This is a genomic window from Paenibacillus sp. sgz302148, assembly GCF_056120465.1.
Genome location: NZ_JBVYOJ010000001.1, coordinates 288,358 through 403,700 on the forward strand (window position 1 = coordinate 288,358; position 115,343 = coordinate 403,700).

Below are 115,343 nucleotides of genomic sequence, written 5' to 3' on the forward strand. Positions count from 1 at the left end.
GCCCGCTGGCGGCAGTGAACAACAACGTGACGGAACGGGAGAGCGTCGGGGCATGCCCCGCGTCTGCCGTAACGCGCTCCTCGCTCTTGACTTTCGCCTCCTCCCCGGCTGAACTAGAGATAACGGTCGGTTGAAATTCTTCAAGCTTTTCCAACGATACCCCTCCTCAAAAGTAAAGAACATTTATTTATTTTTCATAACGTACCGATCGGTATGTTATATTGTCAAAAAATATATATTATCGTCAGCAATAAAGTCAATACATTTGACAAAAACACTAATAGAAACTTATGATAATAACATACTGAACGTTATGAAAAGAAGGTGAACCGATGGTGCGAATCCGAGAATTTGACGAGGGGAAAGCGCTCGAGGCGGCCATGCAGCTTTTCTGGGAGAAAGGGTACGAGGCAACTTCCATTAGTGATTTGACGGCCAGAATGGGGATCCAGCGCCCGAGCATCTATTCCGCTTTCGGAGACAAGAAGGAGCTGTTCGAGGCGGCGCTTCGCAACTACACGCAGCACCATGCAGCAAGCGCACGGACGCGGCTGCAAAAAGCGGCTTCCGCCAAGGAAGCGTTTCGTTCCTTTTTTGAAGGTATTGTCGCGGAGGAATATGCGGATGGACCGAGCCGGGGCTGCTTCTGCATCAATACGATGGTGGAGCTTGCGCCTCACGACGCAAAGTTCGAAGTGCTTACAAGAGAGCATCAAATGTATTTGGCCGCCATTTTCCAGGAAACAATCGAACGGGGCATCCGATCGGGCGAGCTTCGTCATGATCTCGACGCGACGGCAGTGGCCCAAACGCTCGTCGTATCGTTGATCGGCCTTACGGTGCTGATGAAATCCCGTCCCGACCGGTCTTTTATCGACAATGCGGTCAACATGACGCTTACTCTGCTTCTATAAACGTGCCGTCCAGACAAACAAACAAGGGCTGCCCGACAACGATAACACAACGATATCGTTCGAATCGTAGCACCCCTTGCTTTATTGAGTCTAAATTACGCTAACATTACGATAAACGAAACCGCCTTTAGCTTGCGACGGCCGCCGGCTCCGCTTCCTGCTGTGGCGTCAGCACTTCCTTCTTCATGAACCAGCAGATGACAAACGCCGCCGCGGCGAAAATCGCGCCGATCAGGAACATGAACTGGAACGCTTCTGCGAACACTGTTTTGATCTGTTCGATGAGCCCTGCCGATAATCCGGCCGGAATGCCGCCGTTCATGATCGACTCCGACGTCCCGGCCGGGAACTGGCCGGATAATCCGGCAATGCCGCCGTGAATGTTGCGGGAGAGCAAGCTGCCGAAAATGCTGAATCCAAGCGTGGCGCCAAGCGACTGGAACAGCTGCACCGTTGCGACGCCTACTCCCGTGTGCTCTTTGTCAACCGTTTCCTGCACGATCAGATTATCGCTGCCGAACAGTACTCCGATGCCAAGGCCTAGAATGAAGAAGGCGACGATAATATAGAGGACGGTCGTGCTCACATTGATTTGAGACAATACGATGTAACCGACAATCGGCAAAACGAACGAGGTGACGAACAAATATTTGTAGGCGATCTTCGTAATTAGAAACCCGCACAAGATGCTGGCGGGGATCGCCCCGGCCATAAAGGCAAGCGTGAGGTATCCGGAAGCGGTAGGCGATAAGCCCATCACGTTCTGGGCGAAAAATGGAAATCCGGACATGCCTCCCATGACGCCAAGCATCGTAACGAAAACGATAAGCGACAACACGACTACCGACCGATTGCGGAACAAAGCGAGCGGAATGATCGGCTCCTTCGCTTTGGATTCGATGCGAACGAACAAGACGATCAGAATTGCAGACAAAATAAGCAAACCGATGACGATCGGAGACGACCACGTATAACCGGCGACGTCGATCAGAACCGGCGCGAACAGCAGCGACAGCATGGCAAGAACGAGCGTGCTCGCTCCGGCCCAGTCGATCGATTTTTTCTCCGTGCTGACCGTTTCGCGCAAGCCTTTGGCGACGAAGAAAGCCGCGACCAAACCAACCGGAATGTTGATCAGAAAAATCCAGTGCCAATTGATATGGCTGACAAAATATCCGCCGATCGTCGGACCGATCAACTGCGGCAAAATCAGCATCGGACCGACCATGCTTTGCACCTTCGCCCGCTGCTCCAGCGGAAACGAATCGCCGATAATAATCATTGCGAGCGGCATGAGTCCTCCTGCTCCAACGCCTTGAACGGCTCTTCCGACCAGCAGTGCGGTCATCGAGTCTGCAAATCCGCATACAATCGAGCCGGTCATGAACATCGCGACACAAATCAAGTAAATCCGTTTGCGGCCATACAAATCGGCCAGTTTGCCGAAAATCGGCATGAAGATCGTAATCGACAGCATATAGATTCCCGCGACCCAGCCGAACAGCGCCAAGCCGTGCAAATCGCGAATGATGGTCGGCAGCGCCGTCGATACCGCCGTTTGATCCAGCTCGGAGAAGACGAGCCCCAGCAGCAATCCGATCATGATTAATGTTTTGTTCGTCGTTTCTTTTTTCACTTGTGTCCCTACTCTCTAAGTTTGGTTTGGTTTGACAAGCAATCGCATCATAAAATCGGCACTCGGCCGCTTGTAGTCTTCAATATCGACCGTTTGCAGGTTCATCAGCCCCGTGATCGCGGTCAAATACCACATGGCCAGCTCCCACGGATTGCCGTCTATGAATTGCCCCGCCTCTTGTCCCGCGGCAACGATGGATGCCAGATGGTGGATCATAACCGACGAATCGTAGCTTTTCGTCAATTGCTCGACTTCCTTCGGCAAATCGTTCGCCGACATGACCTGCTGCATCAAAATAAAATGATGGTTATCCTCCTGCAAAATTTCGTTCGACAAAACACGTACCTTTTCTAAGGGCGTTCCCGGCATACTCCGGATCAGATCGAACGCTTCGTTGGATCCGTCGATTGCGTCTTTCACCAGTTCCTCCAAAATTTCGTCCTTCGACTTGAAATACCGGTACGACAACCCGTCACTAATATGCGCTTCCTTGGCGATCATGCTCATTTTCGTGCCGATTAGGCCGTTCTGCGCGAATACTTTAAGCGCCGCCCGTTTGATCTGGTCCCTGCGTTCGTCTTTGGAATCCATCTTCATGGTTAAAAATCCTCCGTTTATTCGTGAGTGAATAATTCATTCATTTTTCATGTATACGATGATATCCACTCTGGAACGTTTTGTCAACCTTCGTTAAGGATTAAATCATATCCCCTTCATCTTTGCCGAATCTGTGCCTCGCTCACCTCCCATAACCGCTTTGCCGCATTCCGGTCCTTGGCGGCTTCCGACGTGACACCGCGTTGCAAATCCCTATAATAGTGACCGCTCGATGCGTTCATTTCGTCCGATTCCGCCAGCCATACCAATGTTTCCGCCCCTTGCTCAGGCGTTCGGGAAAACCGTCGCATGACCGCCATCGTCAATCGCGCCAGCCAGCCGTTATTTTGATTGAAGTTTGTTGCAACAAGCCCCGGATCGTAACAGGCTGCGGTAACCCCGGTTCCGTCAAGACGTCTTCCCAATTCCGCGGTAAACATGACATTGGCCAGCTTCGTTTCGCCATATCGCAAACTGGCGCCGCCAAAGAGAATACGCGGGAAACTGTATAGCTTCGCGGCGTTTAGATCATCGAAGCGGATGCCGTCGCGGGCCATCTTGTGCCCATGGGATGCGGTTGTAATCACACGGGCGCGTCCGTTCTCCTTCATCCGGTCCAGCAGCAGCGTCGTCAGCAGGAACGAAGCCAGATGATTCACCGCCCAGGTCATCTCGATTCCTTCTTCGGTGAACTTGTGCGAATCATACATAGCTCCGGCGTTGTTGATCAGGATATCGATTCCGGGCCATCTGTCCAGAATATCCGCCGCTACCCGGCGAACGGACTGTTGGGAAGCCATGTCTCCCAAGAACACATCCACGCGGACTTGTTCGCCGGCGAATGCTCTAATTTGCTCCACGGCTTCTTTCGCCTTTGCCTCATTACGAGCGACGATCCCAAGATTAGCGCCTAGCCGCGCGAGCTGTTTGGCGGCAGCCAGCCCAATGCCGCTGGTCGCTCCCGTAATGACGATAAATTTGCCTTCGACAGTTGATTTGCTTGTATTCATGATGGCATTTTCTCCTTTTCGACATTTGAGTGAATGATTCATTCATTTATTAATTGAATCATATTCGAGTTCGCTTTTGTTGTCAATCATTTTTTTAAAAAGGTGCCATAGCACTTAAGAAATAAAGACTCCAGCCCCACTGTAACAGTGGTATTGGAGTCTTTGTTCAAGTTTTGGGATGAGGCGCCCGAATCAAACTGTCTGTTGAAAGCCTGCCAACACGACTTCTTCCGCAGGACGTCTAGGACTCGCCAATGCTTCGCTTAAGGGGTAGCCTATACGGAACGTGAACACTCCCTCATCGCCGGGGGCTTGAATTAAGTTCTCCAGCGCTTGCCCAATTTCCGGCTTGAGTCCCAGCTGCAGCTCACGATCTTGCCTCTCATGCGGCTGATTCAACGGCTGCATCGCCAGCCCGTTCTTGGCCGCCCATAGATGCATTCGCTGCCATGCCATACCGGCTTGCAGCAATTGTACGCGATCCGATTGATTATGTACGAGTAGAGTGCCGAATGCGGATGCGGTAGGCACATGCTGCTCCTTGGTCATTTTCAGCCAATATTCATTCGAGGTTTTCTCTGAGATCGGCAGCATTTTCCCGAAAAATCGAGTCAACCCGGAATTGCCTGTCGCATCCATAGAAGTCCCGTCTTTTCGCAGTTGAAGCTCTTCCCAATCGTGTCGATACCATTTGTGGCTGTCGCCTGCTTGCCGTTTATCGGCAATGATGGCTTCCGTTGCTCGAACGATGATGTTCCCCATTTCTTCCTTCCTGTGGGAATCGGCGAACCAAACAAGCTTGGTGTCAGGCAAATCCATGCTTAGCTGCTCCAACTGCCGCAGCACCATGGCGTCCACGTTCTTAGCGGTATCATACGCCGATCGATTCGTATGCCGCGACCCGATCGCATGAAACAACTCCGAAGGTGCAGACTTTCCTTGCGCGAGCGAAATCGTAGCCACCTGAATCTGGCCCAGTCCGCCCGGGTATAATTTCAATTCTAGTTCATATCCATTAGCATGTGCCGCGATGATTAGATTTTCGATCGCACACCCCAAACTGATATGCATTTCTCGATAATATGGATCCATGGCGCCGATATTACGCGACACATCCGCAAACACATCGATTTCTCGCCCGCGAATTCTGTATAACCACGGTTGCGTATTATGAGCGCTTGCCGCGAGAATAGAAGCTTTGATCAACTTGAAAAGCGGGTCCGCTCCTTCCTCTTCCTCCATCCAGTCATGCCAGGGCTCGTAGGCAGCCCCTTCTCCTGTCGAGAACCCGCCTTGGTCGATGGCTCGGATAAAACCGCCGGCGGTTACGACGGCAAGAGCTGCCGCAGCTCCTTTCAGAAAACCTCTTCGAGACAATAACGCCATCGTTATTCAGCTCCTTCAGGATGATTGGCCAAATAAGGCAAAAGAATGGCCCAAATGAGCTCCACACCTTCCGAGAATTTCGCCGGGGTGACCGTTTCGCCGTTCATTTCCAAAAAGGCAAGCCAGTTGCCTGCGACGATCCAGCAAGACGTTAACAGTTTGCGAAGCTGCTCGCTACCGTGAGGAAAATGCAGTACTCCGTCTTGAACAAAGCGGCCGACAAAAGCTTCTTGGTCCGCTAATCTACTGTTCATCATCTGCAAATGCTTTTGTTTTAGCGCTTCATCCGATAGCAGCAGCACGATCGCTTCCCGGTAAAAAAAACGAAAGTCCCACAAAATCTCGAAATTCGCCATCAAGCGGCCGCGCAAATGTTCTTGTGTCAGCCGCACATCATGATCAATGGACCACACCGGACTCCATTTCGCATACATTTGATCGAGAATGGCCCCAACGATCTCCTCTTTGTTGTGAAAATGATAATACAAGTTGCCCGGACTGATCCCGGCTGCGGCTGCGATATGATTCGTCGACACTTTGCCTGTCCCTTGCTCATTAAATAATCGAATAGCCGTTTCAATGATTCGTTCTTTGGCACCCACTCCGTTTACACGCCCTCTCATTTAGAGTAATTACTCTAATTTTAAAATAGGGTTCGTTTCACGTCAAGCACACGCTAAATTCTTGTTGCAGGTATATTGCGTATTGTATATACTGTTTATTAAATACACTGTTAATATTTTGAAAAGGAGAACTACGATGAATCAGTTTGCTGTTGAAGTCAAAGGACTGCGCAAAAAGTTCGGCGGCCATACGGTGCTGGACGGGATCAATCTCGCCGTGCCGGCAGGCACCGTCTTCGCCCTGCTTGGCCCAAACGGCGCCGGGAAGACGACACTGATCCACATTTTATCGACGCTGGTGAATCCCGACGAAGGATCCGTTCGAGTTGCGGGGCATGATGTCGTTGCCGAGAAGAACAAGGTCAAGCAATCGATTAGTCTGACCGGACAATTCGCCGCAGTCGACGAAGTGCTGACCGGCGAAGAAAATCTGCGAATGATGTGCAGGCTTTCCGGTTTGACGGCTGCCGATTCGGCTGATCGGACGAACGCGCTGCTGGAGCATTTCGACCTTGCGGCGGCGGCCAAGAAACGGGTCAGAACGTATTCGGGCGGCATGCGCCGTCGGCTCGATCTTGCGATCAGTCTTGTCGTCGGAAGGCCGGTGCTGTTCCTCGACGAGCCTACCACGGGGCTTGATACGATAAGCCGCCGCACATTGTGGGACAGCATCCTTCGGTTGCGGGAGCAGGGAATTACGGTCTTTCTCACGACACAGTACTTGGAAGAGGCGGATCAGTTAGCCGACCTGATCGCGGTCATTGACGGCGGGCGTGTCGTAGCGACAGGAACGGCCGCGGAGTTGAAATCCCGCCTGGGCGGCGAAGTCATTGAACTGCACAACGCGCATGAAGAGCTGATCCGAACCGTACCCACTACTGGCAGCATCGCCGACATCCGCCATACGCTGAATGAGCTCGCCCTTCAAGTTCCGCCGGATACACGGGTGAGCATCCGTAAACCTAGCATGGACGATGTCTTTCTCGCGCTTACGTCCAAAGAATTGGAGGAATCCATCTCATGACAACCCCGCTTCCAGGCAAATCGGCTTCCGTTGTCGTCACGAACGCCGTCTTTATCGGACGAAGTCTACGTCATAGCATACGAAATATCGAATCGTTGATGATGGCGATCATGCTGCCCGTCATGCTGATGCTGTTGTTTACCTATGTATTCGGCGGCGCAATCGATCCGAGCGGCAATTACGTGGACTATGTCGTGCCGGGAATCATTCTGCTATGTGCCGGCTTCGGTTCGTCCAGCACCGCGGTTGACGTAGCTCAAGACATGACAAACGGCATCATTGACCGGTTTCGAACGATGCCGATCCGAAGCCTTAGCGTTGTTACCGGGCATGTTGTCGCCAGCCTCGCACGCAATCTGCTTGCAACAGCCGTTGTTTTTGGCGTCGCCTTGCTCGTAGGCTTCCGGTCTTCCGCCGGAATCTTGGAATGGCTTGGGGCATTAGGAGTCATCATCCTGTTCATTCTTACGTTCACTTGGCTGTTCGCAGCCATCGGATTGGTTACGGCCAGCCCGTCGGCGGCGTCAGGATACGGATTTATTCTGCTGTTCCTTCCCTACCTGTCCAGCGCATTCGTCCCGACCGCCACAATGCCAACCTGGCTGCAGGGCGTTGCAAATCACCAGCCGATCACGCCGGTCATCGAAACGATTCGCGGACTCCTTACCGGAACCCCGCTGCATGACAGCGCAGGCTGGGCCATCGGCTGGTGTACCGCGATCCTGCTCCTATCCCTCGCATGGAGCGTATGGGCTTTTCGCCGCAAAGCGGGGCGCCGTTAAAACTTCCCTTTCATCAAAAAAGAACAGCGACTCGATTTCCATCGAATCGCTGTTCTTTTATTATTTGCGCAACTCAGTATTCATTCGGCATCCGGCTTGCCAGACAATTTCGTGGATAAGTAATGCTCGATCCCGTCAAGAATCCGCTCCAAGCCAAAATCGAAATCGTCCCCGACCGGATTTTCGTCCTCTTTTTCGCCCGTATAGACACCGGAAATGACAAACGGATATAGGTCCGGATAACGATCCGGCTTGACCAACTTCTTCAATGCCGCGCTATAGTTGAGACCGTTGATGGAGTTCGGGCTTGTTCCTGCTAGAATGGCCCGGTGGAAATCCCGTCGAATGATGCCAACCGACCGGGAATAACTGCTTAACAGCAGCAATACCGACATTTTCTCAAAATCGTTCAGTTGAAAATCGCGCATGGACCGAAGTACCCAATCGACAATTTGCAGATTATTCGGCGCAATGGGAATGCCGGAGACCGGTATGTCGCCAAACCAAGGATGATCGCAAAAAACTTGAGCGCAAACCCGAACATATTCCCGCATGCTCTCTCTCCAATCCGCACCGGGTCTTTCCGGAGGAATCGGAACCGCGCTTATGGCGTCCTGCATCAGGAACAGCAGGTCGTCCTTGCTGGAAATATACCGGTAAAGGGACATCGTCGTAAAACCTAACGAGGAAGCAACCCGATTCATCGAAACAGCGGCAAGCCCTTCCTTGTCGGCAATCGCGATGGCGGCATCAACGATCTTGGAGATGCTGAGCTCGCCCTTCGGCCCTCGTGTCGGTTGTTTGGCCAATCCCCAACTGAGCTTCGCCCCATTCGGCAAATGAATGAATGCTTCATCATCAAGATGTTCATTGTTCTGCATTACATGGTCTCCCCCGTCACGATCATCTCTATGAGAAATTGTTTACTTCATAAACAGTATATCACAAGTGATCATTCTCCAATATTTTAACACATTATGGATTGTTTATTTCATTGTCCTGTTATAATAGTCTCAGTATATTTGAATCTAAGATCATGTTCGAGAGGAAGTGCTGGGAAGATGACAGGCCGAGTGTCCGAAATTGATGAAGTAATCGCATATATTCATAGGCATATCGATGAACCGCTCCCGCTTTCCCGGCTAGCCGGTCATGTCGCTTATAGTACGTATCATTTTTCGCGCATCTTTAAAGAAAGGATCGGCCTTTCTCCTCTTTATTATGTTTCTTCGTTGCGCTTGCAGAAGGCCAAAGAGCTGCTGCTCCACACCAATTGGAGCATTCGTGACATTGGGCTGGAAATCGGACAGCAAAGTCTCGGCACCTTCACTACTCGATTCACCGAAAAAGTAGGCGTAACGCCGCTCGCCTTTCGTAATTCCGCATTCAAAGCAGAAAGTCATATATCCTCATTGCAAAAGCTTACCGAACTGCAACCATCGCGGCTCGCCTCCAATCCGCATGCCAGAATTGAAGGAACCGTCCGCTCGGAGATTCCTTTCCAAGGCTTTGTTCTGATCGGCCTGTTTGCCAAACCGATTCCCGAAGGACTTCCTTTATACGGAACGATCTTGACTTCTTTGGGTGATTTTTGCTTCACGAACGTCAAGCCAGGTATTTATTATCTCATGGCGACTTCCGTTTCGTGGGGAACACAGCCCATGGATATTCTGCTTCCTCACTCCACCTTGCGCACCCGATCGAAAGAACCGATCGTAGTCGGATCCGCATCTCCCGTCCCTTATCAGCAGGTCAAGCTGTATGCTCCGCGACTGGATGATCCTCCGATTCTGATTTCTCTCCCTTTATTGGTTCATAATTTCATGAAAAGGCTGCCTCGAAGATAGAGGTTCTTTCCAATATTAGTTGTGCGACGGATTCATTATCGTTATAATTATCGATTGACATCCAAATCAAATAAAAAAGGGGAATCATGCATTGTCTCCTCGAACGAAAGAACAAAACGAAGAAATTCGCAAACAGCGGAAACAGGAAATTTTGCAGGCGGCTATTCAAGTTTATGTGGAAAAAGGCTACGCCGCATCCGAGATGAGCGATATCGCAGACCGGGCAGGGCTGGCTCATGGACTCGTTTATTACTATTTCAAAAATAAGAAAACGTTATTTCGCGAGCTTTACGAATACATGATGGAACAATCCAGAAGCTTTACAAAGGCTTATTTCGAAAATGAGGGGCCAATCTATGATCTGTTCAAAGGTTACGCCTTGATCGTTTGCGAACGTGTCATGGATAACCCTGCACTTTCGCGTTTTTATGCGCGGATCAGCCTGGATCTGCATCATTTGTACACGCCGGATGAAATATCGCCGTTCGCCTGGGTCAAAAATTTCATGCTTCCAATGACTGAAGCAATCGAAAACGGGATGCGCCAAGGCGCGATCCAGCAAGGCGACGCCGGTCTGATGGCCATGCAATTCTGGGGCTCCGTATCCCAGGGCATGAATTATTTGGATCAGGTGCAGCAAGAGCTTATGGAGCGCGGCATTCCGGAGGCGGAGACGAAGGAACAATTACAGAAAGTATTGGATCAAGTCGTCGAGTCGTCCGTTTCGTTGTTCAAATGACAAAAGCTCCGCTTGATGGCGGAGCTTTACTGTTCATATTACGGATGATCGGCTGCGAACGACTCGGCCGCCGCGGACAAATAATAAGCAAGACCTGTCTGTTGGTCTTCCAGCATGCGCAAATGAAATTCATCTTGCAGGAAAAAACGTGCTTGCGAGGCAAAATCGGCTGCTGACGTTTGATGTCCGTGTTCATTCAAGAAATCCAGATGACTGCGAATCAATTGGCGGACATGCGCGTCATTTTGCTTCAAACCTTTCCTCAAGGCTTCCGCTATCTCTTTCATGAATAGCATGGCTTCTTTCGCCTGTTCGTTCATCGCCATCACATCGATGGGGTTATCGCCGATGATATCGACATCGTAGGTTTTTTTCAAATAATCATTTTGCTCCTCAAGAGCCTCTATCCACTCTTCCGCGCCTTCAAACCCCGCAAACATGTCCTGCGGATCCATCGATTCATTGTTCTCCATAGACGCGATCGATTTTTGCAATGTTCGGATGATGTTCTCAAGCCTCTCTTTGCGAGCCAGCAACTGCTTCTCTTGCTCGAATAGAAGAGCTCTCCGATCCGGCACGCCATCCATCAGTTTCTTGATTTCCGGAAGCGGGAAATCCATTTCCTTGTAGAACAATATCTGCTGCAAACGTTCAAGTTCTTTTGTTCCATACAATCGATAGCCCGCTTCGCTAATTTCGTAGGGCACAAGAAGACCAATCTTGTGGTAATGATGAAGCGTCTTGATTGTAACCTTGGATAATGACGATACCTCTTTGACCGTATATAGCATGCTGTCCCCTCCTTCTCTCTATAGTCTAAAGTCTTCCCTAAGAGGAGTGTCAAGACAATTCGGGCTAAAAATAACGTTTGACCGTTACCTAAGAGGAGGTCTTATGCTAAGTCCGAAATGACATTAGAGAGGAGTCCGTTCGTATGGTCAGTTCCCTTCAAGTTTTTCAAAACCGCTTTATCCGCGCCATTATAATTTCCAATTTGTTTTCTCAATTCGGAATTTGGATCCGCAATCTCGCCGTTCTTATGTATGTTATGGACATGACGCAAGGTGACGCATTTGCCGTATCTCTCATTTCCGTTGCCGAGTATGCGCCGATCTTTATCTTTTCATTTGTCGGCGGCGTGTTCGCAGACCGATGGCGCCCGAAACGCACGATCGTTTGGTGTGAATGGTTAAGCGCGATATCGGTCTTTATCGTTTTTGCTGCGCTTGAATCCGGATCATGGCAGGCCGCCTTTTTCGCCACCTTCTGTTCTTCCATCTTGTCGCAGTTCGCCCAGCCTTCTGGCATGAAGCTGTTTAAAATCCACGTTCACGATGATCATGTGCAAATTTGCATGTCCATCCTGCAAACTCTCTCCGCCCTATTTATGATTGTCGGACCCATCTTCGGAACGATTGCGTATCAGCAGTTGGGCATTGAATTTGCGATGCTGTTGACCGGCATATCGTTCATGCTATCCGCTGTCGCGATGCTGTTCCTGCCTGCCGATCCAAGCCGAGCGGAGCTTCATGCAGAGGATCGGGTTAAGTTGCTGCGAGAGATGGCAGATGGCATTCGTTATGTCATGCTCAATCGAGAGCTTCTGTGGTTGAATCTATGCTTCATGCTGGTGGGATTGGGCGTGGGTCTGATATCTCCGTTAAGCATTTTCGTGATTACGGAGCGCTTGGGGTTGTCTGCACAAGATTTGCCATGGATCACTGTACCTTACGGCGCAGGCGAGATCATCGGAGGAATCGCAGCGTTTATGCTCGCCGCGAAGATTCCCCCGCTACGATTGCTCATGATTGGCTTGCTCGCGGACGGCATCGGCATCCTCATCATCGGATGGTCGTCTGCACTGTGGCTTACGATGGCCGCGCAATTCTTCATTGCGTTGTTTCAGCCCGCCATCTTCGTCGGAAACACCACTTTAGTCATGCAGCGCACGGAACAAGCTTATGTCGGCCGAGTTACCGGAATACGTACCCCGCTCATGACCGGCTCCATGCTGCTTATGACGAGTCTTGCCGGCGTATTTAAAAACTCAATATCGCTCACGTCTGTATATACGCTGGCCGGATTCAGCTTTGTCGCCGGATTATTGATCATTGTTCCGCTCGTACGCGGATCCGTTCATTTGCCGAGCACAGATTAAGAACATGAACGAATCCCGGTCCGATGCGGAACATCTTACAAATACCGGGCGATAATCCGCACCAGCTTGGCAGGGAGCTCGTTCAGATCCGTAATATCGAGAAACCTCTCGCTCCCATAAATTTGACCGATGACATCCTTGTCTTGGCCGATGGCGGCCGCTAAAAATACGATTCCTTTCCGTTCATATTCGGCGATCGTCGTCTGCATGTCCCGGGCTGCATAACTTCCGGTATAGTTGTCCATTGCTTTCGGTTGCCCGTCGCTTATGCTGATCAACAGCTTGGTCATCTGCGGCGCAGCCGTTAATCGATCGGCAATTATGCGCAGTGCCATCCCGTCGCGGTTGTTGCTTCTGCCGCGAATCCCCATCAGCCGATATCGGTCATTGGAATCTACTTTCTGGTAATCTGCATAGGCATAAATTGACATTTGCTCCAATTTGGAAACATCTGCGGTATCCCCGTAAATCAGGACCGGAATGCCGCACATTTGACAAAATTCATAAACGGCGATGACCGCGCGTTTCGCGGCTTCCAATCTCCCGAAAGCCGACATTGACGCCGATTCGTCAACTCTTACGCCAACTACGAGGGAAGGCGATTCGGACGGAGGGCGTTTTTTGGCAAAATATTTGAAATCCCGGTAGGCAACGCTATCCGCTTGAAACTTGCTGCCGTAAACATGATTCCTCGCAAATTCGGATGAAACCTCATGCTCCAACAGCGGAAGCGTCTTTCTGGCAATTTCCCGTACGACCGGCATAAGCTCCTTGCTAAGGCCGACATATTCCTGCCCGTTTGCCGTCGTGTAATCCGGACGGTGAACAATGAGTTTAACTCCCTTATGAACGGAGTCCGATACAACCTTCCTGGCATCATGATTCAGCTTTTTGCGGAATTCCCGCTCCCGCTGCTTCGCATCCTCAGGCACAGGTTCGGGACGAGACTGATGATATTGGGGAGTTCCATCCTCGAAGCGATTCGAACTTTTCATTTCCGTGGCATCGGAAACATGGGAAGAACTATCGTCGCTGTCCGCAGATTTTTGTAAGGCAATCCCTTCTTCCGCGGCCTTGTTGTCGTGCTCGAATCCGCGATCGTCGATCTGTCCGCTTGTCGTTAGCTCTATGGCGTCAGACGGTCTTTTTTTTTTGCCTCAAGCTGCTCAATTCCATCCAGAGCCGTCAATAAACCGCGGCTGCGCAACGCTTCTTCCAATATTCCGATTTCATCGGAATCCGTCGTTATTTTGTAGATCACTTTATGATAAAGGGATTCCCGCGCGGAAGCACCTCCGGCAACCGCATCGGTCCAATAGAAAAAAGATCGCATGCCCGCTACGCCTTTGATGGCGTTAGCCCGGGCCGTTTGGTCCAGAACGATAATGACATCGGCCAAAATATCCAGCACCTGTTGATCCGAATAACCGGTTTTGGCAACCGCTCGTTCGATCATGACCTCTTTGGTCGGCAGGTCCATCTTCTCCGTGTGCTGAACCCTGTCCCGCAGCGCTTCGTTCAGCGGTCTGGACCCCGCATAGCTGCGGTTTGTCGTAATAACCGCGACGAAGTCCGGGTGTCTTCGTATGATTTCCGTGGGCAGATTGATGCTGCCGTCCAGCTCCAACGCCGAGTTCAGTGCCATTAATACCGCGGCATCCCGGATCACGGTTGGCTCTTGAATTTCGAGCAGATAACCTTGTCGATAGGCTCTAACGATTTCGGACGGATAAAATCGGTATTCGACCGCTTCGTTCTCGTTATTATCCGCAACTTGCTTCAGCAGCTGCTTCATCTTGGAGGCGGCCTGCTCCTGCGTAAGGCCGAATGCGTCCATCAATATTTCCGATGCGCTTCGAAATCCGTCACTGTCGTATAATGCTTTCAGCATGTTCTGGTCCTCGGACTCCATCTTCTCCAGTCTTTCCGAAGAAATGACCGGCAGTATTGCGCCGATAACGTCCGATTTATCCATATCGGCAAAGCAGGTCACTTTCGTATAAGGCAACCCCAAATTAGCCGACAATGCTTTGGCAAGCTGTGTTTTGCCCGAACCGGCGTCGCCCTCCAGCAGGATGTTGGCGATTTTCATTTCCCCGCGGTTCCAGTTACGCTTGATTTCATGACATATGCGCCGTTCTTCTTCGCTAACCTTATGGGATAACGGTTTTTCCCAGACGAGGCCTTGTTCTGCATCCGTCAGTTGTCTTGCGGGGGACACATAAAATTCATCCCGAATATACACTTTCTTCTCCTCCTAACGATCAATATCCCATTTCTTCTAACAGCCGGGACAACACCCGCAGCCGCTCTCCGATCATTTCGCCGTCATCGCTCAGCGCTTGGGAGAACAGCTTAATATCGTCATCAATCATCGGATTATCCGTACATACGGAGACGCTCATCGCATCCCCCTGCAGCCCGATACGGTCGATCATGGCGTTCTCGGGGTCATACAGCTTCGGAAAACGATAGGCATCCTGAAAATACAAGCTGCTTCTGCAAATCAAGATAGCAAGGTCAAGCACGCGGTGCATCGGCAGCTCTTCCGATTGGCGGGACCATTTCTCCCCGGTATAACGCCATACTTTGGCGGAAATATCCAGTTTCCCTCGATCGTTCCACTGCGCAAGTCCAAGCGAAAGCCCCTTGGCATCCGTATTGCCCGCTTTCCGGCCGTCAATCTGCTCATAATTTTCAGATACGACAACAGGCTTATGTTTTAATGACGTTGGAATTTTCATTTTGGCAAACCCTCCGAACTTTCGGTTTATTAAATTACTAATTTACTAATTTACTAAATCACTTAATCAGTACTATATTGTAAAATGCAGTAAAAGTCAACGGCCTGCTTTCTGCGAAAAAATAAAAACCGCGCAGGACTACGCGGTTTCGACAAATTTAATTATTATGAGTTCGGCTTACAGCCCTAAATGGTGGCCTTTTTCCAATCGAACGATCTGCTTCTCGCCCTCATCGGCCAAATCCCGGAACTGATTGATCGTTTCGCGCATTTTGGGCAGCGCTTCCTGTTTGTAAGTACTAATGGAATCCAGCGCGGACAGCACGTCGGCAAAAGCTTGTTTGAGCGTATCGACCGAAATATTCGCTTGAAGCGACTGCTTCTGGATCTCGGCTCCTTGATTTTTCAGCATTTTGGACGTGCTTGCAATCAATTCGTTGGTCGTTTGGTTCAAGAGCTCGATCTTCTTGAGCACGATCTTCTGATTGTAGAGGGCGCTGGCTACCGTTATGGAAATTTTGAGCGCCGAAATCGTTACGTTTTTCGCCCGGTCCACCCCGCGGATCAATTCTTTGTTGTTCCGGATGACTACCTCGATGGCCATAATCCCTTGCTGGTTGACGACCAACATCTGCTGCAAATCCATCACCCGCTGACGCAGCGGGAACAGTACTTCTTCGGTGATGAAGCGAATTTTGTCCGGATCTTCATTTTGCAGTTTGGCGTTTTCAATTTGCGCCGCGATCGATTCATCCATCATCGTCCCGAGCTGAATTTCCTTTTGCAGCTTCTTGGTCAAATCGCGAAGCGCCTGCTGCTCGATCTCCAGCGTCGTGTTATCGTTCTTCAGCGTCGTCTTGCCTTTGTCCAACGAGACCACGATATCCGCGATGACGGAGTCGGCTTTCTGGTACTTGAGGAAGTAGGCTCGCAGCGGGTTAAACAGCTTGCCCAAAAATCCGGTCTTCGCGAAATCCACCATGCTCGGATCCAAATCCTTCAGCTGCATGTGCAGTTCAGTGAGCCCTTTGGCCACTTGGCCGCCCTCATCACCCGTCTTGGATAGATTCCCTACCGACACTTGAAGCAAGGAATTTTTCTCCGACGACGATCTCATCGTACTCATGCCGAAACCTTCGATCGATTGCAAAATCTCTTTGCGCTTCTCCAGCGACTCGACGTCCAGCTCCATAATCGCGGCGACATTGGAATCCGCCATCGCCTTAAGCTTGGCGACCTCCTCGGGTACGGGCTTAACCTCTTGCTCGATCACGGCTTTGATTTCTTCCGGACTTGCTACTTCCATCGTAAATGACATGGTATTCCTCCTTCGGTTATCGGTTACATTTGAACGTTAAACAAGTTTCCGAGCTTATAGACGACATCGTCCGTATCCGCATTGATGCTGGCAGCCTCATTGATGCCGGAAATTTCCTTGAGCGCATCGATGTTGGCATTATAGCCCACCGTATAGATAGGAACTTGGAATTTTTCGATTAATCCTCTGATTTTATTAAGCGAATAGCCTTCGTTCGTCTCGCCGTCGCTCAAGACGAAAATAATCGGTTTCTGATTCGGATTGACGGCCAATTCATCCTGAAGCATCTTCAGCGCCACGACAACGGCATCGAACGTAGCCGTGCCGCCACCCTCTTGAAGACTGTTCACTGCGCCGACGAACAACGATTGCTGATTCGTATTGAATTTACCGATCGGCAAGTTGATGGCCACGGAGCTCGAATAAGATACGAGGCCGATGCTATTGTCTTTCCCCAAATATTTCTGGCCTTTCAGCAAAGACTCCTTTAATCGGTTCAGAGGTTCTCCCGCCATACTGCCGGAAACATCGGCGACGAATACCGCGGCAATCGGCTTGCCGCCGTTTTTCTTCTCTTTCCATACTTTCTGCGCGGACGTCAGGACGCTGCCATCCACGACGGCAAGCTCCGACTTGTAATCTTCGAGCTGATTGAAGCCTTTTTCCTTCGCCGATTGCTGGTACTTATCCTGCGCGACGAATTCCGCAAACTTCTTAATGATGTCCAGCTTCGCCTTCGGCACATCGCCTACCGCGTATAACGGGCTGTCATGCCTTACGCCAAAAGGAGTGAACACATAACCGCCTTTCAAATCCGCCGCGTTGACATACGTTTGATATTCCAGAACGAACCCGTCAAGGCTCCCCGATTTGGCCGCTTCGCGCATTTGAATTGTAGTGGACGCAATAAACGGCACGTTCGCTTGGAATTTCTCAAATCCTTGCACGGCTTTATCGCCCAGAATATTGGTGCTGTCGAACGTATTAAGCGCCGTTACAAGGAAGTTTAAGCCTGTCGAGCTGGCGAACGGATCGGTATAACCCATCGTGAACTCGTTATTCGCGATCGCTTCGGTTACGGATTTGACGGTGATTTTCCCGTATTTGCTTGTTAAAGCATCGTATTTGGATTTGGAAATGACAATACCGGGAACATTGCCAACGAGACGTTTCGTGATCAGCTGGGTTTTCACGCCGCTCGCCTTCACCATCTCTCCCCACAGCTCGTTGGATGGCGTGAACGCATCCGGTCTGTACTTGCCCGATTTAATATAGTCCGTCGCCGTACCGGAAGCGATATTGCGAATCTTGACCGAAGCGGGTTTCCCGTTGACGGCGATATTCGCTTTGTTGAACTCGGTCGCGACCTCCGTCAACCACCCGTCAACGCCGGAGCCCGACTTTTCCGTGGACGAAAAAATTTCCGCGAAATTGTCCGTCGTATTCTCGACGGTAATCGGATATTTCGAAATATCCGGCAGCGACTCGCCTACGTCGATCGGGTTCAGGTCGATCTGGCCTTTGATCGGCGTCTCGACCGTGACCGACAGATCGGAGTATAGCTTGTTCAATTGCTTGGCCGCATCCTCCGACGTCACCTGGGCTTTGGATTTCCCCCAGTTCGATGTCATGTTGACGCCGAGATACACGAGCACAAAAACGAAGATCAAGATACCTAATACGAGGAACACCCTATTCTTCTTTGCCAAACTTAGCACCTTCTCACTGTTTATAATATTTGGTTTGTTTAATTAACGAGTCGATCTCTTGAATGCAAGGCATCGAATCAAAATCACCGGCATCAAAGCTATCCAGGCGGGAAATTTCGAGCAGCAGCTTATCCAGCTTGATCAAAATTTCCTCGTTCGTGCCTAAAGATTCTTTCATGAAGGACAGAAACTCGTTGTACAGGTTCATTTTTTCTTGGTAAATCTCCGGCGAAAACCGCGTCGGCTTCTGATTTCTAATCCTCTCGAATTCCGATTCGTCGTAGACGTCCAGTCTATTCAAAATGCTCCTGACGTTTAGGTAAAATAACTTCTCTACCTCCCGAATGACCGAAGCGAACTTCTTGAAGCTGAGCTCCGTCGGATCGAATTTCTGATTCAGGACTTGGAGCAAGGTATCGGACTTCTTCCTCAATCGTTCCATCTGTTCCAGGGCGAGACGGACATCGCCTTCCAGCGCTTTAACGCGGCTGAAACGAGTCAACGCCGCCACGAAATCTTCATGAGTCGTGATTTTCCTGACAGGCGCAACAACGGGCTGTTTAAACAACCACGCATAGATTCCGTATACAATTGCAAGTGCACTCGCGAATAGCAGCGTGACCCCGAATGCCGTTGAAAACGCGCTTCCCCCGATTTCAACCCCTATAAATCCGGGCGAAAGCACGAGAACATTCAATACAACCACGCCGATGATAAGTCCAAGCAGTTTTATGTATTTTAGACCGTTCAATTGTTACACCTCCTCTAGCCCCATAAGGAAATACGTCCGAATTGCGAATAAGTGGCATTTTTTTCTGTATACATAAAACTTATGTATTGGACATTCGACATATTTCCTCATTTTCCTTTTTGTAACTCCTTTTTGGTAGCGGCTGTCAAAAATATAGACAAACAAAAAAACGGCATTTCTGCCGTTTCGTTATAAGGATGAAATCAATCGCGTCTCTTCGCAATCCGGAACGAAGCGATAAAGCTCAATAATACGAGTAGCAATTGAATAAACAAGGCCAACATGATCCCTGTAAAGATTCCCTGGCTCAGATGTTCACTTATGGCAATCAAAGCTCCGCCGATGCCGATGCTTACGCCCGGACTGAAGGCGTCGACGAATTGAAGATAGGCGGAAACCTCTCCCTCCTCGCCGGGCCCGGCGTGCTGAAGCGCAATGGCTCCCGTCGTCGGATTCGCCAAGCCGATGCCGAAACCGGTCACGATTTGCGAGACAACGGCAAATGCGATTCCGCCGCTCTCGAACCCTACCGCGGCGATAACGAGCGACACCCCTACGATCATTAGACCGATACCGGCAATCACCCGTTTTTTTCTGCCGCGGCCAAGATCCCTTTCATCCAGTTTGGATTGAAGCCAAGCTGCGGCGGACCAGCTTAACGAACCCCCGGCGACGATCAATCCGGCCAGGTCTGCCGACATCCCTTTCACCTCCGTAAAAGCCAATACGACATAGCTCTCCGTAGCAACATAACAAGCAAAATATAATCCTCTGGATACAATCGTTGCGGGCAGCCCTCTTCTGACGGAAAATGTCCCTTCGGGGAGCAGCTTTCGCAGAGGCCATGCCATGATGATCAACCCGATCAGGGAGAGCAGAACACCTTTCCAATCGGATATGAACCCCAATCCGGCCAATAGCAGCCCCGTTCCGACGGTCAACAACAAGGCGTATCCTTCTTTGCGGCTGTTTTTATGAACCGTGTTATTGGCCGCTTGAAGCTTGCGAAACGAAGGAAGCGTCAGCAATACGGAGAGTGCGATCAATGGCAATACGAGCCAGAAAACGAATCTCCACGATACGTATTCTGCCAGCAACCCGGCAATATAAGGCCCGATCAATGAAGGCAAAATATACGCGCTCGAAAACGCGGCCAAAATTTTCGTGCGGAGCGCATCGGGATAACTTAATGTAATGCTGTAATAAACGCAGGTTACGATTGCCCCGGCACCAAAGCCTTGAAACGCTCTCCCCGCGATTAACATCGGCATATTCACCGAGGTTGCCGCAATCAGAATACCGGCCACAAACATAATTATCGCGATGGCAAACGAACGATACACGCCGATTTTGCCGATTTGCTGGCCGATGACCATCGTCCCCAATATTTGCAACAAAAGAAAAGCGCTGAATATCCAGCCATAAAGATGAATACCGTTTAATTGCTGTGCCAATTCGGGAGCGATGGTCGTAATCGCCAAGCCCTCGAACGCCACCGTAGTAACTGCCAAAATGATGCCGATCGTTAGCGCTCGATAACGAGCGTCAAAAATTCCAGTCTTACTCTCGCCTTTTTCCATTGCTGCACCCCTATCTAGTTACGATCTTTCACGATCAGATAATAGTCTTGAATATAGTTGCCATAGCATCTATATACCTAAAAAAAATTACAAAGCGATAATACTTGAAATTTTATAGGTCCTTTACGTTGTTATACATCACAGCAAGTATTCTTCTGAACGTTTCGACTTCTTCCTCGGATAAGCCCTCGACTGTCTTCTTATAGGCTTCGATCGACGGCTCAAGAATTTCCTCTTTGATCTCCCTGCCTTTGGCGGTTAAGTAGACACGTAACGCCCTACGGTCCGTCTCATGGGTTACCCGATGAACGAAGCCCTTCTTTTCAAGCTTGAACAGCATCCGGGCGATGTTCGTTTGATCTTTGTACAGCCTTTCCGCAAGGTCTTTTTGCGTGATCCCCTCCTTTTCCCAAAGAATGACTAAAATTTCCCATTGGTCTACCGTAATATCAAAAGGATTTACGACCTTCTGATAATAATTGTTCAGCTTCAAATCCGCCCGGTGCACGATAACCCCGATATACTTTTCTAATTCCAAGGGCAGCCTCCTCTATGCTTGACATGACTATAGTTGCTATGACCATTATAATTTTGGCTATTCACGGTGTCAACCGATTCCAAGCTAATATTCCGATTACAATTCTATTGTATTCTGAACTTGACTTGCACATTGCCCTATTGAATTTTCAGTTTAGTGCATTCCTTAGTATCAAATCATTATGATCCTGACATTACTAAGTGTGTATCTATGTTATGAAGAAAAAAGCGGGTGAAACGTTGTGAAGCACAATCCCAAAATTATGATTCTAACCGCCGGTTACGGAAATGGACACATTCAAGTATCCAGAACTCTTCAGCAATCATTTCGCAAGCATGGCATCGACGATGTCAAGATTATCGACCTTTATCAGGAAGCTCACCCCGGTCTGAATTTGATCTCGCAGTATTTGTATGCGCAAAGCTCGAATTTCTCGATTTACGGGTTTAACTATTATGGTTGGAGTTATTATATGACCAAAGATATGGAACGCAGCAGCCCACTTGCCAAATGGCTCAAACTTCCAGGGATGAAAAGTCTGGTCCGCATCTTGAAAGAAGAGAAGCCGGATGCCATCGTGAACACGTTCCCGTTCGGAGGCGTCTCCGAACAGCTGTCCAAACTTGAGCTAGACATCCCCCAATTTACGGTCGTGACGGATTTCAGCCTGCATAACCGCTGGCTTCTTACAGACTCGGACCGGTTCTACGTAGCGACCGACGATTTGAAGCGCGATATGGTCCGCCGCGGCGTGCAGCCGGGTAAAATCATTGTCAGCGGCATACCTGTGCGGGAGTTTTTCTATGAATCGCAAGCCGGTCGAGGCAAGCGCGAAGACTCGCGTTCCATCCTCATTATCGCCGGAGCTCAAGGCACTTTGCCGGGCATCAAACAATTGGCCGGAAGTATGCTGAAGATACCGGGCGTATACGTGGACATTATATGCGGGGCAAATGATAAGCTTAGACGGGAACTCGGGCGCCGTTTCAAATACGAGCCCCGTATCCGGTTGTTCGGCTATGTCGAATCGGTCCACGAAGCGATGCGTCAAGCTTCCTGCGTCGTTACGAAAGCCGGCGGCATAACGTTGTCCGAACTTATTCAAATCGGCACACCGATCTTGATCTTCAAGCCGTTCCCGGGACAGGAAATGGAAAACGCCCGTTACCTGGAAAGCAAGCAGGCCGCTTTGGTATCCGCGAACGTGAAGGAAATCGTGGCTCAGGCCAAAGAATTGTTCGATTCCGAAGAACTCAGGCAAAAGCTATCCCAGTCTTATGGGACGTTCGCCGCAGGACGTGCGGCCGATACGATCGTTCAAAATGTGCTGAAGACGGTAGCCGGCAGATCGACCATATCTTTCAATTCCGAGCTTGAGTATTCGGGAGTGCTGTAATACAGACATGGAAGTCCACGGACATCTTCGTGGGCTTTTTTGATGTAACTCTTGATTTTTGTTGTTAATATTTACTATAAATGATATCATATCAATATTAAAATAAAAGCACATGCTGCACGAGGGGGAGTTTGCTTGGATAACCTGATTACAGAAATCATGTCGCAAAAACGCGTTCATAAGTGGGCCGCTCGCCCAAACCATCAAGTAACGGTAGGCCTGATTCAGAATTCCGAACGAACGATATGGACCGACGAACCATCCAATCAAGTTGACTCCACGAATTTGATTTACGAGATCGGTTCGATTACGAAAACGATGGTCGGCCTGCTGCTTGCAGCCGGAGAACAAAACAAACTATGGAGCCGTTCCGATCGGCTGTCGGATTTCGTTCCGGATTGGTCCTCCAGCGCTTTTGCGGGCCAAACGACGCTGCTCGATCTTGTTACGCACACGTCCGGCTTGTCCGATGTTCCAGGGAATTTTAAAGCCGCCATCGCCGACCGTTTGAATCCTTACGCGAATTATGACGATGCCCGCCTCATCGAAGCGGTTCTATCGGAGGAGCCCAAGAAGATGAAGAGGCACCGCTATTCCAATTACGGCTTCGGCTTGCTGGGCTGGCTGCTTTCCAGGCGACTCGGCAAGAGCTTGAATGAAGCGCTGATCGAGCATGTTTTTAACCCTCTTGGAATGGCAGATTTGGGCACAGGCGCGAGCCGAAAGTCGTCCGGTCATCTTGTTCCCGTTTTCAACCATAAAGGGAAACCGACACCGCATTGGGACTTTCTCGACACGCTCGGTGGAGCCGGGGCTGTCCGTTCGACGATGAACGATATGCTCCAATACGTAGAGGGGCTTCTTGGCGGCCATGACGAACAACCTATTCATTCCGCGATCGAGACATGCTTGCAGGAGCATTATGCCATTATGCAAGGCCGAGGAATCGGCGTTGGTTTCGGCTGGATGAGGTTCAAGGAAAAGGATGGCAGCATTACGCATTGGCACAACGGAGGCACGTACGGATCAAGTTCCTTTATTACGTTTAATCGCGAGAAACAATCGGGGTTGGTTATTTTATCCAACAATGGCTCCTCGATTTGGTCCCAGCTGTTGCCGATGATTGGCATTCGATTGATGTCTGTCGATGAATTAGCCTCGATTTTCACTAAGAAGCTGTTTGCAGCGGAATCGAATTGAAAATGATTTATGCGCCTTGATGTCCTCTTTTGGCAGGATTATTGCCCTGTACAGTTTTTATAACAATTGCGACCACCGTGAGCAGCAGGATAATTGCGATGATGCATAACCATACATTCACATGTAGGGTCTGAATAATATACAGCCAGATATAAAGACCGATGAGGGTAAAGAGTAGTGTTGGTACAGTGAGGAGGATACCGATTTTAAAATAATACCCCCAGGTGATCTTAACGTTTTTCGTCGACAACACATGAAGCCATAGCAAAGTGGCCAAAGAGCCGATTGGCGTGATCTTTGGTCCCAAATCCGAACCGATGACGTTGGCGTAGATAAGCGCCTCGCGAAGGATTCCCTCGGTCTGAGTGCCTTTTATGGCTAAAGCGTCAATCATGACGGTCGGCATGTTATTCATGATGGACGATAAGATCGCCGCTATAAATCCGGTACCTACGGTTGCAGCGAACAGTCCGTTGTCTGCGACAGCTTGAATGACCTTACCTAGAGCATCCGTCAGCCCAACATTTCTTAGACCGTAAACCACGACATACATACCGATGGAAAACACGACAACTGCCCATGGAGCTTCTTTGATGATCTGCTTTGTTTGAATAACGGAACTTCGTCTCGCTGCTAAAATGAATATAATAGCGACAACCCCGGCAACGATAGAAACCGGAACGTGAATGAATTCGCTTAACAGATATGCAACGAGCAGAAGAGCCAAAACTGCCCAGGATAAGCGGAACAGCTTGATATCCTTGATTGCTTCGCGAGGCTGTTTTAATTGTTTCACGTCATAATGCTTCGGAATACTTTTGCGAAAAAACAAATAAAGGACAAGGGTACTGACTCCTAGTGCGAAGAAGTCGGGAATGATCATTCGACTTGCATATTCGACAAACCCGATATCGAAGTGGTCGGCAGAAACGATGTTGACTAAATTGCTGACGACTAGCGGCAGAGACGTAGTATCCGCGATAAAACCGCTGGCCATAATAAACGGCAGTACCATACGTTCATCGAATTTCAAAGCACGGACCACCGCCAGGACAATCGGAGTTAGAATCAGAGCTGCACCATCGTTCGCGAAAAATGCGGACACGGCAGCGCCAAGCAAGATGACGTAAACGAACATCAATGTGCCGTTGCCCCGAGCGATTCGCGCCATATGCAGCGCGGCCCATTCGAAAACTCCAATCTCGTCTAGAATGAGCGAGATAAAAATGATCGCAACGAAGGCCAAAATCGCATTCCATACGATCAGCGTAACGTCCCTCACATCACCGAAGCTTACTACACCAAAACTAAGAGCAAGTATGGCTCCCCCCATAGCCGGCCAGCCGATGTTCAATCCCTTCGGCTGCCAAATAACAAAAACCAACGTGATAAGAAAAATGAGAAACGCAATGTAAATCATGTGAAGCCCTCCTGAGTTAACCGCAGCATTCATTTTCTTCGCAAGCAACCCACCATTTTACAGACTCCAAAAGACCATCGCTGCGACCGCGATGGTCTTAACAAATCCATTGTAGAACATAAACGTCGGATATTTAACCTACAAATAACGGAAAGGCTCCTTCGCATCGACGAAAGTGACCGGAGTGTCTCCCGCAAGGGTTTGAAGCCATTCCGCCATGTGCTTCATTCCCCATTCCTCGGTGCGTTCATGGCCGACGACGAGCATTCCCTTATTGAATCCAAGCATCGTCGCATCATTGACATAAGCGCATAGCGTCCACTCCGTAATCTCGCCGCAAATCATGACATCCAGCTCCTTGTCCCTCATCAGCTCCATCGGCATCTGCTCCCGGCCAAGGCCCAAGCTTCCTCCGCCGACCAGAATCCCGATTCGGGAACACGGCGTGTCGGGATGACCTACGACCCGCAGAACGTCCATGGACAATTTCTGTTTGAAAAAAGACGCCAGTTCTCCTATCGTTGTCGTCTCGATCTCATAACACCAAGGCGAATCCTTGTCGATCTGTCGATTCTCCCAGCCGAGTTCCTTGATAAGACCGTCATAGATCCGATCCGTATGCGCGAGATGCATATGGTCATGGTATCTCCAAATGGCAATCCGGTGATCATCGATCAACTTCTTCTTGGCCAGATAGACGGGGTCCTGCTGAAGCCACTCCAACTCGTCATGCCCTGTAAAATAAGTCGGCTCGTGTGTAATGATCATGTTCGCCCCGATCGCGATCGCTTCCCGAATCACATCGACCGTTGCCATAAAAGTCGTAACAATCCCTTTCACTTCCATGTCAGGGTCGCCGCTTGCCAACACGTCTAATGTTTTCTCCAACTTCCTCCCGCCGCAAGAGTCCAGCAGGACCCGATCGATAACCTCTTGAACCTTCATGCTTGCAATCCCCTTTCCATTCGCATTATCCTTTAACGGCGCCGACGACGACTCCTTTAATCAAATACTTCTGAAGAAACGGCATCACGAGTACGACAGGCAAGATGCCGATGACCGCCATGGCCATTCGTATGGCCGTGCTCGGAAGCTCTACCGCGCTTGCGCCAAGAATGCTGCTCGCTTGGCTGGACTTCAGGAATTGTATGTTGTTCATCAACCGGATGAGCATGTTTTGGATACCGTAATACTGAGGTTTCGTGACGAAATATAGCGCATTGATCCAATCGTTCCAATAAGCCAATCCCATAAACAATCCTACGGTCGCCATGACCGGAACGGATAACGGCAGCATGATCCGGAAGAACGTCCGCAGCTCGGATGCCCCGTCGATTTGAGCGGATTCGATGAGATCGACCGGCACGTTATTCTTGTAATAATTTCGGATCAACAAAACATGAAAGCCGTTGGTCAACAAATTGGGCACGATCAGTGCCGCCAACGTATCCTTGATATGAAAATATTTGGTCCACATGATGTAGGAAGGAACAATTCCTCCGCTAAACAACAGGGTAAAGAAGACGGCAAAAGCCAATACGTTATGATATTTGAAATCTTTCCTGCTCATTGGATAAGCGAGCATACTCGTGATCAACAAGCCGATCCCTGTCCCCAAGATCGTGATCAAGAAGGAGACGCCGTATGCCCTAAGGAAGGTTGAGGCTGACGACACCATGTAAACATAGGCATCAAGACTCAGCTTTTCCGGAAAAAAGCTGTATCCTTCTCGAATCAAGGCGGATTCGTCGGTAAAGGAAGCGACCAAGATTAAGATAAAAGGCAAAAAAGCAAAAATGGTCAAGAATCCCATGACGACCGCAGAGAAAATCGTAAATGCTCGTTCCCCTCTAGTTTGTATCACCGGCTTTTCCTCCTAAAACAAAGCATTGTCCTTGTTCACTTTTTTGACGATCGCATTCGCAAGCATGACAAGCGCGAATCCGACCAGCGACTGGTACAACCCTGCCGCGGCGGACATGCCGATATCGTTAACCTGCATGAGCGCGCGATAAACATAGGTATCGATCGTTTGCGTCGTGCTGTATAAAGCTCCCGCATTCATCGGAACTTGATAGAACAGGCCAAAGTCCGAGTTGAATATTTTACCGATCGACATCAGTCCCAGAATGACGATTGTCGGTTTCAGAAGCGGCAAGGTGATCATCCGAATTTGCTTGAGCTTGCCGGCGCCGTCGATCTTCGCGGCTTCGTAGATGCTCTTGTCGATCCCTGCGATAAACGCAAAGTAAACGATGGACCCGTATCCCGCCGTCTTCCACATCTGAATGAGCACGAGCAAATAAGGCCAGTATTTCGGCTCCGAATACCAGTTGATTTCCGGTATGCCAAGGGGGCGCAGAATCGAGTGGTTGATGAACCCGCTGTCCGCATTGAGAAACGCAAAAACGAGGTACGAAAGCACAACCATCGAGATCAAGTTCGGCAGCACCAAACCCGACTGGAACAGTCTGGAGTACACTTTGTTTAGCAGCTCCGACATGAGGATGGCGATCGCAATCGAGAGGATCGTTCCGAACACAATGAAGGCTGCGTTATAGAGCAGCGTGTTCCGGGTCATAATCCATGCATCGCTTGTTTGGAATAGAAACTTAAAGTTGTCGAAGCCGATCCAGTCGCTATGGAAAATGCCTTTGGTGTAATCCACGTCCTTAAAGGCGATGAAAACGCCGATCATCGGAATATAGTTGTTGACAAGAAAATACAGCAATCCCGGAGCGGCCAGCAGGAAGAGCGGAAGCGTCTTCTTGAGCCCGTTTGATTTTTTCGTCATGGTTGTCATACCGGAATTCTCCTTCATGATGCAAAGCGGGCCTGCTCGGGCAGGCTCCACTTTGCAAAACGCTTTATTTCTGACTTATTTTTTCTGGGAAGCGAGCCACTGGTCAAGCTGCTCCTGCTTGCTCTGAATAATCGTCTGGGCCCCTGCATCGTTTAACGCTTGTACGAATTTTGGAATTGTCGTATCCGGATCCAGCGATCCGCTTACGAGCCCCGGCAAATATTGATTCACCACATTGTTGACCGCGCTCATTTGCGATTTCACTTTGCTTTGGTCGAAGATGAAACCGAAATATGGGGACCTCTGCGTTTCTTTATTTTCTTTCAGCTTCAACTCAACGTCCGACCAATTGACTCCTTCAAGTTGGTACTGCAAAGATTCGGATCCGACGATCCCCGTGCTCAGCATGGCCGTATAAGGAACGGTCGAAGCGTCCTTGCCTTCGGGAAACTTCACATGGTGCTCGTCAACCTTGACGTAGTCTTCTCCTTCGATCCCGTAAAGAATCGTATTGATCAGATCGGCATCGCTGTACAACAGATTCAGAAACTTGACGGTCGCTTCAGGCGCTTTCGTTGTGCTTGCGACCATCCAGCTGACCAAATTGACGGCCCCTGTCTCGAAGTAGTATGGAGCGATCCGTTTCATCTCCAGATGCTTGCCCGTTTGGGCGCTTAGAGCCTTCGCCGCTTCCATGCCGCTGTATCCTCCCAAAAACGAGAAGCCGCGTCCGGAGGCAATCATTTCAGGGAATGCGATCGAGGTCGATGCGGCATCCTTCTGCAAATAACCTTTATTAAACCAATCCCTCATCATCTTGACGCCGTTTTTGAAGATGTCCGTTTCGTAGAAGTTCACGACTTTCCCGTCATTGCCGATGACGGCCCCGACGCCGGTCGTGTCCGATAAGAAGTCGACTTGATTCGCCCCTCTTAACAGGAGCATCAGCATCGTATCGCTCGGATTCACATTGAGAGGCCCAAACGGGGTGACGTCCGGATATTTCTTCTTGACGGCATCGAAAATCGCGGGCAAATCCTCTACCGAGTTGATGTTTTCAGCGCTATAGCCCACTTCTTTCAACATGTCCGCGTTGTACACGAAATTAACCGGGATCGACATCCCCTTATTCACCGGAATGCCATAGATATGACCGTTCATCGTGGTCGATTTCAGCAGACCCGGTCCGAAATCCTTATCCATAATTGCGGTCATTTCTTTCCCGTATTTGGGGAGCAGCTCGTCGAGCGGATAAAGCTGGTTTTTCGAGACATAGCTTGTAAATTGCCCGAGTGTCGTAAACAGATCCATTTGCTCGCCGCTTTGCAGCGCCAAGTTGACCTTCTGGGCGTAATCTGCCGGACCGTAAACTTTGAAATCGACTTTCACGCCAATTTTTTCGGTCGTTATCTTATTGATGGCATCCGTTATTTGGCTTAAGTCATCGGGAATTCGATTAAACGACGGCATCGCGAATACGATGGTTTCGACTTTATCATTTGTTCCGGCAGCACCGTCTTGCGATTTTGCGGGCGATTCTGCCGAATCATTGCCGCATGCCGCCAAAATCGAGCCGCACATTACCATCGACAAAACTAATGACGTTATCCCCTTTTTTCTGCTCACGATATAATCATGCCTCCTGTTCTGATTTGATTCGCTTTCATTTTATCCCTCAAGACCCCCGCATGACTTTAAAAAAAACGAAATGTTTTTTCAAAAACAAGAGAAGGTCCGTTCATCAACGACCGAAAATGCGGGAAAACTCTACCTCCTGCAGGAAGTAGAGTTTTCATCTGTTATCGGACCGAGTTATGTTTCGCACGATAAGCATTCGGCGTTTCTCCCGTTAATTTCTTAAACACGGTAGAGAAGTAGGAAATATTATCGAAGCCGGTTTCCGAAGCGACAAGACTGATACTCGCCGTGCTTTCGATCAGCATTTGTTTAGCCATCTTGATCCGATATTCGTTCAAATACTCTTTGATGGTAATTCCCGTTTCAGTCTTGAACGCTTTGGCCAAATAATCCGGCGTCAAATATACGCTTGCAGCAACGTCTTCGCGACTCAGATCCCGATTGTAGTTCTCTTGAATGAATCGTTTGACGCTCGCGACTACCCCTTCGGACTGCCGCGTCTCATTGATGGTTTCAATCGTTTTCTCCGTAATCAAATGCGCCCACTTCATAAAATCGAAGACGCTGTTTTCGGATTTCTGAAATAGATGTTCCGCTACGTCATCGGCGAATAGCCGGTGCGCTTGGATATTGTTTCTGGCAAGGTGCGCATAGACCACTTGAAGAAAATCTTCACGAATCGAATGAAGGGTTTTCGGATCAAGCTTGGTTTGGCCTGCAAGCGTCTCCAGATCCTTCTTCAAACGGTTTACGATTTGAACTTTCTCCTTCTGGACAAACAATATCGTAAAAAGATCGATATCTAGCGCATACCGGTCTTTTGTATCATACTTGAATTCATCGTTTTGGAAATGTAGGATTCCCCTGAAAATGATATTCGATTCGTCCAAATTCTCCATTTCCGTTTTGGCGTGTGCCAACTTGGAGATGGCCATTTCCTCGCTGATATAGCATGTGGCAACGCATTTCAGGTATTGCTTACACAACCGGATAAGACGTTCACCGTTCGTTTTCAGTCTGTCCGTATTGGCTCCGCCGTCCAAAATGATCGCGCTATATAACAGGTTGTCCGTTTGATAAGATATGACCCGGTCATGATTCGGATGATTGAACAAGACTTCCGAACTCAGATTGCTTAGCGCATAATGAAACGTGCTTTCGTTCCACTTGCTATCGATCTCAGGTTTTGCGACACTCACTAGAAATAAAATATACGTTCCGTCTATGGAAAGAGATAAATCCCTTTTGCGAATTTCGCCTTGAATCAAATCAAGCCTCGGCGAGATGATGGCGGTCAGCACGTCTCTCCAGAAGCTTTTTTCCACCAAATCTTTATTTTTCAGCCATGTAAGACCAAGCTTGCTATACTCGCCGAGCATTCTTTTCCGCTTGAGCGCTTCAACCGACTTGAGCAGAACCGCTTCCAGCTTTAGTTTGTCAAGCGGCTTGACGAGGTACGAATCGGCGCTGTAGGTAATGGCAGTCGACGCGAAATCGAAGCTCTCATGGCAGGTGAAGAATATGAAGGCGCAATCATAATCATGCTCACGGACCCATTTGATCATATCGATACCGGAACCTCGGGGCATTTCAATATCGCATATAATCAGATCGGGTACGCCCTCGTCGAAAATTAATTTTGCATCTTGGATGTTATGGGCCGTCATGACTTGCGTGATGCCATATTCTTGCCAGTTCATCATATCGCGAAGAACCTCGACGGTTGGAATGTCGTCGTCAATCAACAAGCAGCGCATGACGTTCCCCCTTTGGAGTGATATCGCCGCCATCCTGGATCGGCACCCATAATTCGATTTTGGCGCCTAACGGCTCAGCGTTCGAAAGTTTCATAAGATCTTCTCTTTTATAGAGCAGTTGCAGCGTTCTTCGTATATTCGCGATTCCCACTTGATCGCTTTTATCGACCGAATGGAATTCCGAGGCTTCGGCTGTCTGCAATACATGCAGCGGGAACCCCTCGCCGTTATCTTCAATGATAATTTTGACGTATGGCTTGTCATCCATCATTTCCTTGCTCGCTCTTATAAAAATAGAAAGCATTTTCCCGTAGATCATTGCGTGCTTAAAAATATTTTCAACAAACGTCTGAAGTAAAAATTGAGGGATCCGTATTTGCCCTGCTTCGGAATCGATGTCCGTCATGTAAAAGATTTGGTCGGGATAACGAATTTCCTGCATCCGAATATAATTCTCCACATGCTTTATTTCCTCCTGGATCGGGACTAAGATAAGCCCTCCCTTAAACATATATCTTAAATGTTCGGACAAGTGCTGAATCAGCTTTCGGATTTCCTCGTTTTTATTTTGGTACGTCAAACTGGAGATCGTTGAAATCGCATTCAGAAAAAAGTGAGGCCTGATTTGCATTTGCAAATACTTTATTTCCGTGCGGCTTCTCTCGATCTTTTCTTCATACGTATGGATCTTCAAATCGGTAATTTCACGCACCATCGATTGAAAGGAATGAAATAATTTCGTAAATTCCATGGAGTAGCGTCCCGGAGGCATGTGAAAATCCCGTTGTCCCTTCTCGACATCTTTGGCCGCTCGTACCAGCTCCAGAACCGGCTTCAGTATATCCCTCGCCAAAAATCTCAATACTATGGGTACGACGATAACGGAAATGACGCCTAAAGAAATAATGATCCATTGGATCAGCTTTAATCCTGAGAATACGCTTTGCTTCGCCACCATATTCGTCATCTGCCCGAATTCCGCAATCGGCTCGGATATAAAAAGGTAGCTTCTTTCATACCGATTCCTTAATTGTTCCAATGTTAAAGAAGAAGCTTTGTTTAATCCGTCTTTTGTAGAGGCAAGAACATATCCATGCCGCTCGGTTAAAACATAAGAGTTAAGATTAGCCCCATCCCTACTCACGATGGACAATAAGGAGCTCGCTTTTATGAACGATCCGAATGTCATGTTCGAATACGTAATGTATTTGAATAAATAATGCGTTCCGTGAATTTCGAAATCCGTCCATTCATCGATTTTTCCGTCAGGTTTGGGTTGGAATTCGTCCTTGTTCATAAAATCGAAAAGCATCAATTTTTCGCTGGAATCAATACGGTTTCCGAATTGCACGAGAGGTTTGTCTCCATTGTGGAACTTGATGAACATTCCATCACTTGAATAGTTGCTGGACATTTTGACTTTTAATGCACTCATCAGCTGCATCGACTTGAAATACCGGCCGCTCTCGCTTGGATTGGAATCGTTCATTGCAGCATCGATGTTATTTTCAAACACCTCAGTCAGGTCTTTAGAGAAAATGTTTAAATTGTTGTGGATGTTGTCGACATAGATTGCGAGTGTATTCCGGGAATTATTGAGTGAATGATTCTGGACCACTTCCAGCGAATAAATGTTGCTCAAGAGGAGAACGGAGAACAGAATCGCCAGTATAATGGTTAATGAAGCGGAAAACTTGAAAACGATGCTGTTCGTCATCACCGCATAGCCCCCTTCCGGTACGCACCTCTTCCATTATAATCTCGGATAAACAGGATGAATAATATCAAATAAAGGAATGCGCAAGCCCCTGAAAGGGATCGGGACGCCAATAAGGCTGCCGATTCCTACACAGGGGCAATGAATGATGCGGATATGGGCTTACTCAGTCGATGAGAGATCGCTTATGGCCCATTCCAATGCTTCACTAATGTATTCATTCCAGAAGTCCCAAGTATGGGATCCCGCGCTCTCTCTGTAAGTATGAACAATATTCTCCCGAATTAAAAAATTGCGGAAACGACGATTCACATCGAGCAAAAAGTCCTCGGTGCCGCAAGCCATAAAAATCTGCGGGATGGCGGAGTTCGTTTCCTTCAACCGCATGACAAGCGCTTCCGGATCTTTATCGCTTCCCAATAGACTGTTCAAATCGCCAAAAACGCGCGTGAAGTATTTGTAGCCGGCAACGCCGTCATGATAATCCGGAGTTGCGTTCGCGATTCTATAAGGAAGCAACGCCGATGACAGCGCCATGATTCGGCTAAAGTGATGCGCATATTTGAGTCCGTTCCGAATGGCGCCGAATCCGCCCATGGACAAACCGCCGATCCATGTATCCTCTCGATCGGAGCTTAGCGGAAACAGTTTACGCGTGAACTCCACCAGTTCGTTGCCTACATACTCCCCGTACAATTCCCCTTTGTCCTCATCGTCGACGTAAAAATGATTTTCTCCGGAAGGCATGAATACGGCAACGTTGTATTTGTCTGACAGCTCCCGAATACGCGAGAACATGATCCAATCCGCATAACTGCCTGAATAACCGTTCAGCAGGTATAACGCCTTCTTAGGCGCAGCCTCAACCGGAGGCAGTCCCGGAATTTCCGGGCGGTCCATCGGTAGCAGCGCGGTAAACGTTACTTCTCTTTTCATTGATTTCGAGAAAAAGTTAATTTGCATGGTTGCCATGCGATACGCCCCTTTGGAAGGATTTTTAAACGGTATAGTCGAGCTTGTGTCCATCTTTATCAACATAATGAATCATTGATTGATATGTCTTCAGGTTTACATGCAATTCGCAGCTCAGTTCCCCTTTCTGCCAGGAAAGCCGAACTTCATCATCCGCCGAAGGAAGTACGCTGAACTCGCCGTCGAACGCATCGTGCGTATTTCGGAATCGGATCAGCCGGAGCAGCCGCTGAACGACTTCCTTCTCAAGCGATTGCTCGATTTCCTCGACGGTGTAATTGTGGCGGTTAATTTCGCGCCCCTCGCCGGACGCTTCTACGCGCTCGAAGTCATTTTCTCCGGCAAGCAAGCCCACATAATAAACCTGGGGAATGCCCGGAACGAAAAATTGAATCGCCCTGGCCGCCAAATACGCATCATCGTCGCAAAGGAGCGCGCTGTAATACGTCGTGCGAATTTGATGGACGTCGAAGCCGTCCGCCGCTTTATGCTCATCCGATAAAATCAAGCTGAGATTGGCGCCTCTTTCCACGCAAAGATCGACCAATTTCCTTGCCTCCTTGGTGTCAATGAGGCCGTCCATGTCCGGCTTAACGGGAATGCCGTCGTGGCAATCGAGCATGGTGAACTGCTTGTGCGGGCGAATCTTCAGATAATGGAGCAATTCCCGGCTGGACCGGTTCACGAGCGCTTCGAGCACCCTGTACGGCAGGATGAAATCGTAAATCCAACAGCCGTGTTCCGCCAGCTTGAACTGCGTGCTGTAGTGGGCGTGAACTTCCGGCAGCAGCTCGATACCGAGGGAGTCCGCCATTTCCTTCACCCAATCGAGAAACGCATAGATTTCCGGCTCCACGAAGAAACAGCTTGTCCCAAGCTTTTTGATGACGTACCCAACCGCGTCCAGCCTGACGATTTTCACATTCTGCTCTTTAAAATTCGTAAAAAATTCGGTTAACAGCTGTTTCGTCTGCGGGGAGCTAATATCCAAATCGATTTGTTCGGAAGGATCGGTCTTGCCGAACGTCGTCCAGACCTTCATTTCTTCGCCGGTTTCTTCGATCTTGAAGGTGGAGTATGGCAGCGGCCTGCGCAAAAACATTTTGTCGATTTCCGCTTGAACCGGCTTCCCGTCATCCCAGATTTTATCCAGCGTCAAAAATAAATCGGCATATGCGGAAGCTTGTCCCTTGGCGAGGAAATCTTGAAAATAGGGCGATTGCCTCGAGATGTGATTGACCATCAAATCGACCAAAATATCGAATTTTTCCCCGATCGCCCGAATATCTTCCCATGAGCCGAAGCTCGGCTCGATCTCCAGGTACGTCAGCGGAGCAAATCCGCGATCCCCGGAAGAAGGAAACGGCGGCAGGATGTGAACGCCCCCGGTGCATATATCTGCGAAATGTTTCAGAAGAACATCGTGCAGCGTCTTGAGATTTCCTCCCATGGAATCGGGATAGGTGATCAGCTGCACTTGATTTTTCAGCGTCATTCGTAAGCCTCCTACACTTCTTAACTCCTACAGGCCGAATTGTTCCTTAATTGATTCAAGATTTGGTAAATCCACTACCGCGCCTGTAAATTTCAACTTATAAGCGCTAACGGCAAAGCCAAGCCCCAACGCTTCCCTGATCGTGTATCCTTTGACGACAGCCGCGTAAAAACCGGACCAGAACGCGTCGCCGGCGCCTGTCGTATCCACGACTTCGGCAGCTAACGTGCCCAAAGCGACCGTTTCCCTTCCGTTCGAGACGATCGCCCCCTCCTTGCCTAACGTCATAATCACCAGCTTGGCGCCCAGCTTCAAAAACTTCTCGACTTGATTGGCATGCGAATCCGGCCCGAATAGCCGTTCCGCGTCGTCTTCCGAAGGCTTGACGATATCGACTTTTGGGATGATCGATTTGACATACGCAACGCCATCCTCGTCCCGCTGCCAAATCATCCGGTGATAGTTAGGGTCGAAGCCGATCAGCAGCCCGAGCTTTCTTGCCTCATCGATGACCCGTTCAACCGTATGGCGTGCCGGAACCCTCGAAAGCGGCCAGCAAGAAAAGTGGATCGCCTTGGAATGGTTAAGAGCTTGTTCCAGCGATGCATTATAAGCCAATTGATAGTCCGCCCCCCGATAAAATATAGGGATGGGCGTTGCCCGGCTTTTCGTAACGACGACCAAACTGGTGGATTCGCCGGTCCTCTGAATCCCATCCGTATCCATGCCCGCATGCCGCAATCGGTTCAGCAGGAAGGTGCCGAGGCCATCCTCCCCTACGGCCGAAACGATATGGGACCGAATGCCAAGCCGATTGGCGTTGATCGCAATGTTGGAAGGTGACCCTCCGAAAAATTTCGTGTACCCGTCTCGCTCGAAGGCATCGTCATAATCATTCGAGATCATATCGACGAGCAATTCCCCAACGGTCAACAGGTCATTCGTTTTATGTTCAAAGGTTAATCTGTCATCCAGATCAAACACTCGTTCACCCCCTCCGAAATTATTGTAGTGCGGCCCATAACGGATTTCTTCAAAAAATCCGCTCTGTTTTTTCAAAAAAAAGGCCGATCGCGACTTCCGGTCCGATCGGCCTCATTCCATCAGATTGCAAAAACTTCAGCGGTTTAAAGCTCTTGCCAGAGCATAGATGTATCCGACTTTGGCGCGTTCGCTGACCTCCGCATTCGGAACAACGTGTTCGAAGCCGTGATAGCATCCGGGATAAAGCTGAAATTCAACGTCGACGCCGGCCTGTGCAAGCCGCGCAACATATTCGATCGTCTCGTCGCGGAACGGATCAAGCTGGCCTACGCAAGTATAGACCGGAGGCAGGCCGGCCAGATTTCTCGTGCGGCTCGGCGCCGCATATGGAGAAATGTCGCCATGGGCATGCTCACCGAGATACATCGTCCAGGCCGCCAAATTGTTGGCCCTGTTCCAAACCGCAGGGTCCGTAATTTCGTGGCTCGATGGCGTTACGTTGCGATCGTCGATCATCGGGTAGAGCGGCATTTGGAAGCAGATCGCAGGGCCGCCCCGGTCGCGGGCCAACAAAGCAAGCGCCGCGGTCAATCCCCCGCCCGCGCTCGCTCCGCCGATCGCCAGCCGCGACAGATCGATATTCCATTCCTCCGCGGCGCTGGCGAGCCATACCAAGGCAGCGTAGCAGTCCTCGATGGCAGCCGGAAACGGATGCTCGGGTGCCAGGCGATAATCGGGCGAAATGACGACACAGTTCGCCGCTTGAACGAAGCTTTCGCACAGACCGTCATCGCCGTTTGGGTGTCCCAGTACATACCCGCCGCCATGGATCCATAGTAAAGCAGGCAGCTTTTTCCCCTCTCTCTGAATCGGTTCGTAAATCTTGATCAGCATGTCCTGAGCGTCGGCGCCCGGTATATACCGTTCCGTCACTTGAACGGATTCAGACCTCTCCGCTGGAGGTATTGCGGTTTGCCTTACTTTAGCCAGATCATCGGGCAGATGAAGAGGCGGCAATTGCGCTACCCCCTGTCTTAATTCCGGAGCCACTCTGCTTATGAAATCCATTGTTAAATCCTCCAATATCGTAACAAGTTAATAACGGGAACATTGCGGTGTTGTCACGTGAAAAACCATTCGTGAAGCGGCGGCAGCTTTTCCGTTACCTGAATCGCTTCATCATATCGAATGGGTACGATTCCTTTCTTGCTGCATAGCTCAAGAATATTCGGATCCGTAAACAGCTTCGCCTCGAGCACCCTGCCGGCGGCAAGCTTCTCGCCCGAAATGTGTTGATTTCCCAAGCTTCTCATCTCTTCGGTATCGATCGCCGGATGGCCGAGATACAGATATTGTCCCTGATCGGCCGCTTCCAGGCGGGAGACGATGTCATCGAGCAGATTGTCCGTTGCTTTGACCCGTCTTAAGGTCGAGCAGTAGCGATTCCAGTAAAGTAATCCTTCTTTGCCGGCCCACTCGATCATCCGTTCTTCCATTCCCGGCACGTGATACTCGGGAAACATGTGGGTATCGACATACGTAATTCGGAACCCTATTGCTCGAAGCTTGTCCAGCTGCGCCTGGATCTCCAGCATGATTTCGTCCAAGTCGGGCTTGCGAATATCAAATGTTTGCGGCGAAGGCATAAACATCCCGTTTTCGTCGACCAAGGTGGATGCTTGCGATACCGGCAAAACAGGCCCCCACTTCACCGCATCCCATTCCGCGTTCAGAGTGGCATGCAAGCCGAAACAAATCTCTTCACGCCCGGCCAACATTTCCGCGGCTTCTTCAATAAACCGGCAGCAAGCCATTAAGGATATATTTTTTATAAATCCGGCTTCGAGCGACTGTAAGATGCCGACATTGGCTGCATGGGAGCTGCCGCAATCGTCCGCTCTTGTGATGAGACGGATTGCGGGTTCCGCTTCGTTCGTTTCCCAGATCAAGGTTCAGCCTCCAAATTCCTCTTGTGTTAACCGGTTGACATTTTGTACAAAAAAGACACGGAGAGCACGAAGATTCGGTCAACAACCTTCGCGCGGCCTCCGTCGTCAGTTCCATTCCAGCACTCATGTCGTACCTCGTTCAATAAGCGTGACCGAGAACGTGTTCAATAAAGGAACCTCTTCGCCATCAATTTGTTTGGCGATCAATTCGATCGTACATTCGCTCATTTCCCGAATCGGTTGCTTGACTGTACTTAGACGCGGCGATACAAGCGATGCGATCATCACGTCATCGTATCCGATGATTTTGATATCTTCGGGAATCCTTTTGTTTAATTGATGACAAGCCTGAATCACTTCGGCGGCAATTACATCGCTGCTGGCGAAGACGCCGTCTACGTCCGGATGTTCATGAAAAAAACGAATGATGTCATGCTCGTTTTTGGCGTCAGCGTCGGTTGCCGAGAGCTGCAAATGAACGGGCTCAATCCCTGCGGCTTGCAGCTCCTCGTCAAAGCCTTGCGCTCTTCCGCTAGCGAGCAAAGCATGGTGATGAGGCCCGCCGATTCCGCGGTATACATAAGCCGGCTTGCGGCAACCTTTGCCGATGAAACATCGCGACGCCAATTTGCCTCCCATGACGTTATCGGAAGTTACGATCGGGATATTCTCCGCTACGGTTCGGTCGAAAGAGACGATCGGCAAATTCAAGTTAAGATAGTGCTGCACGTCCAATACCGAGCTGCCCATAATAATGGCGTCCACTTGATTTTTCTTCAGCATGTCGATATAACCGCGTTCCTTGGCTACGTTGCGATTCGAATTGCACAATAGCAGCTTATACCCTCGCTGGTCGGCATAATACTCAAGGTAATAAGCTAATTCGCTGAAAAAAGGATGGGATACGGCCGGAATAATTAATCCGATCATATTCGACTTTCTTCTGAACAACGCGCGGGCCATTTCGTTCGGCTGGTAATGCAGTTCCTTCATCGCCCGATGTACTTTATCCCGCGTCGCTTGACTGATATATCCCCGGTTATTGAGCACGCGGGAAACGGTCGTCACCGAAACCCCCGCTTTTTCCGCTACATCTTCGATTTTAGGCATTAAGATTCACCTTGCTTTTTTAACCCATTATAAGCCAAGCGCATTACATTTTCATGTCTTCGCCCGATTTATTTTAAGGCCCCTTCCGTAATTCCTTGGATGATTTGTTTCTGGACGAAAAGATATAACGCCAGCACCGGCGCAATGGTCATCATCAATCCGGCCATTAAGGGCGCATAATCCACCGAATACGAAGAGAAAAAAGTAAACGTCGACAGCGGCAGCGTCCTCTGATCCGGCGACAGCAGCACCAGACTGGGCAGCAAATAATCGTTCCAGATCCAGAGCACATCCAGCACAATAAGCGTCACGAAAACCGGCTTCAACAGCGGCAGCACAACTTGGAAAAAAGTTCTGAGCCTCGAGCTTCCCTCGATAAAAGCCGATTCTTCCAGCTCATACGGAATGCCTTTGATGAAACCGTGAAACGTAAATACGCCGAAGGGAACGCCAAACCCCAAATACATAAACAGCAAAGTTCCTTTCATATTCAGCAGCCCCATATTTCCGTATAGCATGACAAGCGGAATCATCAGCACCTGGAATGGCAGCGCCATCGATGCCAGCATGGTAAAAAATACGGCGGCGTTCACCTTCCATTTGAACCGAACGAACAAATACCCTGTCATCGACGAAAAAATAAGGATGATGAGCACCGCCGCTACAGTAATCATCAAGGAATTGACGAATCCCTGCATGAAATCCATGTTGTCGAAAGCGCTGGCGTAGTTGCCGAATTCGAGGCCTTCGGGCAAAGATAACGGATTTTCGGTAAACTGCTGCGTTGTTTTGAAAGAGTTCATGACGATCAGCAGGAAAGGCGTTAAAAATACGAATAAAAACAAATACAGAGCTGCGGTTTTTGTCCGTGAAATGAACCGCTGTACCTTCATTACGCTTCAACCTCCAATCGCTTGAGCAAATAAGATTGCGTTAGCGCAATGAAAGCGACGACGGCAAACAAAACAACGGCCTCGGCCTGACCGATTCCATATTGGTTGGACAGGAACGCTTTTTGAACGATATGGTAGGTGGCCAGCTCCGTTGATTGAAACGGCCCGCCTTTCGTTAAAGCAAGGTTAATATCGTAAGTTAAAAACGAACGGGAAACGGAAATAAAGACGCATATGACGATGGCCGGAACGGTAAGCGGCAATATGATTTTTCGAACGGTTGCAGATCTGTCGGCTCCGTCAATGCTGGCAGCTTCCAGCACGTCTTTGGGTACGCCGGTGAATCCTGCGATGTAAATAATCATAAGATAGCCAACGAGCTGCCAAGCCGTCGCAATGACGAGCGCCCAAAATGCGGTATCCGTGTCCGTCAGCCAAGACGATTGAAACAGGGTCCATCCGTAATGATTGCCGAGGTAAGGCAAAACTTGCGAGAACAGCGTCTGCCACAAATAGCCGAGCACGATGCCGCCGATCAAATTCGGCGTAAAAAAACCGGTCCGCAGCCACTGCTCCCCCTTCCCTCCTCGAGTCAGCGCCAGCGCAATGAAGAATGCCAGCAAATTGGCGATCAATACCGTAAACAATACATATTTGAGGGTGAACACCAACTGGCCGAGGAACTGTGTGTCGCGGAATACTTCGGCGTAATTCGCAAAGCCGACCAACCCGCTGTCAGCCGTTCGAACATTCCAGTTCGTGAACGTCAAATACAATCCGACGATGAACGGTACGATAACAACGGCGGCAAATGCAAATGTGGATGGACCCCCGAATAGCAAAAATGTACCCGCATTCCTTATAAACGTTTTTTTGCCCATTTTATTTACCTGCGTACGATTTCCAATAATTTTGAACTTCATCCGCAAGTCCTTTGCGATCGATCTTCCCTACTAAATATTTTTGCATCGATGCGCCCGTCTTGGACCAATAGTCTTGCGGAAAATAGTTGATTACGCCGATATTGAGAACTTGTCCTTGATCAACATAACGGGTGACGGCATCGGAAATGACATTTGTGCCTTTGGCCTTTACATCTTTGTAAGGCAGCGACAGCCCCATTTTGGAAACGATCGCCGTTTGTCCTTGCTCGCTCGTAACCAGCCATTCGATAAAAGCTTTGGCTGCCGCCTGCTGCTCGGGAGATGACCCCGCTTGATCGATGGCCAACAGCTTCGGTTCGCTGTAAGCGACTTGTGCGTTGCCGTAATCCGCCGGATTATTGCTGATCGGCACCGGAATCATGCCGAACTCTTGATCTCGTCCTTCCAGCGTCCCAATGACAGCCCAAGTCCAATCTCCCATAAAGTAGAACGCTGCGTTGCCCTTGGCGAAATCTCCGCTATCTTTCATGTAGTCTGCAACAAGCGGATCGTTTTTTCTCGCATTGTATTTCTTTAACAAGTCGAACGTATCCATCAGACCGTTGAATTGCGGATTGTCGGCCAAAGTGATGCTGCCGTTCTTCAAGCCCTCGACGAATTTGCGATTCTCTTCCACGCTCTTCGATTGCAAGGAATAGGTCAATCCGAGATAATGAGCGCCCAGGGACCAATCGGCCCCATGAATCATCACCGGCGCCTTGCCGGCAGCTTCGATTTTTTGGAACAACGCTTCCAAATCATTGCGGGTTTTCACCGAAGCCGGATCAAACGTCCCTCCGATCGCTTCCTCTACCACTCGCTTGTTATACAGCAAGCCATATCCTTGAGCCGTCCACGGAATACCGAGCAGCTTGCCGTCCAGCAATGCGCCTTCGATCGCCCCCGGTTTTGCCAGCTGTTCATATTTGGCTTTCTCCGGCTCTAAATCCAGGAATTTGTCTTTATACTGCACAATGGTTCCCGGATCAAGATTGGCGATGGTAGCCGGATTCCCGGACGCCAGCAAAGATTGAAATTTCTCGAGCTGCGCCCCGCCGACCGGCGTCGGAATCAATTCAATGGTCACATTCGGATGAAGTTCATGATACGTTTTGAAAAGCTCTTCAAACACTGCGTTCACTTCGGCGGACGTATTGAAGAACGTAAGCTTGACCTCCTCGTTCCCGGTCGTCCGCTGCGTCGTTTCCGCTCCTTCAGATTGTCCCGAGGCGGGGCTTGGGGTATTGCTTTTTGCACAAGCCGACAACAAGATAAGCAACAAAACGAAGCAAATTCCAGATGTAATTCTCTTTGTCATTTTCACGACTTTTCCCCCTAACAAAGTTTTTGAATGCGCATTCATTTTCGGCTTCATCGTTATGATAACCGGTTGTCATATGATATGTCAACCGGTTATCATATATTTTCATTATCCATAAGCGGTTAGACTGGGGAGTGTCCGGGGAGAAACGGGGGCGGGGAGCGGGTCGAGCAAAAATAACTGGAAAATATGTATGTAATTCGACAGGGAGTAAGGTGTGTGTGAAAAATAACTGGAAAACCTGTATTTAATTTTGTACGATTCCCTCGAAATCGCGGAATTTAGCAAAAATAGATGCATGTTTTCCATTTATTGTTCTTGAAATGGTCGAATTCGATAAAAATAACAGCATGTTTTCCAGTTGTTATTGAGGAGACGCTATGCTCCGTGCTGCCTACTACCTGCCTGCTGCCTGCTCCCCTACCGCTGTTGCCTGCTACTTGCTACTTGCTACTTGCTACTTGCTGCCTGCTCCCTGCTACTTGCTGCCTGCTCCCTGCTCCCTGCTCCCTGCTCCCTGCTCCCTGCTCCCTGCTCCCTGCTACCTGTTCCCTGCTTCCCCTCCCTCCCCCAACTTCTTCCGCCCCTCCCCTGCAAATAGCATTTTCGTATAAAAGAAACGAAGGATACACGGCTAGCCCCGCTCGAATCAGGGCTTCGCTTGTAAAATACAGGGTGAAATTTATGCTTTCTTATAAGCCGTGAAAGTTCGTAGCCCTCGAATTATACGGCTTTTGTTGCCTTATGCAAAAATTTCGGCTGTCTTGAGCTTCCGACTTGAAACGATATAACAACCGAAATGAACAGCAGCAAACATATAAGAGCGGCTAGTCCGTTCCAGCCGAACCGGTCCAGCGCGATTCCGCCGAGCCATCCGACGAGGCTGGAACCGGCGTAATAGAACATCAAATAAAAAGAAGCTGCGTTCGTTTTCGATTGTTTGCCTGCCATCAGGCCGACCCATCCGCTGGCTACCGTACGACCCGCGAAAAATCCGAAGGCGATCGCCGCAATGCCGACGATTTTGACGAGGAGAATCCCGCTTAGCGTTAACAGAACCCCTAACATAAAAATGACCATCGCTGCGGCAATGACGCGCTTTCGGCGATAACGATCCGCCAGCTTGCCGAACCAAATGGAACTCCACGTTCCGACCAGATTCACGACGAACAAAAATCCGATCGCCGTCTGGCTTACATGATAAGGCGCATGCGTCAGCGGGTAGCCGATATAGTTCAAAACCGCAACGTACCCGCCCATCAGTAGAAAAGCGATCACGAACAAATAGAGCAAATTGGCGTTCAGCAAAGTTGTCTTCGTTCCCGCCGCCCATTGCCGCCATGTGTAGTTACGGGGCGTCCGCGATCCTTGACGAGGCGCCGGAAATGCCGCCAAAAAACAACAGCTGAACAGCAAACTCACGATGCCCAGCACCAGCATAGCGGACCGCCAGTCGAACCAATCCGTAAACGAGCCGATAATCGCGCGTCCCAGAAACCCGCCGATTGCCGTTCCCGCCACGTAATAGCCCATCACCTTCCCGATCGCTTGCGGAGCGAACTCCTCGTTCAAGTATGCCATCGCCACGGAAGGAAAACCGGCAACGCTGAGCCCGAGCAGCAAGCGAAAAACAAGAAACAGCGGATAGGAATGAGCGAACGAGGAAGCTACGGCAAATACGGAAGTTAAGACGAGCGACAAACTCATCGTCGTTTTCCGACCCCACTTGTCGGACAATACGGCCACCGCCAGCAAGCCGACCCCAAGCGCGATCGTCGATGCGGAAATCGAAGCACCCGCTGCGGCGGGCGATATATGATACTCCTCCGTCAATCGCGGGATCAGCGGCTGCGGACTGTATAAATTGGCGAATGTGACGATGCTGCCCAGCAGCATGCCCGCAGCTGCACGCCGATGTGCGGCGTTTCCGTTGTTCTTTTCGTTCATGCGACTCGCTCCTTCTGCGCTCTAGTTGACAACTCCAGTATAGGAGCAGATAATGAAAACGTATAATGCATTGTTTTCATTGTTTTTATAACGTTGATGTAATGATAAAATACTGAGGTGTCGGGATATGGAATGGCAGCAGCTTGAATATTTTCACACCGTTGCCCGTCTGCAGCATATGACCTTGGCTTCGGAAGCGTTATCGATTACGCAGCCGGCGCTCAGCCGGTCAATCGGCCGTCTGGAGCAGGAGCTCGGCGTCCCGCTATTCGATCGGAACGGACGCAACATATCGCTGAACCGGTACGGGCGCGTTTTTTTAAGCCGTGTGGATCGTATCATGGAGGAATATGCAGCAGGAAAACAGGAGATCGGGGATATGCTTCATCCGGATCGCGGGGAGTTGTCGCTTGGCTTTCTTCATACGCTTGGCGTTCAATATGTCCCGGAGCTGATCAAAGCGTTTCGAGAGGTCTATCCGGACATACGATTCCAGCTTCATCAGAACAGCACTCATATTTTGCTCGAGCAACTCGCTTCTGGAGAAGTCGATTTCGTCCTCGCTTCTCCTCGCGATGCGAAACTGCAAATCAAATGGGCGCGGCTATGGAGCGAAGAGATCTTCGTCGTCGTTCCGAAAAGCCACCGGCTGGCCGGCTCTGGCTCCGTCCTGCTGGAGGACATTCAAAGCGAACCGATCATTTCGTTCAAACAAGGATATGGGCTTCGCAAAATTACCGACGACTTATTTCGGGAGGCGGGGGTTCATCCCCATATCCGATTCGAGGGAGACGAGGTGCATACGATTGCCGGACTGGTCGCAGCCGGGCTTGGCGTAGCCGTGCTTCCGGAGACGAAGGGGATCGATTTCAGCAGTCTCGCCTTGCTTTCCATACGAAAACCCGAATGCCAAAGAACGATCGGGCTCGCTTGGGTCGAGGGTCGATACCTTTCACCTGCGGCGGAGCGGTTCCGCCGGTTTGTCATCGATTATTTTCATTAAATTTGAATTGCTCATGCAAAAACACGCCCCATTGGGCGTGTTCGGTTCATGCGTATCGTAACGAGAAGCATGTGCCTTATATCTTTAGCCGATAAATTCTTGAACCCACTCACTGTTGTAGTAAGCGATCCCGATTTGGGTGAAGCTGGTATTCAGGATGTTGGCACGATGCCCGGGACTGTTCATCCATTGGTTCATCACTTCCGTAGGGCTCGTCTGGCCTTTGGCGATGTTTTCTCCCGCCGCGTTATAGGTAATTCCGTTGGCCTTCATTAAATCAAAAGGAGATCCATACGTCGGAGACTGGTGGTCAAAATAATTATTATTGTACATATCCTTCGCTTTAATCATCGCCACATTCGAGAGGCTGGCGTTCATGCTCAATGGCTGCAAGCCCGCATTCGCTCTTTCTTTATTCACGATATCCAAAACTTGCTGCGCGAACTGGGAGGAATCCGCAGGCTGTTGCGGCGATGGTTGCTGCGGATTTGCAGACGGAGCCGCCGGGCTGCTTCCTTGTCCTTGATTGCCTCCGATTAAACCGCCCAACCAGTTCGAAATGTCATCGGGGGTTTCCTTCATCCGAATCGAAGATTTCCCCGCATTCGTTGTAGAAATCGACGATGCCTGTGTCAGGGTAGATCGGATAGGAGCAGAACTGCGGGATTGTGTCGTAACCTTAGGTTGATTCGGAGTTGCTTGTTTGTTTGAATATTGATTGCTCTTGCTCGTGCAGCCTGTGATCAGGAATAATGTGGCGGCAATAACTATAATTCGTTTGATAATAATACCTCCTTGACCGTCAAAGTCATGACGCTATCGATCAAAGGTTTTGCAAAGTGCCGTTGAATTATTCAAGCGCTCGCCCCATTTGAGCAACTAAAAACACGCCTTCATTTTCTTTGGGCGTGTTTGATTTTCGAATGTTATGTTTAGACTTTATGATCGTGTTTCACCGTGATGACAACATTCCCCTTTTTGTGCCCTTTTTCCACATATCGATGAGCTTCAGGAATTTGTTCCAGCGGGTAACGCCGATCGATGACCGATCTGATCTTTCCCGTTTCCATTAGCTCCTTGAGGAAAATTAAATCCTCCGTACGTTCCTTAGCGACCCCCTGCCCATCAACGGTCAGAAATGTCCCGTTCGGCGCCAGCGCTTTTTTGCAAATGGATTTTGAGCTTTTCCCAACCGCATCGAAGATGATATCGTAACGCTCTCCTCTAGTCGTAAAATCTTCTTTCGTATAGTCAATGACCTTATCGGCTCCCAGCGATCTTACCAATTCGATATTTGCGGCACTGCATACCCCCGTCACTTCCGCCCCATAATACTTGGCAAGCTGAACCGCGGCAGTCCCTACCGCTCCGGAAGCTCCATAGATAAGAATTTTTTGCCCTTTCTGGATATTCCCTTTTCTAAAAAAATGCAATGCCGTCGTTCCGCCAAAAGGAACGGCCGCAGCTTCCTCAAAGGTCGCATTCGCCGGTTTTAAAGCGACGACTCCGTCTTCGGGCAGACAGGTGTACTGCGCATAACCGCCAAATCGCATTCCGCTTAATGCATAAACGTGGTCGCCTTTTTTAAATCGCTTTACGTCACTGCCAATGGCCTCGATTTCCCCGGCTAGCTCTACGCCTAGAATAGGCTTTCTTGGTTTGGTTATCCCTAAAAATAATCGCATGGGGAGCCAGTACAAGATCGGACTGTTGAAGCTGCGAACTCGGCAATCCCCTGACGTTACGGTCGTCGCATGAATTTTGACAAGGATTTCGTTCGCCTTGGGAACCGGTTTTTCCACCTCTCCCAGCTTCAGAACTTCCGGTGATCCATAGTTTGTGCATACCATCGCTTTCATGGGTTCCCTCCAAACCTCATTTTGCAATTAGTATATCGGGAGCACGGTATTGTTATATAGATACTAAAGTATTGTTTTCGAAATTAAGAAAAGCTTCTATTCGAAGCACTCTCCACGATGATGACCCTGCGTAAGTTGAAGCTTTTCTTGCCAAATAGAATTTTGGTCCACTGCGTTACCTCCGGAAAACTTATAAATTCTATTGTGGTCACAATAACTCTAACTGGCGAGCCTTGGCTACAGCTTCGGTGCGTCTTTTCACCTGAAGCTTGTCAAAGATGATCCGGTTATGCCCTTTGACCGTAGGGAGCGCGATGAACAGCCGCTCGCTAATTTCCCGATTCGATAGTCCTTGGGCGACGAGGCGGAGAATTTCGAGCTCCCGCCCGCTCAGCGGTTCGATCAAGGACCGGGAAGCCGGGGCATGGCGCTGATCGGAATTGGGGTTCTGTTTCGGGATACTCGCTTCAAATTCGGCCAGCAATTTAGACAGATAGCTCGGCATCATTCCATAAGCAGCCGCTTCGTGTAGTATCCTGCTCATCGGAATGCCTTCGTCGAGAAAGGTACGGACGAAGCCACCGGGCTCGGCCATCGTCAAAGTGTCTCTCAGGTGCTGCATCGCCTTGACCTGTTCGCCATGCGCATGCAAAGCAATCGCTTGCAGGAGCATAATCTTGAGCCGTTCATCCTCCCAGCCCCTTGCCTCCGCTTGAATGCGCAACGGCTCAAGCACTGCAAGCGCAGCGGACGTATCTCCATGCGCAAGGTGCACTCGAGCCTGGCTGACCGGAAGCTCGTGCTTCTGTGCCAGCTGAGCGGCCGCCGTGAAGTTCCCTTGGCGAAGCAGCACAAGCACTTGTGCGGCGGCAATATGGGGCAACTGATTCGCGAAGCTTTGGCGGCGAGCAAGATGACCGGCCTTAGATAACATGGCGGCTGCATCGCTTACCTCTCCCCGCGCAAGCTTCAGCCTCGCGAGAATCACTTCGCCTGCAACGACTCTGTCCGTGTGATCGATCTGATTCGCCAGTTGAACGCTCACATGACCGTGTTGCATAGCGGCTTCCAAGTCATTCCATTCATAGCATATACGGGCTAAACCTTGGTACGCCTCACAAGCAATCGGCAACGGCGGATCGCCTGCCATCTTCAGAACGCCATGATAGGTCTCGGCCGCCATAACAAGCTGGTTGTCCGCTTCCTGTATGTTCCCTAAGCCAAGTGCAGACATGATGGAGATGATAACATGCCCGATCCTCTGGCTGATCGATAAGGCTTCCGTATAAGATTTACCCGCCGCAGTACGATTCCCCTGAAGCTGATAGGCATACCCAAGCGTCCAGGTCGTGGCCGTGCGGACAGGCAGATTGTCCGGGTGCAAATATTCCAATGCGCGACGCGACTCGGCCATAATCGTTTCTGCCTGATGCTTGCTGACGGCAAGCGTAGCGCGCATGGAGGCAATGTGTCCGATAAGATCGCGGGTCTTGACGTCTTCAACGGTAACTGGCAAGGCTCTTTCGGCAGCTTGCAGCTTCAGCTCAACGTCGATCGTTCGGCCCAGCATGAGCAAGGCTGAGGCGTACATCACCCACAGCGACGGCCTTGCATCCAATTCCACGTTCGGCATGGAATCCAGCCAATTCAATACGGGGGTTACCGCTCCGCGAAAAATCAAGGGCATCCCCTCCCCTTCAGCCAGCCGAGCGGCGCGATCGGTATCTTTGGCGGAAGCGGCATGGCGAAAAGCTTCAATTGCAAAGCCATTGTTCTCATACCAGATGCTGGCACGGAGATGTAATTCAGCCACATCGCTCTCATCATCCCCTATATTCGAGGCGACGCTCTGATGCAGCTTTTTTCGCAGCAAATCCGCAAAAAGATGGTGATATCGGTACCAGCGCCGTTCACTGTCCAGCGGAACGACGAATAAATTGGCGTGCTCGAGATATTCCAACGTTTCTTGCCCCGAAGATAGGGGCGCTATGTTTTCCCCGGCTCCCCCGCCAAGAACGGCATCGCAAAGCGTGCCGCATAACCGGTCGAGGATCGATGTGCGCAGCAAGAAATTCCGAGTGCTCGCGGACTGCCGCTCCAGCACTTCCTGGGCCACATAGTCCAGTACATGGGGATGACTGCCGGTGAAAGAATGGACGAAGCTATCTGGATCTTGATGCTGCTGCATGGACAATGCGGCTAATTGCAGTCCGGCAACCCAGCCTTCCGTCCGGGCTTCAAGCAAGGAGATGCTTTCCGTTGAAAGGCTTAGCCCCATCACCCGTTCCAGAAATTCGGCCGCTTCGGAGAAAGTAAAGCGCAAGTCCGAGGCGCGCATCTCGATCAGTTGGTCCCTGACACGCAGCCGAGCCAACGGTAAGCGCGGTTCTTCGCGAGTGGTGACGACCAGATGCATCTGTGGCGGCATGCGCTCGATCAGATAAGCGATGGCATGGTCAATCGGTCTGGCATCTATAACATGGTAATCGTCAAGAACAAGTACGAAATGGTCCGGCATGGCTGTTGTGATTTCACTCAGCAAGGCCGTTATAATCGATTCGGCTCGCGGCGGCTGAGGGGATTGAAGGGCTCCGGACAGACCCTCTCCGATGCTCGCACCCATTGTCTGTAAAGCGGCGCAAAGGTATGTCAGGAAGCATGCGGGATCGTTATCCCCCTCATCCAGCGACAGCCAGGCGACCGGTTGTGAGCAACCGGCGAGCCATTCGCTGACAAGGGTCGTTTTGCCGTAGCCGGCGGAAGCGGAGATGAGGGTCAGCTTGCGCTGCATCCCCTCGTTCAGCCGCTCGACCAGGCGGGGGCGGAGTACGGCTTTGGGCCGGCGCGGGGGAACATATAGTTTTGTAGATAAAATTGGAGTAGACATGATGACCCCCATTCTACGCCTTTAATTTCAGCGTTGTAATACGATTATAACTATGTTCGACAATTTGATTGTAATTCCCTTTCACGTCCTTTTTCAGCATGTCGGGTTGCCAACCCCAAAGCCAACAAGGGGCCTTTCCTTAGACATCGATCATGCTAAGGAAAAGCCCCTTGAATTGTTCGTATCAGTCCATTCCATGTTCTTCCCGGATTCGGTACAACCCTTGAAGAAGCAATTCCGCAGGATCCCGATTCAACAGCAAGTGCATAAATAACAGTTGAAGAGGAAAAGCGCACACATTATTGCCGTCCCGTATCGCCGGAAATCCAGCTTCGAAGACCGGGCCGTGTTCTTCATTCCAATCAAGGCCCGCATGGACTTCCTCCGATGCGAATTCTTCCCGAACTGCCGCTATGCACTGCGGAACCAGCACCTTATCGACGATCGCCTTGGCTTCGTCTTCGTTTGCGGGTGGTTTAGGAAGCGGTTTTCCCCCTTCTACCTCCATCAACTCGACAAAAAATGAAGCCATCCATTCCGCCGGATCTCGATCCGATTGAAACAGTGCGACCAGCTCGCGTAGAAAAAAACCGCATGCATAATCGTGATTCGAATCATCTTTCACTTGATAAACAAATATCGGGCCGTACATTTCATGATGCAATACCTGAGCATCGACTTCGTCAAATTGCTGTTTCAAAGCAACAAGGCCGTTATGGTGAACCGCCTTAACGAGTTCTGCCCATTTCTCGGAATCGGTTGCTTGATTGCTGTTGTCTTCTGCGTTTGTTGTTTCGTTATTCATAATCTGCTTCACCCATTACCCATCATATCATTCTCCGGTTTGAACAGTCTAGTCCACCCCAACCGAGCAGCTACGGATTCCTTCGCCTTATCACCCGCAGCATAACGGTCCGCGGTTCTTCGCCCTAGGTTCGGCGCATATACGCGCGAACCGTGATCGGCGCGAAGATGGCTACAATGACCGCCGCGCCGATGAGGGAGATGACAAGGTCCCAGCCCATCGTTCCGGAGTTGGCGAGATCCCGGACGGCCGTGACGAGGTGCGAGATCGGATTGATGTTGACAAACCATTGGAGCCAGTCGGGCATCGTCTTGACCGGCACGAACGCGTTGGACAGAAACGTCAGCGGAAACAGCACGATCATCGAAATCCCCTGTACGCTTGATGCGGTACGCGCAATGACGCCGAAGAAAGCGAAGATCCAACTGATTGCCCACGAGCAGAAAATGACGAGAACCGCGGCGATGGCGACGTGCTCCAGGCCGCCCTCAGGCCGATACCCCATAATGTATCCCATCGTAAAGGTGAGCACCGTCGCAATCGTATACCGGATCGTGTCCGCGAGCAGAGCTCCCGCGAGCGGCGCGATGCGCGCGATAGGCAGCGATTTGAACCGGTCGAACACGCCTTTATCCATATCTTCGCGCAGCTGGACGCCCGTGACGATTGAAGTCGTTATGACGGTTTGCACGAGGATGCCGGGAATGATGACCGGCAAATAGCTCTGTACGTCGCCGGATATGGCGCCGCCGAAGATGTAAGTAAACATCAACGTAAAGATGATCGGCTGGAACGTGACGTCGAACAATTGCTCGGGCGTCCGCTTTAATTTTAGCAGGCCGCGATAAGCCATCGTGAACGAGTTGCGTACCGATTGGCCGAAGCTCGTGTAGTTTTTCAGCGTGTTGTTCATACTCTAGCCACCTCCGCTTTATTCGATTCGCCGGTCTTCGTTGAAGCGTCCTCCTCGACGCCATGGCCCGTAATGGTTAGAAATACTTCATCGAGCGTCGGTTTCTGCACGCTTACCTCGGACAAATGAATCCCCGCAGCACGTAGTGCGATAAGCAGGTCGGTAACCCGGTCGGCATCGACCATCGGAGCAATAATCTTACCGGCCTCCGACGACACATTAGACTGAACTTTAAGCACTTGTTCAACGACCCGGCGAGCGTCTTCGATGTCCAGCGGATTTCGGACTCTCAACTGCAGCGAAGAGGTACCGACCGACGCTTTCAGTTCATCCACGGTGCCTTCGGCGACGACATGGCCGCGATCGATAACCGCGATCCGGTCGGCCAATTGATCCGCCTCATCGAGATACTGCGTCGTCAGAAGTACGGTTGACCCTGTTTTCACCAACCGGCGGATCGTATCCCACATCTGCGCACGCGTACGCGGATCCAGCCCGGTCGTCGGTTCGTCCAGGAAAATAAGCGGCGGCTGCGTAATGAGGCTTGCGGCCAAATCCAGCCGGCGACGCATGCCGCCGGAGAAATTTTTGAGCGGCCTTTTCGCCGCCTCCGACAACCCGAACTCCTCGAGCAGCTCCTCCGCTTTTTGCCGTGATTCTGCACGTCCAAGCCCGAGCAGCCTGGAGAAGATGATTAAATTCTCGGTCGCGCTAAGCGACTCGTCAACAGATGCGTATTGACCGGTTACTCCGATCAATTGACGGACGATATGCGATTCCTTCAGCACATCGTGTCCGAAAATCCGCGCCGTACCCGCATCCGGCCGAAGCAAGGTCGCGAGCATTCGAATCGTAGTTGTTTTGCCCGCTCCGTTCGGTCCAAGAACGCCGTAGATCGTACCTGCGCGTACGTTCAAATTTACGCCGTCTACGGCACGATTGGCGCCAAAAGCTTTGACAAGTCCGCGCGCTTCAACGGCCCACTCCCCGCGGACAGGGTCCGTTTCCTTTTTGTATGCATGACTCATTATGATTCCTCCCTATATAACGGATTACATAGGAAATCTTAACTTACGTTTATGAACTGAATATGAACTAAGAAATGGAAATCTTCCAGAAACAAAACAAAAACACGCCTCGTTCGGCGTGTTCATGATCTAGAATCGACCTACTCCTCAAGCTCCCATGCCGGATTCCAAACGACCTCCCACAGATGACCGTCCGGATCCAGGAAATGGCCGGAATATCCTCCCCAGAAGGCGTCGTGCGCCGGGTCGGTAATGACGGCCCCTGCCTGACGAGCTTGTTCCATGATCCGATCCACTTCTTCTTTGCTGGCAACGTTGTGGCCGATCGTCATCTCGGTAGAGCTTGGCGATGCTAACGGCACCTTGGCCTCATGCGCGAGATCGTTGCGATTCCAGATGGCAAGCTTCAAACCTGGCTGCAAATCGAAAAACGCGACCGCTCCGTGCTCGAACTCCCTGCCGATAATGCCTTCTGTCGGGAAACCCAATCCGTCCCGGTAGAAGGCGAGCGATCTTTCCAAATCGTCGACTCCCAGCGTAAGTACTGTAATGCGTGGCTGCATCCTTTGTCCTCCTTGAATGATTATTTTTCATGCTTGTTTATAGGATCGCATATTCCCTGTTTAACGCATTGTAAAAAACGGACATTTTGAATTGAAGACTTGATTCGGCGCCAATCCATAATAGCGCTTGAAATTGCGTATCAAGTGCGGTTGATCGTAGTATCCGCATTTGACGGCTATATCCGCGAAAGAGGCTGCGCTATTCGTATTCATCTCCTGCAGGAGACTCTGGAATTGAATGATGCTTATAAGCTCTTTAGGGCCAATGCCCAGCTCCTTCTGAAACGTTCTTCTTACATGTCTTTCGCTGTAACTGAGTTTTTCCGCCATAGCGCGAACGGAAAGATTGCCTTGATTGGCATACATGATCTGCATGCCCGATTGCAGCAGTTGATCGGACTCCGACTCGCCGCGGTGCAACCGCCTTAACAATATCGTTTCAACCCGTTCAATGATTTCCGACACTTCATTGGCGGATTGAACCTCCTCTGTGACGGACATCGCTTCTTTTCCCCATATATCTTCAAGAAACACACGGTACCCGACCATCTCCGAAACGGGATATTGGAAAAACCGGCGGGCTTTATCCACAAAAAAACGGATGCCGATCAGGGAATAACTTTGCGTCAGGTTCATCGTTTCGAATGTAGTCATCAATCCCGTCACAATGGCTCCTTTGGAAAAAGACGGGGCTCTTAAGTCAAAAATAATATCGACGCATCCATCCGGTATGATGCGATGCAATTTGCCGGAATCGGACCAATGAAAATTTACGGTCCAATAACAGGCTACATAAGGCTCCAGCCATTTGCTCGGGGCATACTCGCGGTATCGATATTCGGAATCCCGCGGCTCATTTTGCAATAATGGCGGCTGTACCGGTAGATAAGACCCCATATCATTCCCCTTTCCTTATCCTGTTATATCATGTGTATACCTCCAATTAAAAGTGATATAATAAAAGAATTCAAGATGTCATTCAGTCCACGAAAGGGAAGGGGAAGATTTCATGAATACGAAACAATTGGATCGCATTCGTACGGGAAAGGGCTTCATTGCGGCATTGGACCAAAGCGGCGGCAGTACGCCAAAAGCACTGCTTCAATACGGCATTCAAGAAAACAGCTATTCCACGGAAGAAGAGATGTACGCATTGGTTCACGAGATGAGAACGCGTATTATTAAAAGTCCCGCGTTTGATTCCCGTTACATTCTCGGCGCGATTTTGTTCGAGAACACGATGGATCGTTACATTGACGGGCAATTGACCGCCGATTACTTGTGGGAGCAGAAAGGCATCGTTCCTTTTCTCAAAGTCGATAAAGGACTTGCCGATCTTGATGGCGGAGTTCAGCTCATGAAGCCGATCTCGGGTCTAAACGACCTTCTGAAGCGGGCCGTAGAACGAAACATCTTCGGGACGAAAATGCGCTCGGTTATTAAAGAAGCGAATCCGGCCGGGATCAAAAAAGTCGTCGAGCAGCAGTTTGCCATCGGAAACCAAATCGCGGAGATGGGTCTCGTTCCGATTATCGAGCCGGAAGTGGACATTTACAGCGCGGATAAGGAAACATCGGAAAAGCTATTAAAGGATGAACTATTCACTCAATTGTCGGCCCTCGGCAAAGACGTAAAGGTCATGCTCAAACTATCCATACCGACAGCAGACAATTTCTACAGCGATTTAATGGACGATCCGCACGTTGTTCGGATTGTGGCTTTGTCGGGCGGTTATTCGCAAGCGGAAGCTAACGAAAAGCTCGCGCGTCAGCACGGATTGATCGCCAGCTTCTCGCGTGCCCTCTCGCAAGGACTCACCGCAGACCAATCGGACGATGAGTTCAATGCTATGCTGTCCAAATCCGTTCAAGACATTTATGAAGCCTCCATCACCTAATCGAAAAACTTGATTAACCGAAAAGCCGGCAAAAGCATGTTCGCTTTTGCCGGCTATCTAATTCGAGCCAACTTATAGGGACCTGGCAAGTCGAAAGCCGAGATCATCGATGCGAAACGTAGGGTGACTACGGCGTCGGCACGTCGCACCGCAACCTCTGGCTTCCTCCGCCCAGCTCCCGCCGCGGAACACTCTGTAGGAGCCGTACACTTTTGCATCGTATACATCCCAACACCACTCCCATACATTGCCTATCATATCGTAGATCCCCCACGCATTCGGCAGCTTTTGGCCTACCTCATGCACCATGTCCGCAGAGTTTTCATAATACCAAGCGATCTCATCAAGCTCGCCGTACCGGTAGCCCTCCGTTCCCGCTTTACAGGCATACTGCCATTCCGCTTCCGTGGGAAGACGATAGCCATCCGCCTCCCTGTCCCAGATGACATGCTCGCCGTCATCGCTTACTGTGTAACACTCCTTTAGGCCCGAATGCCGGGAAAGCAAATTACAAAATGAGATTGCATCGTTCCATGAGACATTGACAACCGGAGCATAAGGATGGTCATTAGGTTCAACTGTCTTTTGCAGTATCGAGAAATATAACTCATTCGTAACTGGGACCGGCGCAAGCATAAAAGAATCTACTCGGGTCGTCCATGCTGTCTTTATTCGATCGTCCCTCAATCCAACTTCACCGGCAGAAATTTTTGCCATGGGATAATCAGCGTGACTGCGCCATAGGTTTGACACCGATCTTCCTCCCGTTTCACCTTCTATTTCAGCATGCTTAGCTTTTCAATCGCTTGTTGCTCGGTCGGCAAGAAGAAGATATCGTTACCCTTGTTGCATTCATAGATGAAATCTTGAAGGCTTTTGCTTGAATACCCGGAAAAATCCCCAATAAACGCAATCTTTGTGCGATAGTTGATGAACTTCTGAAGGACTTCGCCTGCAAGGCGTGTTTTCAAATCGAAAAAGCTTTCGCTGACTAAAGATTTGTCTAGAATAAAGCGATCGCAGCCTGTTTCATATTGTACGGTTGCCATAAGATCCAATGCGGTCTGAACATCCTTGATTAGAATCTCGCTGCCGCTCACGACGGCGACATTTCTTCCATTCGCCTCTACCTTCGTTATATTCATAATTACCCTCCTAGTTTGGTAAGTCTTCTAACATAATCCTCGCAAATGTATCGGTTATCTTCACCTTGGGTTGGCGGTACGTTCGCTACGCGAAAGAAGCTTAATCCTACGACCATCGCCAGCAGCCCATATGCGGCGCTTTGGGGATCTTCTACAGACATATTTCCTGTCTTGTTGCCGTAATTAAAAATCTTGGCTATGCCTTGAAGATCGGCCAAGTAGCTCTTGGACACGACTTCCTGCAAATTGCGATCCAATACGGCTTTGGAGAAAAATTGCAAAAAAAGCTTTCCTTGATCTTCGAACGGGATAAACATCTCATCGATGCCAGCAAGCTGCGATACATTGATCTTCTTCCCAGTATCATCACGGTATGGCGACAGTATATGCTTCAACGTAACGTCGATCATTTCCCCGGCCGTCATTGTATTTTCAATTTCCGATTCGATCTTTAGACCGTAATAGGCCAAAAACGACTTGAAAGCTTCGATCGTCAAGTTATCCTTATTCTTAAAATAATAAGCGACAACCCCTTTGGAGCAATCCGCATGCTCAGCGACCTTATCCAGAGTCATGCCGTCAATCCCGTACAGGCTAATGCACGTTAACGTGGCGTTAATGACATCCGCGCGGCGCTTCGGTTCCATTCCTACTTTGGGCATTCATTCACCTTGTTCGAGTTTTATTTATACTGAATGGTCAGAATAAAATAAAGTGTATCTCATGATTTACCATTTTGTCAAACGTAAATAATCATTGAAATAAAAAAAAACAACCCTTAACAGGCTGCGTGAAATGGTTGTTTGAATTTCCCATGATTATTCGGGCTGCACAAATACAACCACATTCCCTTTCTTATGGCCGCTTTCAACATAGCTGTGGGCCTCGGATATCCGTTCCAACGGATAGCGTCGATCAATGACCGATTTTAATTTCCCCGCCTCGATCAGTTCTTTGAGGAACGTTAAATCTTCGGGCTTATCGATGCTCGCCGTGCCGCCTATCACTTTCTTCCCGCTTGTCATAGAGGTCCATAACCCGCGGATGATCGGTGACAGCTCCATATGGATAGCTCTAAGATAATATCCTTTTGGCTCTAGTGACTTTAAACAACCTGAAAACGGACTTTTGCCTACCGTGTCGAAAATCATATCATAGGTTTCACCGCTTCGGGTAAAGTCCTCTTGCGTATAATCGATGACCTTATCGGCTCCAAGTGATCTCACCAGTTCCAGATTCGCAGTACTACATACCCCGGTCACTTCCGCCCCGAAATATTTGGCAAGCTGTACCGCAAAAGTGCCTACGCTCCCGGAAGCGCCGTAGATAAGCACTTTTTGCCCGCTCCGGATTTTTCCTTTTCGCAGAAAATGCAAAGCTGTCATTCCTCCGATCGGAACGGCTGCGGCATCCTCATAGGTCGCATTGGCCGGTTTTATCGCCACTCCCCCGTCTTCAGGCAGACATTTGTACTCGGCATATCCGCCATAACCGATACCGCAAGAAGCAAAAACTTGGTCGCCTTTCCGAAATCGCGTCACATGTTTGCCTGCCGCTTCGACTTCCCCGGCTAGCTCAAATCCGAGAATCGTTACTTTTTTGGGCCGAAAGAGACCGTTGAACAATCTTGCGGCAAACGGGTCGGCTTTGCGAAGGCGCCAATCCCCTGCCGTTACTGTCGTCGCGTACACTTTTACCAGTATTTCATTGTCTTTCGGAGCAGGTTTATCTACTTCCTTGAGCTGAAGCACGTCCGGCGATCCGTATGTTACGTACACGATTGCTTTCATGAAGCTTCCTCCTCCATTGTTCGTGATTAACTGAATGTAACCATTGAATCAAAAGTACAAAATATATAATTGTATAAAATTGTTTGCTTTAAGTATAATATTTCATACTTATTGTAAATTGAACTGTTCATTATGTCAAATATATTTTACATTGTTACAAATAAAAAAAGCGTTTCCCCTCTTTTATGAAAATACGTAATCCAACCGATACCGCGATTCCAGCTATATTTTTACAATTGGAGTGACATTACAGAAGGAGGATCAATTCATGAATACACGCTTTCATTTGTTTACGCTGATTCACAAGGGACTTCGGCATGCGCTCCAAAACATGGTCTGGGACGCAGGAAAGTTGGATTTTACCGATCCAAGAAAAAGGCGACATTATTTTGAAGAATTCCAAAATGTCGCGGCCATGCTGCACCAGCATGCAAACGATGAGGATGCTTTTATTCAGCCGCTCATTGATCAATGTGCACCGGACACAGGGCTCGAATTGGAAATTCAACATCAACGGTCCGACGAGCTTTTAAATCGCCTTGAATTAGCAGTAGAGAAGATGAAGGATGCCGATTCGATTGCAGAGGCAACCTGGCAGTCTTCCTTGACCAATTAAATCATTTTGTCGGCGATTATTATTTGCATCTTTACCATGAAGAGTCCATTGCGATGCCTTTATTGTGGGAGGCTCATGAAGATCATGATCTTATCGCGGTGAGCATAAAACTGCGCAATCAAATTCCAACGCATATCCAGAGCAACTTCCAACGGTACATGATCCCGGCCCTAAATGTTCACGAGCAAACGATGATGCTGGCAAATGTAAAGCGTTCCGTCCCGGAACCTGTGTTCCACGATATGTGCCGTCTTTTTGAATCGCTCCTGCAGCCGAAAGAATGGGAAGATGTTCGCACAAGGCTTGCTATCGGCTAAAAGTAAATTGCCATATTAAACAAAAAACACGCCTTTTTTCGGCGTGTTTCACGACGAAAAAAATCCCGCCGAGTGGATATCCAACACTCTAGCGGGATTTGTTACAGATATGTTTAATCTATCATGCCAAGCTTCTGCAGTGTACGGATGAATACGGTCGCCGCCTCAGCGCGCGTTGTTGTCCCCTTCGGAGTAAACGTATCCTCGTCTACGCCTGTCATAATCTGAAGCTTCACCATCAGACGAACGTCCTCCAAATAGGCCGCGTCCACGCTTTCAATATCCTTGTAACCGCTTAGTGCTACAAACTCCTTCGTCATTGGCAGCTTCTCGAAGACAATCGCTGCCGCCAGCATACTCGCCATTTCCTCACGCGTCAGAGGCTGTTCAGGCAAAAAGCCTTTTCCTTTGACAAAGTCGAGCAGGCCAAGCTCTTTCGCTTCGGCTACCTCTTCGAAATACCATGCGCCAGGCTTTATGTCGTCGTATGGCGTCGTGCTGCCTGCAGTATTCCCGCGTCCGAGCGCCCGTACGAGCATGGCGGTAAATTCCGCTCTCGTCATGGTTTTATTCGGATCGAACTTGCCGTCTGCCCCCTCGACTAATCCCTTCGCCGCGGCAAGCTCAATGAACGGCTTGCCCCAATGCTTCTGCACATCGGCAAAGCTCACCTCATTGTCTGCGACGACATATACGCTGTTTGAATAGGAGCTGATCATTACATACCACACGCCGTCGATCTTTACTTTTTTGGCGGGGACAAACTCAAACTTCTTCGTCGATTCGTTATATCGGAACGCGCCCCATTGCGTCGGCATTTCGGTCATGCTCTTCAGCATCGGAATGATTCTTGTAATCGCCTTGCTGAACTTATCCGCATTGCCTAATACCTTGCCTGTCTTCGTGTTGATGATCTCGATCCCGAAATCCACGATCGCGCCCATTACCGAACCGTTCGGCAAGCCGTTTGCAAACGCCGCATAGATTGCTTTATCCCCGGACTTGTCGATCAGGTTAATTTTGAAACCGATGTCCTCAGCCTTGAGATTGTTTGCGTCAAGCAATTCCTTCAGCCCCGGGATGAGGGAAGCCAGATTGACCGGTACTTGATAGCTGCCGTAAGGCGCCTTGATCTCGATGAAGAATGTGCCGTTTTTGCCCTCGAGTCGAGTTAAAATGCTTGCCGGAATCGTGACATAGGCTGAGCCGTCCTTATGCGTCACTTCAAGCGTGACCGACGGTTTCAAGGTATCGATAGCATCCGGGTCAAGCTCGATCCCGTTTAGGTCGATGACCGGTTTGGCAGGCGTTGGTGTTGATGGCGGTGCTGGCGTTGGTGTTGGGCCATTGCCGCTGCTTACGACAGGCTCGCCGCTGACTGTTACTGTTGCTGTCTTGCCTGCAACCTCCACACCATTAAGGTACACCTTTAAAATATGATTTTTAACGCTTGTGGTTGTATTCTTCGGAATCGTGACGGTTGCAGCCGCACTTGTGGCACTGCCGACGTTGGCTGTGGCGGCTTCCGCTCCGTCTACAAATACTTTTATAGATTGCCCGGTAAGATTTGCACCTGTTATCGTGGCTGTCACGTTGCCCGCGGCGCTTGAAAGGCTTGTTGGATGAACGGAAATACCGGAAACAACAGGGACTGCTACGGTAAAGATTGAACTTGCTTCGTCTAGCGTGTTATTAATGGCGTTTTTCACCTTATTTCCAGCAACTATTACCTTATAGACGCCATCGTCCAGAGTGCCGTTAAAAGTTAAGGTAAACCTTCGGGATGCCTCATCATAGCTCAGTGTGTAATCCGATAATGATACGCCATCCTTCTCCATGCTTAGGAGTGAAGTCGCATTGGAAGAAGTTATCGGAGTGCCGTCTGCCACCCAATATACCGCTTCGTTGACTGTAACGGTAACCGAGGTTGGCGGAGCGATGAACGTCTGATTGTCTGCAAATCCGCCGAATGTAACGGTAGGCTTGGTCGCGTCGTACATGACGCTAAAGGTGTCGGACACCGTATTGCCGTTTCCGGCTTCATCGAAAGCTGCGTTCGCCGCAACTTTTACCGTCACAGCCTGACTGCTCTTAATCGGGGAGATCGTGGCAGTATAAGTCGATGCAGTGACAGGTACCAAGTTTGAAACCTCACCGTTATCGACGGTAATGCCGCTTCCATCAAAGCCGGTTACAGCTTCATTGAAAACTATGGTAATCGGGAAAGCAGCGTTTACCGTACTTGCTGGAAAGCTTGACAGAGTAACGGTTGGCGACTTGTTGTCGATCGTAATGCTCTCGGCCGTCGAAATATTTCCCGCCTCATCTACGGCGTAAAGTTTATAGGCGCCATCCGCAAGTCCGGTGACCGGCACAGTTAAAGAAGCAACTGGTGCCGAAACGATAATTTTTTTACCGGTTGAACCGATCGTGTTTTCAAAAGCGGCAACACTCGGGTTCGTCGCGGCGGGCACCAAATAAATCGGCCCCTTTTCGGTGGTTGTTACGGAAATGGCAGTTGTATTGGTAACGGACGGGGAAACGTGCGAAAGATTCGGCGCATCGTCATCGCTGCTCGTAAGATTCACTATAAAATGTAATGGCTGTGACGTTTCATTGGAGTTCACCGGATTATTCTTTTGCAGCCAAACATAAGCGGTCAACTGTTCGTTTGAAGCAAAGGGGCTACCGTCAATTTTGTTGCTCGGAATGGTTATTACCATGTCTCTGCCTGAGACAGAGGCGTTATTGTTGGCTACGCCGTATGCGACAATTTTTCGATTCGAATCGACGAGCTTGTAGTTGATCGTATAGCTGCCGTTCAGGCCGCCAGTTGCAGAGGTTGTGCCGGATAATAGAAAACTGCCGTCAGCCTTGGCAGAAATCTCGGTGGAGCTTGACATGGAGGCGTTCGTAATGGAATTTATGAGGTTTGTCAGCTTGTACGGATTCGAACTGCTGCTTCCGCCCAATACCGTTAGTTTATAATGTTTCGAACCTCCTGTGCCTGCGATATAGTTCGAATCCGCCGTCATGGTGCCCATTCCGTCGCCCGCATCCGTCACAATTTGCGATGCAAAAACGACCGAGGTAGGGTCAAGTTTAAAAGCGGGTCGAACACCGCTCAAACCGTCAGCGTACCCAGCTTTAAGTTCACCGAGTTCATTGACATATGCTGTAGCTTCCGTATTGAAAGGAGAACGCAAATGATAAGAAAATGGAGTGCCGCCGATAAAAGTTCCGCTTTTGTTGCCAAGCTGTTTGTTAGGTGCATAATTGGACGACCAACTAACTTTATCACCACCAAAATCATCTGTTGCTAATATGTACATATAGTCGCTGGTATAGGATGGATTATTTGAAACGATGTCTTTCGTTTGCAAATTAATGGTCTGAACGGTATAGGTTCGTTCACCGGCATTAAACTGATTCGACAGAAAAGTCTCGTTCAGCCAGATACGCACAGGGGAATCTGCCCATGCGCTGTTCAATGCCGGATTAAATGCCATCCTATTTAAGATATAGTTTGAGAACAATACCAATTGGTCGGGGTTATTGGTTGACAAGGGGGCACCTGTATTGTCATATTTCGCCGGCTCTTCTCCCATGACATTCCATAGAATGGGACTGTTTTGTTGAGCAGAGCCCTTGAAGTCTTTTGGCATCCCCATATATCCATAATAAATATAGCTGCTCGGCGCAAGCAGCCCTGTTGCCTTAAAATCCACGCCGTCATTGGCGCTTCCCGCTGCGGGCGCATCGATTGCCGCTTCCGACTTCTTGGGTCCGAGTCCCGGGAAAACCCCCAATACGAGTGTTAGTGCAAGCAGTACCGTTGTCAGTCTTCTAAACCGCAGCTTCGTCATTTTCCTCATTTTCTTTTCCCCTCTTTATAGTTATGTCGATTAAGACATCAGCTTAACAAGCCCTTGGATAAGCACCTTCGTATCCGTCTCTCCGAATAAAACGGAAAAGATCGTAAACCCTTCATTGAAAGAAATCACTTGCTTCGCGATCAGTACGGGATCTTTGTTCTTATCAATCCATCCTTTCTCCTGCAATACAATAATCAATTGCTCGATACCCGAAACCCATTCCCGATACTTCTGCCTAAGCATGCTCTGGATTTCAGCATCGTATTTCGTTTGTTGATGGAAATCGGCCAGCACGATGATCCAATTATCGACCCCATGCAGCATTTGGCCCAGCCGCGTAAGCGTGATCGTAATGACTTCATCAAGCGTTGTATCTGCTGGGTCATACTCCTTCGGTATGTCCGTCCAGCCGCTCGTTATTTGGATTTGGTAATCCAGCACTTTCAAGAATAATTCTTCTTTACTCTTGAAATGAACATAAAATGCCCCTTTCGTATGGCCGGTCTGTTCCACGATGTCTCCCAGCGTCGTCGACGCGAAACCTTTTTTGGAGAAACACTTCATACCGGCTTCGAGGAGCAGTTGATAAGTCGCTTCTCTTTTTAATTGAAATTTATTCTTCTTCAAACCGCTCTCTCCTACTAGGATGTGAGTCATTCAGACTCTCTTAAATTAATTACATTCCGTACAGTATGTATTTTAATGGCGAAAAATGTCATTCGTCAAGAAAAAAATAGAAAAAAACAGTAGGGCTTTTGCAGTAGATACAAAAGCGTACACGTCCGAAATCATATACATCGAAGAATTCTTTTACTCTCTGCACGCGGATGATCCAGTAGCAATCCTTCTCCCCAAGGCGCGGAAACCTTTAATGTCGAACTGATTCTACCAAACAAAAAACACGCCATATTCGGCGTGTTTTTGTTTGGTGGAGCCAAGGGGGATATTGAATCCTTCATTTAACTTGCTGACGAAGCTCAAATCGAACGCATACCTTCAAAGGCAAGGGTTACCAACTGTCTTATATAGTTATCGTCAATCAAATCACCCGTAACTAACAAGCGGTAGAAAATCGGCCCGTAAATGAGATCCGTGCATAATGCGGTATCTAGATTCTTCAACTCTCCACGCTGAAGCCCCCTATCCAAAATACCACGAACCTCCAGCCGGCGAGGCTGTATATAGCGGGTCCGATATGCCTCCGCCAATGCAGAATCATCCTGCCCTTCGCCTATGATCTCCAGAAAAATCGAGCCCTCGCGGGTTATCATAAACCGAGCCAAATTCGTGGCATGCTCCAGAATATCCTGGAATACCGATCCTGTATCCGGCACAGGCAGTCTTGCAGCCGCGGCGGATAAATAACCGTCCATCACCACTGCAGCCTTATTAGGCCACCATTTATAGATCGTAGCTTTGCTGACCTTGGCACGATCAGCGATTTTTTCTACCGTAACCGCCCCAAAACCATTTTCCAACAATAAATCATAGGAAGCGGAAAGGATGGAGTTTTGCGTTTCCACGTTGCGCGGACGCCCTCTTTTCCCCTGCACTTGAATCCTCCTCCTTTGTTATCGTCTCATGCGCTAAAAACTATACGTTTAGTATACAAAAGACAAGGAATAAATAAAAGCCTATTTACAAAACCATACGTACAGTATATTATTGGGTTAAATTATTTATAAAACTAAACGTTCAGTATTTAAGAGGAGGATCATTATGCAAAATGAACAAGTTCATCAAGACAGCCGTATTTCTAGTTGGATGATATTTCTGTTGGCAGCCGCGTGCGGTCTTATCGCTGCCAATCTTTATTACGCTCAAACTCTGGTAGGCCCTATCAGCGATGCAACCGGCCTGACTTCTACGGCAGCAGGATTAATTGTTACATTGACCCAAATCGGTTATGTAGTCGGGCTGCTGTTCATCGTACCGCTAAGCGACATCATCGAAAATCGGCGGCTTACGGTTATCATGCTTATGGTTGCCGTTGGCGCACTGCTAACTGCCGCGTTCGCGCCCAATGCGCCGTTGTTTTTGATCGCGTCTCTTTTTATTGGAATTGGATCTGTAGTAGCCCAAATTTTGGTACCCTTCGCCGCCAATTTAGCGTCTGACGAACAGCGCGGCCGCGTGGTCGGTAATGTGATGAGCGGTCTCTTATTAGGAATTATGTTTGCCCGGCCGTTGGCAAGCTTTATAACCAGTCTCTGGGGCTGGAGAGCCATATTTGTTTTATCAGCCATTGTGATCTCTCTACTGACTGCTCTGTTGGCGTATGCTCTTCCGGAGCGCAAGCCGATTCCTACGGTACGCTACAAAAAGCTAATTCTCTCTCTAGGCACTATATTACGACAAACGCCTGCATTACGACGTCGCGCCTTGTATCAAGCTTGTTTATTTGGAGCCTTCAGCCTATTTTGGACTGTCGTCCCTTTACATTTGGCAGATGATTTCGGAATGTCCCAGCGAGGCATTGCATGGTTTGCGCTAGTTGGCGTGGGTGGCGCAATTGCTGCGCCAATTGCCGGAAGATTGGCGGACAAAGGCTGGAGCAAATTGTTAACGGGGTTAGCCATGATCGTAGCTGTCTTGTCATTTTTGCTCATCTATCTGTTCCAAAGCCATTCAACCCTTGCTCTCATTCTACTCTTTGTATCCGCAATTACACTCGACATGGCCGTGTCGGGAAACCTTGTTATTAGTCAACGTGCGATTTATTCGTTAGGAAGTGAAGCAAGAGGACGCCTAAACGGACTATTCATGTCCATTTTCTTTATAGGCGGAGCTATCGGCTCGTCTTTGGGCGGCTGGTCTTATACCCAGGGGGGTTGGAAGCTGGCATCTCTCCTTGGAACCATCTTGCCGCTCTTCGCTTTGGTTTACTTTTTCACCGAGAAAAAAACAACCAGGATAGATTGAACGCAAGGCGAACCCCGGGGTATCGAAAATCTCATTAAAGGTTACGGGGAAGTCACTTCAGAGATGTATTGCTAGTGGTTAAATTTCGATGCCGTGCTCCTTCGCTAACGCTTGTGCGCGGACCGCCCCCTAAGCGGCTACCACCAAACACAAAAAACACGCCTGACTTGGCGTGTTTTTTGTTTGATGGAGCCAAGGGGATGTTGAATCCTTTATTTCACCTTCTGACAATGCATACTTGACGAGGGCAAACTTAGTTGTAGAATTCAACGCCGCATGAAATGATTGTAAATTGATTTACCCAGACCGATCAGATCTTAGATGCCGAAACACTCATTGCAAATCGGGGCTTTGGATCGATCCCAAGTATTCGTAATGATAGATCTTCCCTGTTGTTCCGGCTGGTACCGGTCGAAGCCTATCTTTCTGAACAAGCATGCGGCAATATTTAATGACAGTTTGTTTATGAAGCTCCAGCTCCCTTGCCGCTTCCGTGGGACGAATGATTCGATTGTGACGGATGGCGAAACGCATAAGTTGTCGTTCAATTTTGCAAAAGGGACGCGAAACCAGTGCGTTTTGCTTTGTTGCTGAAGCAAATATGGGGCCAACATATTCCGGAGTATGACTTCAATGAATGACGGGTTTTCTTTCATCTCGTCGAATGAGATCGCAATGACTTGATATTGTTGGGATTGCAGAAACAACCCGCGGTTCAAATCCAACCGATACTTCGAGCGGTCTTTGCCATGTGATCCGTAATCCATAATTTCAAACGCAAAGCGGTTTCCTCCCACATTCCACATAAAGTCTACAAAATAAGATCGCCCCCGCCAATCCATCACCTCGTACTCCGGATGCAGCCCGATAAAATGTCCCATGAGCGACCACCAAATTTTCTCGACAAACATTCGATTCCCATAACCGTGTCCCCGCATCAGTGCGTCCTTCCGCTCTCCATGACGCCTGCTTAAATGCCATTTAATCCACTTCGCATGTTCGAATTCAAAGCTCAATCTCTTCGCCTCCTGGAATGGAATAAAAAAACGCCCCGATTAATCCTGCACGGTACAGGATCATCGGGGCGTGCTTCGCCACTTTGAGTGAAATATCGTATAAAACTCAACCGTTATCGGTCCAACCAAACCTTTTCAAACGATTCTTCGTACAAAATCCATGATTTCGTCGCCACCCGACCGCATTTTGTGCGATAAATCGTACTTAATGGCTCTAACCACATCAAACCAGGGTCACTTGTACGATTTATCGTACATAATGACTCTAACCACACCAAAACCAGGGTCACTTGTACGATTTATCGTACATAATGGCTCTAACCACATCAAAATCAGGGTCACTTGTAAGATTTATCGTACATAATGGCTCTAATCACACCAAAACCAGGGTCACTTGTACGATTTATCGTACAAACCTGCCGCGGTACAAACCTGCCGCGGTACAAACCTATTGCAGTAAACCTCTCGCAGTACAAATCTTTCACCATCATTGTTGCAAAAAAAACAGCCCTACAAGGCTACCCGTTGATTAATTATGGTGGAGCCAAGGGGGATCGAACCCCTGACCTCATCGCTGCCAGCGATGCGCTCTCCCAGCTGAGCTATGGCCCCGTGACGACAAAAATGATCATACCATAGGCAATGAAGCGTTGTCAATATATCGGATCATCTTCCCGCACTTATTTTCCCGCTCCGTCCAAGTGGTGCTTGGCAAGCAGATGTGTCAGTTCTTTCATAAACATATTGATATCTTTGAACTGACGGTACACCGATGCAAATCGCACGTAGGCTACTTCGTCGATGGGGTACAACTGCTCCATGACGAATTCGCCGATATCGCGGCTTTCCACCTCTGCGCTCGCGGTGTTCCGCAGATCTTTCTCTACTTCGGATACGATTACTTCGAGACGTTCAATCGATACGGGACGTTTCTCGCATGCCCGGATCAGTCCGCGCAAAATTTTGTCACGGCTGAATTCCTCGCGGCTGCCGTCCTTCTTGATCACGATCAGCGGCGTTTCTTCGACCATTTCGAACGTGGTGAAGCGACGGCTGCACTTCTCGCATTCGCGGCGGCGGCGGATCGATTTATTTTCGTTAGCCGGACGGGAATCAAGCACCTTCGTTCCGGAATAATCGCAAAAAGGACATTTCATACTTTTAAATCGCTCCCATACCTTACCTGTAATGAACTGTCTAAAAACGTACATAATACAACTACCAACCGCTAAGGAGGTGAAAACAAATGGCCGCAGGACAATCTCGTTCCAGCAATCAACTTGTCGTTCCTCAAGCTAATGCTGCTTTGGACCAATTGAAATATGAAGTAGCCCAAGAGCTTGGCATCGCCATTCCTCAAGATGGCTACATGGGCAACATGGCTACTCGCGACGCCGGTGCGATCGGGGGTAACATTACCCGTCGTCTGGTGCAAATCGCCGAGCAACAACTTTCGGGTCAAGCTCGTTAATTGACCTGAAGCGTTGTAACAAAAGGAGCGTTGGCTCAAGCTGTCACAAACAGCCTGTCCAATGCTTCTTTTCCGTTTTATTCGAACTCCGCATAGATGTCGGTATATTTATTATAATAATAAATGACGCGTTGTACATAGTGTCTTGTTTCGCCGAACGGCACTTTGTCAACCGATTCAAGCTTGCCATCCCATACACCGTTCTGAATCCACTTCTTCACGTTGCCTTGCCCCGCATTATACGAAGCAATGACTGCAATCCGGTTTCCGCCAAATTGCTTGTGCAGCCATTGCAAATACCAGGTGCCGAGCTCGATGCTGATTTCCGGACGGGATTCAACGTCCTGCAGCTTGACGGAGGATAAACCGCGTTTTTCGATAATCCATTTCGCCGTATCCGGCATAAGCTGCATGATGCCGACGGCGCCTTTTTTGGACACTTGATCGGTTTTGTAATTCGTTTCCACCCGAATGATGGCCGCAATGAGGAACGGATCCACCTCATGGGTTTTCGAGCTGACGAGAATGTCCGGCTTATAATAAATCGGGTACAGCCATCGGCCGATCCAGTTGGAATTATAATATAAAACCCCCATGAGCAAAACCAGCATGATGGCGTATACGCGTTTTTTTCGCAATATCGTCATCGTTTCGTCTTCTCCCGCCAAAACCGGTCCAGCTGTTGTTCCGTTTGCTCCAAAGTCCCGCTGTTGTCTATGACGTAGTCTGCTCTCATTTTCTTCGACTCGATATCCATCTGGGCGTTCAGCCGGCTTTCCGCTTGCTCCGGGTTGAGCTTGTCCCGCTCCATAAGCCGCTTCAGCTGCAGCTCTCGCGGCACATACACAACCATAACTTCCGAAACCATATGCTCCAGACCCGATTCATACAAAAGCGGTATATCCACGACGACGAGCCGTTCCGGCGTTTCGGTTTCGTATTGATGCATCCTCTCTCGCATGATCGCCCGAATGGCGGGATGCAAGATCGATTCCAACTCCTTGCGCCTTGAAGCATCGGCAAATACGATACTGCCGAGTTTCTTCCGATCCAGCGTTCCGTCCTCCTGCAGGATATCTTGCCCGAAGCGAAGAGCCACTTCCGCAAGCGTCGGACTGCCGGGGAGCACAACCTCCCTGGCGATTTGGTCGGCGTCAACGAGACGAGCGCCGCGGCGAACGAGGCTTGCGGCTACTGTGCTTTTTCCTGTGGCGATTCCGCCGGTCAATCCAATGTTCATCACGATCACCCACTTCCAAAGCTAGAACAATTTCATAATGCCCATAAGAATCAATACGCATCCCGGAATAATCGATAATCTTCGCATCCAGCGAAAACCGGAGAACAAAAATCCGATCCGCAGCCCCATCCAGATGAACGTTCCGCTGGCCAAAGCAATGACGGCCGATGTCAGCAGCGGCGAAAAACCGAGCAAAGCCGCGCCGATTCCCGCGCCAAATGCGTCGAGCGATAATGCTACGCCAAGCAGCGTCGCCTCCGATGCAGAGATCGTACCGGAGCGGTCGACGTCCGCAATCGACGGCGTACGTAAGATCTGAATGACTAAACCGAGCCTCTTCAGCTCGATGTGAAGTACGGTTTTGTCCGTAGAAGTCGACTTCATACCTTGATCGGATGCCGTCTGCTCTACAGGGTCTCCTCCGTCAGCATCAGGCATATTGCCGGAAGCGGAAGTTTCCGGATCCTCGCCTTTATTCCGCAACATTTGGACAAGCGCCCAGCAGCCGATCCCGATTAAAATAATCGCTCCCACCGCTTTGGCATAGTCCGGCGAGATGAATTGGAGCAGCAGCACGCCGATCTGCATCGACACGAAGATAATTACACCCGAACAGCACGAAATGATCGCAACGGACAACAACGGTATTTTGATTTTGCGAAGACCGTACATGACTCCGACGCCAAATCCGTCCAAACTGACCGCAAACGCCAATATACAAAGCGAAACCCAATGCAACAGCACCGTATCCCTCCTCTTGCCGGCGGAGAATGCTCCGCAAGGCGCCATGACGTAGTCTGATGCCTATAGCATATGGAGGAACATACGGATCGGTGCATTAACGGGCGCGCGCACGTTTTGGCTTGAGCGGCTGGCAATGGGTGCAGATGTGCGTTCCTCTTCCTCCGACAACCGTTTTTTCGATGGCCCGGGAACAGTGCGGACACGGCTCGGACTTGCGGCCGTATACTTGAAGCTGCTGCTGGAACATCCCCATCTCTCCTTGGCCGTTCACATACGATTTGATCGATGATCCGCCTGCGTCAACCGCTTCCTGAAGCGTCTTCACGATCGCTTCATGCAGACGTTTCAGCTCGGCCGGCGCAAGAGACTCCACCGATCGCTCCGGATGGATGCCCGCCGTAAATAACGATTCATCGACATAAATATTGCCGATGCCGACGATATATTCCTGATTCAGCAGAAGAGGCTTGATTTTCGTCTTCCGGCCTTCGATTCGCTTGCGGAACGCATCGAATGTAAAGCTTTCGTCCAGCGGCTCGAGCCCCAGCTTCTTCAAAGGTGGATGGACGAACTCCTGCCCCGTCTCGAAGACATGCATCGTGCCGAATTGTCGGACATCCTTATAACGGAGCTCGGTGCCATCGGTAAAATGAAAAATAACGTGCGTATGCTTCTCGACCGGCTCATCGGCGCGATAAACGCCGTAGCGTCCTTCCATTCGCAAATGCGAAACGAGGACAAGCCCGTCCAGAATAAGACGAAGAAACTTGCCTCTACGTTCAACGCTTTCAATCGTATGTCCGGCCAGCATCAGACTGAACTGCTGCGTATCGTCCGGCCGTTGTATAATACGGGCCAGGTTGACCGTGACCCGCTCGATTTGTTTTCCTGCAACCAATTCGTTTAACGTTCTTCGAACGGTTTCCACTTCCGGCAATTCCGGCATTCTCCCTCACCTCAAAAACATTATACCCGAAAGGCCGGCCCGATGCCCATTTGCCGTTATTTCCCTTATTTGGCCTCGTACCAGTTCACGCCGAAATTTACATCGGCTCTGAGCGGCACATCAAGCTGCAGCGCGCTCTCCATCACCTCGGGAACGAGCTTCTTCATCAATTCGAGCTCTTCCTCCGGCACCTCGAATACAAGTTCGTCATGCACCTGGAGCAGCATCCGGCTGCGCAGCCCTTCGCGCTCAAGCCTTTCCGCCATCTGCACCATAGCCAGCTTGATAATATCCGCGGCGGTGCCTTGAATCGGCGTGTTCATCGCGGTACGCTCCGCGAACGAACGCAGGTTGAAGTTCGAAGCCTTGATCTCCGGCAAGTAGCGGCGGCGCTCCAGTAGCGTCGTGACGTAGCCGTTATTGCGCGCTTCCTGCACGATATCGTCCATATATTTGCGAACCCCTTGGAACACGGCAAAATATTGCTCGATAAACTGCGCCGCATCCTTGCGGGTAATGTCCAAATTTTGCGATAAGCCATAATCGCTGATCCCGTAAACAATCCCGAAGTTGACGGCCTTCGCTTGGCGACGCATGTTCGCGTCAACCGCGGACTCGTCGACGCCGAAGACGTCCATCGCTGTCTTTGTATGGATGTCCATATTGTTGACGAACGCTTCCTTCAGCTTCTCGTCGCCCGAGATATGCGCCAAGACGCGCAGCTCGATCTGCGAGTAGTCCGCGGCAAGAATGTACCAGCCCGGCTCGGACGGAACAAATACTTTGCGGATTTTGCGGCCTTCCTCCAACCGGATCGGGATGTTCTGCAAGTTCGGGAACTGGCTGCTTAGACGGCCCGTCGCCGCAATCGTCTGATGGTAGTAGGTATGAACCTTGCCCGTCTCCGTACGAATTTCCTTGAGCAAGCCTTCGACATAGGTCGATTGCAGCTTCGCCAGCTGACGGTAAGTCAGAATATTGCTTACGATCTCATGGTACGGCGCAAGCTTCTCCAATACTTCGGCATCCGTCGAATATCCGGTTTTTGTTTTTTTCCAGGCGGGAAGCCCTAGCTTCTCGAACAAAATCTCGCCGAGCTGCTTCGTGGAATTAATATTGAATTCCATGCCCGCGAGGTCATAGATCCGCCGCATCAATACGTCGATTTGCTGCTGAAGCTCGGCTCCAAGCTGCTGCAAACCGGCGCCGTCGGCTCGAATGCCCTGCTTCTCCATGCCGGCAAGTACGCCCGACAACGGTAGCTCCAGGTCGAAGAACAGCCGGTTCATTTCGTTCCGCTCGAGCTCCGCCTTCTGCAGCGGCGCGATCCGATTAACGGCGGATGCCTTCCGGCCGACATGCTCGCTGAGTACGGTTACGTCCGGTATGCGGAATTTGGCGCCTTTGCCGTATACGTCCTCATCCGGAGCAACGGCCGGCAAACCATGCTTGCGGGCTACGCCGCTGATCGTATGATTCGATTCGGTCGGGTCAAGCAAATATGCCGCCAAATGCGCATCGAACGTAATGCCTCTGAGCGCGATGCCGTGCCAGGATAACGCAAGCTCCGCCCGATGGGCGTCGTACAACGTTTTCTCGACCTTCTCGTCGGCGAGCCAGCGGCGAATCGGCTCTGCGCCGCCGGACAACAGCAGCTGCAGCGGCACGTAATAGGTCGCATCCGGCGTATGAAGAGCAATGCCCGGCAGGTCGGCATGGTGCGGATTTTCGCCGACCACTTCCACATGCATCGACTCTACTGCCGGGAGCTTATCGGTTACCGTCGATAGGTTCGTTTCGTCCACGGTTACGACGTGCAGCTCCTCCTGCTCGACCCCTTCGCCTGCACGATCGACCGACAAATCCAGACGCTCCAAGAGCGACTTGAATTCCAGCTTGGCGAAGGCTTGCGCCAGCGTCTGCTGTTCATAGCCGTTGTAGGCAAGCTCATCCCAGCTTTTTTCGAGCGGCACTTCCCGATAAATAGTCGCAAGCTTCTTGCTCATCCGAGCGGATTCGGCATGCTCGTTCACTTTCTCTTTCATTTTGCCGCCAAGCTCTTCGGCATGCGCCAACACTTCCTCAACGGTGCCGAATTGGTGCAGCATTTTTAATGCGGTCTTCTCGCCGACGCCGGGGATACCCGGAATATTATCCGACGTATCGCCCATCAGTCCTTTCAGATCGATGATCTGATTCGGCGTCAGGCCGTATTTCTCGCGAATCTCTTCCGGCCCGTAGCGCTCCACCTCGCTGATGCCTTTGCGGGTAAGCGCGATCGTCACATGCTCCGACGCAAGCTGCAGCATGTCCTTATCGCCGGAAACGACAACAACCTTCTTCTTTTGTTCATCGCCGATCCGCGTGAGCGTGCCGATAATGTCGTCGGCCTCGTAACCCGACAGCTCGTACTGAGCAATCGAAAAAGCTTTCAGCAAATCCTTGAGCAGCGGAAATTGTTCGGAAAGCTCCGACGGCGTTTTTTCCCGCCCGCCTTTATATTCGCTGTAGCCTTCGTGACGAAACGTTGCTTTCCCCGCATCAAACGCAACGAGAAAGTGGGTAGGTTTCTCCTCTTCGATGAGCTTTAACAGCATCGTCGTAAAACCGTATACTGCATTCGTATGAAGTCCGCTGGAGTTGCTTAACAACGGCAGCGCAAAAAAAGCGCGGTATGCGATGCTATTGCCGTCGATCACAATCAATTTGTCCATGCCTGGCACCTCGCTTCTATCCATCCTAATGGGCTTGACCGGCACGCCGGTAAGCGCTCTTCTCCTTATCATAGCATAGGACGGACAAGTTATGGAAATACAATCTGACCCATAGGTTTCCGAGCGGCGCGACCCGACATAAGCTAATCTGTAGAGCCGATTATCAGGAGGAGAGCAGGAAAAATGTCAGACTACACCTTTGAAAATCCGAAAAATGTATTGTTCTTCGATATGAATAACACGATCGTGGATAAACGCAAAACGTTGAAGCTATGCTTCTTCGAACTGGTCGAAGAATTAACGGCCCGCTGGAGCGACGCAACCGACTTGAACCCAAGCCAGCTGTGGGCTCGCTATCAAGCGGAGTTCGCCCGCGGCGGCGGCGGCCTGTCGGCGCGGGCGCATCACCTGAACTGCTTGCGCAAGGCGCTTCAGGCGCTGCCGATCAGCACGAGTGAGCAATCGATCCGCAAGCTGGACGAACGGCTTCAGCAGCTGTCGCGGGGTCGCGTCGTTCCCTACGACGACGCCGTGGAAACGATCAACGCGCTAGGGAAGTCTTATCGGATCGGCATCATTTCTAACGGCAACCGGCGTAAGCAATGGTCGCAGCTGAATAAGCTGAAGCTGGCGGCCCAGATCCCGCAGGACCATATTATCGTATCGCCGGACGGCATCCGAAAGCCGAACCCGGCCATTTTCCACAAGGCGCTCCATAAGCTCGGCGTTAAGCCGGAAGAATGTGTCATGATCGGTGACTCGTGGCGCAACGATGTGGCCGGAGCCGCTCGCGCAGGCATCGATGCGATCTGGATCAACCGCAAAGGAACGAAAAAACAGCCTTCCCCTTCGAAGCTGGGAAAAGCCGTTGTCGTTACCGTAAGCAATTTAGCCGATTTGAATCGCATTTTGTAAGCCGTCTTGGCAGCCGGATACGACACCGATGCAATGTACGCTGCCTTGGATCGCTTTCGCCCGTTTTTTGACGGCGGCGGCTTCTTGGGAAATATGCTCTGCCGAAATGCCCATCGAGCAATCGCACTGAATAAGCGCCACGGAAATCGAAACACCCCTGCTCTCCATTCTACGGCCTTCGCGATCTTCGACGAAAGTCCATTCATCCACGTCATAGAACATCGTGACCCCGGTTTCGAACAGCTCGATCAGCTGTTCGCACAGTTCGCTCGGACGAGCCGTCGTCGTGACGATAATCAGATCGTCCCCGCCGATATGCCCGATGAAATCTTGCGGCTCCCCGAATTTCCCCACGGCCCGCTGCATGACATCGGCCGTAAACTGGATAAGCTTGTCGGCTTTTTGAAAGCCGTATCGGTCGTTATACCATTTGAAATAATCAAGATCGATATAAATGACCGAGAATGGCCGGTTTTCCAGAATACGCCGGTTCAATTCAAGCTTGATTTGCAAATTGCCCGGCAAACCGGTCAGCGGGTTGGCTACGCGCGCGGATTCGAGACGAAGCTGCGTAATCGCCTCCAGAATGGTACGAATCGATGCAATGCCGAGCAGCCGACCGTTCCTCGTCACGATCACGATGTCGTACAGCTGGCTGTATTCCCGGGCCATCGCCATCTGCGATACTTGCTCCACCGGCAGCTGCTCGTCCACTACAAGCGGCTGCGCATCCATCAGCGTACCGATCGGCTTGTTCCAGAACAAGGAGACGCCGTATTGGCCTGCAAGCATCTGGAACAGCCGGTCCCGCATCATTAGCCCGACGGGTACCCCTTCTGGATCTACAATGACCGTGCCCGACTCGTCTTGATGCTTCTTGAAATGGTTCGCGACCATAGCCGCCGTTGCCGAAGGGGAAAAGGATTCAACCGGCGTCGTCAGCTCCCCGATCGACCAGGCCGAGCCCGACAGCTGCTTAGAGCCGCTGTGCAGCAGGATCATGTCGCGAACCTCCGGCGCAAGCTCCTTCAGTTGATCTGCCGGTCGCCCTATGTAATAGCCTTGGGCGAAATGGACGCCCATTCGCATCAGCTTAAGCAGCTCGTCTGATTGCTCGATGCCTTCGGCGATAATGCGGATATTCATTTTATGGGCGAACGTCACGAACGTTTCGAGAATATGTTCTTTGATTTTATCCTTATGTATGTCTTGAATAAGGGAACGGTCGACTTTGATGTAATCGGGCTGCAGCTCGGCGATCGCCTGCAAGGAGGAATAGCCGGCTCCCGCATCGTCAATCGCGATTTGATAGCCTTGAGCCCGATAATGCTGCAATATCCGCTTTGTTGTGGCGAAATCCTCAATCGAACTGCGTTCGGTCAGCTCGAACACGACGTTTTGCGGCAGCAAACCGTATTCGCTCAGCAGCTTCATCGTTTGTCCTGGAGTGAACTGGGGGTCGTGAATGATATAAGCCGGGATGTTGATGAATACCTTCTGGTTCCGATGCAACGAGATGCAGCCCTGGATCGCCTTCTCCCGGGCGAGCTTATCCAGGACGTAAAGGGCGCCTTCGCTTTCCGCGAATTCGAATAGCGGCAGCGGCGAGGCGAACACGCTGTCCGCCGGTCCGCGGGACAACGCCTCGTAACCGAAGATCGCGGCATCCGTCAGCGACACGATCGGCTGATACACCGAGCGGATCAGCTGATTTTCAACAATGCGGTTAAACTCATCCAATTGAACTTTCCGCTCCTTACTGTTCGTCAGCTGCTTCGCTTCCCGTATGGCCATCTTCATCGCCGTGTACAAAATGGTGTCGATATCTTTATCCAGCGAATTGACGAGCAATGCGCCGCCGACATGCAGCTCTACCGGTGGATCGGACGGCACCAGCGCGGCCAAACGGCGTTCGACCTGGTATTTCAACCGCCCGCCCCACTCGTGCAGTTTGTTCGACGCGTACTCGGCATGGAACCCTTCAAACCGCATATAGAGAAAAAAATCGTCTCCAACGGATCGAGTCGCCAAATGCTCTTGCTCTCCGGCTAGCAAATCGGTCAGCACCAGCCTCATTGCAGTCAGCAACTGTTCGCAATGAAGCCTTCCGTTTGTCTGCTCCAGCTCGGTTATGCGGGCAACGTCCAAATAAATCAAGCCAACGGAAGCGGCATTCAGCTGTTCCGAAATCGTTTCGGCAAAAGAATGTTCGCTAGCTCTGAGTTGCATCATAGACGATTCCTCGCAAATTACGTATTCAGGTCCGGTCTTGTGCCCCGTACCAAATATACGACGCTTTCTCCGATATTCGTGGCATGATCGGCACAACGCTCCAGATAGCGGCTCACGAAGCAGAGCAGCATCGCCTGTCCGACCGTTTTTGGATTTTCCACCATCAGCACGAATAGCTCGCGCATGATTTGGCTGTGCAGATGATCGACTTCGTCGTCCATTTTCGCCATTTTGTAAGCCAGATCCACGCTTTCGTTAATATAGGCGTTGATGCTGTCCGCCGTCATTTGCTGCACGAGCTCCGCCATGCGCGGAATATCGACGAGCGGCTTCATCAGCTCCTGTTCGCCGATGCGAAGCGTAACCTTCGCGACGTCTACCGCCAGATCCGCCATCCGCTCCAGATCGCTCGCCATGCGGAACGCGATAATAATGCGGCGCAAGTCTTTGGCTACCGGCTGCTGCGTTGCGATGAGCGACGTGCCGATTTCGTCGATTTTTTCTTCCAGTGCGTTAATTTCCGGGTCGAGGGCGATGACTTGGCGAGCCAGCTCCAGATCCGAATCCTTCAGCGAACGGACTCCGTCAATAATCGCTTTCTCTACCTTGCCGCCCATCTCGACCAATACCGAGCGCAGTTCATCCAAATGGCTATCGAATTGAAGACGTTTTGTAGGCATTATAGCCCTCCTTAAAAGTTTTCCGAAGGAAAACTCGCTTCGGAAGCATAGATTTGGTTTTGTGGAACAAAACTTGCCATTAACCGAATCGGCCCGTGATGTAATCTTCGGTGCGTTGGTCTTCCGGGTTCGAGAACAGCTTCACCGTATCGTTATATTCAACGACTTCGCCGTTCAGGAAAAACGCGGTTTGGCTGGAAACGCGCGCCGCTTGCTGCATGTTATGCGTCACGATGACGATGGTATATTCGTTCTTCAGCTCTTGAATCAGCTCTTCGATTTTCAGCGTCGAAATCGGATCGAGCGCGGACGTAGGTTCGTCCATCAGCAGAATTTGCGGACTCACCGCAAGCGCACGGGCGATGCACAGACGCTGCTGTTGGCCGCCGGACAACCCGTAAGCGGATTTTTTCAGCTTATCCTTCACTTCATCCCATAACGCGGATGCGCGCAAGCTCTTCTCCACGATAACGTCAAGCTCCGCTTTGTTCGTCTTGCCGTGAATGCGCGGGCCGTACGCAACATTGTCGAAAATCGACTTCGGAAACGGATTCGGCTGCTGGAACACCATGCCGACATTTTTGCGAAGCAGCTCTACATTGACGTCCTGATCGTAAATGTTCGTATCGCCGATCAACACTTTACCGTCGATTCGAATGCCTTTGATCATATCGTTCATCCGGTTCAGCGTGCGGAGCAAAGTCGACTTGCCGCAGCCGGAAGGGCCGATGAATGCCGTAATCGCCTTTTCCTGAATATCCATGCTTACTTTTTTCAGCGCTTGAAATTCGCTGTAGTACAAATCCAAATGGTCGATACTGACGATAGTTGACATTCGCATGTCCTCCTACAGGTTAAATGAAAAAATTGCTATTTCTATGATCTTCCGTACATGTTACACGGTTATTTTCATGGCAAAATTAACGCTATATTAACGGAGTGTAAAGTTTATTTGCCGCCGCGCAGTCTTTTCTGCAGCATACGGCTTGGCACCGCGATCAGCAGGTTGAACAGCAGAACGACGATCACGAGCAGCGCCGCGCTGCCTTGGGCGATTTCTTTGGCATCCGGAACAATCGATTCCGCGCCGACGTACCAGAGATGGACGGACAACGTCTCCCCCATCGCAAGCGGATTGAAGTCAGGGAAGTGTCGCGATACGGACAACCCCGCCGTATAGATCAAGATCGCCGACTCACCAAGCGCTCTGCCGGCAACAAGCGTCACGCCTGTTATCATGCTCGGCATTGCCACGGGGAGCAGTACCTTCCGAATCGCCTGCCAACGTGTCGAACCAAGCGCAAGCGAAGCTTGAAAGTACGATGCAGGAACCTGACGCAAAGCGACCTCCGTCACCCGAACCAATACCGGCAAATTCATGAGCGACAACGTTGCCGCGCCGCCAATGATCGAAAACTTCAAGTTGAACAAATTAACGAACAGCAGCAAACCGAACAAACCGAATACGATGGACGGGACGGAAGATAACGCCTCGACCGAAATGCGGATAAGCGATGTAAATTTATTTTCTTTGGCGTAAATCGCTAAATATATCCCAGCAAAAACGCCAATCGGCAACGAAATCAGCAGAGACAGGAACAAAATATAAAACGTATTGAACAACTGCGGCCCAACGCCGCCCCCGGCCATAATTTCCTGGGGCTTGCCCGTAATGAAATCCCACGATAAATGCGGCAGGCCTTCGCCGATAATTTTGATCAAAAACCAAGCCAGAATGAGCATGATCAAAAGACCGACAGCCCAGAAAAAAGCCGTTGCGATCCGGTCGGTTATTTTGCTCCTCATCCTCGTTCACTCCTTTTCTCCACATAACGAATGACCAAGATCAGCGACATCGAAATAACCAATAGAAGAAATGCCATTAAGTATAAAGCGTTATTCCACGCGGTACCATAAAACGTATGGGGCATGTCCTTCACGATCGCTGTCGTCAGTACGGTCGTTGAGTCCAGCAGCCCTTTCGGCATTTGCGGAGAGTTGCCGATAACCATAAAAACGGCCATCGTTTCGCCGATCGCCCGGCCCATGCCAAGAATAATAGCAGTCAGAATGCCGGGTCTTGCCGCCGGAAGCAATACGCGCCAAATCGTTTGCCAGCGTGTTGCGCCAAGCGCAAGCGATGCTTCCTCCAGCTTACGGGGCAAGCTGCGGATTGCATCCTCCGAGATCGACAGAATCGTCGGCAAAATCATGACCGCCAAAATGATGGCCGCCGGAAGCAATCCGAAGCCTGTGCCGCCGAACCATTTGCCGAGCGTCGGCACGATGACGGTCAGACCGATCAAGCCGTACACGACTGACGGAATGCCAACGAACAGATCGGTAGCCGGCCGAATGATTTCGCGCAGCCAGTTCGGCGCGATTTTCGCGATAAAGATAGCCCCCGATAACGCGATAGGAACCGATAAACCAACAGAAAGCAGGGTAAGCACCAGCGTGCTGAACAGGAACGGAAACGCCCCGAAGCTGTTCTGGTCCGGCGTCCAATCCGTCGAGAAGAAGAATTGAAGCGGCGACACTTCACTGAAAGTGCCGAAGCCTTGCACCCCTACGAAAATAATGATCGAAAAAATAATAATAGAAACGAACGATGAGCTGCCGATAAAAAGGGTTCTCATCAGAAGATCCGATCTTTTTTGTTTATTCGCCCATTTGGACGACATGACTTTCCGTTCTGTAACTTGCGATTCCGCTGCTGTGAACATAGAAGACCTCCTTCGGACCTTATCAATTCGAAAGGACGGCATCGATCACCGTCCTCTCAGCAAGTTCATTGTATTAAAGTTTTGTAAATTCCGAATTCGAGTATTGTTAACGGAATGTAAATTTTATTATTTGTTCAGTGTCGCCGCTGGAAGGAATTTCAGCTCGCGTACGCGGTTATTTTGGAAATCGTCGCTCATAATGTAATCAATGAACGCTTTTACCGCACCCGTAGGCTCGCCTTTCGTGTACATGTGCTCAATGCCGTACAGCGGATAAGTACCGTCTTTGATCGCTTCTTCTTTATATTCAACGCCTTCGAATTTGAGTGCTTTGACTTTGTCGTCCACGTAAGCGATATCGACATATCCGATTGCGCCCGCCGTCGATTCAACCGCTGTTTTCAGCGAACCGCTGCTCTCTTGCTGTACGCCTTCTTTCGTAAATTCCGCGCCGTCAAGCACGATTTTCTTCACAAGTTTGCGGGATCCGGAGCTGTCCGGACGATGAATGATCGTGATCGCTTGATCCGCACCGCCGACTTCTTTCCAGTTCGTAATTTTGCCCGTGAAAATATCGGCCGCTTGCTGCTTCGTCAGCGAATCGACGGTCACGTCTTTATTGACGATCAGCGCAAAAGGCGCGATGGCCACAATGTGGTCAACCAGGTTTTTGTCCTTGAACTCGTCGCCCGCTTCCACATCGGAGTTGCCGATATCGGAAGTGCCGTCGGCAACGTTTTTCAAGCCTGTGCCGGATCCGCCGGCCGTTGCGTTAATCGTAACGTCCGCGTTTTTCTCCTCGAATTCTGTCTTCGCTTGTTTTACCAGTGGAAGCAATGCACTGGACCCCGATGCCGTTACCGTTCCGGAAAGTGCTTCTCCTTTATTGTCGTTCGACCCGGAAGCCGCCCCGTTATCTGATTTGCTGCCGCAACCTACTGCCACTACCGCACAAACTGCCATGACCAGCACAAGCGTAAGCATGTGTTTCATCGACGATTTCTTCAATTTGATTCTCTCCTTTTGTTTTTTGTTCTTCGCTGTTGTGTCTCTTTCGATCACATGGCTAATGATAGACCCCGAATGTTAAGAGAGTTTTATTAATTTGTAAATGTTGTGTAAAAAAACTGAAGATCGAAGGAACTGGACGAAGATAAACTCGTGCATAAGACAAAGATACATTCGCGTATTAACGCGCATTAATAGGAAGCTTTATTTCGAATAATGGTGAAGTGCATAGAAGATAGGCTTTTATGATTCTAAAAAACTGAGAAACTCGGGCGAAGATACGTTTGCTGCGCAAAATTTACTCTGCTTTTACAGTTTGCGGCGTTTTATTTAATATCCGACTTTTATACTAGTCGTAATTGCCAATCATTACATATGGACTATCGATCATAAGGGGGAAACAACAATGTTGCGAGGCATCCATACGATGCGGATGAAACTGATCCTAAGTTTTACGGGTATATTGATTATTTTTTCCGCAGTCGCCCTGTACAATCTAGGGCAAGTGAATCAAATCAAACGACAAATTGCCGTACAAAACAGTGCGATGGATAAAAAAGTGTTGGCACTGGAGCTCGTTCAACATTTGAACAATGTATCAGGCGCCGCGATAGCGATGATCGGTACGCAAAACCTTGAGCTGATCGGGCAATACAACTCGTTCTTCGATCCTTTCAAAAATTCGGTGGCTATGATGGGACAAAAAGCGGCAACCCCGGAGCAGCGACAATGGGCCGAGCAGCTCGAAGAACTGTCGAAGCATTTTACCGGAACCGTGGCGGAAGCCGTCAAAATGCTGCAGGACGAGTCCGCCGACCCGCTCGTCGTGATCGAGAAAATGGATGAATTGAAGGATGCTGCGAAAAAAGACTCGGATGAGATTGCCAAACTCGCCGACAACTTTCATTCTTCCTATACTCGAGAGGCGATCGAAGCCGTAAGCCAGTCGCGCGGCTTGCTCGATTCCACGGTCCAAGCTTCGCTCATCGGCGTTGCGGCGGTCATCGTCGTTTCGATCGCGGTCGCATGGCTGCTGATCCGCGCCTTCTCGAAACCGATTCGCAGGCTTCGGCACGCGCTGGAGGCGATAGCCGAAGGGGATTTGCGCCATACGATCAACGCCGGAACAAAAGACGAGCTCGGGCAACTAAGCGACAGCTTCGATCATATGATCGATAAAGTGAACGACATGCTCGGCAATACGCAGCGAATTGCGTCGACGTTAGCCGAATACTCTTCGTCGTTCCGGCAATTCTCGCAAACGACGGCTTCGGCCAATGCCGAAATCGTCCATGCGATCGAAGCTATCTCGGCGGGCGCCGACCAGCAAGCGACGCGCTCGGAGCGAAGCGCTCAGCTCATCTATGATCTGGAGCAGGCTGTTAACGAGATTACGAGCCATACTGCGACGATGGCCGCCACAGGAATGGCCGCGATGCACAACACGCAATCCGGGGCACAATCGGTAGAATCGCTCAAGGCTGCAGCCGACCGATCGGATGAAATGCTGCGCAACGTTACGGTGGCTATGGAGGCATTATCCAGCAGCTCGCAGCAAATCGATCGGATGGCGAATACGATCGCCCAAGTTTCGCATCAGACGAACATTCTGGCGCTCAACGCATCGATCGAAGCGGCCAGGGCGGGCTCCCACGGCAAAGGCTTTGCGGTCATCGCCGAAGAAGTGCGGCTGCTATCGCTGGAGACCAAAGATTCGTCCGCCTTCATCTCGCAATCCGTTCAGTCGCTGAGCCGGCAAATGAAGGATGTCCGCCATCATCTGGAGCAAGCCCGAATCAGCCTGGACACGCAGTATGAGAAGGTCGACGAGACGCTTGACGCATTCCGTTCCATCGACCGGTCAATCACGGAGATCACCTCGCAAGTGGAACAAGTTGCGCTAAAAGCCAAAACGACGCAGCAGCAAAACGAATCGCTCAGCCAATCCATCCAATTCGTGGCCGGTATCGCTGAAGAAACGGCGGCTTCGGTTCAGGAAGTGAACTCCACTTCGAATGCTCAGGATGCCTCGATCCGCCGCATCGCCCAACAGGCCGACGACATCAGCGACCTGTCGCAAAAGCTGTTTTTGGAAATCAACCGATTCCAGATTCGGGAGACGGAAGATCAGCGGGCGGCATCCGAAATCGTAGCTGAGCCACTGCTTGCGTAACTGAGCCAAATACAACCAAAATGGTCTGCTCTGAATCTGTTGAAGGATTTGACGCTCACTGGAAGAGGGGCATTTGACGGGTGCAATGCAGCGTTGGTCACAAGCGGTTGTCGTTCCGTGCGGATTCACACCACGATTGTAGTTGAACAGATCAGATAGCAGGGAAAGCACAAGGTCGGTCGTTCGTTGCTGTTGTTCGTAGTAGACTGTGATCTCTAGCCGGTACGTTGATTCAGAAAATTTTGGCTGAAATTCAGAAACTTATTTCTGAATATTTCGATGGTATCAGGGTAACAAGACAAACTCAGAAAATAATTACTGCTTTTAGAAAATAGTTTCTGAATAATAGATATTTTTTTCTGAATGGATCAACTAGAGCTCATGCACGTAAATATTTCAGAAATATGATGCTGAAATTCAGAAAATATTTTCTGTATCATGAGAAATGGCTCGTTTTGACCTGTATCGTAAAGTTTGGTACAGTTTTGGCGAGAGGTGATTTGGATGACCAAACTAAGTATTTTGGACCAGTCGCAAGTATGCGAGGGTCGTACCGCGGGGGATACGCTGGAGGAAACGACACGGCTGGCGCAAGCTGCCGAACGATTAGGCTATAGTCGCTTCTGGGTTTCGGAGCATCATGCGTCCAAGGCGCTTTCGTTTTCGAGCCCGGAAATATTGATCGCTCACCTTGCCGCCCGGACATCACATATAAGAGTTGGTTCGGGAGGCGTCATGCTTCCGCACTATAGTGCATATAAAGTGGCGGAAAACTTCAAGCTGCTCGAGGCGCTTCACCCGGGACGCATCGATCTCGGTCTTGGGCGGGCTCCCGGTGGCATGCCGCTCCCGACAAGGGCGCTGCAGGAGAACAAGATGGTCGACATTCGCCAATATCCGCAGCAAATCGCGGATTTGACCGGATATATCCATGATTCGCTTCCCGCCGACCACCGGTTCGCGGGATTGCACGCTTCGCCGTCGATTCAAACTGCCCCGGAGCTGTGGCTGCTCGGTTCAAGCGACGAAAGTGCACGAATCGCTGCCCTGCTTGGAGCTTCCTACGCCTTCGCGCAATTTTTCGGCTCGCCGGGTGGCGTCGAAGCGATGCGGCATTACCACACACATTTCCAGCCTTCGGTGTGGAACGAACAGCCGCATTCCATGATAGCCGTCCTTGCAGTATGCGCCGAAACCGAAGAGGAAGCAAACGAGCTTGCCATGAGCACCGACCTGTTCTTCTTCCGCCTCGAGCGGGGGCTCGAGCTGGATACGTTCCCATCGGTGGAGACCGCGAAAAACTATCCGTATACGGAGTTCGATCTGGAACGCCTTCGCCTTGCGCGCAAAAGGCGTATCGTCGGAACGCCTGCCCAGGTGAAGGAGCAGATCGAAGCCATGAGCGCGCAGTACGCAGCCGACGAAGTGATGGTCGTTTCGCCGATCCACGATTTCAATGCTCGGATACGTTCCATCGAGTTAATCGCCGCAGCATTCGGTCTCCAGGCTCAGCAGTAAAGGCGGGTTTCACCCCCTTGCGCCAATGCAACAAGGACTGCCCCGACAGCTCTAGACGAGCTGCCGGCGGCAGTCCTTGTTTTCATGGGTTCATATTAAGATGACGTCCTACTCGCGAATAGCGTCGAGCGAATAATGGCCCACGTTCTCCTCTTCGCGTACGATCCATTTGCCTTTGGTGAAGTCCGGAATGGCAACCGGCGCGCTGCCGAGTGCGATCGACTCCTCCGACAATACGGTAATGGCCATCCAAACCGCCGTATCGTAAACGTCGATTGGCGTTTGCGTTCCGTTCTTGACGCTTTCCGCGAAGGCGCGGAGCACAAGATAGTCCATCCCGCCATGTCCGCCGCGTACACCTGCGTTCAGGTAGTGCTTCCAGATCGGATGCTCGTATTGCTCCAGATACGCGTCGAACTTCTCCCATGTGTGCGCCGGGCTTCTGCCCTCTATATGTATGGAGTAGTTGTCCTCCATCCAGATGCCTTTCGTGCCTTGCACGCGGCCTGCACGGGAATACGGGCGCGGAAGCGTCGTGTCGTGAATAATGTGGATCGTCTCGCCGCCGGCGCATTTGATCATCGTCGTCACGATATCGCCTTGCGCGAATTCCAGCTTCGCCAGACGATCGTTCTCGCCGAACTTCGCTGCAGCCCACTCATTAATGCCGCGCGCTTTGGAAGCCATCGAAGTAAGCGATACCAAACGGTTGCCGCGGTTAATGTCGAGTATTTTCGACATCGGCCCGAGCCCGTGAATCGGATACAATTCGCCGTTACGTTTCAAATAGTTGCGGAAACGGCCGTGACGGTTTTGCTCACCAAGAGCGACCTCGTCGCGCAAATCATGCTCGTAGCCGCAGGCAACATGAATCAGCTCGCCGAACAACCCTTGCTTCACCATGTTCAGCAGGGCAAGCTCCTCGCGTCCGTAGCAGCAGTTCTCCAGCAGCATGCACGGCATGCCGGTTTCCTCCGACGCCCGGACAAGCTCCCAACACTCCTCAAGTGAAGCTGCGCCGCCGACTTCGATGCTTGCGTATTTGCCGGCTTTCATCGCGGCAACCGCGATTTCGGCATGGGTAATCCAAGTGGTAGCGATTACAACACCTTGGATGTCTTCCCGCGCGAGCAGTTCCTTGTAGTCGCGGTAGCCTTCCGCTTGGCCGCCCGACCGCTTGACATCGTCAAGCCCAAGCTGCAATCTATCCTCGTAAACGTCGCATACTGCCGTAATTTCTACATCTTCCATTTCCAGCAAGCTGCCAAGCAGCCCTCTGCCGCGGCCGCTAAGGCCGATTACGCCCAATTTTGCTTTCTTCGTATCCTGTCCCATACCTATCCTCCCGCTTGTATATGTTTCATGTCGATGCGAATGATTTTCACTTCCCTGTTCGCACACAATAAATCATATACGAAAACAAACGATCATTCAATAAAAACATCATATGACCGTAAACGCTCAAGCCCGTGGCAGCCCCAAGCGATGAAATTTTCCGCTCAGACCCCGAAATCTTGCCTTTTTTCGGCGGTTGTAACATTTATCACAATAATGCCGTCATGCCCGTGCTACACTGAGCCTAACGATAACAAGAAAACATTCGAATCTTTAACTTACGTTATCCTGATTTTTCGCAGCGAGTTCAATTTATGAAAGTGAATTCAATCACAACTATTGTCATATTGGAGGGAATGGAATGACGCGAGAACCAAAACGAAAACAATTAGTGCTTGTCGGAAACGGCATGGCGGGCGTCAACGTGATCGAGCACATACTCAAGCTGAGCCGGGATCTGTACGATATTACGGTCATCGGCAGCGAGCCTCATCCCAACTACAACCGCATCATGCTCTCCTATGTATTGGAAGGCTCCAAAACGATTGACGATATCGTGCTTAACGATTGGTCCTGGTATGCCGACAACGGCATTCGCTTATACACCGGTACGTCCGCAGTTCGAATCGATACGGAGCGGAAGCTTGTTATTACAGATTCAAAATTGCAGGTACAGTACGATGCGCTCATCATCGCGACCGGCTCGGTTCCGTTCGTGCTGCCGATTCCAGGCGCGGACAAAGAAGGCGTCGTCGGCTTCCGCGACATTCGCGATTGCGAAGCGATGATCGCCGCGGCCAATACGTACAAGAAAGCCGCCGTCATCGGCGGCGGCCTGCTGGGCCTCGAGGCGGCTAGCGGACTGGCGAAGCTCGGCATGGATGTTACGGTCGTTCATCTGATGAGCGACCTGATGGAACGGCAGCTCGATGCGACTGCGTCCGCGATGCTCAAAGCGGAACTCGAGGCACAAGGCCTGAAGTTCGCCATGCCGGTACAAACGACGGAGGTGCTCGGCGAAGAACGCGTTACGGGGCTTCGTTTCGCCGACGGAAGCACGCTGGAGGCGGACTTCGTCGTGATGGCCGCGGGCATTAAGCCGAACGTGAGCGTCGCTCGGGAAAGCGGGCTGCGCGTCAATCGCGGCATCGTCGTCGATGATTACCTCGCAACTAGCGCTCCCGACGTGTACGCGATCGGCGAATGCAACGAGCATCGCGGCATCTGCTACGGTCTCGTAGCGCCGCTGTTCGAGCAAGGCGTCGTGCTCGCCAAGCGGCTTTGCGGTGTGGAAACATCGCCATACATCGGGTCGGCGACATCGACCAAGCTGAAGGTTTCGGGCGTGGACGTGTTCTCGGCGGGTACGTACCAGGAACGGGACGGCTTAATGGCGCTGAAAATCGACGATCCATGGAAAAAGGTATACAAGAAGGTCGTGCTTGAAAACAACGTGATCGTAGGCGGCGTGTTGTTCGGAGACACAAGCGATTCGGCGCAAATCGCCAAATGGATCAAAGACAAGGCGGAGATGACGCCGGAACTCCACTCCCTGCTCATGGGCGGCGGCTGCTGCGGAGGCGGCGCGAGCAACGGCACCGCGGCCGTGGAGGCCATGGCTGACAACGATATCGTATGCGGCTGCAACGGCGTAACGAAAGGGACGATCGTGCACGGAATCCGCGAGCAAGGCTGGTCGACGGTCGAGCAAATCAAAATGTGCACGGGAGCGACCCGTTCGTGCGGGGGCTGCAAACCGCTCGTGGAACAGCTGCTCATCGCGACGCTGGGGAGCGAATACGATACGGCGACGGCTAAACAAGGCATCTGCGGTTGCACGACAATGGACCGGGACGCGATCGTGGCAGCTATTCGGGAGAAAGGGCTGCGAACCGTGAGGGAAACGATGCACGTGCTCGGCTGGGAACAACCGGAAGGCTGCTCGAAGTGCCGACCTGCTTTGAACTATTATCTCGGCATGCTCTGGCCCAAGGAGTACGTGGACGAACGGGAATCGCGTTTCGTGAACGAACGGCTGCACGGCAACATCCAGAAGGACGGAACGTTCAGCGTGATCCCCCGGATGTACGGAGGCGTGACCTCGCCGGCGGAGCTGAAGCGAATCGCGGAAGTGGCCGAGAAATACGATGTAAAAATGGTCAAAGTCACCGGCGGGCAGCGGATCGACCTGTTAGGCGTGAAGAAAGAAAACCTTCCGAGCGTATGGGCGGAGCTGGGCATGCCGTCCGGTTACGGTTACGCCAAAGCGCTCCGGACCGTCAAAACATGCGTCGGCAACCGGTTCTGCCGCTTCGGCACGCAGGACTCGATCGCGATGGGCATCGAGCTCGAGAAAAAATTCGAACGGCTGTGGATGCCGGCCAAGTTCAAGATGGCGGTCAACGGTTGCCCGCGTAATTGTGCCGAATCCGGGACCAAAGATTTCGGCATCGTCGGCAATGACGGCGGATGGGAAATTTACGCAGGCGGCAACGGGGGCATCAAGCTGAGAGGCGCCGATCTGCTGTGCAAGGTGAAAACGGATCGCGAGCTGATGGAAATCGCCGGCGCCTACGTCCAGTATTACCGGGAAACCGGCAAATACGGCGAGCGGACGAGCGAATGGCTGGAGCGGATCGGGCTTGAGACGATCCGGCGGACCGTTGTCGAGGACGAAACAAGCCGCAGAGAGCTGAACGAGCGAGTCGAGCTTGCGCTGCAGCAAGTGAACGACCCATGGAGGGAAACGCTGCAAGACCCGGAGCTTCGTGAACGGTTGTACGAAACGATCAATGCGGAACCGGAACGGCCTGCTAATGCAAAAGCGTAACGGAGGCTTGTTCTTCTAAGAGCGTGGATAAGGCAGCTGTAGTTATTATTGAAAGGAGTCGACGAGCATGACAAATCGGATCGAACAACCCGAACAACTCGAACAACAACATCGGACTTATGTGCCGGTACTCAGCATCGATCAGCTTCCGGAACGGATTGGCCGACGCGTTCATATCGGCAGCCAGGAGGTTGCGGTATTCCGCCTTACCGACGGACGAATCGCGGCGCTGGAAAACAAAAGTCCTCACCGGAAAGGAGGCGTGCTGTGCGAAGGCATCGTCAGCGGCGATTATTTGTTCGACCCTTTGTATGACTGGAAGATCAGCCTGATTGACGGCAAGGTGCAAGCACCGGATACGGGTCAGGTGAAGACGTATCCGGTCCGCGTTGAGAACGGGCAAATCATGATCGGCGTATAGATAGTCAGCCAATTGAAAGGAACGATGCACTATGTTTAAGGAATCGATCGAATCTGTAGTCGAGGCAGCCCTCAAGAAAAAGCAACTAATGGAACAAAGCCTGCTTCGGTATTTGGCAGCCTCCGGGCTCGCGGGGGCATATGTCGGCCTTGGCATCGTACTCATTTTTTCGGTTGGGGCGCCGCTTTTCGCCGTCAAATCGCCGATGACTACCACTTTGATGGGAATGAGCTTTGGAGTTGCGCTCACGCTTGTTATATTTGCCGGATCTGAGTTGTTTACGGGTAACAATATGATATTTACGATGAGCAGCCTGACCGGTGGGACCAAATGGCGGGATGCCGCAAAAAACTGGTTCTGGTGCTTCCTCGGTAATTTGCTGGGCGCTATGGTTCTCGTCATGCTGGTGAAGGGTTCCGGAATATTCGCCGGAATTAAACCGGATCATCTGCTGATGACGGCGGCGGCGAAGAAGATGAATATGCCTGTGGACCAACTGTTCTTCCGCGGCGTTCTGTGCAACTGGTTCGTTTGTTTGGCCATTTGGTGCGCGATGCGGACCAAAAACGAAATGGCGAAGCTGATGCTCATCTGGTGGATGCTGTTCGGATTTATCGCGTCCGGGTACGAGCATAGCATTGCGAATATGACGGTACTCGGCCTGGCTCTTGTCCTCCCCCACCCGGAAACGGTAAACTTGGCAGGATGGTTCCACAACATGATTCCGGTCACGCTCGGGAACATGGCGGGAGGCGCCTTTTTCCTCGGTTTTGTCTATTGGTTCGTCACGCCGGTCAAATGGGGCGCAAAAGCTAAAGATGTGCAGCGTCCTGAGAATCAAGCCTCGTCGAAGGAACAGGGTGTTTTGCCCGAGCATGTCGGCTGAAACAAAGAAGCCATCCGTACGCAATAACAAGCGAACGGATGGCTTTCTTTGTATGATGGTCGCAGGTTTTCACTTACATTCGACCGACGTCCCTTCGCTCCGCTTCCGGCCCGGGGAAACGGCGCGCTCCAGCCGTTCTCCCAAAGCTTCGAATTTTTGGGCAAACGCGCCAAAGAGCTTCGACGCCACAATCCAATCAGCCAGCTTGACACAGCCATATGCGAACAGCATGCCAGCGACGACGTCGATCACCCAATGAATTTTCAAGTACATGGTCGATACGATGATCGATATGCAGTAGACGCCAAGCACAAGCCGGTACCATCGGCTTCGCTCCCGCATCGACAGCAGAAATCCGGCAAACGCGATCGACGTATGCATACTCGGAAAACAATTCATTGCCGTACTGAATGCCTGCTCGGGGGTAAGATTGCGTTCCAGCATATCCGGCGTACCCTGCACATACCAGACTTCTTGCAGCAAAATCGTATTATAGAACAGCAAAATAAACGGCACCTGCAGCAAATAGCCGGCCAAGGCGTAACGCCCGAACTTGTGCACGTCTTTCGTAAAAAACGCCCGAATCAGACAAATCCAATACGACAGCGCAAATCCGAAACCATATACCCACTGCATGTAATGTGTCAGCCATTTCGGCTGCCATAAACGGAAGAAAGCCGCATCGTTGAACGGGATCGAATTGAAGAGATCATTCCAGTTGAACACATGGTGAATGGACTTCGTCTGCATGCCGACAACCCAATTCCACATCGGATTGGCATAACGGTAGATTAGGTAAAATATCGTTAGCATGATCAATCCGGCGGGCAAAAAACGCAGCCACCCGATCGGTTTCCTGTCTCGCGCGATGCCGAACAATGTAAAGGCGGCGAACAGCAGACACTCCCAACCCCAATTCGCAACACGCGAGATCGCGTACATAATAAGCGCCGTCAGAATGAACAAAACCGGCAGCGCCATAATTCTAAGCAGTTTCACGGAAAGTAACCCCAATTCATCATTCAAAATCATAAGAAGCGTTACTTCCGCATTATACATTTCTTGCCGCGATTCCGCTACTGTTTACAATAATTCGCTGCCGCAGTTATTTATTTCGTTAAAATCCGGAACACATGCGCAACCGGAGCCGGCCCTTCCGTCTCCGAGGAAGGCAATGTTACCGTCAAGCCCGCATCAGTCCGGATATATTCAAGCGCCGCATCCGTGCCAACCAGTTCAACGCCTTGCACCTGCCCCGTATACGGGATCGAAACGGTTGCCGATACCGGTGTTTGAGCGGTTTTGTACAGATGGGTGCAATACACCGTATCCCCTTTGCCCGTAAAAGCGCAGTTATCCTGATAATACGGAGCGCATGGGCGCGTGCCGTACACCGCTTCGCCGTATGTTGCAAGCCATGCGCCAAGCTCCTTCATCCGCTTGATCGCGCCTTCCGGCAGGCGTCCGTCCGGCTGCGGTCCGACGTTCAGCGCCAGGTTGCCGCCTTTGGCAACGATTTCCATCAGGATTCGGACGATTTGCCGCACCGACTTGTATTCGTCCTCGTATTTGAACGAGAACGAGGTGCCCATCGTAATGCAGCTTTCCCAAGGCACGTTCATCGCTGTCTCTGGGATCGTCTGCTCCGGCGTTATAATATTCTCATACGCCCCGCCAACCGTCCGGTCCGCGGACAGCAGCCACGGCTGAGTTTTGCGCATTTCCTCCACGAACTCGCCGAGGCGGATATCTTGCCAAGCCCTCCTCGACTGCGGGCATACCCAACCGGCATCCAGCCAGAGCACGTCGATTCGGCCATACCGCGTCAGCAGCTCGCGCATTTGCTCATGCGTAAATTGAACGAATTGCTCCCACAGCCAAGGATACTCCTTCGGATCGTAAGACGGGCCGCGCCACATATGGCGGCCACGCGCCATGCCCGGCGCCCAATAATACGGGGTATTCCAGTCGGCCTTCGAGAAGTAGGCGGAGATCCCCAATCCTCTCGCGCGGAAAGCATCGAACAAATGCTTGCAGATGTCTGCGTACTTATGCGCGTGGAACGGCGTATCTTTTCCAGTGCTGCGATATTCCGTCGTATGCGTGTCCCACATGCAGAAGCCGTCATGGTGCTTCGTCGTAAACGTCAAATATTTGAACCCGCCTTCGGCTGCAAGGTCGGCCCACAGCTCCGGCTGGAAACGGATCGGATTAAACGTTTTGTTCAAGCCGAAATATTGGCGCTTGAACTCTTCCCCGTCGACGTCCCAATCGATGCAGTTCCGCGACCAATCGGCATCATCGTCGCTGAGTGCCCAAGATTCCACGATACCCAGCTGGGAATACGGCCCCCAATGCATCATCAAGCCAAGCTTCTGATCCTTGAACCATTCAAGACGCTCCAGAAGAAGCGGATTTTCCGGTTTTACCCATTCTTTTTCGCTGCTGAAATTGTGCACGCCGGCTTCCACTTCGTGCGCGGCGTTTTCGTCTTCGACTTGATCCATCGTATGATCTGTCACGATACTTCCTCCTCCTACTGAAAGAGCTCCATTCTGCTAAGCGAGCAGAACCTTTCATGAACAATGTATATATAACAAAGAATATATATAACAAAAGAAACGATGCCGCAATTCGTAAAATTCAACCGAGGTTGATTTTTTCAATGATGACGTAGGTAACCTTTTTCAAATACGACGCTTTTTTCGCCTTAAACGAACTTTCGCACCGCTTCAACCCTTGCGGCGCCTGGATTCTTGCCTTTCTCGGAACAACAAAAAAACCGGAGGACGATGCCCCCGGGGTTGTTCGATCACATTATGAACCTGTTCTCACTTCTTTCGCTCTTGCAACCGTATAACGGTTCGCTGGAATTTGTAATTCCAGATTGCCGCGCAGCGTATCGGATTCGTATTCGGTCCGGTAAATGCCCCGCTCCTGCAGGATCGGTACGACGTGATCGACGAACTCGTTCAAGCCGTTCGGCGTGGCGTTGCTGACGATAAAACCGTCTGCCGCTTCTTCCTCGTACCATTGCTGAATCAGGTCGGCCACCTTCTCCGGCGTGCCGATAAATTGGCTTGGTGGCGTCGTGACCTGGAGAGCCACTTGGCGGAGGGTCAAGTTGTGCTCCTTCGCCGTTTTTTTGATTTTATCCGTGCCGCTGCGGAAGCTGTTGCTGCCGACGTCGCCCAGCTCCGGGAACGGTTCGTCAAGCGGAAATTGCGAGAAGTCAAAGTGGTCGAAGAAACGGCCCAAATAGTTCAATGCGTTTTCGATCGTCACAAGACCCGCGATCTCCTGGTATTTGCGCTCGGCTTCCTCTTCCGTTGCGCCCAGAATCGGCCCTATGCCCGGCAAGATGACGATATCAGCCGCCGATCGACCGTAAGCCACCGCGCGCTGCTTCACGTCGCGATAAAACTTCTTCGCTTCCTCGATCGATTCCGGACCGGTGAAGATCGCATCGGCTTCCTTCGCGGCCAAATCTTTACCGCTCTCCGAGGAGCCCGCCTGGAAGATGACCGGCTGACCTTGCCTGGAACGCGCGATATTAAGCGGCCCCTGAATGGAAAAATGCTTGCCTTCATGGTTCAGTCTATGCAGCTTCGACGGATCGAAAAATACGCCCGAATTTTTATCCCGCACGAATGCGTCGTCCTCCCACGAGTCCCACAGCCCCTTCGTCACCTGCAAGTACTCCTCGGCGATTTGGTAGCGCAAGTCGTGCGACGGATGCTCCCGCTTGCCGTAGTTTTTGGCTGACCCTTCCAGCGGCGAAGTGACGACGTTCCAGCCTGCGCGGCCGCCGCTGATATGGTCGATGGAGGCGAACTGCCGCGCGACCGTAAACGGCTCGCTGTACGAGGTCGATAACGTGCCGACAAGCCCGATGTTCGAGGTGACGGCGCCAAGCGCGGACAAAATCGTAATCGGCTCGAAGCGATTCAGGAAGTGCGGGAGCGACTTCTCGTTAATGTATAGACCGTCGGCGATGAAGACGAGATCGAATTTGCCGGCTTCCGCTTTTTGCGCTTGGCTTTTATAAAAATGAAAATTGACGCTCGCGTCCGTGATCGCGTCCGGATGCCTCCATCCCGCCATATGGCCGCCGACGCCGTGGATAATCGCGCCAAACTTGATTTTTTTCCGTTTCGCCATCGTAATTCCTCCCCAGTCCCTATTCACTCATTCTTCAAATTTCTAAGTCCCCGATGCTTAGTTCAATTGCTTCTCTGATTGTCTAATTGGAGCCGAAAGCTCTTTACGAGCGTATCCCCGTTGTAGATGTCCTTGTCGTAAGCGCGCTCGAAGCCTAACCGTTCGTACAGCCGTACGGCGGACGCCATCATGTCGGACGTGTGAAGATGAAGCAGGGACGCTCCGAGCTCCTTCGCCCGGCGGGCGCTTTCCTTGATAAGCTCCGTCGCGACGCCCATTCCCCTCGCTTGCGGAGATACCGACAAATAACGAATGACCGGCGTATCGATCACAAGATGAGGCAAACCGTAAGCCGTTTTTGCCGAATCGAACATCTGCACGCTGCCGACAATGCGCCGGTCGACCTCGGCGACGATGCGGGCGATCGGCCCTTCGCCAAGGGCGGAAGCGCGAATCGCTTCACGGTATTGCTCCCAACGTTCGGCCGGCAGCACCTTGCCGTACTGCTCATAAGCGTCCAGCATCACTTGCCGGATATGCTCCGTGTCCCGCTCATTCGCATCGCGAATTACGATGACTCCTGTCGTTCCCATACCTCCGTACCTGCCCTCCATCAAATATTGGTTGATGCTTTTACGCGCTCTTACACGTACTAATTGCGAATCCAGTGCGGCCTAAGGTGTGGAAAGCCATCCTTATCCCGCTCTTTCCCGGGTCGGGTCGATGCCCGCCGCTTGCTTGATCCGGCTGATCTGGCCGATATGCTTATGAACATGGGCGATAAAGCCCTTGAATGCCGCCTCGACCGTCACGGTCTCGCCGCGGAAGTTGACGGCGGATTTTTGCCAATCGCCGGGCGAGAGGCGTTTGTATAGCTGGCTGTTGTAGAGCAGCAGAGCCTGGAAAACATCCAATATGTCGACCGCCGAGCCGTCGTTCGCTTTGGAACCGCTGACCCACGAATCTTGATCGAATGCAGGTAACCGGGCAGACGTTCCCGCCAGAATGTCGCGAATCCGAAACGATACGACGATATGATGGTCTGTCACATGCGACAACACTTCGGTAACGCTCCATTTGTCCGGCGATTCCTTCCACTTTAACTGCTCCTTCGACAGCCCTTCGATCGCTTGCTTCAGCAGATCGTATGTTTGTAAATACGGCCCAAGCTCGATTTCATACTGGCTCATCCGATACTTCCTCCTTCTCCTTCTCTTTCTCCTTGAAACCGGGATATCGCAAACGGTCCGATGTCGAATCGAGTTGCGCGCTCGACAACCAAATCGGAAACGATCTCCCCCACGACACTGGAAAATTTAAAGCCATGGCCTGAAAATCCTCCGGCAATGACGACATTATTGTGCACAGGATGGGTGTCGATAATAAAATGTTCGTCCGGCGTCAGCTCGTATTTGCAGACCGCGCCTCGCAGCAGCTTTCCGGCCGCAAACGGCAAATATTTGACGAGCGCAGACCGAATATGCGCTTCGTCCTCGGCATAATGACCGAACGGCTGCACCGATTCGCCCGGACGCCAATGCAAGCCTACGTCGTGGCGCCCGATCTTCACTCCGGCGCCGTCGATGCTCGGGAAGCCGTAATAGCCGCCCTCCGGCGTACCCAGCGTAAATCCGGGGAAATCCCCGGCATCGTACAGCGGTCGTTCCGGCTGAAACCAACCGACGGTTTTGCGTACGGCGCGGATCGGCAGCTCCACGAACGGCGCCAGCGTTTCGAACCAGGCGCCTGCACTCAATACCGCTTTATCGGCGCGGTATATGCCCTTGGCGGTTTGGACCGCGACCTCGCCTGATGATTCGATGGAAATGCGTTCCACCGGCGTATTCGGCAGGATAATCGCGCCTTCGGCAACCGCCAACTGGCGATACGCCTCGACGCAGGCTTCGCTGAACAAATACCCCGCATCGCGTTCGTACAATCCCTGGAAATGCTCGGGAACCGTGATGCCGGGCCAACGGCGGTGGATTTCGTCCGCACCCAGCCGCTCAACCGGCAGCTCGAACCGCCGCGCGTCCTCGTACCGCGCCTGATACGAATATAACTCGGGATCGGCCATGTTCAGCACCCCCGATTGCACGAGCAGCTTGCGTCCGGTCGCTTCCTCCAGCTCGTTCCACAGCTGATGGGCGCGAATCGCCATCGCCACGTAGGCTGAACCGCCATGGTACGCATGCCGGATCAGCCGCGGTTCGCCGTGGTGGCTCCCTTCACGGTGCGGCGGATCGAACGCGTCGATCAGCAGCGTCTTAACGCCGCGCCTCGCGAGATGATACCCGGCGCTCATGCCCATAGAGCCGGCGCCCACGACGATGGCATCGTAAGACGCACGCATTATCGCACCCCCACATCGTCTCGGGCGTCGGCGGCAGAGAAGCGTTCTAGCACTTTCTCCGCCAAGGCGGCGAAATAATTCGCGGCAACGGGCAAAGCCCGTTCGTCGACGTCAAAGGCGGGATGGTGCCATTCATGCGGACCGGACGTTCCGACAAAAACGAATACGCCGGGAACTTCCTTCTGGTAAAACGCAAAATCTTCCCCTGCGAGCGTCGGCGCGGGCGCAACGGCCTTTACGCCTGCCTCGTCTGCAACCTCACGCGCGAGTTGCGCCAAAGCATCGTCGTTATGGACCGCCGGCGGCCCTTGAATCCAGCGCAGCGAAGCTTTCGTTCCGTACGCCGCTGCAACACCCTCGACCGTCTGCGCGAACCGGGCAAGCACCCGCTCTCGCGTCGCCGCCTCGAAAGTGCGCACCGTACCGTCCAGCACCGCTTTGTCCGGTATGACGTTCCAAGCCGTCCCGCTATGTATGCGGGTCACGCTGATGACGGCGCTTTGCAGCGGGCTAACGTTGCGGCTGACGATCGATTGCAGGGCCATCACGATATGGGCCGACGTCACGATCGGGTCGATGCCCGCTTCCGGTACCGCTGCATGGGTGCCGAGCCCGTCGACTTCGATGACGAAGCCGTCGGCGGCGGCCATGAGCGGCCCTGGCTTGATGCCGAACGTGCCGACCGGCAAATCCGGCTTGTTATGCAGGCCGACAATGGCCCGCACGCCATTGAGCGCCCCGCTCCGGATGACGAGCGGCGCCCCCGCCGCTTTCTCCTCGGAAGGCTGGAAGATGAACCGGACCGTTCCGGCAAGCTGGTTCTCCCGCTGCTTCAATTGAAAAGCAGCGCCCAGAATCGTTGCCGTATGAAAATCGTGCCCGCAGGCGTGCATCTTTCCCGGTACAACCGACGCATACGGCAAGTCGGTTTCCTCCTGAACCGGCAAAGCGTCGATGTCCGCGCGCAGCGCGACAATCGGTCCTCCGCCTGGTGGCCCGACTTCGGCGATTAGCCCGGTTTTCAACGCATGCCCGGTGATCCGGATACCGGCTTCCTCCAGCCAAGCGCGAATCGCCGCCGTCGTCTCAAACTCCTCATGGGACAATTCGGGATTCCGATGCAAGTGGCGCCGGATATCGACCAATCTCTGCGCAAATTCGGTTACGTTTTCGTGCTTCGCTATATCATTCGCCATGTTTTCAGCTCCTCGCAACTTGATTCTTGTGTAGGCTGGCTACCCAGCCAACCCGATTCCTCCCGGCTCTCAACTGACTTGCTCTCTGGCAGGCCGCTCGGCAAAAGCCTCCTGCAGCAGCTCGAAGGAGCGGACGCGCTTAGAAAAATCTTTCACCGCCGTCGTGACGATGAATTCGTCGACGCCGAACGTGAACTGCGCCTCCAGCAATTTCTCCCGCACCGTCGCCTTGGAGCCTTTGATGATCTCGGCTTCCTTCTCCTCGATCGTAAATTTCTCCTTCGATTGCTTGCCGTACTCTTCCGCTTGCAGTATCGTCGAAACGGTCAACGTTTTTCCGCTCTCCAGATGAATCTTAACGTTCTTATATTCGCCGGCCAGCACCTTCGCCTCTTCGTCCGTCTCCGCGACGATCAACGACAAGGCCAAAATCGATTTCGGCTTCGTGCCCCGGCTGTAGTTAAACTGCTCGCGATACAAGGCAAAAGCGTTCAAAGCCGTTTGCCGATCGCCGTTAATAAACTGGGCGAACACATAAGGCAAACCGTGATCTGCCGCCAATTCGGCGCTGCCCGTGCTCGTGCCGAGCATATAGATGTCGGCGGGCTGCTGCGGGACCGGCGTGGCGCGCAATCCGTGCAGCGGATGATCCTCCTCCAGCCGGTTGTATACATACCGCTCCAGCTCGCTCAACTTCGCGTCCAGGGACGGGGCTTCTCCGCTCCCTTGCTGCAGCGCCTGCGTCGAACGAGGCAGACCGCCCGGCGCGCGGCCAATGCCAAGGTCGACTCGCCCCGGTGCGAGCGCCGCCAGGACGTTGAAATTTTCCGCCACCTTGTACGGGCTATAATGCTGCAGCATGATGCCGCCGGAGCCGATGCGAATGCGCTCGGTTTTCGCGAGCAAATGCGAGATCAGCACCTCAGGCGACGAGCCCGCCACCAAATCCGAGTCATGGTGCTCCGAAACCCAGAACCGCTCGTATCCGAGCCGTTCGGCGATTTGCGCCAGCTCGATCGTATGCCGAAATGCCTCGGCAGGCGTTTCCCCTGGAAACACCGGGCTTTGATCCAATATGCTCCATTTCAAACTCATGCCGTTCTCCCCTCTCACATCTATGTTAAATGGAATAACTCCATTCCTGCGTAATCCGCTTCAGAAACTGCTTCGTCCGCTCCTCCTTCGGAGACATGAAGATTTCGCTCGGCTTGCCTTCTTCGACGATAACGCCTTCGTCCATGAACACGATATGGCTCGACACGTCTCGGGCAAAACCCATCTCATGGGTCACGACGATCATCGTAATGCCTTCGCGGGCGATTTTGCGGATCACCCCAAGCACTTCGCCGACAAGCTCGGGATCAAGCGCCGACGTCGGTTCGTCGAACAGGATGACCTCCGGCTCCAGCGCAAGCGCCCTGGCGATGCCGACTCGCTGCTGCTGCCCACCGGACAGCTGGCTCGGATAAGCGTCGAGCTTACTTGCCAAGCCGACTTTTTCGAGCATATGGACGCTTTTTTCCCTCGCGATCTCCTTGGGCAGCCTTTGCGCTACGACCAGCCCTTCCATGACGTTTTCCAAGGCCGTTTTATGCCGGAACAGGTTGTAGTGCTGAAACACCATCGCCGTTTTTTTGCGTAGTGCGTAGATTTCTTGTTTCGTCGCATGCTTGCAGTTCACTGTCAGGTCGCCGATGGCAACAGAGCCGTCGCTAGGCTTCTCCAGAAAATTGATGCAGCGCAGCAGCGTTGTTTTGCCAGACCCGCTCGGTCCGAGTATGACGACGACCTCGCCTTTCTCCACGGTCAAGTTGATGCCCTTCAGCACCTCGTGCCTGCCGAAGGTTTTGCGAATGTTCGTCATATGGATCATGCGATTCCACCCCGGTTGTACGTATTTACCCGCTTTTCCAGCAGCGCGGTTCCTTTCTCGATCAACAGCGTAATGCCCCAGAAGATGAGTGCAGCGGCAATGTACGCTTCAAAGAACTTCCAGTTCGTCGATGCGACGATATTCGCTTTGGCGTTCACTTCCACCACCGAAACGGTAAAAGCCAGCGTCGAGCCGTGCAGCATGCCGATGAGCGAGTTGGACAAATTCGGCAAGCATACGCCGAACGCCTGCGGCAATACGATTCGACGCAGCGCTTGCGATGTCGACATGCCCACCGCATAAGCCGCTTCGAGCTGCCCTCGATTTACCGCCATAATGCCCGAGCGCACGACCTCGGATAGATAAGCGCCGGCCGTAATCGAAAATGCGATGAACACAAAATAGATCACCGGAATCGACGCCGAGTGGAAATCGGAGCCGAACAGTTGGGCCAAAGCATCGATCAACTCGGGCAGCCCGAAGTAGATCAGGAACAGATGCATCAGCATCGGTGTGCCGCGAATAAACGTGACGTAAAAGGTGGCGAAATATTGGACGACGGGCACCCGGTACAGCCGAAGCAATGCGACGATTGAGCCGATGACGAGCCCGGCCGATACTGACACCACTGTAATGAGCAGCGTCATCGGAATGGCGGATAGCAGCTGCCAAAGCGCTTCGAATATAAACTTCAGATCTAGCTTCATAATTGCGAGCCCCCTTTGCCGAATCGCGGCACGAGCAGCCGGAAGAACGGACGTAGGCCAACCGGCGCTTCTCGGGCGATGATCGGCAGCTGGTATCGCTGAAGCCTCCGTTCCGTCCATTGCAGCAGCTTTTCCAGCGCCAAACTGACCACGAAATAAATGAGCGACAAGCTAATATACAATTCGATAAAATGCTGCGTGGCCGTCCCGAGCGTTTGCGACTGCCCGGTCATCTCCATGACGCCAAGCGTGAAGGCAAGCGATGTCTCCTTCAAGTTCGCGATGATCAAATTCGCGAAGATCGGAACCGATATCGCAAGCGCCTGCGGCAGGATAATGCGCCTGAACGTCTGATATCCGCTCATCCCGACCGCATACGCGGCTTCCGCTTGACCGCGGTCGACGGCGTTCACCGCCGCGCGGATAGCCTCCGAGATGTTGGCCGCGCTGTGCAGCGCATAGATGAAGATGACAAAGGCCAGCACGGGCACTCTCGATACGTCGATGCTTACAAGCTTGAGCAGCTCCGGCAAACCGTAATACAGCAGGAACAGCTGGATCAGAACCGGCGTCCCCCGGAAAAACGATACATAAACCGCCGAGATCCGTTTCAATACCGGAACGTTGTAAAGCCGGGGTAAGGCGACAATCAGTCCGATCACGAGCCCCAACGCAATCGAGCTAGCCACGATAAGTAATGTGATATGCAGATATGACAGCAGTTTGGGGATGAATTCAAAAATATAATGAAATTCGAACCTTCTGCCCATTTTCATCCACCCCCTTGTGCTTGTTTAAGCCGCTATTTGCTTTCTTTAATGCCCTTCGTAAAGTCTTCGCCGAGCCATTTAACGCTCAGCTTGGAGAGCGTTCCGTCCGCTTTCACTTCGCGAATCGCTTCGTCCAGCCTGTTGGCCAGCTCCTGACTGTCTTTGCGGAGCACGAACAGCACATCCGATTCCGTGAGCGGTTCGCCGACCGTTTTGAGCGCCTGTTTCCCGTCCTTGTCGGTATAAAACCGGAGCGCGAAGTCCGATGTAATCGTCGCGTCGACTCGCCCGCTCTGGATTTGAGCGACCAAATCATTCGCCGCGCCGCTCGTGTATACGATGTTGATCGCGTTGTCGTGCGCTTTGTTGTATTGCTCCAAAATGTAAGCTTCGTTGCTCGTTGGGCTAGTTCGTACTTTTTTCCCCTTGAGATCATCGATCGATTTGATCAAATCGTTGTTTTTGTCAATGGCCACTTTGTTCAAGAAGACGCTGTACGCCTCTTTGTTGAACAAATATTTCGCTTCGCGGTCCGGGTTTTTCTCCATCTGGTGAGCGATAAAATCGATCTTGTTCGTTTCAAGACTCAGCAGCAGGCTGGAAAATTCCATCGTCTTGAACTCGAATTCGTAGCTGGGAAGACGTTTGTCGAGCTCCTTCACAAGCTCCACGTCAAAACCGGTCAAATTGCCGTTCGAGTCGATAAAGCATACGTTCGGGAATTGCGTCCCTGTTCCGACAACGATTTTTTTCACTTCACCGCCGGAGGCGCCGCTGCCGGTTTCGCCGTTAGCCTCGCTTTTCGTTCCGCAACCGGCCAGCACGACCGTTAGCACAAAAACCGCCGTAACCCCTAACAACTTTTTCTTGTTCATCGAAATACCTCCCACGTTATCCAACAGATTATTTACTATTCCTATAAGTTTTATAGGATTTATATGTTCATCATTGTATCATCCGCTCATGAACTCGGATAATAGAGTTTTTCTATTCGACGATAGCAAAGTCCGATAACTCCCATCGACCTATTGCGATATGTTCAACGTTTTGCACAGCTCCAAAACCGTTTCGACCAACGATGTATTTTCCCCGTGAAGAGAAATCAGATTCGTTTGCAGCGAAATGCCGACAATTTCCGGAAAATCGATCGGCAGCAGCTTTCCCTCCCGCACTTCATTCCGGACGCATAAGCCGGGTAGGAAGGCGATTCCCGCACGCTGCAGCACCAGCTTCTTCGCCAGCTCCGAATTGTCGGTTTGAACTTCGATATTCGGCGGTTGATTCAAGCTATCGAATACACGATGAATTCGCAGCCAATCCAATGCACCGCATTCAAAGAACACGAGAGACTGATGACCGATCGCCTCGATCGTGATTTCGCCGTCCCCGAGAAACGGATGCCTGTCATAAACGTACAACCGAATCGGATCCTCGTATAGCTTGACGGACAACAAATTGGGGTGCGACACGTTTCGAACGAACGCGAGATCGAGCTCCCGCTTAAGCACCTTGTTCACCAGATCGTCGGTTACGCCGGTCGTCAGCTTCAAGTTGAGGTCCGGGTACAGAAGCTTCAGCTTCGGCAGCAGCTCCGGCATCACGTAATTGGACACGGATACCGTGCAGCCGATCCGCAGCTCGTGCGGCGTCGGTTTGTTTTGCTGAATGTGCAGCTTGCCCCGCTGGATCGTTTGAATGACCTGCTGCGCGTAAGGCAGAAATCTTTTTCCCTTCTCCGTCATCTGGATTTGCTTGCCCTGCCGGTCGAACAGCTTGCAGTCTAGCTCCCGCTCCAACGACTGAATTCTTGCCGTAACGGACGGCTGCGACAAGAACAGCACTTCCGCAGCTTTGTTGAAGCTGCCGTAATGGTGTACGTATACGAACGCCTCGATATTTTCAATGTTCATCGCCCGTTCTCCCCCCATTATTATTTCTTACTATTCCAATAACTTAACTTATAATTAGGTTAGTTGTATATTACTGGAGTGAAAAATCGCTGTCAATCCCGGATTTGCAGTGACTGTCTCTTCTCCCGCGCACAAAAAAAACACTCAGTACACTGAGTGTCAAATCCGTTTATTCCACGAGGCTTTGCGAATATCGGTAGGCGTTCTGCCGGTCTGATTCTTCACCAGGCGGGCAAAATGATACGATGTTTTGAACCCGCAGCGCGCCGCGATTTCGTTGACGGGCAATCCGGATTGAACCAGCAGCTCGATCGCCTTCAGAACGCGGAATTGCCAGACGTATTGAATCGGCGTCGTCCCTTCGCCGGCACGAAACAATCGAACCAGATGCTCCGGGGATACGCCGGCTTCCTTGGCAAGCCCGGACAACGAAATAGGCTCGGCATAATGCTCCTGAAGCCAGCTTTTGGCGGCCGCCACCGAAGGATGTGCCGCTGAATTCGCTAGAAGCGACTCGTTGTGGCCCGCCACATAAAATTGCAACGCGGCCAGCCCTAAGCTTTTTATCGCATCGTGTTCCTTGCCGTACATGCTTTGGGCTTGCAGCAGCGTGTCGGTCAGCCTGTTGAGCGGCTCGGGGATTGGCTGACTGAACGGCAGAGCATCCAGTTCAGCCCGTTCGCTAGCTGTAAGCATCTCGTAATGGACCGCAATCCAGCGGTGCCAAGTCGTCTGCTCGCGGGCAAATGTAAACGTCTCGCGTCGTCCGGGCTGAAGCAATACTACATTCCCGGGTTTGACCGAATGCGTTGTGCCATCGATGTCGACCTCCATATGGCCGGTATGAAGCAGAACAAGCTGGAGGTCCTGTTGAATGCGTGGGCCAAACGTACCGCCCGGCGGATAATGAATGGTTCCGGCATATACTGAGCGGATCGGGTCTAAGCGAAACAAGGCGGCGCCATGCCGATTTTCCATGAAGATGACTCCATTCTCCAACAGCTTCTTTTTTCCATCGTGAAGGCAATCGGTATTAACGCAGTCATTCTAGCACCGTCTTGTGCTGGGAGCAAGCTAGTTTTTCCCGTTATCGATGCATATGCATATCTACCAAAGCAAGCAATGCTCGGTCTTGCTTTTATTTCTTATCTTCTTTCCTTCTCTTCCAAACGTCATGCACCTGTCTTTCCAATTCGTCGATCGCTTCATCCAGCGTTTTTTTATTGTCCAGAACTTTCTTTAAAGCATCGTTAAGGTACATTTTTAATGCTTCCTCCCCATCAGTTCCATGATCAAGTAGAACGCGTTGGTCTTTCATGAATTGCTCCGCTGTTGTCCCTTTGTCGAAAAAGCGGTCCAACTGCCCAGCTTGATCTCCTGGTAGGATGTAGGCTCTTGCAGGTACTACGTAGTGTTTTGGCAAATTGTTCCGAGCTGCTTGTTCCCCGTAAGCATACTTGAAAAATTCCCAAGCTTCGTCAGATTGTTCGGCAAACGACGTAATGGAGCCTATATCTTCGATTTCGAAACTCCTCGTACGAATGCCATCGGGGCCAACCGGCAGCGGAATCGTAACGATATCATCGGGATGTTCGCCTAGATAAAGTCCGGATAGGGTCATCGCCGCACGATCTTCAAACCAATAGTTGATCACCTGTCCAGGAGCTTCTGTACCTAAAGTGATAGCTGGTTGAAAGGGCGCTATAGTACCCGATTGATATCCGTTAAGCACTGTATTGAACAAACGTTTCCACTGTTCGGTATGCACATTGAAGTTGCCTGCATCATCAATGAACGACATATTATAGCTCTTTCGCATGTGATCCAATATGATGTACGGGTCAGCTGTGCTCATATACGCAACGCTAAGACCGAATATTTGGCGATCTTCACGATCGGAGTCCGTAAACCGTTTCGCCGTTTGGAAAATTTCCTCCCAAGTCATGTTCTCATTCGGGTATTCGACATGATATTGATCGAACAAGGACTTTTTGTACTGCAGGACAGAGGCAGTATAATAATCGGTCAAACCATATAACTTGCCGTCGCCGGCCAACGTTTTAAGGTAGGAAATTAAAAAGGAATTCATGTTTTGCATATCCAAACGATTTTCTTGAACTTCCGCAAGCACTCCCGCAGCGACGAGCTCTCTATAATGTTTATTTCTGAAAAAAACGATATCGGGCTTCTTTTGTTTAATGTTTTCAACCATAGAAAAATTCACGTCATCGCTGATCAATTCGATTTTCAGCTCCGGATACAGCTTCTTGAAGCCGCCATAGAATTCATCAAACCATTTTGTGATGAAATTTTCCGGCATCATACTCATAATCTTTAGTGTCCCGCCGGATTTTTTCGGCGTAATAGCCGTTTCCGCGGGCTTCTCCAAATCGTAAGAATCCTCACCCTTCTCCTCCGAGCAGCCGGTTGCGAATATCAACAGAAATAATAGCAATAGAACTAGAGACCTTTTCAATATAATGCCCCCTCGCAATTCAATATTTTTTTGGGATATTTTATATTATTTATCATTTTACAATATATAGGAATGGAAAATCGTTCAAAACATTATAAATTTCTTCAAATAAAATAACCGAAGACTCCGGATGGCTGTCTCGCTCAAAAATCGATACAATAAAGAAGAATACATACTAGGGAGGATGACTGGAATGAACGTCTACGACTTTAAAGCGAGAAACATTCGCGGAGCGGAAACCGGTTTGGACCTTTACGATGGAAAGGTGCTGCTCATCGTCAACACGGCAAGCAAATGCGGCTTTACGCCACAATACGCGGATTTACAAAAACTCTACGAGAAATACAAAGAGCAAGGCTTCGTTATCCTCGGATTTCCTTGCAACCAGTTTGGCGAGCAGGAGCCGGGTTCGAACGAAGAAGTCGATACGTTCTGCCAGCTTAATTACGGCGTTACGTTTCCGCTGTTCGAGAAGGTGGAGGTGCGCGGCGCGGGCAAACATCCGCTGTTCGCTTATTTGACGGAGCAAGCTCCTTTTGAGGGCTTTGACATAAGCACGCCGTCCGGCAAAATGCTGAACGCCTATTTCGAGGAAAAGATGCCTGACCGGTTGAAGGACGACGAGATCAAATGGAACTTTACGAAGTTCCTGATTGATCGCGAGGGCCGAGTCGTGAAGCGCTTTGAGTCTTCAGTCGACCCGCTCGACATCGCGCCTGTCGTAGAGTCGTTGCCGTAATCGGCTCGTACTCGCTCATCCGTCCAAAGGCAAAACAAGCGCCCTCTTTGTGGAGGGCGCTTGTGATTTGTCTAGTGAGGTGCAATTACGTTATTTTTCTTATTCCTTCAATCGCTGCAGATCTTTTTGAACTCCTTTCTCCAGCTCGGCGATCGCTTCATCCAACGTTTTTTGCATATTTGTTATCTACAAGGATTGTTGTTTCGTGCGAGGGCGTTTAATCATTACTACAAAAGAAATATAATCCGTACCGTCGTTCCGGCTCCAGGCCGGCTGTCAACCTCGATCCTGCCTCCATGCGCCTGCGCCAACTGCCGAGCGATCGCCATGCCGAGTCCCGTTCCTTTGCCGCCCACTTCCGTGTTCGTCCCCCGGTAATAGCGCTCGAACAACTGCTCCATCGTTTCCGCGTCCATCCCTTCGCCGTCATCTTGAATTTCGATGGCAAACGCCCCTGCTTCGCCATTCCCACCGCTTTGCTTGCGCAGAACAACTCGAACGGAAGTGCCTAGAGGGTTATGCAAAATCGCATTGGCGAGCAAATTGTCCATAATGCGCCTGAACCAGCTACGATCAACCGGATAATGAATCGGCTCCGCGCACGGTTCCCAAGTCAGCAGCGCCTCTCTAAAGCCCGGATCGTTCCGGAATGCCTCGACGGATTGCCCGACGAATTCGTTCATATCGGCTAACTCCCGCTGAAGCGGCAGCGCATCGTTGCTAAGGCGGAACGTTAAGTTTAGGTCATTGATCAGTTGATCCAAATACTCGGCTTTTTCTTTCATGACCGTCGCGAATTGCCGTACTTCCGTCTGCGACCATTCGTATGTTTCGGCTTCCAACATGTGCGCATAACCGGAAATGGAAGACAGCGGCGTTTTCAAATCATGCGAAACGCCGGCAATCCAAGCCTCCCGCGATGTTTCCAGCTTGAGCCGAATATCGTCGTTTTGCTTCAGCGTGCCCGTTAATTGCCGCAAGCTATGAATCATTTCCGTATAGGCCCGGTACTTTCGTTTCCATCGGCCTTTGCGCGTTTGGCTGCGCGGAATCCCGTGGCGATCCGCCGGTTCGTCGTAAACGCCGTTGCCCAGGTTGCGCAGCCAATCCATCATATGCAGCATCGGGGTGCCGAACCGGTGTCCATACCAAAACGAAAGAATCATGAATATGAGCATGATGCCCGCGAACAGCAACCCGATCCCCCAAAGCAAATATTTCAGTTCCGGAGGAATGCCGGATTCCGCGGGCTGACCCACGGTTTGGTCGCCATAAGGCACGCTAACGACCCAAGTGATCTTCCGCTTCTCGTCGTAGTCGAAGGCAAGCCTTTGCCTGCTCGTCTCCTCATCCTTCGCACGCATCATCAGTTCGGGAACCGAATAATGCGAAGGAAGCTGCGGCGACGCGTTAAATGCGGCCAATACCGCCCCGTGTTCATCCAATAGTTGCAACGATGCGGCATGCTTGCTTATTTCGCGGCGCACTGCGTCGGTAAGGCGCAGCTTCCCATCATCGTATGCGGCCTCCCGCTTCACTTGCTCCAAAATCCGGTCATCGACGTATTTGACGCCATATAGCAGTGTGTACGTTACCCCTTGCTTCTCCTGAATCAATACGTACAACGAATAAGGGAAAGGTTTCTGACCTGTCCAAAAGGCCGTCAGTTCGCCCGGTCCGTACCGCGCCGGCACATCGTCCGGAACGTAATACGAAGCCGTCGCCTCGCCCCGATCGTTCACCACTTGAAGCCAACCGCCGCTATTTTTTATTTTGACCAACATTTCCTCTTCGATGTGGGCTTTGCCGTCCTTCACCTGCAGCGCCTGCATCATGCCCGATAAGCCGGAACGGGCGAAAGCCCGGTTGTAGTCCCCTTCGATCATTTGCATGGCAATAAAAAACATAATGGCAATGAACAAGGCAAGAAGCACAGTCCCAACGACTACCAGCTGAATTCCGAATTGGAAAAACAACCGCCTTCTGACGTTCATAGCCGGCTCCCCGAACGAACCAGCTTATAGCCAAGCCCCCGCACCGTGACCAAAAATTCCGGCACGCTCGGATTTGCCTCAATACGCTCACGGATTCGATGGATATGTACCATTACCGTGTTGTCGTCACCCAAGCTATCGTCTCCCCACACTTGCTCGTATAGCTGCTGCTTGCTGAAAATCCGGTTTGGATTTTTGCACAAAAACAACAGCAGCTGAAACACCTGCGCCGGGCACCCGACCTGCTCCCCTTCGACCGTCAGCTCTCCCGCATATTCATCTACCTGAAATCGGCCGAAATCATATACGTCCTGTCTCCGCGCCCTCGCTTCCACCTGCTTCATATGACGCTTCAACTGCGCCTTAATGCGGGCGACAACCTCCAGCGGGTTAAACGGCTTCGTTACGTAATCATCCCCGCCGACGGCAAATCCAGTCAATTTGTCAAAATCCGTCGTCCTTGCCGTCACGAACAAAATCGGCGCATTCGTCCATTGCCGCAGCAGCGGGCATAGCTCGAAACCGCTCATCTTCGGCAGCATGACGTCCAATACGATATAGTCATAGTGCTTGCGCTTGCAAGCATCGAGCGCCGCCTCGCCCGTCTCTGCCGTATCGATATGCACAAAACCTTCTTTTGCAAGAACGGTCTCCATCATTTTGACGATTGCCGGTTCATCGTCCACCAGCAACAGATTTGCCTTGCTTATGTCCATTAAGTGACATTCCTCTCTCCCTATCATTAACTTCCATCATAACACGCCCGCTTGAACCGTGGCATAACGGAACCTGAACGGAACCTTAACGAAAATTAAGGCCCTGTTAAGACTGCGTTTCCGCCCGGATAAGCTTGATCCATTACAATGACGGCATAACAAGGATAAACGGCTAGCGCCGTCCTGATCGGCGCGTCGTTTTCAAAAAAGGAGTGTTGAGACTTGAAGAAGATGAACAAGATCGCCGTCATCGTATTAACCGGCATATTGACGACAACCGTACTCAGCGGCTGCCAGAGCGAAAAATCCGAATCGGCGCCTGACGGCGGAACCGTTAAGCCCGCAGCGGCGGCCCAAGGAAAATCAAAGGAGGCAAAACCAATGATTACACCGGAACAATTTCCGCAGGAATGGCTGAAAGGAAACTATGAAGGAATCTTTAATCAGCTGAGTGCCGATTTCCGCAAGCAAGTCACGCTTGACGATATCATTTCGCTAAGCAAAGATTTCAGCAAAGGCATCACTTCCCTTACGGAGCTGACTAAAATGGAGCTTCACGGCAATATTCGCCATGCTTGGGTCGATCAATCCGGACAAAAAGGCATCGAAGCTTCCTTCGATAAAAACAACGCGATCGTCGGCATGATGCTTCACCCGCTGAAATCCTATCCGGCGACGGATAACGCCTTTACGAAAATCGAATATGAGCTGCCGTTTCACGGCGAATGGTTTACCTTCTGGGGCGGGACGAACGTCATCGAGAACTACCACTATGAGGAGCCGGGCCAGCGGTATGCCTTCGACTTCGTTCAAATGAAGGACGGCAGCTCTTACAAAGGTGACCCGGCCAAAAACGAAAGCTATTACGCCTTCGGTCAGCCGGCCGTCGCGCCGGCCGACGGCAAAGTCGTCATTGTCGTGAACGACATCCAAGACAACGATCCGGTCGGCACCTTCAACGAGGCGCAGCCTGCCGGCAACAATGTCGTCATCGATCACGGCAACGGGGAGTTTAGCTTGGTGGCGCATTTGAAGAAAGGTTCGGTGACGGCGAAGGTCGGAGATGTCGTCAAAGCCGGCGATCCGATCGGATTGTGCGGCAACTCCGGCAATTCCAGCGAAGCGCACATTCATTTCCAGGTTACCGACGATCCCGACATATTCAAAGGCAACTCGATCCGCGTGAAGTTCAAGGGCGGCGCCGATTATGTGCAAGGCGATACGGCAAAGGCGCCTTGACCCGCAGCAGCACGCAAAAAAAACCCGAAGGCTCGGACGGTAGTCCGTTTCTTCGGGTTTTGTCGCGTAAGCGAATATTAGTTGTTGAAATATACCGCTTTGCCTGTTTTGGACGATTCGTAGATCGCTTCCAGAATCTCCGAAACGACAAGCGCTTGCTCAGGAAGAACAACCGGATCCGTGTCGTTGATAACAGCGTCGATCCACAGTCTAGCTTCCATGTCCGCGTCGCTTTCGGAACGTCCTTCGTAGAACGCTACGCCACCGCTGGACAGTTCGATGTTCTTCGTGAACAAACGGCTGTCTTCTTCGCCGTTCAGTCGCAGGCCGCCTTTCATGTCGGCGCCGCCTTCCGTACCGCACAGCGTCACTTTCGCTTCGTCCACTTCCAGCGTGTTCAATGCCCAGCTGGATTCAAGAACGATCGAAGCGCCGTTTTCCATCGTGATCATCGCGAATGCGGAATCTTCAACCGTAAATTTCTTCGGATCCCAAGGGCCCCATGCGTTAGCCGCATTTTCCGTTTGGGACAGCTTGTGGTAAGCTTTTCCAAGAACCGCTTTTGGTTTGTAGTTGTCCATCATCCACAGCACGAGGTCAAGCGCGTGCGTACCGATATCGATTAACGGTCCTCCGCCTTGTTTCTCTTCGTCGAGGAATACGCCCCAAGTCGGAACGGCACGGCGACGGATCGCATGAGCTTTTGCAAAATAAACTTCGCCCAGCTCGCCTTTCGCGCAAACGTTTTTCAGGTATTGGCTGTCGCCGCGGTAACGGTTGTTGTAGCCGATCGTCAGCTTCTTGCCGGTACGTTTAGCTGTCTCCAGCATGCGGCGAGCGTCGGCAGCCGTCTTCGCCATTGGCTTCTCGCACATAACGTGCTTGCTAGCTTCCAGCGCGGCGATCGAAATTTCAGCATGGGAATCGTTAGGCGTACATACGTGTACGACTTCAATTGTTTTGTCAGCGAGAAGCTCGCGGAAGTCTTCATAAACTTTAGCGCTTTCGGAGCCATATTTTTCTTTAGCTTGTTCCGCGCGTTCCAGTACGATATCGCAAAATGCGACCAGCTCAACATTGCTCAATTTGGACAGGCTCGGCATATGCTTGCCGTTGGCGATACCGCCGCATCCAATAATCCCGACTCTTACTTTGGACACAATGAATTCCTCCTATTGGTGAATACTAACACCAGCTTGGTTTTAAGTTCTTGATAGATGAGAGCGCGTACACTAAAATATAGTATAGATAACTTTTCACAAAAAAGATATGAACTAAATAGTTCTCATTATATGCGATTTTGGCATTTCGGAGGCCCGATGCATGGAGTTTTTCAATGAAAAAGTATATTACGAAAATCCGCTGTTGTCCTTACGGGTGTTCCAGTCCTCCCGGAATAACGACGATTTGGGCACGTGGCATTACCATAAAGAACTAGAGATTCTCGTCATCCTTGACGGCTACCTCGATGTATACGTCGAAGAAGAGTATTATGCGATGAAGCGCGGGGACGTCGTGCTGATCGGCTCGAACCAGCTGCACCGCGACCGCAGCTTCCGCGAACACGGCTTAACCTATATTGTACTGCAGTTCGATATCCAGCAATTTTTCGGTCAGAACACGCTGCCTTATTTGCCGTATTTTGCCGAGACGAAACGGCCGCTCAGCCATTTGAATTATATTTTCGAAGAAAATCCCGAGGCGAAAAAAAGAATATTCGACTACGCCGCGGAGATCCACCGCGAATCGTCGAACAAATCGGAAGGCTACGAAATCGCCGTGAACGTGCTGATCAATCAGATCATCCTGACCCTGCTTCGCGCCGATTCGCAGAAAGCGCTGAACTACCGCGACAATGCCGATATGGAGCGGTTAAAGCCTGTGCTTGACTACATCGAGCAGAATATCATGGACAAAATTCAAGTCGAGGAAGCGAGCAAGGTCGCCAACATCAGCTACTATTATTTCGTGAAGTATTTCAAGAAAGTGGTCGGCATGTCGTTCACCGAATATGTAAACTATCAAAAAATAAAACGGGCGGAACGGATTTTGCTGACCAAAGACATCAGCATCACCCAAGTGGGCGAATCAATCGGCATGCCGAACATGGCGCATTTTTATAAAATTTTCAAAAAATATAACGACTGTTCCCCGAACGAATACCGCCGGAAGATGCTGGAGTGGGCGGACGGGCAATAAGCCCGTCTATGTCCGTCTATGTGTGCCCGTCTGCCCATCTATACCCTGCTACTCCGTGACGATCACAACGCATTGCTTGTAATATCCACCGTCCTCCGACGTTGCCGTAATCGTTGTCTTGCCCGCCGCGGCAGCCGTTACTTTGCCCGAGTTGTCCACGGCGGCGATGCTTTCATCGTCGCTGGACCATTCAAGATCCTTGAATGTAGCGTTGTTTGGCAGCACGGTCGCCTGCAAAGTTTCCGTCTGCCCGGCTTTCAGCCTTAATTCTGTTTTATCCAAGCTTACGCTGCTTACGGAAACCATCCCAATCGCATAGAGAACCCCGCCGCCGAACCCCTTTGACGTTCCGACATATACGGCTCCATCAGCCCCGATAGCGGGAGAAGCATTTAAAGAACTCGACGCTTCAAATACCCACTCCACCTTACCGTTCGGTTTGAACGCAAACAATTTGTCGCCGCTTTCGGGACCGAAATAAACGGTGCCGCTTGCACCGACTGCGGGTGAGGAATATCCATAGCCCCTTGCATCGGACTCCCACTTTTTCTTGCCGTTTGCTTGGATCGCGTACAATTTCCCGTCTAAGGAATTGACATAGATCATGCCGTTTGAAGCGATTGCCGGCGTGGCGTCGACAGCGTTCCCTGTAACGAACTCCCATTTTTTCGTGCCGTCCGGCTGAATCGCGTACAGTTTTTTATCACGTGAACCGATATAGATGGTGCCGTCCGCTCCGATCGCTGCCCCGGACCTAAAAACAATGCCCCCTGTCGAAAACGCCCATTTTTTCGTTCCGTTCGGCTTGATTGCATACAACTTGGCATCCGTGGAACCGACATAGATCGTACCTTCTGCTCCAATCGCAGGCGAGGAATGAATCGCGCCGCCTGTTTCGAATTTCCATTTCATCTTTCCGTTCGGTTTTATCGCATACAAATATTTTCCGGAACCGATATACAGGGTGCCATCCGCTCCGATCGCCGGTTTGGAATCGATGCCGCCTGTCCGAAACTCCCATTGTATCTTCCCTTCCGGGCTGATCGCAACCAATCTTTCTGCCGTACCGACATAGATCGTGCCGTCGCTCCCGATCAGAGGAGATCGTATGCTATCGTCCTCCAATGCAATTTCCCATTTCTTCTTGCCTTTACGGTCTACTGCATAGAAGTTTTTATCGTAGGATCCGAAATAGACGGTGCCGTCCGCCCCGACCGCCGGCGTGGATGAAATCCCGCCTTTTGTTTCGAATTTCCATCTCAGCACGCCATTTGAGCTAGGAACAATTAAAGTGGAGATGATATCCTGATTTATTTTAATATCGATCGGGTTTGGATTTAGCTTAATTTCCGGAATTAGATTGATTTTCGGATCGAATTCCAAGCCAGCCGCCGTTGCGGAGTGGAACGGGAGCAGGCCGGCAAACAAAATAACGGAACAGAGAACGACATCAAGCAATTTTTTTGCAGACATGGCAACGTTCCTTTCTATTCGCATGGTTATGAACGATTTCGCATCAATCAGAACTATGTTAACAGAGGTGGCGCTTCAAAAACGCTTCACCCTTTTTCCCGCATGACGGATTTTGAAGCGCTTTTGAAGCGCCTGCCTTGGTAAGCTCACCTTGATGAATTCTAATGAATATGGAGGAAGAG

At 51.0% G+C, this 115,343-nt stretch carries 104 protein-coding genes and 1 tRNA gene (1 of these 105 running past the window's edge); 23 read left to right on the top strand and 82 right to left on the bottom strand.

Going from position 1 to position 115,343, the window contains the following annotated elements; genetic code table 11:
- Positions 1-154, bottom strand: the 5' portion of a protein-coding gene (locus tag AC0LWM_RS01410; protein WP_474673113.1) for an MFS transporter. It extends 1,106 nt beyond the left edge of the window; 154 of the gene's 1,260 nt are visible here — the first part of the coding sequence; its start codon is at positions 152-154; its stop codon lies off the left edge, out of view.
- 178 nt (positions 155-332) lie between these two features.
- On the opposite strand from AC0LWM_RS01410, the gene AC0LWM_RS01415 reads away from it, so the two are divergent.
- A complete protein-coding gene (locus AC0LWM_RS01415; RefSeq protein WP_474673114.1) occupies positions 333-914 on the top strand; it encodes a TetR/AcrR family transcriptional regulator in 582 nt (193 codons plus the stop codon).
- A gap of 127 nt (positions 915-1,041) precedes the next feature.
- Here AC0LWM_RS01415 and AC0LWM_RS01420 read toward each other — a convergent pair whose 3' ends face one another.
- The 5 genes from AC0LWM_RS01420 to AC0LWM_RS01440 all read right to left on the bottom strand — a co-directional run bounded on the left by AC0LWM_RS01420 (position 1,042) and on the right by AC0LWM_RS01440 (position 6,166).
- The gene (locus AC0LWM_RS01420; protein WP_474673115.1) at positions 1,042-2,550 is read right to left on the bottom strand and encodes an MDR family MFS transporter; all 1,509 of its coding nucleotides are present in this window, start codon (positions 2,548-2,550) and stop codon (positions 1,042-1,044) included.
- 15 nt (positions 2,551-2,565) lie between these two features.
- Positions 2,566-3,147 (bottom strand): TetR/AcrR family transcriptional regulator, encoded by a 582-nt coding sequence (locus AC0LWM_RS01425; RefSeq protein ID WP_474673116.1) that lies wholly within the window; start codon positions 3,145-3,147, stop codon positions 2,566-2,568.
- Positions 3,148-3,263: 116 nt separating this feature from the next.
- Positions 3,264-4,157, bottom strand: a complete 894-nt coding sequence (locus AC0LWM_RS01430; RefSeq protein ID WP_474673117.1) for an SDR family oxidoreductase — start codon at positions 4,155-4,157, stop codon at positions 3,264-3,266.
- Positions 4,158-4,349: 192 nt separating this feature from the next.
- Complete coding sequence (locus tag AC0LWM_RS01435; RefSeq protein ID WP_474673118.1) at positions 4,350-5,543, bottom strand: Acg family FMN-binding oxidoreductase; 1,194 nt, start codon at positions 5,541-5,543, stop codon at positions 4,350-4,352.
- Positions 5,544-5,545: 2 nt separating this feature from the next.
- Positions 5,546-6,166 (bottom strand): TetR/AcrR family transcriptional regulator, encoded by a 621-nt coding sequence (locus AC0LWM_RS01440; protein ID WP_474673119.1) that lies wholly within the window; start codon positions 6,164-6,166, stop codon positions 5,546-5,548.
- Positions 6,167-6,302: 136 nt separating this feature from the next.
- Between AC0LWM_RS01440 and AC0LWM_RS01445 the strand changes: the two genes are divergently transcribed.
- Both AC0LWM_RS01445 and AC0LWM_RS01450 read left to right on the top strand, forming a co-directional pair.
- Complete coding sequence (locus tag AC0LWM_RS01445; RefSeq protein ID WP_474673120.1) at positions 6,303-7,190, top strand: ATP-binding cassette domain-containing protein; 888 nt, start codon at positions 6,303-6,305, stop codon at positions 7,188-7,190.
- On the top strand, positions 7,187-7,972 hold the full coding sequence (locus AC0LWM_RS01450) for an ABC transporter permease (protein WP_474673121.1): 786 nt from the start codon (positions 7,187-7,189) through the stop codon (positions 7,970-7,972). Before AC0LWM_RS01445 ends, AC0LWM_RS01450 begins: the two co-directional genes overlap by 4 nt.
- Positions 7,973-8,052: 80 nt before the next feature.
- Here the strand turns inward: AC0LWM_RS01450 and AC0LWM_RS01455 are convergent, their stop codons facing one another.
- Positions 8,053-8,853: a TetR/AcrR family transcriptional regulator gene (locus tag AC0LWM_RS01455; RefSeq protein WP_474673122.1), complete on the bottom strand. Its 801-nt coding sequence runs from the start codon at positions 8,851-8,853 to the stop codon at positions 8,053-8,055.
- 180 nt (positions 8,854-9,033) lie between these two features.
- On the opposite strand from AC0LWM_RS01455, the gene AC0LWM_RS01460 reads away from it, so the two are divergent.
- Complete coding sequence (locus AC0LWM_RS01460; RefSeq protein ID WP_474673123.1) at positions 9,034-9,819, top strand: AraC family transcriptional regulator; 786 nt, start codon at positions 9,034-9,036, stop codon at positions 9,817-9,819.
- Positions 9,820-9,910: 91 nt separating this feature from the next.
- Positions 9,911-10,558 carry a TetR/AcrR family transcriptional regulator gene (locus AC0LWM_RS01465; RefSeq protein WP_474673124.1) on the top strand — a complete coding sequence of 216 codons (648 nt, stop codon included), beginning with the start codon at positions 9,911-9,913 and terminating at the stop codon, positions 10,556-10,558.
- Between the two features lie 38 nt (positions 10,559-10,596).
- Here AC0LWM_RS01465 and AC0LWM_RS01470 read toward each other — a convergent pair whose 3' ends face one another.
- A complete protein-coding gene (locus AC0LWM_RS01470; RefSeq protein ID WP_474673125.1) occupies positions 10,597-11,349 on the bottom strand; it encodes a MerR family transcriptional regulator in 753 nt (250 codons plus the stop codon).
- Positions 11,350-11,492: 143 nt separating this feature from the next.
- Here AC0LWM_RS01470 and AC0LWM_RS01475 point away from each other — a divergent pair, with 143 nt between their 5' ends.
- Positions 11,493-12,716, top strand: a complete 1,224-nt coding sequence (locus tag AC0LWM_RS01475; protein WP_474673126.1) for an MFS transporter — start codon at positions 11,493-11,495, stop codon at positions 12,714-12,716.
- A 35-nt stretch (positions 12,717-12,751) separates the two neighbouring features.
- Here AC0LWM_RS01475 and AC0LWM_RS01480 read toward each other — a convergent pair whose 3' ends face one another.
- From AC0LWM_RS01480 to AC0LWM_RS01515, 8 genes are all read right to left on the bottom strand, one after another.
- Positions 12,752-13,711, bottom strand: coding sequence for a vWA domain-containing protein (locus tag AC0LWM_RS01480; protein ID WP_474673127.1), 960 nt, complete (start codon positions 13,709-13,711; stop codon positions 12,752-12,754).
- Between the two features lie 131 nt (positions 13,712-13,842).
- Positions 13,843-14,961, bottom strand: coding sequence for an AAA family ATPase (locus AC0LWM_RS01485; protein ID WP_474673128.1), 1,119 nt, complete (start codon positions 14,959-14,961; stop codon positions 13,843-13,845).
- A 19-nt stretch (positions 14,962-14,980) separates the two neighbouring features.
- Positions 14,981-15,460 (bottom strand): DUF6530 family protein, encoded by a 480-nt coding sequence (locus AC0LWM_RS01490; RefSeq protein ID WP_474673129.1) that lies wholly within the window; start codon positions 15,458-15,460, stop codon positions 14,981-14,983.
- A gap of 177 nt (positions 15,461-15,637) precedes the next feature.
- On the bottom strand, positions 15,638-16,777 hold the full coding sequence (locus AC0LWM_RS01495; RefSeq protein ID WP_474673130.1) for a toxic anion resistance protein: 1,140 nt from the start codon (positions 16,775-16,777) through the stop codon (positions 15,638-15,640).
- A 23-nt stretch (positions 16,778-16,800) separates the two neighbouring features.
- Positions 16,801-18,486 (bottom strand): vWA domain-containing protein, encoded by a 1,686-nt coding sequence (locus AC0LWM_RS01500; RefSeq protein ID WP_474673131.1) that lies wholly within the window; start codon positions 18,484-18,486, stop codon positions 16,801-16,803.
- A gap of 13 nt (positions 18,487-18,499) precedes the next feature.
- Positions 18,500-19,237 (bottom strand): hypothetical protein, encoded by a 738-nt coding sequence (locus AC0LWM_RS01505; RefSeq protein WP_474673132.1) that lies wholly within the window; start codon positions 19,235-19,237, stop codon positions 18,500-18,502.
- A gap of 203 nt (positions 19,238-19,440) precedes the next feature.
- Positions 19,441-20,817 (bottom strand): MFS transporter, encoded by a 1,377-nt coding sequence (locus AC0LWM_RS01510; RefSeq protein ID WP_474673133.1) that lies wholly within the window; start codon positions 20,815-20,817, stop codon positions 19,441-19,443.
- Positions 20,818-20,929: 112 nt separating this feature from the next.
- Positions 20,930-21,355 carry a MarR family winged helix-turn-helix transcriptional regulator gene (locus AC0LWM_RS01515; RefSeq protein ID WP_474673134.1) on the bottom strand — a complete coding sequence of 142 codons (426 nt, stop codon included), beginning with the start codon at positions 21,353-21,355 and terminating at the stop codon, positions 20,930-20,932.
- 241 nt (positions 21,356-21,596) lie between these two features.
- Between AC0LWM_RS01515 and AC0LWM_RS01520 the strand changes: the two genes are divergently transcribed.
- Positions 21,597-22,751: an MGDG synthase family glycosyltransferase gene (locus AC0LWM_RS01520; RefSeq protein ID WP_474673135.1), complete on the top strand. Its 1,155-nt coding sequence runs from the start codon at positions 21,597-21,599 to the stop codon at positions 22,749-22,751.
- A gap of 135 nt (positions 22,752-22,886) precedes the next feature.
- Complete coding sequence (locus AC0LWM_RS01525) at positions 22,887-23,951, top strand: serine hydrolase domain-containing protein (RefSeq protein WP_474673136.1); 1,065 nt, start codon at positions 22,887-22,889, stop codon at positions 23,949-23,951.
- A gap of 7 nt (positions 23,952-23,958) precedes the next feature.
- Here AC0LWM_RS01525 and AC0LWM_RS01530 read toward each other — a convergent pair whose 3' ends face one another.
- The 17 genes from AC0LWM_RS01530 to AC0LWM_RS01610 all read right to left on the bottom strand — a co-directional run bounded on the left by AC0LWM_RS01530 (position 23,959) and on the right by AC0LWM_RS01610 (position 44,880).
- Positions 23,959-25,371: an arsenic transporter gene (locus tag AC0LWM_RS01530; protein ID WP_474673137.1), complete on the bottom strand. Its 1,413-nt coding sequence runs from the start codon at positions 25,369-25,371 to the stop codon at positions 23,959-23,961.
- A 138-nt stretch (positions 25,372-25,509) separates the two neighbouring features.
- Positions 25,510-26,316 (bottom strand): Nif3-like dinuclear metal center hexameric protein, encoded by an 807-nt coding sequence (locus AC0LWM_RS01535; RefSeq protein ID WP_474673138.1) that lies wholly within the window; start codon positions 26,314-26,316, stop codon positions 25,510-25,512.
- A gap of 25 nt (positions 26,317-26,341) precedes the next feature.
- Positions 26,342-27,235 carry a carbohydrate ABC transporter permease gene (locus AC0LWM_RS01540; RefSeq protein WP_474673139.1) on the bottom strand — a complete coding sequence of 298 codons (894 nt, stop codon included), beginning with the start codon at positions 27,233-27,235 and terminating at the stop codon, positions 26,342-26,344.
- A gap of 12 nt (positions 27,236-27,247) precedes the next feature.
- Positions 27,248-28,174, bottom strand: a complete 927-nt coding sequence (locus AC0LWM_RS01545; RefSeq protein WP_474673140.1) for an ABC transporter permease — start codon at positions 28,172-28,174, stop codon at positions 27,248-27,250.
- 75 nt (positions 28,175-28,249) lie between these two features.
- Complete coding sequence (locus tag AC0LWM_RS01550; protein WP_474673141.1) at positions 28,250-29,800, bottom strand: ABC transporter substrate-binding protein; 1,551 nt, start codon at positions 29,798-29,800, stop codon at positions 28,250-28,252.
- Between the two features lie 173 nt (positions 29,801-29,973).
- Entirely contained in the window at positions 29,974-31,569 is a 1,596-nt protein-coding gene (locus AC0LWM_RS01555; RefSeq protein WP_474673142.1) for a helix-turn-helix domain-containing protein, read from the bottom strand.
- Complete coding sequence (locus AC0LWM_RS01560; protein WP_474673526.1) at positions 31,550-33,286, bottom strand: sensor histidine kinase; 1,737 nt, start codon at positions 33,284-33,286, stop codon at positions 31,550-31,552. The genes AC0LWM_RS01555 and AC0LWM_RS01560 overlap by 20 nt, the downstream gene beginning before the upstream one ends.
- A gap of 162 nt (positions 33,287-33,448) precedes the next feature.
- On the bottom strand, positions 33,449-34,258 hold the full coding sequence (locus AC0LWM_RS01565; RefSeq protein WP_474673143.1) for an alpha/beta hydrolase: 810 nt from the start codon (positions 34,256-34,258) through the stop codon (positions 33,449-33,451).
- A 25-nt stretch (positions 34,259-34,283) separates the two neighbouring features.
- Complete coding sequence (gtfA, locus tag AC0LWM_RS01570; RefSeq protein ID WP_474673144.1) at positions 34,284-35,753, bottom strand: sucrose phosphorylase; 1,470 nt, start codon at positions 35,751-35,753, stop codon at positions 34,284-34,286.
- A gap of 27 nt (positions 35,754-35,780) precedes the next feature.
- Positions 35,781-36,737 (bottom strand): carbohydrate kinase family protein, encoded by a 957-nt coding sequence (locus AC0LWM_RS01575; protein WP_474673145.1) that lies wholly within the window; start codon positions 36,735-36,737, stop codon positions 35,781-35,783.
- Positions 36,738-36,872: 135 nt separating this feature from the next.
- Complete coding sequence (locus AC0LWM_RS01580) at positions 36,873-37,805, bottom strand: alpha/beta hydrolase (protein WP_474673146.1); 933 nt, start codon at positions 37,803-37,805, stop codon at positions 36,873-36,875.
- Positions 37,806-37,858: 53 nt separating this feature from the next.
- Positions 37,859-38,686: a ChbG/HpnK family deacetylase gene (locus AC0LWM_RS01585; RefSeq protein ID WP_474673147.1), complete on the bottom strand. Its 828-nt coding sequence runs from the start codon at positions 38,684-38,686 to the stop codon at positions 37,859-37,861.
- A gap of 123 nt (positions 38,687-38,809) precedes the next feature.
- Positions 38,810-39,796, bottom strand: coding sequence for a LacI family DNA-binding transcriptional regulator (locus AC0LWM_RS01590; RefSeq protein WP_474673148.1), 987 nt, complete (start codon positions 39,794-39,796; stop codon positions 38,810-38,812).
- Positions 39,797-39,864: 68 nt separating this feature from the next.
- Positions 39,865-40,689, bottom strand: coding sequence for a carbohydrate ABC transporter permease (locus AC0LWM_RS01595; RefSeq protein WP_474673149.1), 825 nt, complete (start codon positions 40,687-40,689; stop codon positions 39,865-39,867).
- Positions 40,689-41,570, bottom strand: coding sequence for a carbohydrate ABC transporter permease (locus AC0LWM_RS01600; protein ID WP_474673150.1), 882 nt, complete (start codon positions 41,568-41,570; stop codon positions 40,689-40,691). Before AC0LWM_RS01600 ends, AC0LWM_RS01595 begins: the two co-directional genes overlap by 1 nt.
- A 1-nt stretch (position 41,571) precedes the next feature.
- Positions 41,572-42,930: an ABC transporter substrate-binding protein gene (locus AC0LWM_RS01605; protein WP_474673527.1), complete on the bottom strand. Its 1,359-nt coding sequence runs from the start codon at positions 42,928-42,930 to the stop codon at positions 41,572-41,574.
- A gap of 726 nt (positions 42,931-43,656) precedes the next feature.
- Positions 43,657-44,880, bottom strand: a complete 1,224-nt coding sequence (locus AC0LWM_RS01610) for an MFS transporter (protein ID WP_474673151.1) — start codon at positions 44,878-44,880, stop codon at positions 43,657-43,659.
- A gap of 127 nt (positions 44,881-45,007) precedes the next feature.
- Here AC0LWM_RS01610 and AC0LWM_RS01615 point away from each other — a divergent pair, with 127 nt between their 5' ends.
- Positions 45,008-45,883, top strand: a complete 876-nt coding sequence (locus AC0LWM_RS01615; RefSeq protein WP_474673152.1) for a LysR family transcriptional regulator — start codon at positions 45,008-45,010, stop codon at positions 45,881-45,883.
- An 84-nt stretch (positions 45,884-45,967) separates the two neighbouring features.
- Here the strand turns inward: AC0LWM_RS01615 and AC0LWM_RS01620 are convergent, their stop codons facing one another.
- From AC0LWM_RS01620 to AC0LWM_RS01655, 8 genes are all read right to left on the bottom strand, one after another.
- Positions 45,968-46,654: a CAP domain-containing protein gene (locus tag AC0LWM_RS01620; protein WP_474673528.1), complete on the bottom strand. Its 687-nt coding sequence runs from the start codon at positions 46,652-46,654 to the stop codon at positions 45,968-45,970.
- 161 nt (positions 46,655-46,815) lie between these two features.
- Complete coding sequence (locus AC0LWM_RS01625; protein ID WP_474673153.1) at positions 46,816-47,742, bottom strand: NAD(P)-dependent alcohol dehydrogenase; 927 nt, start codon at positions 47,740-47,742, stop codon at positions 46,816-46,818.
- 208 nt (positions 47,743-47,950) lie between these two features.
- Positions 47,951-50,629: a winged helix-turn-helix domain-containing protein gene (locus AC0LWM_RS01630; RefSeq protein ID WP_474673154.1), complete on the bottom strand. Its 2,679-nt coding sequence runs from the start codon at positions 50,627-50,629 to the stop codon at positions 47,951-47,953.
- Positions 50,630-50,813: 184 nt separating this feature from the next.
- Positions 50,814-51,434 carry a hypothetical protein gene (locus tag AC0LWM_RS01635; RefSeq protein ID WP_474673155.1) on the bottom strand — a complete coding sequence of 207 codons (621 nt, stop codon included), beginning with the start codon at positions 51,432-51,434 and terminating at the stop codon, positions 50,814-50,816.
- 124 nt (positions 51,435-51,558) lie between these two features.
- A complete protein-coding gene (gene tetB(58), locus AC0LWM_RS01640; protein ID WP_474673156.1) occupies positions 51,559-52,347 on the bottom strand; it encodes a tetracycline efflux ABC transporter Tet(58) subunit B in 789 nt (262 codons plus the stop codon).
- Positions 52,344-53,375, bottom strand: a complete 1,032-nt coding sequence (locus tag AC0LWM_RS01645; protein ID WP_474673157.1) for an ATP-binding cassette domain-containing protein — start codon at positions 53,373-53,375, stop codon at positions 52,344-52,346. The genes tetB(58) and AC0LWM_RS01645 overlap by 4 nt, the downstream gene beginning before the upstream one ends.
- Before the next feature lie 140 nt (positions 53,376-53,515).
- Entirely contained in the window at positions 53,516-53,938 is a 423-nt protein-coding gene (locus AC0LWM_RS01650; protein ID WP_474673158.1) for a VOC family protein, read from the bottom strand.
- A gap of 60 nt (positions 53,939-53,998) precedes the next feature.
- Positions 53,999-54,835 (bottom strand): DUF6597 domain-containing transcriptional factor, encoded by an 837-nt coding sequence (locus AC0LWM_RS01655; protein WP_474673159.1) that lies wholly within the window; start codon positions 54,833-54,835, stop codon positions 53,999-54,001.
- A gap of 112 nt (positions 54,836-54,947) precedes the next feature.
- Between AC0LWM_RS01655 and AC0LWM_RS01660 the strand changes: the two genes are divergently transcribed.
- Positions 54,948-55,835: a fructose bisphosphate aldolase gene (locus tag AC0LWM_RS01660; protein ID WP_474673160.1), complete on the top strand. Its 888-nt coding sequence runs from the start codon at positions 54,948-54,950 to the stop codon at positions 55,833-55,835.
- Positions 55,836-55,907: 72 nt separating this feature from the next.
- On the opposite strand, the gene AC0LWM_RS01665 is transcribed toward AC0LWM_RS01660, so the two are convergent.
- The 4 genes from AC0LWM_RS01665 to AC0LWM_RS01680 all read right to left on the bottom strand — a co-directional run bounded on the left by AC0LWM_RS01665 (position 55,908) and on the right by AC0LWM_RS01680 (position 58,770).
- The gene (locus AC0LWM_RS01665; protein WP_474673529.1) at positions 55,908-56,552 is read right to left on the bottom strand and encodes a formylglycine-generating enzyme family protein; all 645 of its coding nucleotides are present in this window, start codon (positions 56,550-56,552) and stop codon (positions 55,908-55,910) included.
- Between the two features lie 59 nt (positions 56,553-56,611).
- Positions 56,612-56,980, bottom strand: coding sequence for a DUF4180 domain-containing protein (locus AC0LWM_RS01670; RefSeq protein WP_474673161.1), 369 nt, complete (start codon positions 56,978-56,980; stop codon positions 56,612-56,614).
- Between the two features lie 2 nt (positions 56,981-56,982).
- A complete protein-coding gene (locus tag AC0LWM_RS01675) occupies positions 56,983-57,642 on the bottom strand; it encodes a TetR/AcrR family transcriptional regulator (protein WP_474673162.1) in 660 nt (219 codons plus the stop codon).
- Between the two features lie 156 nt (positions 57,643-57,798).
- Entirely contained in the window at positions 57,799-58,770 is a 972-nt protein-coding gene (locus AC0LWM_RS01680) for an NAD(P)-dependent alcohol dehydrogenase (RefSeq protein ID WP_474673163.1), read from the bottom strand.
- A gap of 268 nt (positions 58,771-59,038) precedes the next feature.
- Between AC0LWM_RS01680 and AC0LWM_RS01685 the strand changes: the two genes are divergently transcribed.
- Together AC0LWM_RS01685 and AC0LWM_RS01690 are read left to right on the top strand one after the other, a co-directional pair.
- Entirely contained in the window at positions 59,039-59,386 is a 348-nt protein-coding gene (locus AC0LWM_RS01685) for a hemerythrin domain-containing protein (protein ID WP_474673164.1), read from the top strand.
- A gap of 53 nt (positions 59,387-59,439) precedes the next feature.
- Positions 59,440-59,703, top strand: coding sequence for a hypothetical protein (locus AC0LWM_RS01690; RefSeq protein WP_474673165.1), 264 nt, complete (start codon positions 59,440-59,442; stop codon positions 59,701-59,703).
- A gap of 113 nt (positions 59,704-59,816) precedes the next feature.
- Here AC0LWM_RS01690 and AC0LWM_RS01695 read toward each other — a convergent pair whose 3' ends face one another.
- From AC0LWM_RS01695 to AC0LWM_RS01705, 3 genes are all read right to left on the bottom strand, one after another.
- The gene (locus tag AC0LWM_RS01695) at positions 59,817-63,578 is read right to left on the bottom strand and encodes an S-layer homology domain-containing protein (RefSeq protein WP_474673166.1); all 3,762 of its coding nucleotides are present in this window, start codon (positions 63,576-63,578) and stop codon (positions 59,817-59,819) included.
- Positions 63,579-63,608: 30 nt separating this feature from the next.
- Complete coding sequence (locus AC0LWM_RS01700; protein WP_474673167.1) at positions 63,609-64,205, bottom strand: TetR/AcrR family transcriptional regulator; 597 nt, start codon at positions 64,203-64,205, stop codon at positions 63,609-63,611.
- A gap of 350 nt (positions 64,206-64,555) precedes the next feature.
- Positions 64,556-65,131, bottom strand: a complete 576-nt coding sequence (locus tag AC0LWM_RS01705; protein WP_474673168.1) for a TetR/AcrR family transcriptional regulator — start codon at positions 65,129-65,131, stop codon at positions 64,556-64,558.
- A 166-nt stretch (positions 65,132-65,297) separates the two neighbouring features.
- Here AC0LWM_RS01705 and AC0LWM_RS01710 point away from each other — a divergent pair, with 166 nt between their 5' ends.
- Positions 65,298-66,500, top strand: coding sequence for an MFS transporter (locus tag AC0LWM_RS01710; RefSeq protein WP_474673169.1), 1,203 nt, complete (start codon positions 65,298-65,300; stop codon positions 66,498-66,500).
- Positions 66,501-66,817: 317 nt separating this feature from the next.
- Here AC0LWM_RS01710 and AC0LWM_RS01715 read toward each other — a convergent pair whose 3' ends face one another.
- From AC0LWM_RS01715 to nrdR, 3 genes are all read right to left on the bottom strand, one after another.
- Positions 66,818-67,516 (bottom strand): hypothetical protein, encoded by a 699-nt coding sequence (locus AC0LWM_RS01715; RefSeq protein ID WP_474673170.1) that lies wholly within the window; start codon positions 67,514-67,516, stop codon positions 66,818-66,820.
- A gap of 536 nt (positions 67,517-68,052) precedes the next feature.
- Positions 68,053-68,128: transfer RNA gene (locus AC0LWM_RS01720), tRNA-Ala, on the bottom strand.
- Positions 68,129-68,196: 68 nt separating this feature from the next.
- A complete protein-coding gene (gene nrdR / locus AC0LWM_RS01725) occupies positions 68,197-68,673 on the bottom strand; it encodes a transcriptional regulator NrdR (protein ID WP_474673171.1) in 477 nt (158 codons plus the stop codon).
- Between the two features lie 89 nt (positions 68,674-68,762).
- Between nrdR and AC0LWM_RS01730 the strand changes: the two genes are divergently transcribed.
- Positions 68,763-68,987: an alpha/beta-type small acid-soluble spore protein gene (locus AC0LWM_RS01730; protein WP_474673172.1), complete on the top strand. Its 225-nt coding sequence runs from the start codon at positions 68,763-68,765 to the stop codon at positions 68,985-68,987.
- 77 nt (positions 68,988-69,064) lie between these two features.
- Here AC0LWM_RS01730 and AC0LWM_RS01735 read toward each other — a convergent pair whose 3' ends face one another.
- The 5 genes from AC0LWM_RS01735 to polA form a co-directional block, all read right to left on the bottom strand.
- Positions 69,065-69,634, bottom strand: a complete 570-nt coding sequence (locus tag AC0LWM_RS01735; RefSeq protein WP_474673173.1) for a lytic transglycosylase domain-containing protein — start codon at positions 69,632-69,634, stop codon at positions 69,065-69,067.
- Positions 69,631-70,227 (bottom strand): dephospho-CoA kinase, encoded by a 597-nt coding sequence (gene coaE / locus AC0LWM_RS01740; protein WP_474673530.1) that lies wholly within the window; start codon positions 70,225-70,227, stop codon positions 69,631-69,633. The genes AC0LWM_RS01735 and coaE overlap by 4 nt, the downstream gene beginning before the upstream one ends.
- Before the next feature lie 21 nt (positions 70,228-70,248).
- On the bottom strand, positions 70,249-70,968 hold the full coding sequence (locus tag AC0LWM_RS01745) for an MntP/YtaF family protein (protein WP_474673531.1): 720 nt from the start codon (positions 70,966-70,968) through the stop codon (positions 70,249-70,251).
- A 97-nt stretch (positions 70,969-71,065) separates the two neighbouring features.
- Positions 71,066-71,917, bottom strand: coding sequence for a DNA-formamidopyrimidine glycosylase (gene mutM, locus AC0LWM_RS01750; RefSeq protein ID WP_474673174.1), 852 nt, complete (start codon positions 71,915-71,917; stop codon positions 71,066-71,068).
- 65 nt (positions 71,918-71,982) lie between these two features.
- Positions 71,983-74,631 (bottom strand): DNA polymerase I, encoded by a 2,649-nt coding sequence (polA, locus tag AC0LWM_RS01755; protein WP_474673175.1) that lies wholly within the window; start codon positions 74,629-74,631, stop codon positions 71,983-71,985.
- A 183-nt stretch (positions 74,632-74,814) separates the two neighbouring features.
- Between polA and AC0LWM_RS01760 the strand changes: the two genes are divergently transcribed.
- Positions 74,815-75,546, top strand: coding sequence for an HAD family hydrolase (locus AC0LWM_RS01760; RefSeq protein WP_474673176.1), 732 nt, complete (start codon positions 74,815-74,817; stop codon positions 75,544-75,546).
- On the opposite strand, the gene AC0LWM_RS01765 is transcribed toward AC0LWM_RS01760, so the two are convergent.
- The 6 genes from AC0LWM_RS01765 to AC0LWM_RS01790 form a co-directional block, all read right to left on the bottom strand.
- Positions 75,520-77,778, bottom strand: a complete 2,259-nt coding sequence (locus tag AC0LWM_RS01765) for a GGDEF domain-containing protein (RefSeq protein WP_474673177.1) — start codon at positions 77,776-77,778, stop codon at positions 75,520-75,522. The genes AC0LWM_RS01760 and AC0LWM_RS01765 overlap by 27 nt on opposite strands.
- 17 nt (positions 77,779-77,795) lie before the next feature.
- Complete coding sequence (gene phoU, locus AC0LWM_RS01770) at positions 77,796-78,458, bottom strand: phosphate signaling complex protein PhoU (protein WP_474673178.1); 663 nt, start codon at positions 78,456-78,458, stop codon at positions 77,796-77,798.
- 79 nt (positions 78,459-78,537) lie between these two features.
- Positions 78,538-79,293 (bottom strand): phosphate ABC transporter ATP-binding protein PstB, encoded by a 756-nt coding sequence (gene pstB / locus AC0LWM_RS01775; RefSeq protein ID WP_474673179.1) that lies wholly within the window; start codon positions 79,291-79,293, stop codon positions 78,538-78,540.
- Positions 79,294-79,406: 113 nt separating this feature from the next.
- On the bottom strand, positions 79,407-80,264 hold the full coding sequence (pstA, locus tag AC0LWM_RS01780; RefSeq protein WP_474673180.1) for a phosphate ABC transporter permease PstA: 858 nt from the start codon (positions 80,262-80,264) through the stop codon (positions 79,407-79,409).
- Positions 80,261-81,184, bottom strand: a complete 924-nt coding sequence (gene pstC / locus AC0LWM_RS01785) for a phosphate ABC transporter permease subunit PstC (RefSeq protein ID WP_474673181.1) — start codon at positions 81,182-81,184, stop codon at positions 80,261-80,263. Before pstC ends, pstA begins: the two co-directional genes overlap by 4 nt.
- Before the next feature lie 126 nt (positions 81,185-81,310).
- Positions 81,311-82,192, bottom strand: coding sequence for a phosphate ABC transporter substrate-binding protein (locus tag AC0LWM_RS01790; RefSeq protein ID WP_474673182.1), 882 nt, complete (start codon positions 82,190-82,192; stop codon positions 81,311-81,313).
- A 406-nt stretch (positions 82,193-82,598) separates the two neighbouring features.
- Here AC0LWM_RS01790 and AC0LWM_RS01795 point away from each other — a divergent pair, with 406 nt between their 5' ends.
- Complete coding sequence (locus tag AC0LWM_RS01795; RefSeq protein WP_474673183.1) at positions 82,599-84,365, top strand: methyl-accepting chemotaxis protein; 1,767 nt, start codon at positions 82,599-82,601, stop codon at positions 84,363-84,365.
- A gap of 504 nt (positions 84,366-84,869) precedes the next feature.
- A complete protein-coding gene (locus AC0LWM_RS01800) occupies positions 84,870-85,883 on the top strand; it encodes an LLM class flavin-dependent oxidoreductase (protein ID WP_474673184.1) in 1,014 nt (337 codons plus the stop codon).
- A gap of 108 nt (positions 85,884-85,991) precedes the next feature.
- Here AC0LWM_RS01800 and AC0LWM_RS01805 read toward each other — a convergent pair whose 3' ends face one another.
- Positions 85,992-87,218 carry a Gfo/Idh/MocA family protein gene (locus tag AC0LWM_RS01805; RefSeq protein WP_474673185.1) on the bottom strand — a complete coding sequence of 409 codons (1,227 nt, stop codon included), beginning with the start codon at positions 87,216-87,218 and terminating at the stop codon, positions 85,992-85,994.
- 361 nt (positions 87,219-87,579) lie between these two features.
- Between AC0LWM_RS01805 and nirB the strand changes: the two genes are divergently transcribed.
- The 3 genes from nirB to AC0LWM_RS01820 all read left to right on the top strand — a co-directional run bounded on the left by nirB (position 87,580) and on the right by AC0LWM_RS01820 (position 91,355).
- Positions 87,580-90,048 (top strand): nitrite reductase large subunit NirB, encoded by a 2,469-nt coding sequence (gene nirB, locus AC0LWM_RS01810; RefSeq protein ID WP_474673186.1) that lies wholly within the window; start codon positions 87,580-87,582, stop codon positions 90,046-90,048.
- A 67-nt stretch (positions 90,049-90,115) separates the two neighbouring features.
- Positions 90,116-90,469 carry a nitrite reductase small subunit NirD gene (gene nirD, locus AC0LWM_RS01815; protein ID WP_474673187.1) on the top strand — a complete coding sequence of 118 codons (354 nt, stop codon included), beginning with the start codon at positions 90,116-90,118 and terminating at the stop codon, positions 90,467-90,469.
- A 31-nt stretch (positions 90,470-90,500) separates the two neighbouring features.
- Positions 90,501-91,355 (top strand): formate/nitrite transporter family protein, encoded by an 855-nt coding sequence (locus AC0LWM_RS01820; RefSeq protein WP_474673188.1) that lies wholly within the window; start codon positions 90,501-90,503, stop codon positions 91,353-91,355.
- Between the two features lie 69 nt (positions 91,356-91,424).
- Here the strand turns inward: AC0LWM_RS01820 and AC0LWM_RS01825 are convergent, their stop codons facing one another.
- The 15 genes from AC0LWM_RS01825 to AC0LWM_RS01895 all read right to left on the bottom strand — a co-directional run bounded on the left by AC0LWM_RS01825 (position 91,425) and on the right by AC0LWM_RS01895 (position 106,714).
- A complete protein-coding gene (locus AC0LWM_RS01825; RefSeq protein WP_474673189.1) occupies positions 91,425-92,354 on the bottom strand; it encodes a phosphatase PAP2 family protein in 930 nt (309 codons plus the stop codon).
- A 110-nt stretch (positions 92,355-92,464) separates the two neighbouring features.
- Complete coding sequence (locus AC0LWM_RS01830) at positions 92,465-93,862, bottom strand: alpha-L-fucosidase (protein ID WP_474673532.1); 1,398 nt, start codon at positions 93,860-93,862, stop codon at positions 92,465-92,467.
- Positions 93,863-94,172: 310 nt separating this feature from the next.
- Complete coding sequence (locus AC0LWM_RS01835) at positions 94,173-95,516, bottom strand: LLM class flavin-dependent oxidoreductase (protein WP_474673190.1); 1,344 nt, start codon at positions 95,514-95,516, stop codon at positions 94,173-94,175.
- A gap of 62 nt (positions 95,517-95,578) precedes the next feature.
- Entirely contained in the window at positions 95,579-96,109 is a 531-nt protein-coding gene (locus AC0LWM_RS01840; RefSeq protein WP_474673191.1) for a GNAT family N-acetyltransferase, read from the bottom strand.
- Positions 96,110-96,211: 102 nt separating this feature from the next.
- Complete coding sequence (locus tag AC0LWM_RS01845; RefSeq protein WP_474673192.1) at positions 96,212-96,706, bottom strand: DinB family protein; 495 nt, start codon at positions 96,704-96,706, stop codon at positions 96,212-96,214.
- Positions 96,703-97,869, bottom strand: a complete 1,167-nt coding sequence (solA, locus tag AC0LWM_RS01850) for an N-methyl-L-tryptophan oxidase (protein ID WP_474673193.1) — start codon at positions 97,867-97,869, stop codon at positions 96,703-96,705. Before solA ends, AC0LWM_RS01845 begins: the two co-directional genes overlap by 4 nt.
- Complete coding sequence (locus AC0LWM_RS01855) at positions 97,869-99,065, bottom strand: M20 peptidase aminoacylase family protein (RefSeq protein WP_474673194.1); 1,197 nt, start codon at positions 99,063-99,065, stop codon at positions 97,869-97,871. Before AC0LWM_RS01855 ends, solA begins: the two co-directional genes overlap by 1 nt.
- 69 nt (positions 99,066-99,134) lie before the next feature.
- A complete protein-coding gene (locus tag AC0LWM_RS01860; protein WP_474673195.1) occupies positions 99,135-100,160 on the bottom strand; it encodes an LLM class flavin-dependent oxidoreductase in 1,026 nt (341 codons plus the stop codon).
- A 25-nt stretch (positions 100,161-100,185) separates the two neighbouring features.
- Complete coding sequence (locus AC0LWM_RS01865) at positions 100,186-100,938, bottom strand: amino acid ABC transporter ATP-binding protein (protein WP_474673196.1); 753 nt, start codon at positions 100,936-100,938, stop codon at positions 100,186-100,188.
- Positions 100,935-101,645: an amino acid ABC transporter permease gene (locus AC0LWM_RS01870; protein ID WP_474673197.1), complete on the bottom strand. Its 711-nt coding sequence runs from the start codon at positions 101,643-101,645 to the stop codon at positions 100,935-100,937. Before AC0LWM_RS01870 ends, AC0LWM_RS01865 begins: the two co-directional genes overlap by 4 nt.
- Positions 101,642-102,415: an amino acid ABC transporter permease gene (locus AC0LWM_RS01875; protein ID WP_474673198.1), complete on the bottom strand. Its 774-nt coding sequence runs from the start codon at positions 102,413-102,415 to the stop codon at positions 101,642-101,644. Before AC0LWM_RS01875 ends, AC0LWM_RS01870 begins: the two co-directional genes overlap by 4 nt.
- Before the next feature lie 32 nt (positions 102,416-102,447).
- The gene (locus AC0LWM_RS01880) at positions 102,448-103,290 is read right to left on the bottom strand and encodes a transporter substrate-binding domain-containing protein (RefSeq protein WP_474673199.1); all 843 of its coding nucleotides are present in this window, start codon (positions 103,288-103,290) and stop codon (positions 102,448-102,450) included.
- A 150-nt stretch (positions 103,291-103,440) separates the two neighbouring features.
- The gene (locus tag AC0LWM_RS01885; RefSeq protein ID WP_474673200.1) at positions 103,441-104,325 is read right to left on the bottom strand and encodes a LysR family transcriptional regulator; all 885 of its coding nucleotides are present in this window, start codon (positions 104,323-104,325) and stop codon (positions 103,441-103,443) included.
- Positions 104,326-104,484: 159 nt separating this feature from the next.
- On the bottom strand, positions 104,485-105,303 hold the full coding sequence (locus AC0LWM_RS01890) for a helix-turn-helix domain-containing protein (protein WP_474673201.1): 819 nt from the start codon (positions 105,301-105,303) through the stop codon (positions 104,485-104,487).
- A gap of 160 nt (positions 105,304-105,463) precedes the next feature.
- Entirely contained in the window at positions 105,464-106,714 is a 1,251-nt protein-coding gene (locus AC0LWM_RS01895; protein WP_474673202.1) for an ABC transporter substrate-binding protein, read from the bottom strand.
- Between the two features lie 280 nt (positions 106,715-106,994).
- On the opposite strand from AC0LWM_RS01895, the gene AC0LWM_RS01900 reads away from it, so the two are divergent.
- Positions 106,995-107,540 carry a glutathione peroxidase gene (locus AC0LWM_RS01900; protein WP_474673203.1) on the top strand — a complete coding sequence of 182 codons (546 nt, stop codon included), beginning with the start codon at positions 106,995-106,997 and terminating at the stop codon, positions 107,538-107,540.
- 227 nt (positions 107,541-107,767) lie between these two features.
- Here AC0LWM_RS01900 and AC0LWM_RS01905 read toward each other — a convergent pair whose 3' ends face one another.
- Positions 107,768-109,534 (bottom strand): HAMP domain-containing sensor histidine kinase, encoded by a 1,767-nt coding sequence (locus AC0LWM_RS01905; RefSeq protein WP_474673204.1) that lies wholly within the window; start codon positions 109,532-109,534, stop codon positions 107,768-107,770.
- On the bottom strand, positions 109,531-110,244 hold the full coding sequence (locus AC0LWM_RS01910; RefSeq protein ID WP_474673533.1) for a response regulator transcription factor: 714 nt from the start codon (positions 110,242-110,244) through the stop codon (positions 109,531-109,533). The genes AC0LWM_RS01905 and AC0LWM_RS01910 overlap by 4 nt, the downstream gene beginning before the upstream one ends.
- 237 nt (positions 110,245-110,481) lie before the next feature.
- On the opposite strand from AC0LWM_RS01910, the gene AC0LWM_RS01915 reads away from it, so the two are divergent.
- Positions 110,482-111,489: a M23 family metallopeptidase gene (locus AC0LWM_RS01915; RefSeq protein WP_474673534.1), complete on the top strand. Its 1,008-nt coding sequence runs from the start codon at positions 110,482-110,484 to the stop codon at positions 111,487-111,489.
- Positions 111,490-111,566: 77 nt separating this feature from the next.
- Here the strand turns inward: AC0LWM_RS01915 and AC0LWM_RS01920 are convergent, their stop codons facing one another.
- Entirely contained in the window at positions 111,567-112,649 is a 1,083-nt protein-coding gene (locus tag AC0LWM_RS01920) for a Gfo/Idh/MocA family protein (RefSeq protein WP_474673205.1), read from the bottom strand.
- Between the two features lie 163 nt (positions 112,650-112,812).
- Here AC0LWM_RS01920 and AC0LWM_RS01925 point away from each other — a divergent pair, with 163 nt between their 5' ends.
- A complete protein-coding gene (locus AC0LWM_RS01925; RefSeq protein WP_474673206.1) occupies positions 112,813-113,688 on the top strand; it encodes a helix-turn-helix domain-containing protein in 876 nt (291 codons plus the stop codon).
- Positions 113,689-113,736: 48 nt separating this feature from the next.
- Here the strand turns inward: AC0LWM_RS01925 and AC0LWM_RS01930 are convergent, their stop codons facing one another.
- Positions 113,737-115,161 (bottom strand): outer membrane protein assembly factor BamB family protein, encoded by a 1,425-nt coding sequence (locus AC0LWM_RS01930; protein WP_474673207.1) that lies wholly within the window; start codon positions 115,159-115,161, stop codon positions 113,737-113,739.
- Between the last annotated feature and the right edge of the window lie 182 nt (positions 115,162-115,343).

Bases quoted from the DNA above. Each gene is read 5' to 3' on its own strand.
- AC0LWM_RS01415 (WP_474673114.1), top strand. From the start codon at position 333: ATGGTGCGAATCCGAGAATTTGACGAGGGGAAAGCGCTCGAGGCGGCC.
- AC0LWM_RS01425 (WP_474673116.1), bottom strand. From the start codon at position 3,147: ATGAAGATGGATTCCAAAGACGAACGCAGGGACCAGATCAAACGGGCG.
- AC0LWM_RS01430 (WP_474673117.1), bottom strand. From the start codon at position 4,157: ATGAATACAAGCAAATCAACTGTCGAAGGCAAATTTATCGTCATTACG.
- AC0LWM_RS01435 (WP_474673118.1), bottom strand. From the start codon at position 5,543: ATGGCGTTATTGTCTCGAAGAGGTTTTCTGAAAGGAGCTGCGGCAGCT.
- AC0LWM_RS01440 (WP_474673119.1), bottom strand. From the start codon at position 6,166: ATGAGAGGGCGTGTAAACGGAGTGGGTGCCAAAGAACGAATCATTGAA.
- AC0LWM_RS01445 (WP_474673120.1), top strand. From the start codon at position 6,303: ATGAATCAGTTTGCTGTTGAAGTCAAAGGACTGCGCAAAAAGTTCGGC.
- AC0LWM_RS01450 (WP_474673121.1), top strand. From the start codon at position 7,187: ATGACAACCCCGCTTCCAGGCAAATCGGCTTCCGTTGTCGTCACGAAC.
- AC0LWM_RS01455 (WP_474673122.1), bottom strand. From the start codon at position 8,853: ATGCAGAACAATGAACATCTTGATGATGAAGCATTCATTCATTTGCCG.
- AC0LWM_RS01460 (WP_474673123.1), top strand. From the start codon at position 9,034: ATGACAGGCCGAGTGTCCGAAATTGATGAAGTAATCGCATATATTCAT.
- AC0LWM_RS01470 (WP_474673125.1), bottom strand. From the start codon at position 11,349: ATGCTATATACGGTCAAAGAGGTATCGTCATTATCCAAGGTTACAATC.
- AC0LWM_RS01475 (WP_474673126.1), top strand. From the start codon at position 11,493: ATGGTCAGTTCCCTTCAAGTTTTTCAAAACCGCTTTATCCGCGCCATT.
- AC0LWM_RS01480 (WP_474673127.1), bottom strand. From the start codon at position 13,711: ATGAAAAGTTCGAATCGCTTCGAGGATGGAACTCCCCAATATCATCAG.
- AC0LWM_RS01490 (WP_474673129.1), bottom strand. From the start codon at position 15,460: ATGAAAATTCCAACGTCATTAAAACATAAGCCTGTTGTCGTATCTGAA.
- AC0LWM_RS01495 (WP_474673130.1), bottom strand. From the start codon at position 16,777: ATGTCATTTACGATGGAAGTAGCAAGTCCGGAAGAAATCAAAGCCGTG.
- AC0LWM_RS01510 (WP_474673133.1), bottom strand. From the start codon at position 20,817: ATGGAAAAAGGCGAGAGTAAGACTGGAATTTTTGACGCTCGTTATCGA.
- AC0LWM_RS01530 (WP_474673137.1), bottom strand. From the start codon at position 25,371: ATGATTTACATTGCGTTTCTCATTTTTCTTATCACGTTGGTTTTTGTT.
- AC0LWM_RS01535 (WP_474673138.1), bottom strand. From the start codon at position 26,316: ATGAAGGTTCAAGAGGTTATCGATCGGGTCCTGCTGGACTCTTGCGGC.
- AC0LWM_RS01545 (WP_474673140.1), bottom strand. From the start codon at position 28,174: ATGACAACCATGACGAAAAAATCAAACGGGCTCAAGAAGACGCTTCCG.
- AC0LWM_RS01555 (WP_474673142.1), bottom strand. From the start codon at position 31,569: ATGCGCTGCTTGTTGATTGACGACGACATTCCAACCGTCGAGGTTCTT.
- AC0LWM_RS01560 (WP_474673526.1), bottom strand. From the start codon at position 33,286: ATGACGAACAGCATCGTTTTCAAGTTTTCCGCTTCATTAACCATTATA.
- AC0LWM_RS01565 (WP_474673143.1), bottom strand. From the start codon at position 34,258: ATGGCAACCATGCAAATTAACTTTTTCTCGAAATCAATGAAAAGAGAA.
- gtfA (WP_474673144.1), bottom strand. From the start codon at position 35,753: ATGACGCTGAAAAATCAAGTGCAGCTGATCACCTATCCCGATTCCATG.
- AC0LWM_RS01580 (WP_474673146.1), bottom strand. From the start codon at position 37,805: ATGGATTTCATAAGCAGAGTGGCTCCGGAATTAAGACAGGGGGTAGCG.
- AC0LWM_RS01590 (WP_474673148.1), bottom strand. From the start codon at position 39,796: ATGCCTAAAATCGAAGATGTAGCGGAAAAAGCGGGGGTTTCGGTGACG.
- AC0LWM_RS01595 (WP_474673149.1), bottom strand. From the start codon at position 40,689: ATGAAGGTACAGCGGTTCATTTCACGGACAAAAACCGCAGCTCTGTAT.
- AC0LWM_RS01600 (WP_474673150.1), bottom strand. From the start codon at position 41,570: ATGGGCAAAAAAACGTTTATAAGGAATGCGGGTACATTTTTGCTATTC.
- AC0LWM_RS01605 (WP_474673527.1), bottom strand. From the start codon at position 42,930: ATGACAAAGAGAATTACATCTGGAATTTGCTTCGTTTTGTTGCTTATC.
- AC0LWM_RS01610 (WP_474673151.1), bottom strand. From the start codon at position 44,880: ATGAACGAAAAGAACAACGGAAACGCCGCACATCGGCGTGCAGCTGCG.
- AC0LWM_RS01615 (WP_474673152.1), top strand. From the start codon at position 45,008: ATGGAATGGCAGCAGCTTGAATATTTTCACACCGTTGCCCGTCTGCAG.
- AC0LWM_RS01625 (WP_474673153.1), bottom strand. From the start codon at position 47,742: ATGAAAGCGATGGTATGCACAAACTATGGATCACCGGAAGTTCTGAAG.
- AC0LWM_RS01630 (WP_474673154.1), bottom strand. From the start codon at position 50,629: ATGTCTACTCCAATTTTATCTACAAAACTATATGTTCCCCCGCGCCGG.
- AC0LWM_RS01635 (WP_474673155.1), bottom strand. From the start codon at position 51,434: ATGAATAACGAAACAACAAACGCAGAAGACAACAGCAATCAAGCAACC.
- AC0LWM_RS01645 (WP_474673157.1), bottom strand. From the start codon at position 53,375: ATGAGTCATGCATACAAAAAGGAAACGGACCCTGTCCGCGGGGAGTGG.
- AC0LWM_RS01650 (WP_474673158.1), bottom strand. From the start codon at position 53,938: ATGCAGCCACGCATTACAGTACTTACGCTGGGAGTCGACGATTTGGAA.
- AC0LWM_RS01655 (WP_474673159.1), bottom strand. From the start codon at position 54,835: ATGGGGTCTTATCTACCGGTACAGCCGCCATTATTGCAAAATGAGCCG.
- AC0LWM_RS01660 (WP_474673160.1), top strand. From the start codon at position 54,948: ATGAATACGAAACAATTGGATCGCATTCGTACGGGAAAGGGCTTCATT.
- AC0LWM_RS01665 (WP_474673529.1), bottom strand. From the start codon at position 56,552: ATGGCAAAAATTTCTGCCGGTGAAGTTGGATTGAGGGACGATCGAATA.
- AC0LWM_RS01670 (WP_474673161.1), bottom strand. From the start codon at position 56,980: ATGAATATAACGAAGGTAGAGGCGAATGGAAGAAATGTCGCCGTCGTG.
- AC0LWM_RS01675 (WP_474673162.1), bottom strand. From the start codon at position 57,642: ATGCCCAAAGTAGGAATGGAACCGAAGCGCCGCGCGGATGTCATTAAC.
- AC0LWM_RS01680 (WP_474673163.1), bottom strand. From the start codon at position 58,770: ATGAAAGCAATCGTGTACGTAACATACGGATCGCCGGACGTGCTTCAG.
- AC0LWM_RS01685 (WP_474673164.1), top strand. From the start codon at position 59,039: ATGAATACACGCTTTCATTTGTTTACGCTGATTCACAAGGGACTTCGG.
- AC0LWM_RS01690 (WP_474673165.1), top strand. From the start codon at position 59,440: ATGCCTTTATTGTGGGAGGCTCATGAAGATCATGATCTTATCGCGGTG.
- AC0LWM_RS01695 (WP_474673166.1), bottom strand. From the start codon at position 63,578: ATGAGGAAAATGACGAAGCTGCGGTTTAGAAGACTGACAACGGTACTG.
- AC0LWM_RS01710 (WP_474673169.1), top strand. From the start codon at position 65,298: ATGCAAAATGAACAAGTTCATCAAGACAGCCGTATTTCTAGTTGGATG.
- nrdR (WP_474673171.1), bottom strand. From the start codon at position 68,673: ATGAAATGTCCTTTTTGCGATTATTCCGGAACGAAGGTGCTTGATTCC.
- AC0LWM_RS01730 (WP_474673172.1), top strand. From the start codon at position 68,763: ATGGCCGCAGGACAATCTCGTTCCAGCAATCAACTTGTCGTTCCTCAA.
- AC0LWM_RS01735 (WP_474673173.1), bottom strand. From the start codon at position 69,634: ATGACGATATTGCGAAAAAAACGCGTATACGCCATCATGCTGGTTTTG.
- coaE (WP_474673530.1), bottom strand. From the start codon at position 70,227: ATGAACATTGGATTGACCGGCGGAATCGCCACAGGAAAAAGCACAGTA.
- mutM (WP_474673174.1), bottom strand. From the start codon at position 71,917: ATGCCGGAATTGCCGGAAGTGGAAACCGTTCGAAGAACGTTAAACGAA.
- polA (WP_474673175.1), bottom strand. From the start codon at position 74,631: ATGGACAAATTGATTGTGATCGACGGCAATAGCATCGCATACCGCGCT.
- AC0LWM_RS01760 (WP_474673176.1), top strand. From the start codon at position 74,815: ATGTCAGACTACACCTTTGAAAATCCGAAAAATGTATTGTTCTTCGAT.
- AC0LWM_RS01765 (WP_474673177.1), bottom strand. From the start codon at position 77,778: ATGATGCAACTCAGAGCTAGCGAACATTCTTTTGCCGAAACGATTTCG.
- phoU (WP_474673178.1), bottom strand. From the start codon at position 78,458: ATGCCTACAAAACGTCTTCAATTCGATAGCCATTTGGATGAACTGCGC.
- pstB (WP_474673179.1), bottom strand. From the start codon at position 79,293: ATGTCAACTATCGTCAGTATCGACCATTTGGATTTGTACTACAGCGAA.
- pstA (WP_474673180.1), bottom strand. From the start codon at position 80,264: ATGAGGAGCAAAATAACCGACCGGATCGCAACGGCTTTTTTCTGGGCT.
- pstC (WP_474673181.1), bottom strand. From the start codon at position 81,184: ATGTTCACAGCAGCGGAATCGCAAGTTACAGAACGGAAAGTCATGTCG.
- AC0LWM_RS01795 (WP_474673183.1), top strand. From the start codon at position 82,599: ATGTTGCGAGGCATCCATACGATGCGGATGAAACTGATCCTAAGTTTT.
- AC0LWM_RS01800 (WP_474673184.1), top strand. From the start codon at position 84,870: ATGACCAAACTAAGTATTTTGGACCAGTCGCAAGTATGCGAGGGTCGT.
- AC0LWM_RS01805 (WP_474673185.1), bottom strand. From the start codon at position 87,218: ATGGGACAGGATACGAAGAAAGCAAAATTGGGCGTAATCGGCCTTAGC.
- nirB (WP_474673186.1), top strand. From the start codon at position 87,580: ATGACGCGAGAACCAAAACGAAAACAATTAGTGCTTGTCGGAAACGGC.
- nirD (WP_474673187.1), top strand. From the start codon at position 90,116: ATGACAAATCGGATCGAACAACCCGAACAACTCGAACAACAACATCGG.
- AC0LWM_RS01820 (WP_474673188.1), top strand. From the start codon at position 90,501: ATGTTTAAGGAATCGATCGAATCTGTAGTCGAGGCAGCCCTCAAGAAA.
- AC0LWM_RS01830 (WP_474673532.1), bottom strand. From the start codon at position 93,862: ATGGATCAAGTCGAAGACGAAAACGCCGCGCACGAAGTGGAAGCCGGC.
- AC0LWM_RS01835 (WP_474673190.1), bottom strand. From the start codon at position 95,516: ATGGCGAAACGGAAAAAAATCAAGTTTGGCGCGATTATCCACGGCGTC.
- AC0LWM_RS01840 (WP_474673191.1), bottom strand. From the start codon at position 96,109: ATGGGAACGACAGGAGTCATCGTAATTCGCGATGCGAATGAGCGGGAC.
- AC0LWM_RS01845 (WP_474673192.1), bottom strand. From the start codon at position 96,706: ATGAGCCAGTATGAAATCGAGCTTGGGCCGTATTTACAAACATACGAT.
- solA (WP_474673193.1), bottom strand. From the start codon at position 97,869: ATGCGTGCGTCTTACGATGCCATCGTCGTGGGCGCCGGCTCTATGGGC.
- AC0LWM_RS01855 (WP_474673194.1), bottom strand. From the start codon at position 99,065: ATGGCGAATGATATAGCGAAGCACGAAAACGTAACCGAATTTGCGCAG.
- AC0LWM_RS01860 (WP_474673195.1), bottom strand. From the start codon at position 100,160: ATGAGTTTGAAATGGAGCATATTGGATCAAAGCCCGGTGTTTCCAGGG.
- AC0LWM_RS01865 (WP_474673196.1), bottom strand. From the start codon at position 100,938: ATGATCCATATGACGAACATTCGCAAAACCTTCGGCAGGCACGAGGTG.
- AC0LWM_RS01870 (WP_474673197.1), bottom strand. From the start codon at position 101,645: ATGAAGCTAGATCTGAAGTTTATATTCGAAGCGCTTTGGCAGCTGCTA.
- AC0LWM_RS01875 (WP_474673198.1), bottom strand. From the start codon at position 102,415: ATGGGCAGAAGGTTCGAATTTCATTATATTTTTGAATTCATCCCCAAA.
- AC0LWM_RS01880 (WP_474673199.1), bottom strand. From the start codon at position 103,290: ATGAACAAGAAAAAGTTGTTAGGGGTTACGGCGGTTTTTGTGCTAACG.
- AC0LWM_RS01885 (WP_474673200.1), bottom strand. From the start codon at position 104,325: ATGAACATTGAAAATATCGAGGCGTTCGTATACGTACACCATTACGGC.
- AC0LWM_RS01890 (WP_474673201.1), bottom strand. From the start codon at position 105,303: ATGGAAAATCGGCATGGCGCCGCCTTGTTTCGCTTAGACCCGATCCGC.
- AC0LWM_RS01900 (WP_474673203.1), top strand. From the start codon at position 106,995: ATGAACGTCTACGACTTTAAAGCGAGAAACATTCGCGGAGCGGAAACC.
- AC0LWM_RS01905 (WP_474673204.1), bottom strand. From the start codon at position 109,534: ATGAACGTCAGAAGGCGGTTGTTTTTCCAATTCGGAATTCAGCTGGTA.
- AC0LWM_RS01915 (WP_474673534.1), top strand. From the start codon at position 110,482: ATGAACAAGATCGCCGTCATCGTATTAACCGGCATATTGACGACAACC.
- AC0LWM_RS01925 (WP_474673206.1), top strand. From the start codon at position 112,813: ATGGAGTTTTTCAATGAAAAAGTATATTACGAAAATCCGCTGTTGTCC.
- AC0LWM_RS01930 (WP_474673207.1), bottom strand. From the start codon at position 115,161: ATGTCTGCAAAAAAATTGCTTGATGTCGTTCTCTGTTCCGTTATTTTG.